Origin of the sequence: Mesosutterella multiformis (assembly GCF_003402575.1) — a bacterium.
Classification (GTDB): domain Bacteria; phylum Pseudomonadota; class Gammaproteobacteria; order Burkholderiales; family Burkholderiaceae_F; genus Mesosutterella; species Mesosutterella multiformis.
Genome location: NZ_BGZJ01000002.1, coordinates 172615 through 287957, shown reverse-complemented (window position 1 = coordinate 287957; position 115343 = coordinate 172615). Strand labels below are relative to the sequence as shown.

General features: G+C 56.6%; 97 protein-coding genes, 5 pseudogenes and 1 CRISPR repeat array (2 of these 103 only partly in view). Of the genes and pseudogenes, 51 read left to right on the top strand and 51 right to left on the bottom strand.

Features of this window, described 5'->3' with window-relative positions:
* Together M4NBBH2_RS09980 and ahpC are read right to left on the bottom strand one after the other, a co-directional pair.
* Window positions 1–244: the start of an FAD-dependent oxidoreductase gene (locus tag M4NBBH2_RS09980; protein WP_202973750.1), read on the bottom strand. The gene continues 1382 nt to the left of window position 1, outside the view; 244 of the gene's 1626 nt are visible here — the first part of the coding sequence; it begins with the start codon at window positions 242–244; the stop codon falls past the left edge of the window.
* Window positions 245–259: 15 nt separating this feature from the next.
* Complete coding sequence (gene ahpC / locus M4NBBH2_RS09975; RefSeq protein ID WP_022443745.1) at window positions 260–823, bottom strand: alkyl hydroperoxide reductase subunit C; 564 nt, start codon at window positions 821–823, stop codon at window positions 260–262.
* Between the two features lie 500 nt (window positions 824–1323).
* Here ahpC and M4NBBH2_RS09970 point away from each other — a divergent pair, with 500 nt between their 5' ends.
* Window positions 1324–1611, top strand: a complete 288-nt coding sequence (locus M4NBBH2_RS09970) for a hypothetical protein (RefSeq protein WP_116270834.1) — start codon at window positions 1324–1326, stop codon at window positions 1609–1611.
* Between the two features lie 72 nt (window positions 1612–1683).
* Here M4NBBH2_RS09970 and M4NBBH2_RS09965 read toward each other — a convergent pair whose 3' ends face one another.
* Both M4NBBH2_RS09965 and M4NBBH2_RS09960 read right to left on the bottom strand, forming a co-directional pair.
* The gene (locus tag M4NBBH2_RS09965) at window positions 1684–4428 is read right to left on the bottom strand and encodes a PDDEXK-like endonuclease domain-containing protein (RefSeq protein WP_116270833.1); all 2745 of its coding nucleotides are present in this window, start codon (window positions 4426–4428) and stop codon (window positions 1684–1686) included.
* A 206-nt stretch (window positions 4429–4634) separates the two neighbouring features.
* Entirely contained in the window at window positions 4635–5216 is a 582-nt protein-coding gene (locus M4NBBH2_RS09960) for an integrase core domain-containing protein (protein ID WP_170135147.1), read from the bottom strand.
* A 29-nt stretch (window positions 5217–5245) separates the two neighbouring features.
* On the opposite strand from M4NBBH2_RS09960, the gene M4NBBH2_RS09955 reads away from it, so the two are divergent.
* Both M4NBBH2_RS09955 and M4NBBH2_RS09950 read left to right on the top strand, forming a co-directional pair.
* The gene (locus M4NBBH2_RS09955; protein WP_116269329.1) at window positions 5246–5767 is read left to right on the top strand and encodes a hypothetical protein; all 522 of its coding nucleotides are present in this window, start codon (window positions 5246–5248) and stop codon (window positions 5765–5767) included.
* A 206-nt stretch (window positions 5768–5973) separates the two neighbouring features.
* Window positions 5974–6327 carry a DDE-type integrase/transposase/recombinase gene (locus M4NBBH2_RS09950; protein ID WP_125064668.1) on the top strand — a complete coding sequence of 118 codons (354 nt, stop codon included), beginning with the start codon at window positions 5974–5976 and terminating at the stop codon, window positions 6325–6327.
* Window positions 6328–6349: 22 nt separating this feature from the next.
* Here the strand turns inward: M4NBBH2_RS09950 and M4NBBH2_RS09945 are convergent, their stop codons facing one another.
* Complete coding sequence (locus M4NBBH2_RS09945; protein WP_238691393.1) at window positions 6350–7420, bottom strand: IS3 family transposase; 1071 nt, start codon at window positions 7418–7420, stop codon at window positions 6350–6352.
* On the bottom strand, window positions 7420–7941 hold the full coding sequence (locus M4NBBH2_RS09940) for a hypothetical protein (RefSeq protein ID WP_116269329.1): 522 nt from the start codon (window positions 7939–7941) through the stop codon (window positions 7420–7422). Before M4NBBH2_RS09940 ends, M4NBBH2_RS09945 begins: the two co-directional genes overlap by 1 nt.
* A gap of 54 nt (window positions 7942–7995) precedes the next feature.
* Here M4NBBH2_RS09940 and M4NBBH2_RS09935 point away from each other — a divergent pair, with 54 nt between their 5' ends.
* A complete protein-coding gene (locus M4NBBH2_RS09935) occupies window positions 7996–8340 on the top strand; it encodes a hypothetical protein (protein ID WP_116270830.1) in 345 nt (114 codons plus the stop codon).
* Window positions 8341–8481: 141 nt separating this feature from the next.
* Here the strand turns inward: M4NBBH2_RS09935 and M4NBBH2_RS09930 are convergent, their stop codons facing one another.
* Window positions 8482–9339, bottom strand: coding sequence for a sulfurtransferase (locus M4NBBH2_RS09930; RefSeq protein WP_116270829.1), 858 nt, complete (start codon window positions 9337–9339; stop codon window positions 8482–8484).
* Between the two features lie 132 nt (window positions 9340–9471).
* On the bottom strand, window positions 9472–10131 hold the full coding sequence (locus tag M4NBBH2_RS09925) for a dihydrofolate reductase family protein (protein ID WP_116270828.1): 660 nt from the start codon (window positions 10129–10131) through the stop codon (window positions 9472–9474).
* 408 nt (window positions 10132–10539) lie between these two features.
* Between M4NBBH2_RS09925 and M4NBBH2_RS09920 the strand changes: the two genes are divergently transcribed.
* Entirely contained in the window at window positions 10540–11541 is a 1002-nt protein-coding gene (locus M4NBBH2_RS09920; protein WP_116269340.1) for an IS30 family transposase, read from the top strand.
* Window positions 11542–11615: 74 nt separating this feature from the next.
* On the top strand, window positions 11616–12599 hold the full coding sequence (locus M4NBBH2_RS09915) for a glycosyltransferase (protein ID WP_116270827.1): 984 nt from the start codon (window positions 11616–11618) through the stop codon (window positions 12597–12599).
* A 163-nt stretch (window positions 12600–12762) separates the two neighbouring features.
* Here the strand turns inward: M4NBBH2_RS09915 and M4NBBH2_RS09910 are convergent, their stop codons facing one another.
* From M4NBBH2_RS09910 to M4NBBH2_RS09900, 3 genes are all read right to left on the bottom strand, one after another.
* Complete coding sequence (locus tag M4NBBH2_RS09910) at window positions 12763–13398, bottom strand: pyridoxamine 5'-phosphate oxidase family protein (RefSeq protein WP_116270826.1); 636 nt, start codon at window positions 13396–13398, stop codon at window positions 12763–12765.
* 616 nt (window positions 13399–14014) lie between these two features.
* Window positions 14015–14749: an iron-sulfur cluster repair di-iron protein gene (ric, locus tag M4NBBH2_RS09905; RefSeq protein WP_116270825.1), complete on the bottom strand. Its 735-nt coding sequence runs from the start codon at window positions 14747–14749 to the stop codon at window positions 14015–14017.
* A gap of 157 nt (window positions 14750–14906) precedes the next feature.
* Window positions 14907–15824, bottom strand: coding sequence for an AraC family transcriptional regulator (locus tag M4NBBH2_RS09900; RefSeq protein WP_116270824.1), 918 nt, complete (start codon window positions 15822–15824; stop codon window positions 14907–14909).
* Window positions 15825–16106: 282 nt separating this feature from the next.
* Here M4NBBH2_RS09900 and M4NBBH2_RS09895 point away from each other — a divergent pair, with 282 nt between their 5' ends.
* On the top strand, window positions 16107–16658 hold the full coding sequence (locus M4NBBH2_RS09895; RefSeq protein WP_116270823.1) for a methylated-DNA--[protein]-cysteine S-methyltransferase: 552 nt from the start codon (window positions 16107–16109) through the stop codon (window positions 16656–16658).
* 341 nt (window positions 16659–16999) lie between these two features.
* Here the strand turns inward: M4NBBH2_RS09895 and M4NBBH2_RS09890 are convergent, their stop codons facing one another.
* A complete protein-coding gene (locus tag M4NBBH2_RS09890; protein WP_116270822.1) occupies window positions 17000–18544 on the bottom strand; it encodes an FAD-dependent oxidoreductase in 1545 nt (514 codons plus the stop codon).
* Window positions 18545–18547: 3 nt separating this feature from the next.
* On the bottom strand, window positions 18548–18904 hold the full coding sequence (locus M4NBBH2_RS09885) for a cytochrome c3 family protein (RefSeq protein WP_022444121.1): 357 nt from the start codon (window positions 18902–18904) through the stop codon (window positions 18548–18550).
* Between the two features lie 316 nt (window positions 18905–19220).
* On the opposite strand from M4NBBH2_RS09885, the gene M4NBBH2_RS09880 reads away from it, so the two are divergent.
* From M4NBBH2_RS09880 to M4NBBH2_RS09870, 3 genes are read left to right on the top strand one after another with little or no spacing between them, the layout of a single operon-like run.
* Window positions 19221–21158 carry a sensor histidine kinase gene (locus M4NBBH2_RS09880; protein WP_170135146.1) on the top strand — a complete coding sequence of 646 codons (1938 nt, stop codon included), beginning with the start codon at window positions 19221–19223 and terminating at the stop codon, window positions 21156–21158.
* The gene (locus M4NBBH2_RS09875) at window positions 21151–21798 is read left to right on the top strand and encodes a response regulator transcription factor (RefSeq protein ID WP_116271117.1); all 648 of its coding nucleotides are present in this window, start codon (window positions 21151–21153) and stop codon (window positions 21796–21798) included. The genes M4NBBH2_RS09880 and M4NBBH2_RS09875 overlap by 8 nt, the downstream gene beginning before the upstream one ends.
* Window positions 21795–23210 carry an FAD-dependent oxidoreductase gene (locus M4NBBH2_RS09870; RefSeq protein ID WP_116270820.1) on the top strand — a complete coding sequence of 472 codons (1416 nt, stop codon included), beginning with the start codon at window positions 21795–21797 and terminating at the stop codon, window positions 23208–23210. Before M4NBBH2_RS09875 ends, M4NBBH2_RS09870 begins: the two co-directional genes overlap by 4 nt.
* Window positions 23211–23312: 102 nt before the next feature.
* On the opposite strand, the gene M4NBBH2_RS09865 is transcribed toward M4NBBH2_RS09870, so the two are convergent.
* The 6 genes from M4NBBH2_RS09865 to M4NBBH2_RS09840 all read right to left on the bottom strand — a co-directional run bounded on the left by M4NBBH2_RS09865 (window position 23313) and on the right by M4NBBH2_RS09840 (window position 27930).
* Complete coding sequence (locus M4NBBH2_RS09865; RefSeq protein WP_116270819.1) at window positions 23313–23657, bottom strand: rhodanese-like domain-containing protein; 345 nt, start codon at window positions 23655–23657, stop codon at window positions 23313–23315.
* Between the two features lie 22 nt (window positions 23658–23679).
* Entirely contained in the window at window positions 23680–24138 is a 459-nt protein-coding gene (locus tag M4NBBH2_RS09860) for a hypothetical protein (protein WP_116270818.1), read from the bottom strand.
* Window positions 24139–24455: 317 nt separating this feature from the next.
* Window positions 24456–24971 (bottom strand): flavodoxin family protein, encoded by a 516-nt coding sequence (locus M4NBBH2_RS09855; protein ID WP_116270817.1) that lies wholly within the window; start codon window positions 24969–24971, stop codon window positions 24456–24458.
* Window positions 24972–24976: 5 nt separating this feature from the next.
* Window positions 24977–25393: a deoxycytidylate deaminase gene (locus M4NBBH2_RS09850; RefSeq protein ID WP_022442826.1), complete on the bottom strand. Its 417-nt coding sequence runs from the start codon at window positions 25391–25393 to the stop codon at window positions 24977–24979.
* An 834-nt stretch (window positions 25394–26227) separates the two neighbouring features.
* On the bottom strand, window positions 26228–27130 hold the full coding sequence (locus M4NBBH2_RS09845) for a DAPG hydrolase family protein (RefSeq protein WP_116270816.1): 903 nt from the start codon (window positions 27128–27130) through the stop codon (window positions 26228–26230).
* Window positions 27131–27327: 197 nt separating this feature from the next.
* Window positions 27328–27930 (bottom strand): TetR/AcrR family transcriptional regulator, encoded by a 603-nt coding sequence (locus tag M4NBBH2_RS09840; protein ID WP_116270815.1) that lies wholly within the window; start codon window positions 27928–27930, stop codon window positions 27328–27330.
* Between the two features lie 601 nt (window positions 27931–28531).
* Between M4NBBH2_RS09840 and M4NBBH2_RS09835 the strand changes: the two genes are divergently transcribed.
* Both M4NBBH2_RS09835 and M4NBBH2_RS09830 read left to right on the top strand, forming a co-directional pair.
* Window positions 28532–28891, top strand: a complete 360-nt coding sequence (locus M4NBBH2_RS09835) for a hypothetical protein (protein WP_125064667.1) — start codon at window positions 28532–28534, stop codon at window positions 28889–28891.
* A 155-nt stretch (window positions 28892–29046) separates the two neighbouring features.
* A complete protein-coding gene (locus M4NBBH2_RS09830) occupies window positions 29047–29364 on the top strand; it encodes a hypothetical protein (RefSeq protein WP_116270813.1) in 318 nt (105 codons plus the stop codon).
* A gap of 122 nt (window positions 29365–29486) precedes the next feature.
* Here the strand turns inward: M4NBBH2_RS09830 and M4NBBH2_RS09825 are convergent, their stop codons facing one another.
* A complete protein-coding gene (locus M4NBBH2_RS09825) occupies window positions 29487–30386 on the bottom strand; it encodes a GIY-YIG nuclease family protein (RefSeq protein ID WP_116270812.1) in 900 nt (299 codons plus the stop codon).
* Window positions 30387–30663: 277 nt separating this feature from the next.
* Here M4NBBH2_RS09825 and M4NBBH2_RS09820 point away from each other — a divergent pair, with 277 nt between their 5' ends.
* Window positions 30664–31092: a hypothetical protein gene (locus M4NBBH2_RS09820; RefSeq protein ID WP_116270811.1), complete on the top strand. Its 429-nt coding sequence runs from the start codon at window positions 30664–30666 to the stop codon at window positions 31090–31092.
* Between the two features lie 989 nt (window positions 31093–32081).
* On the opposite strand, the gene M4NBBH2_RS09810 is transcribed toward M4NBBH2_RS09820, so the two are convergent.
* From M4NBBH2_RS09810 to rtcA, 3 genes are read right to left on the bottom strand one after another with little or no spacing between them, the layout of a single operon-like run.
* Window positions 32082–33077: a hypothetical protein gene (locus tag M4NBBH2_RS09810; protein ID WP_116270809.1), complete on the bottom strand. Its 996-nt coding sequence runs from the start codon at window positions 33075–33077 to the stop codon at window positions 32082–32084.
* Between the two features lie 6 nt (window positions 33078–33083).
* Window positions 33084–34712: an RtcB family protein gene (locus M4NBBH2_RS09805; protein ID WP_116270808.1), complete on the bottom strand. Its 1629-nt coding sequence runs from the start codon at window positions 34710–34712 to the stop codon at window positions 33084–33086.
* Between the two features lie 33 nt (window positions 34713–34745).
* Window positions 34746–35795, bottom strand: coding sequence for an RNA 3'-terminal phosphate cyclase (gene rtcA, locus M4NBBH2_RS09800; protein ID WP_160117774.1), 1050 nt, complete (start codon window positions 35793–35795; stop codon window positions 34746–34748).
* Window positions 35796–35979: 184 nt separating this feature from the next.
* On the opposite strand from rtcA, the gene rtcR reads away from it, so the two are divergent.
* From rtcR to M4NBBH2_RS09780, 4 genes and pseudogenes are all read left to right on the top strand, one after another.
* On the top strand, window positions 35980–37587 hold the full coding sequence (gene rtcR / locus M4NBBH2_RS09795) for an RNA repair transcriptional activator RtcR (RefSeq protein ID WP_116270806.1): 1608 nt from the start codon (window positions 35980–35982) through the stop codon (window positions 37585–37587).
* An 838-nt stretch (window positions 37588–38425) separates the two neighbouring features.
* A pseudogene (locus tag M4NBBH2_RS09790) lies at window positions 38426–38719 on the top strand (helix-turn-helix domain-containing protein); the annotation flags it as partial.
* A 56-nt stretch (window positions 38720–38775) separates the two neighbouring features.
* Complete coding sequence (locus tag M4NBBH2_RS09785) at window positions 38776–40023, top strand: IS256 family transposase (protein WP_116269219.1); 1248 nt, start codon at window positions 38776–38778, stop codon at window positions 40021–40023.
* A gap of 38 nt (window positions 40024–40061) precedes the next feature.
* A pseudogene (locus M4NBBH2_RS09780) lies at window positions 40062–40778 on the top strand (IS30 family transposase); the annotation flags it as partial.
* 417 nt (window positions 40779–41195) lie between these two features.
* Here M4NBBH2_RS09780 and M4NBBH2_RS09775 read toward each other — a convergent pair.
* Window positions 41196–42848 (bottom strand): IS1634 family transposase, encoded by a 1653-nt coding sequence (locus M4NBBH2_RS09775; protein ID WP_116269242.1) that lies wholly within the window; start codon window positions 42846–42848, stop codon window positions 41196–41198.
* A 197-nt stretch (window positions 42849–43045) separates the two neighbouring features.
* Window positions 43046–45219: a CRISPR direct-repeat array (repeat unit 28 nt; unit sequence GAAACACCTCTGCGTAGGCAGAGAAAAG).
* Window positions 45220–45283: 64 nt separating this feature from the next.
* Entirely contained in the window at window positions 45284–46531 is a 1248-nt protein-coding gene (locus M4NBBH2_RS09770) for an IS256 family transposase (RefSeq protein WP_116269216.1), read from the bottom strand.
* Window positions 46532–46588: 57 nt separating this feature from the next.
* Here M4NBBH2_RS09770 and M4NBBH2_RS09765 point away from each other — a divergent pair.
* A pseudogene (locus M4NBBH2_RS09765) lies at window positions 46589–47116 on the top strand (IS256 family transposase); the annotation flags it as partial.
* Window positions 47117–47153: 37 nt separating this feature from the next.
* Here M4NBBH2_RS09765 and M4NBBH2_RS09760 read toward each other — a convergent pair.
* Window positions 47154–47882, bottom strand: a pseudogene (locus M4NBBH2_RS09760) (IS256 family transposase); the annotation flags it as partial.
* 91 nt (window positions 47883–47973) lie between these two features.
* On the opposite strand from M4NBBH2_RS09760, the gene M4NBBH2_RS09755 reads away from it, so the two are divergent.
* Window positions 47974–48780, top strand: coding sequence for an HNH endonuclease (locus tag M4NBBH2_RS09755; RefSeq protein WP_116270801.1), 807 nt, complete (start codon window positions 47974–47976; stop codon window positions 48778–48780).
* Between the two features lie 225 nt (window positions 48781–49005).
* A complete protein-coding gene (locus M4NBBH2_RS11710) occupies window positions 49006–49494 on the top strand; it encodes a hypothetical protein (protein WP_125064666.1) in 489 nt (162 codons plus the stop codon).
* A 920-nt stretch (window positions 49495–50414) separates the two neighbouring features.
* Here M4NBBH2_RS11710 and M4NBBH2_RS09745 read toward each other — a convergent pair.
* The 3 genes from M4NBBH2_RS09745 to M4NBBH2_RS09735 all read right to left on the bottom strand — a co-directional run bounded on the left by M4NBBH2_RS09745 (window position 50415) and on the right by M4NBBH2_RS09735 (window position 53070).
* Complete coding sequence (locus M4NBBH2_RS09745) at window positions 50415–52019, bottom strand: carboxylesterase/lipase family protein (protein WP_116270799.1); 1605 nt, start codon at window positions 52017–52019, stop codon at window positions 50415–50417.
* Between the two features lie 126 nt (window positions 52020–52145).
* Window positions 52146–52559, bottom strand: a complete 414-nt coding sequence (locus M4NBBH2_RS09740) for a cupin domain-containing protein (RefSeq protein WP_116270798.1) — start codon at window positions 52557–52559, stop codon at window positions 52146–52148.
* 100 nt (window positions 52560–52659) lie between these two features.
* Complete coding sequence (locus tag M4NBBH2_RS09735) at window positions 52660–53070, bottom strand: cupin domain-containing protein (RefSeq protein ID WP_116270797.1); 411 nt, start codon at window positions 53068–53070, stop codon at window positions 52660–52662.
* 562 nt (window positions 53071–53632) lie between these two features.
* On the opposite strand from M4NBBH2_RS09735, the gene nrdD reads away from it, so the two are divergent.
* The 3 genes from nrdD to M4NBBH2_RS09720 all read left to right on the top strand — a co-directional run bounded on the left by nrdD (window position 53633) and on the right by M4NBBH2_RS09720 (window position 57737).
* On the top strand, window positions 53633–55807 hold the full coding sequence (gene nrdD, locus M4NBBH2_RS09730; protein WP_116270796.1) for an anaerobic ribonucleoside-triphosphate reductase: 2175 nt from the start codon (window positions 53633–53635) through the stop codon (window positions 55805–55807).
* Between the two features lie 14 nt (window positions 55808–55821).
* Window positions 55822–56349 (top strand): anaerobic ribonucleoside-triphosphate reductase activating protein, encoded by a 528-nt coding sequence (gene nrdG / locus M4NBBH2_RS09725; protein WP_116270795.1) that lies wholly within the window; start codon window positions 55822–55824, stop codon window positions 56347–56349.
* Between the two features lie 326 nt (window positions 56350–56675).
* Window positions 56676–57737, top strand: a complete 1062-nt coding sequence (locus tag M4NBBH2_RS09720) for a threonine aldolase family protein (RefSeq protein ID WP_116270794.1) — start codon at window positions 56676–56678, stop codon at window positions 57735–57737.
* 114 nt (window positions 57738–57851) lie between these two features.
* Here the strand turns inward: M4NBBH2_RS09720 and M4NBBH2_RS09715 are convergent, their stop codons facing one another.
* The gene (locus M4NBBH2_RS09715) at window positions 57852–58430 is read right to left on the bottom strand and encodes a flavin reductase family protein (protein WP_116270793.1); all 579 of its coding nucleotides are present in this window, start codon (window positions 58428–58430) and stop codon (window positions 57852–57854) included.
* 298 nt (window positions 58431–58728) lie between these two features.
* On the opposite strand from M4NBBH2_RS09715, the gene M4NBBH2_RS09710 reads away from it, so the two are divergent.
* The 4 genes from M4NBBH2_RS09710 (at window position 58729) to M4NBBH2_RS09695 (ending at window position 62350) form a co-directional block, all read left to right on the top strand.
* Window positions 58729–60141 (top strand): FAD-dependent oxidoreductase, encoded by a 1413-nt coding sequence (locus M4NBBH2_RS09710; RefSeq protein ID WP_116270792.1) that lies wholly within the window; start codon window positions 58729–58731, stop codon window positions 60139–60141.
* A 12-nt stretch (window positions 60142–60153) separates the two neighbouring features.
* Window positions 60154–60483, top strand: a complete 330-nt coding sequence (locus M4NBBH2_RS09705) for a cytochrome c3 family protein (RefSeq protein WP_116270791.1) — start codon at window positions 60154–60156, stop codon at window positions 60481–60483.
* Window positions 60484–61072: 589 nt separating this feature from the next.
* The gene (locus M4NBBH2_RS09700; protein ID WP_116270790.1) at window positions 61073–61795 is read left to right on the top strand and encodes a DUF554 domain-containing protein; all 723 of its coding nucleotides are present in this window, start codon (window positions 61073–61075) and stop codon (window positions 61793–61795) included.
* Window positions 61796–61861: 66 nt separating this feature from the next.
* A complete protein-coding gene (locus M4NBBH2_RS09695) occupies window positions 61862–62350 on the top strand; it encodes a GNAT family N-acetyltransferase (protein ID WP_116271116.1) in 489 nt (162 codons plus the stop codon).
* On the opposite strand, the gene M4NBBH2_RS09690 is transcribed toward M4NBBH2_RS09695, so the two are convergent.
* Complete coding sequence (locus M4NBBH2_RS09690; RefSeq protein ID WP_116270789.1) at window positions 62347–62892, bottom strand: methylated-DNA--[protein]-cysteine S-methyltransferase; 546 nt, start codon at window positions 62890–62892, stop codon at window positions 62347–62349. The two genes, M4NBBH2_RS09695 and M4NBBH2_RS09690, sit on opposite strands and share 4 nt — an antisense overlap.
* Before the next feature lie 91 nt (window positions 62893–62983).
* Entirely contained in the window at window positions 62984–63532 is a 549-nt protein-coding gene (locus M4NBBH2_RS09685) for a methylated-DNA--[protein]-cysteine S-methyltransferase (RefSeq protein WP_174703628.1), read from the bottom strand.
* A gap of 196 nt (window positions 63533–63728) precedes the next feature.
* Between M4NBBH2_RS09685 and M4NBBH2_RS09680 the strand changes: the two genes are divergently transcribed.
* Together M4NBBH2_RS09680 and M4NBBH2_RS09675 are read left to right on the top strand one after the other, a co-directional pair.
* Window positions 63729–63938, top strand: coding sequence for a TOBE domain-containing protein (locus M4NBBH2_RS09680; RefSeq protein WP_116270788.1), 210 nt, complete (start codon window positions 63729–63731; stop codon window positions 63936–63938).
* Window positions 63939–64156: 218 nt separating this feature from the next.
* Window positions 64157–65098 carry a DUF362 domain-containing protein gene (locus M4NBBH2_RS09675; RefSeq protein ID WP_116270787.1) on the top strand — a complete coding sequence of 314 codons (942 nt, stop codon included), beginning with the start codon at window positions 64157–64159 and terminating at the stop codon, window positions 65096–65098.
* Between the two features lie 82 nt (window positions 65099–65180).
* On the opposite strand, the gene M4NBBH2_RS09670 is transcribed toward M4NBBH2_RS09675, so the two are convergent.
* On the bottom strand, window positions 65181–65474 hold the full coding sequence (locus tag M4NBBH2_RS09670) for a KTSC domain-containing protein (RefSeq protein WP_116270786.1): 294 nt from the start codon (window positions 65472–65474) through the stop codon (window positions 65181–65183).
* 191 nt (window positions 65475–65665) lie between these two features.
* Here M4NBBH2_RS09670 and M4NBBH2_RS09665 point away from each other — a divergent pair, with 191 nt between their 5' ends.
* The 6 genes from M4NBBH2_RS09665 to M4NBBH2_RS09640 all read left to right on the top strand — a co-directional run bounded on the left by M4NBBH2_RS09665 (window position 65666) and on the right by M4NBBH2_RS09640 (window position 70364).
* On the top strand, window positions 65666–66292 hold the full coding sequence (locus tag M4NBBH2_RS09665) for a hypothetical protein (RefSeq protein WP_235005573.1): 627 nt from the start codon (window positions 65666–65668) through the stop codon (window positions 66290–66292).
* A gap of 366 nt (window positions 66293–66658) precedes the next feature.
* Window positions 66659–66958: a hypothetical protein gene (locus M4NBBH2_RS09660; RefSeq protein WP_116270785.1), complete on the top strand. Its 300-nt coding sequence runs from the start codon at window positions 66659–66661 to the stop codon at window positions 66956–66958.
* Window positions 66959–67055: 97 nt separating this feature from the next.
* The gene (locus M4NBBH2_RS09655; protein ID WP_116270784.1) at window positions 67056–67469 is read left to right on the top strand and encodes a hypothetical protein; all 414 of its coding nucleotides are present in this window, start codon (window positions 67056–67058) and stop codon (window positions 67467–67469) included.
* Window positions 67470–67605: 136 nt separating this feature from the next.
* Window positions 67606–68388 carry a thermonuclease family protein gene (locus M4NBBH2_RS09650; RefSeq protein WP_116270783.1) on the top strand — a complete coding sequence of 261 codons (783 nt, stop codon included), beginning with the start codon at window positions 67606–67608 and terminating at the stop codon, window positions 68386–68388.
* Window positions 68389–68511: 123 nt separating this feature from the next.
* Complete coding sequence (locus M4NBBH2_RS09645; protein ID WP_116270782.1) at window positions 68512–69255, top strand: thermonuclease family protein; 744 nt, start codon at window positions 68512–68514, stop codon at window positions 69253–69255.
* A gap of 128 nt (window positions 69256–69383) precedes the next feature.
* Complete coding sequence (locus M4NBBH2_RS09640; RefSeq protein WP_116270781.1) at window positions 69384–70364, top strand: alpha/beta hydrolase; 981 nt, start codon at window positions 69384–69386, stop codon at window positions 70362–70364.
* Between the two features lie 116 nt (window positions 70365–70480).
* Here M4NBBH2_RS09640 and M4NBBH2_RS09635 read toward each other — a convergent pair whose 3' ends face one another.
* The 3 genes from M4NBBH2_RS09635 to M4NBBH2_RS09625 form a co-directional block, all read right to left on the bottom strand.
* A complete protein-coding gene (locus M4NBBH2_RS09635) occupies window positions 70481–71398 on the bottom strand; it encodes a metallophosphoesterase family protein (RefSeq protein WP_116270780.1) in 918 nt (305 codons plus the stop codon).
* 263 nt (window positions 71399–71661) lie between these two features.
* The gene (locus tag M4NBBH2_RS09630; RefSeq protein ID WP_116270779.1) at window positions 71662–72477 is read right to left on the bottom strand and encodes a phosphatase PAP2 family protein; all 816 of its coding nucleotides are present in this window, start codon (window positions 72475–72477) and stop codon (window positions 71662–71664) included.
* Window positions 72478–72614: 137 nt separating this feature from the next.
* On the bottom strand, window positions 72615–73517 hold the full coding sequence (locus M4NBBH2_RS09625; protein WP_116270778.1) for a DMT family transporter: 903 nt from the start codon (window positions 73515–73517) through the stop codon (window positions 72615–72617).
* Between the two features lie 341 nt (window positions 73518–73858).
* Here M4NBBH2_RS09625 and dcuC point away from each other — a divergent pair, with 341 nt between their 5' ends.
* Window positions 73859–75181, top strand: a complete 1323-nt coding sequence (gene dcuC, locus M4NBBH2_RS09620) for a C4-dicarboxylate transporter DcuC (protein WP_116270777.1) — start codon at window positions 73859–73861, stop codon at window positions 75179–75181.
* A gap of 139 nt (window positions 75182–75320) precedes the next feature.
* Here the strand turns inward: dcuC and M4NBBH2_RS09615 are convergent, their stop codons facing one another.
* The 5 genes from M4NBBH2_RS09615 to M4NBBH2_RS09595 all read right to left on the bottom strand — a co-directional run bounded on the left by M4NBBH2_RS09615 (window position 75321) and on the right by M4NBBH2_RS09595 (window position 81360).
* Window positions 75321–76055, bottom strand: a complete 735-nt coding sequence (locus M4NBBH2_RS09615; RefSeq protein WP_125064665.1) for a YczE/YyaS/YitT family protein — start codon at window positions 76053–76055, stop codon at window positions 75321–75323.
* Window positions 76056–76223: 168 nt separating this feature from the next.
* Window positions 76224–77354: an ABC transporter permease gene (locus tag M4NBBH2_RS09610; RefSeq protein WP_116270775.1), complete on the bottom strand. Its 1131-nt coding sequence runs from the start codon at window positions 77352–77354 to the stop codon at window positions 76224–76226.
* A gap of 6 nt (window positions 77355–77360) precedes the next feature.
* A complete protein-coding gene (locus M4NBBH2_RS09605; RefSeq protein ID WP_116270774.1) occupies window positions 77361–78506 on the bottom strand; it encodes an ABC transporter permease in 1146 nt (381 codons plus the stop codon).
* On the bottom strand, window positions 78503–80251 hold the full coding sequence (locus tag M4NBBH2_RS09600) for an ATP-binding cassette domain-containing protein (protein ID WP_116271113.1): 1749 nt from the start codon (window positions 80249–80251) through the stop codon (window positions 78503–78505). Before M4NBBH2_RS09600 ends, M4NBBH2_RS09605 begins: the two co-directional genes overlap by 4 nt.
* 17 nt (window positions 80252–80268) lie before the next feature.
* Entirely contained in the window at window positions 80269–81360 is a 1092-nt protein-coding gene (locus M4NBBH2_RS09595) for an HlyD family secretion protein (RefSeq protein WP_116270773.1), read from the bottom strand.
* Between the two features lie 117 nt (window positions 81361–81477).
* On the opposite strand from M4NBBH2_RS09595, the gene M4NBBH2_RS09590 reads away from it, so the two are divergent.
* Complete coding sequence (locus tag M4NBBH2_RS09590; protein ID WP_116270772.1) at window positions 81478–82203, top strand: TetR/AcrR family transcriptional regulator; 726 nt, start codon at window positions 81478–81480, stop codon at window positions 82201–82203.
* Window positions 82204–82389: 186 nt separating this feature from the next.
* Window positions 82390–82599 carry a hypothetical protein gene (locus tag M4NBBH2_RS09585; RefSeq protein WP_124944270.1) on the top strand — a complete coding sequence of 70 codons (210 nt, stop codon included), beginning with the start codon at window positions 82390–82392 and terminating at the stop codon, window positions 82597–82599.
* Between the two features lie 17 nt (window positions 82600–82616).
* Here M4NBBH2_RS09585 and M4NBBH2_RS09580 read toward each other — a convergent pair whose 3' ends face one another.
* The 4 genes from M4NBBH2_RS09580 to M4NBBH2_RS09565 all read right to left on the bottom strand — a co-directional run bounded on the left by M4NBBH2_RS09580 (window position 82617) and on the right by M4NBBH2_RS09565 (window position 89099).
* Window positions 82617–83303 carry a Crp/Fnr family transcriptional regulator gene (locus tag M4NBBH2_RS09580; protein ID WP_116270770.1) on the bottom strand — a complete coding sequence of 229 codons (687 nt, stop codon included), beginning with the start codon at window positions 83301–83303 and terminating at the stop codon, window positions 82617–82619.
* Window positions 83304–83334: 31 nt separating this feature from the next.
* A complete protein-coding gene (locus M4NBBH2_RS09575) occupies window positions 83335–85629 on the bottom strand; it encodes an SEL1-like repeat protein (protein WP_116270769.1) in 2295 nt (764 codons plus the stop codon).
* A 360-nt stretch (window positions 85630–85989) separates the two neighbouring features.
* Window positions 85990–86523, bottom strand: coding sequence for an NAD(P)H-dependent oxidoreductase (locus M4NBBH2_RS09570; protein WP_116270768.1), 534 nt, complete (start codon window positions 86521–86523; stop codon window positions 85990–85992).
* 185 nt (window positions 86524–86708) lie between these two features.
* Window positions 86709–89099, bottom strand: coding sequence for an SEL1-like repeat protein (locus tag M4NBBH2_RS09565; RefSeq protein ID WP_116270767.1), 2391 nt, complete (start codon window positions 89097–89099; stop codon window positions 86709–86711).
* 310 nt (window positions 89100–89409) lie between these two features.
* On the opposite strand from M4NBBH2_RS09565, the gene M4NBBH2_RS09560 reads away from it, so the two are divergent.
* The 3 genes from M4NBBH2_RS09560 (at window position 89410) to M4NBBH2_RS09550 (ending at window position 92518) form a co-directional block, all read left to right on the top strand.
* Window positions 89410–89922, top strand: coding sequence for a MarR family winged helix-turn-helix transcriptional regulator (locus M4NBBH2_RS09560; RefSeq protein ID WP_116270766.1), 513 nt, complete (start codon window positions 89410–89412; stop codon window positions 89920–89922).
* 138 nt (window positions 89923–90060) lie between these two features.
* Complete coding sequence (locus tag M4NBBH2_RS09555; protein ID WP_116270765.1) at window positions 90061–91281, top strand: HlyD family secretion protein; 1221 nt, start codon at window positions 90061–90063, stop codon at window positions 91279–91281.
* Window positions 91274–92518 (top strand): ABC transporter permease, encoded by a 1245-nt coding sequence (locus tag M4NBBH2_RS09550; protein ID WP_116270764.1) that lies wholly within the window; start codon window positions 91274–91276, stop codon window positions 92516–92518. Before M4NBBH2_RS09555 ends, M4NBBH2_RS09550 begins: the two co-directional genes overlap by 8 nt.
* Before the next feature lie 202 nt (window positions 92519–92720).
* Here the strand turns inward: M4NBBH2_RS09550 and M4NBBH2_RS09545 are convergent, their stop codons facing one another.
* The 3 genes from M4NBBH2_RS09545 to cls all read right to left on the bottom strand — a co-directional run bounded on the left by M4NBBH2_RS09545 (window position 92721) and on the right by cls (window position 95519).
* Window positions 92721–93056, bottom strand: a complete 336-nt coding sequence (locus tag M4NBBH2_RS09545; RefSeq protein ID WP_116270763.1) for a branched-chain amino acid transporter permease — start codon at window positions 93054–93056, stop codon at window positions 92721–92723.
* The gene (locus M4NBBH2_RS09540; RefSeq protein WP_116270762.1) at window positions 93053–93763 is read right to left on the bottom strand and encodes an AzlC family ABC transporter permease; all 711 of its coding nucleotides are present in this window, start codon (window positions 93761–93763) and stop codon (window positions 93053–93055) included. The genes M4NBBH2_RS09545 and M4NBBH2_RS09540 overlap by 4 nt, the downstream gene beginning before the upstream one ends.
* Before the next feature lie 175 nt (window positions 93764–93938).
* Window positions 93939–95519, bottom strand: a complete 1581-nt coding sequence (cls, locus tag M4NBBH2_RS09535) for a cardiolipin synthase (RefSeq protein WP_170135145.1) — start codon at window positions 95517–95519, stop codon at window positions 93939–93941.
* Window positions 95520–96165: 646 nt separating this feature from the next.
* Here cls and M4NBBH2_RS09525 point away from each other — a divergent pair.
* The gene (locus tag M4NBBH2_RS09525; RefSeq protein ID WP_116270759.1) at window positions 96166–97293 is read left to right on the top strand and encodes a porin; all 1128 of its coding nucleotides are present in this window, start codon (window positions 96166–96168) and stop codon (window positions 97291–97293) included.
* 486 nt (window positions 97294–97779) lie between these two features.
* On the opposite strand, the gene M4NBBH2_RS09520 is transcribed toward M4NBBH2_RS09525, so the two are convergent.
* Entirely contained in the window at window positions 97780–98247 is a 468-nt protein-coding gene (locus M4NBBH2_RS09520) for a CYTH domain-containing protein (protein WP_116270758.1), read from the bottom strand.
* A gap of 359 nt (window positions 98248–98606) precedes the next feature.
* Between M4NBBH2_RS09520 and M4NBBH2_RS09515 the strand changes: the two genes are divergently transcribed.
* The 4 genes from M4NBBH2_RS09515 to M4NBBH2_RS09500 all read left to right on the top strand — a co-directional run bounded on the left by M4NBBH2_RS09515 (window position 98607) and on the right by M4NBBH2_RS09500 (window position 107767).
* On the top strand, window positions 98607–98948 hold the full coding sequence (locus tag M4NBBH2_RS09515) for a P-II family nitrogen regulator (protein ID WP_116270757.1): 342 nt from the start codon (window positions 98607–98609) through the stop codon (window positions 98946–98948).
* Window positions 98945–100225: an ammonium transporter gene (locus M4NBBH2_RS09510; protein WP_116270756.1), complete on the top strand. Its 1281-nt coding sequence runs from the start codon at window positions 98945–98947 to the stop codon at window positions 100223–100225. The genes M4NBBH2_RS09515 and M4NBBH2_RS09510 overlap by 4 nt, the downstream gene beginning before the upstream one ends.
* Before the next feature lie 229 nt (window positions 100226–100454).
* Complete coding sequence (locus tag M4NBBH2_RS09505) at window positions 100455–103922, top strand: autotransporter outer membrane beta-barrel domain-containing protein (RefSeq protein WP_170135144.1); 3468 nt, start codon at window positions 100455–100457, stop codon at window positions 103920–103922.
* A gap of 380 nt (window positions 103923–104302) precedes the next feature.
* The gene (locus M4NBBH2_RS09500; protein WP_116270754.1) at window positions 104303–107767 is read left to right on the top strand and encodes an autotransporter outer membrane beta-barrel domain-containing protein; all 3465 of its coding nucleotides are present in this window, start codon (window positions 104303–104305) and stop codon (window positions 107765–107767) included.
* An 84-nt stretch (window positions 107768–107851) separates the two neighbouring features.
* On the opposite strand, the gene M4NBBH2_RS09495 is transcribed toward M4NBBH2_RS09500, so the two are convergent.
* Window positions 107852–108790 (bottom strand): AraC family transcriptional regulator, encoded by a 939-nt coding sequence (locus M4NBBH2_RS09495; RefSeq protein ID WP_116270753.1) that lies wholly within the window; start codon window positions 108788–108790, stop codon window positions 107852–107854.
* A 328-nt stretch (window positions 108791–109118) separates the two neighbouring features.
* Between M4NBBH2_RS09495 and M4NBBH2_RS09490 the strand changes: the two genes are divergently transcribed.
* From M4NBBH2_RS09490 to M4NBBH2_RS09470, 5 genes and pseudogenes are all read left to right on the top strand, one after another.
* Window positions 109119–109697, top strand: coding sequence for a flavodoxin (locus M4NBBH2_RS09490; RefSeq protein ID WP_160117794.1), 579 nt, complete (start codon window positions 109119–109121; stop codon window positions 109695–109697).
* A gap of 89 nt (window positions 109698–109786) precedes the next feature.
* A complete protein-coding gene (locus M4NBBH2_RS09485; RefSeq protein WP_116270751.1) occupies window positions 109787–110758 on the top strand; it encodes a helix-turn-helix domain-containing protein in 972 nt (323 codons plus the stop codon).
* 102 nt (window positions 110759–110860) lie between these two features.
* Window positions 110861–111481, top strand: coding sequence for a hypothetical protein (locus M4NBBH2_RS09480; RefSeq protein WP_116270750.1), 621 nt, complete (start codon window positions 110861–110863; stop codon window positions 111479–111481).
* Window positions 111482–111576: 95 nt separating this feature from the next.
* Window positions 111577–112821 carry a peptidase U32 family protein gene (locus M4NBBH2_RS09475; protein WP_116270749.1) on the top strand — a complete coding sequence of 415 codons (1245 nt, stop codon included), beginning with the start codon at window positions 111577–111579 and terminating at the stop codon, window positions 112819–112821.
* A gap of 249 nt (window positions 112822–113070) precedes the next feature.
* Window positions 113071–114483: pseudogene (locus tag M4NBBH2_RS09470) on the top strand (DASS family sodium-coupled anion symporter).
* A gap of 808 nt (window positions 114484–115291) precedes the next feature.
* Here M4NBBH2_RS09470 and M4NBBH2_RS09465 read toward each other — a convergent pair.
* A protein-coding gene (locus tag M4NBBH2_RS09465) for a response regulator transcription factor (protein WP_116270748.1) crosses the window boundary here: on the bottom strand, window positions 115292–115343 show its 3' end. Its footprint extends 584 nt past the window's final position; 52 of the gene's 636 nt are visible here — the last part of the coding sequence; its start codon lies off the right edge, out of view — the gene reads right to left on this strand; its stop codon occupies window positions 115292–115294.

Here is a 115343-nt window from a genome sequence, read left to right as displayed (position 1 = left end):
CCGCGAGGAATTCCGCGCCGAAATTCTGAGCCTGGCGTGTCATGTCAGAGGTGAGCTTCTCCCCGTTCGTCTTCACGATGCCGGGATAATTCACGACCTCTGCCGTGATGGTGATCTGACCGCCGATCTTTTCCTTTTCAAGGACAAGAACGCGGAAACGAGCACGTGCCAAATAAATAGCGGCGGAGAGTCCTGCAGGACCTCCGCCGACTACTATGGCATCGTAGGTTTTAATTTCTGCCAAGATGCCATATCCCCATTAAAGCTTGCCGACCAGGTCGAAAGAGGGCTTGAGGGTCTTTTCACCCGGCTGCCACTTGGCCGGGCAGACCTCGTCACCGTGCTCGTGCACGAACTGAGCGGCCTGGACCTTGCGGAAGAGTTCATCAGCGTTGCGGCCGATGTTGCCGGCGCTCACTTCGTAAAGCACCACTTCGCCTTCCGGATTGATCACGAAGGTGCCGCGTTCAGCCTGACCCGCGTCCTCAATGTAGACATCGAGTTCCTTCGCGAGACGGCCGGTCGGGTCACCGATCATCGGGTACTGAACCTTGCCGATACGCTCGGAGGATTCGTGCCAGGCCTTGTGAACGAAGTGCGTGTCACACGAAACGGAGTAGATCTCAGCGCCGATCTTCTGGAATTCAGCGTACTTGTTCTGCAGATCCTCGAGTTCGGTCGGGCAGACAAAGGTGAAGTCAGCCGGATAGAAGAAGAGGACGCTCCACTTACCCTGCAGGTCCTTATCGGTCACATCGATAAACTCACCGTTCTTGTAAGCCTTCAGAGCAAATTCGCCGACTTTCTTTCCATTAAGAGACATGGTTAATTCCTCATATATTGTTTGACAAATAACCGTCATGCACAGATACGAATGAGAATGACTGTTATTTCGTTGTTGATGAGGAACACTATATCAAGTATTTTTTAACTTTGCAAGACCACGATATTGTCGGAATGTTTCCCGCCGTAATTGGCTTTAATGCAATTTGCGTGATTCTGAAAAAGAGAACTTTAAGGTTCGTTTAAGGGTTGACACAGATCTAAAAAAGTTCTCGTTTTTTGCCTAAAAAAACGTCATTGCTATGACATTTGTCACGGTTACAGTTGGTTAGTGGCGGAGGTACTTCTGATGGTTTAAGGGGAAAATCCCGATCCCCCTTCCCCAGAGAAAGGGAGAAACGCAATCCCTCACAGGTTTTTATAATTCGATCTGCGTCAAAAAAGGCAATTCATCATATCAGACTGATCTTTTTTTGAAACACACTGGGGCGTCAGTACAATTAGATGTAACGCCAAAACGCTCACAGAAAAGGGAAGATCATGGCTGAGCAATATCTCATTGAAGTATCAGAGAAATTAGCCCTTCTGATTAAGGGAACCCGGGTTAACGGGCACGACAAGATCTCCATCAACTCGCTCTATAAGAAGGGCGACGAGTGGATGTTCGGAAGGAATAACGTGTCCTTCCCTCTCGATGAAGAGATCACCAAGCAGGTTCTGGCCGGGATTATCAACGTGTCAAAGGAAGACCCCAACACTTTCGAGGTGTACGACACTCCCGCGAAATCCACTGAAAAGAAAGCAGAAAAGAAAACCGCGAAGAAGTAATAAGGTTTCTTCGCCCTGAAAAAATTGCCTCCTTTTGAGAAATCAAAGGAGGCGATTTTTTTAGGTTCCGTCTTAATCCAGATATCCCTTCAGCTGGTTCTCCAGATCGCTGATATCGACCTTCCGGACGTTTGCCATGTTGACGGGTGACGGTGCCTTTTTGGCTGGAACCGCCTTAGCGGCTTTCCCATGCCGGTGGCTGGATGCCGTTTTCCTTGCGGAGTGCTGGGGCTTTTTCCTGAGGTTCAGATCATCATCCTCGGCAAACCCAAAACTCAGCTGGGTATTCTTATCATCCTCTTGCCGCTCGTGATGAACGGCAGGTTTCACTGGGTCACCGAGAAGATCGGTTTCAATAGTCACCTCAGCGCCTGGTGTCTGATAGGAAAGCGGACCATTCTCGGATTTAACCGCCTCCCCTTCTTTTTCCGTCATATTGCCGGATGTAACTCCTGTGACCACAGCGGTTTCTGCAGCTTTGGCGGTTTCAGCTGTTTTAGCGGTTTCAGCAGCATCAGCGATTTTCTCCACCTCAACCGCCAGTATCGCGTCGTCCTCGGTTTCTGAAGCCTGATCACGTTCCTTGGCCTCTTCGTCCGCCTTCCGGATCGCGGCAATTTTGTCATTGACCCGGGCGAAGAGCGTATTTTTGACCGCTTTCTCCTTCTCGTCCTTCGGGTAAATTCCAAAGCCGGCAAGTTCCCGATAGACCCGCTCCATGGCCTTTTCTTCATTCCGGAAGAACTCACTGCCGCGCAGCCGGATGAAACGCCAGCCGTTTCGTTCGAGCACGCTCTGCCGGCTCATATCATTCATGACATCTTCCGGGCGTGAGTGGAATTCCTCGCCATCGCACTCCAACGCGATCTTCTTCCCATTGAACGCCACGACAATGTCGATCCGATATGCGCCGACCGGATACTGCTGCGTGAATTCGTACCCCTTCGAGCGGAGGTGTTTCGCGACCCGGTTTTCAAAGACAGAGTCTGAATCCCGCTCAATTTCCTGATCGGAACGGGTGCGCGTGTTGACGCCATTCATATAGGAAAGCAGCTTCCATCGGAGATCGCGCTCGGTGAGCTGCTTCCTCCAGTCAATGGAGTGCACAACCCAAAGCTGATCCTTCGCTCGGCTCACAGCGACGTTGTAGCGCTTTTTCATCATGTCGTCTTTACCCTCACCGAGCGTGCGGAGCATCACCTGCTTTTCATCCGTCACACTGTCAATGAGGGAAAGAATGATCACATCTCGTTCGTCGCCCTGGAAGTCTTTTGAGAGACCGCAGTGGATCTTATGCTTCTTCACTTCCTTTGCTGGAATATCAGAGGAAATCAGCTGATTGATGAGCGTCAACTGGTCATCCCCGGCGCTCAGCATCGGGATAATGCCGAAAGTCTTGTCCTGATACTCGGGCTGCGTCAGGCAGGCCCGGATAATCCGGATCGCGGTGTGGGCTTCAAGCTTATTCAGGTTATGGTCACGGAGTCCTGGCACGCGGTAGTCAACAAGAGCGGGAAGCAGGTTCGTAGAGGCGGCATCCCGAAGCGGCTTGATCTGACCGTCGTAGCTCAGCTGATTTGAGAATCCAATAATGTCCGGAACACAGCGGAAATGCTCCCGCAGCATGATGACTTTAAACGCCGTCTGGCAGATATCGTAAAGCGAGATTCCCGGCATATAGAGAGAGTCGCGGGGCACTTTGCCGCCGAGCTGCTCTTTCTTCAGGGCAAGAATCTGGTCCGTCTTCGCGAACGAAATCGGGCTCACCTGTTTATCGTCGCCCACGATGATCGCTTTCTTCGCGGTAAGAAGAATCGGGAGCTTCGAAATGTCAGCCTGACTCGCTTCGTCAATGATGAGGCAGTCGAAACTCTGCTTCAGGTGGAAACTCGCGAGTGCGTCATCAATCGGCATGATCCAGACCGGAATCGCTTTCTGGCAGTCCGGCATCAGAGCACGGATCGTGCGGCGGGCTTCCGCGGCCTTTTTGCTCTTCCCCGTTCCCTTCCCAAGCTGCTTATAGCAAACGGCCACGGTGCGGAGCGACTGCATTTCCCGCGAATTCTCAAGGGTCTGCTTGAGATAATTCCAGGCCTTCGCTTCAACGAGCTCAGTCGTGTTTTTTCTCAGGTCTCTGGAGCCCTGACGGGTTTCGTCGATCAGAGCGGAAACGTTCGCCGAGACGATCTTCGTATAGATCTCATTCAGCCGCTTCCATTTCCAGCTCGTCTCATAGTGTTCCGGAGGTACGGTGCTGGCCTCCGTCCGGATCTGGGCGGCCCAGGTCTGGGCGCTCATGGCAAGCTTTTGGAGAAGACGTTCGCGATCCGAGTAGACCTTGTACTCGGCGTCCTCCTTCTCTTTAAACTCCAAAGCGTCTCGGAACGCGCTGACATCCCGGTTCCGGATAGCGGAAAGGAACTTCTGCCCCACTGTCAGCTGCTGTTCCGGTTCAAACCGTTTCTCAATATCCCGGATACCCTGATGCACGGAATCGAAGACCTGCTGCTCCTTCATGAACGCCACTGTGGGAACAATGTCCTCCAGAATGATCTTCAGCGCTTCCTCGGTTTCGGTTCTCGGTGTTAGGCGGGTTGTGAACTTCCTTTCAGTCACCTGACTGAAGAACGGCTCATAGATTTCTTTCCACCACTCGAGGCTTTTCGTGATGCCGTCATAAAGCGTCTGCAGCTCTTTCGGGTCATTTTTTGAAAAATCAAACCGACCCTCGGGCACTTTGAGCCCCTCGGTGATCTCATTCCAGAGGAACTTCAGATTGTCACGGTTCTCCCGTACCTGAAGCTCACGCTGGATCAAGCGCCGCGTTTCGGCGTCAAACGGATTCGCGTTGTTCCGGGCGATCCGGATCTTTTCAAGCGTGGACCACGGCTTATCGTTTAAAAACTTGGCCCTGATTTTCTGCTTGACGGTCAGTTCGCCCGTTGGACAGTTCGTCTCTACCGGTGAGTGTCAAATGATCTTTCGCCGAAATTGTTCGTAAAAAAATAGGTTGCAGTGTTTGTTCAAGCAGCCCCCGGCAAACGCTTTTCCTCAAGCTGTCCATTTTCGGGGTTAAGCCATACCCTGCCGATCGGAGTGCAGTTCAGCACGGAATCGCCGATCCAGCGCTCCGGGTGGTTTCTGCGAGCCTCCAGCATCGTTTCCCTGCGTCGGCGCAGCACCTCCGCATCTTCGCAGCGGTAACGCTGTCCGGGTGTAACCATTCGGATGCCGCGATGTCTGTGGTGCTCGTTGTAATGTTCCACAAAACTTTGCACCCATTGTTCAGCTTCCTCGACGCTGTTAAAGCCGTCTCGGGGATACAGGCAATCGCCGCTGTACTTAAGCGTACGGAAAAAGGACTCAGAATACGGGTTGTCGTTACTGACTCGCGGACGGCTGTGCGAGAAGATAATTCCGTTCTTCTCAAGCAAAGCCATAGTGGGCGCGGCTTTCATGCTCGCGCCATTGTCTGAATGCACGACAAGCTGTCCGGGCCTGATTCCATATTTTCTGAAGGCATCTCCGAGAAAGCGCACGGCAAAATCAGCATTGTCTGCGTCGAACACCCTGGCACCATTATCTGTCAAAATAACTTTCGCCACTCTTTCAGTCTTACATGGAGTGGTAAAACATGCGATATTCGCAGGAGTTTATAGATAACCTCGTGGCCCGCATTCTGAGCAAAGAGCTTCGAATCTCTGAAGCCTCCGTTCAGTACTCGATAGGCAAATCAACAATCAGGTACTGGCTCGAGAAGGCAAAAGAGAAATCAGACTGCGTCACGCTGCCTAACACAGGAATTTCCAAGCCCATGGCCGACCTTAAGCTTCCTAAGGGTGTGACCTACCTGCAAGCCCATACCGCTGTCAACGCCAAAGCATTCCTGAGCGAGACTGACTTCGGTCAATACTGCCGTAAACACGGCTATCTCGCATCCACTGTGGACGCCTGGGCCGAATGGTTCAGCAAACACCCGGATGCCGTAGACAAGAGACAGCATGAAGCCCAGGCTTCCGCTATTACCGAGCTCAAGAAGGAAAACGCAAGACAGGCTCAGGAAATTTCCAGAAAAGACAAAGCATTGGCTGATGCTGCGACGATGCTGATGCTGTCAAAAAAAGCCGAGGCGATCTGGGGGGAAAAGGAAAACTGATCAGTGCCCAGGATCGTCAGGAAATTATTTCACTGGTCGATTTCGGTCAATCGCTGGGACTGTCGCAGAGGCTGTCCTGCGAAGCAGTTGGAATTACTCCGCGTACATTGCAAAACTGGCGGCATGCCCCTGATGGCGATGGACGGCTCGACCGGAGCAATTTTACGAGTTCCCGGCAAATCCCGGAGGATTTGCGGGAGCAGATCGTGGAGCGATTCTGTCGGGAGGATGTGCGCGATCTCAGCCTGACGCAGGCTTTCTACAAGCTTCTGGATGAAAACAAGGAGTACTGGTGTTCTCTCTCTACGCTTTACCGTCTTTTCAGAGCGCGGGGATTGAACGCGCGCCGCGCTCCCACCCGGAAAGCCCGTCTCCGCAGCAGGCCGACCGCTTACAGCGCGGAGAAGCCTAATGAAGTATGGACCTGGGACATCACCTATCTTCGCTCCAGCACTTACACGGGCAGGTTCTACTACGCGTACGTCATTGTCGACGTCTATAGCCGTATGGTTGTGAGTGCCGGTGAGTGTCAAATGATCTTTCGCCGAAATTGTTCGTAAAAAAATAGGTTGCAGTGTTTGTTCAAGCAGCCCCCGGCAAACGCTTTTCCTCAAGCTGTCCATTTTCGGGGTTAAGCCATACCCTGCCGATCGGAGTGCAGTTCAGCACGGAATCGCCGATCCAGCGCTCCGGGTGGTTTCTGCGAGCCTCCAGCATCGTTTCCCTGCGTCGGCGCAGCACCTCCGCATCTTCGCAGCGGTAACGCTGTCCGGGTGTAACCATTCGGATGCCGCGATGTCTGTGGTGCTCGTTGTAATGTTCCACAAAACTTTGCACCCATTGTTCAGCTTCCTCGACGCTGTTAAAGCCGTCTCGGGGATACAGGCAATCGCCGCTGTACTTAAGCGTACGGAAAAAGGACTCAGAATACGGGTTGTCGTTACTGACTCGCGGACGGCTGTGCGAGAAGATAATTCCGTTCTTCTCAAGCAAAGCCATAGTGGGCGCGGCTTTCATGCTCGCGCCATTGTCTGAATGCACGACAAGCTGTCCGGGCCTGATTCCATATTTTCTGAAGGCATCTCCGAGAAAGCGCACGGCAAAATCAGCATTGTCTGCGTCGAACACCCTGGCACTCACAACCATACGGCTATAGACGTCGACAATGACGTACGCGTAGTAGAACCAGCCCGTGTAAGTGCTGGAGCGAAGATAGGTGATGTCCCAGGTCCATACTTCATTAGGCTTCTCCGCGCTGTAAGCGGTCGGCCTGCTGCGGAGACGGGCTTTCCGGGTGGGAGCGCGGCGCGCGTTCAATCCCCGCGCTCTGAAAAGACGGTAAAGCGTAGAGAGAGAACACCAGTACTCCTTGTTTTCATCCAGAAGCTTGTAGAAAGCCTGCGTCAGGCTGAGATCGCGCACATCCTCCCGACAGAATCGCTCCACGATCTGCTCCCGCAAATCCTCCGGGATTTGCCGGGAGCTCGTAAAATTGCTCCGGTCGAGCCGTCCATCGCCATCAGGGGCATGCCGCCAGTTTTGCAATGTACGCGGAGTAATTCCAACTGCTTCGCAGGACAGCCTCTGCGACAGTCCCAGCGATTGACCGAAATCGACCAGTGAAATAATTTCCTGACGATCCTGGGCACTGATCAGTTTTCCTTTTCCCCCCAGATCGCCTCGGCTTTTTTTGACAGCATCAGCATCGTCGCAGCATCAGCCAATGCTTTGTCTTTTCTGGAAATTTCCTGAGCCTGTCTTGCGTTTTCCTTCTTGAGCTCGGTAATAGCGGAAGCCTGGGCTTCATGCTGTCTCTTGTCTACGGCATCCGGGTGTTTGCTGAACCATTCGGCCCAGGCGTCCACAGTGGATGCGAGATAGCCGTGTTTACGGCAGTATTGACCGAAGTCAGTCTCGCTCAGGAATGCTTTGGCGTTGACAGCGGTATGGGCTTGCAGGTAGGTCACACCCTTAGGAAGCTTAAGGTCGGCCATGGGCTTGGAAATTCCTGTGTTAGGCAGCGTGACGCAGTCTGATTTCTCTTTTGCCTTCTCGAGCCAGTACCTGATTGTTGATTTGCCTATCGAGTACTGAACGGAGGCTTCAGAGATTCGAAGCTCTTTGCTCAGAATGCGGGCCACGAGGTTATCTATAAACTCCTGCGAATATCGCATGTTTTACCACTCCATGTAAGACTGAAAGAGTGGCGAAAGTTATTTTGACAGATAATGGAAGTCACTCAGAGTCAGTCCGCGATTCACGACGCGGTGATTAAAGCCGCGAACGAACGCAAGTTCATGGTGGAGAAGGACACACCGAGCTCTGTCGCCCTCGTCTACCCCCCGGTCAATCACGGCAAATACATTCAGTTCCACGCCCGCTATCGGGTGGATATCGGACCTCACTCGTACGAAGTCAAATATATCGACAGCATGGGGCTTGACGTCAGCAAATGCACCCAGCCCGCGTTTGAAGACAAGCTTTGCGGTCATCGCAAGGTCAATCAGTGGCAGTTAATGCTCGATCAGGCGATCGAAAATCACCTTGCCTACAAGGAACCTGCGAAGAAGTAATCCCCTTTCTTCCTGATTCAAAGTGCCGCCCAAGAAACTCAGTTTCGGGGTGGCATTTTTGATTTCGGCATTCAAAAAAAATCCAGATGCCCATAGGACACCTGGATTCGTTTTCGATAGTTTTCGGAAACGTGGAAGCGTTTATTCTGTCGCGAGCGGGTGCTTCGGATCCGCGATCCACTCAGACCAGCTGCCGATATAAACGCCGGCGGGCTGGATCCCGACATCTTCCATCGCGAGGTGGTTGCAGCAGGCGGTGACACCGGAACCGCAGTAATTGATGATGGGCTTTCCGGCAGCCGCGTCGAGCACGGCTTTGAACCCTTCCTTCAGTTCACCTTTCCGGAGGAAATATCCATCCGGCCCGATGTTCGAGGTCGAGGGGTGATTGAAGGCCCCCGGGATATGACCGCCCTTCGGGTCCATCGTTTCGTTCTTGCCGTGGAAACGGTCGTTCGAGCGGGCGTCAACGAGGAGATATTCCCCGGATTCGAGGTTCTTCTCGATCTCTTCCTTCGTGAAGACCCGTTCAAGCGGCTCACCAACCTCGAAGTCGCCCTTGATAGGGGTCGGAATCTCCTTTGTTACCGGGAGCCCTGCGTCGACCCAGGCTTTGAACCCGCCATTCAGCACACGGATGTCTCCGTGACCGGCCGCGCGGAACGTGAACCAGAGCCGGGACGCGAAGTTCGCTTCTCCACCATCGTAAAGAATCACGAAGGTGTCCTTTCGGACGCCGAAACTCCGCATCTTTTCCGCGAACGCTTCAAGATTGGGGAACGGGTGACGGCCGTTCGTGCCGGTCTTCAGGCCCGCAACGTCCGTCTCCATATCCGCGAACACCGCGCCTGGGATGTGAGACTCGAGATACGCCTCGCGCCCCTTCTCGGGGTGAACGAGGTTCGATCGCACATCAATGATCACGACGTGGTTCTTGCCGTCCTCAAGAACCCCCTTGAGGCACGGCGCGGTAATCAGCGGATAAGCAGACTGTCTCATGACACATCATCCTTTATTCAGAAAAGCTTGAAGTTATATTACCTTTTCCTTTGATTCTGCAGGAGAAAATAATTTCTGATCTGAACAAAAACTGAAGCGCGTCAGAGGTTTAACCGATACCGTCCAAACGCTTTAAACCGTATAGCGGATCCAGACCGACTGATCGGCGACCTTTTCCACGCTCTGCAGCGTGAGCTTATAGGGCACGGTGTGGGATTCCGAAATCCCTTCAAAGGCGGTCGGCTGGCTGGAGCGACCGTCAATACCAGCCCCGTACACCATGCTCACTTCATCAATCAGACCGGCTTCGAGGAACGAGCCATTAATATGGCCGCCGCCCACCACACCGATCCGCTTGGAACCAAATTCCGTTTCAAGAATCCGTACCGCTTCCTTAAGATCAATCGACTTCTTCCCGACCGCGATATAGGAGATGCCGTTCTTCTTCAGATAGTCGAGATACTCGCGCGGCGCGAGTTCAGAAACGAGGCAGAGACGGTTCTTATCATCCGTTTCCGGCCACACGAGCGTGCCGCGGGTATCAGCGATCACGGCCCACTTGTCGGAATCGTGCGACTTGAAGAACTCAGGCTTTCCGACCGAGGTCGGATCGATCGGCGTATAGGTGCCGCTCGCGTAGTGATGCAGCGCCGTGACCTTTCCTTCAACCGTCGTATCAATCTTCAGGGCTTCGAGCGCTTCGTAATAGCCTTTCGACCCCAGGTGGCTCGTCATATCGCAGTCAATACGTCCGTCAAGCGACGCCATCATGTGGCAGATAACTGTTGCCATGCTGTCTCCTTCAATCCATGCGCCCGGGAAACCGCTCCCGGATCACTTTCCATAACTCTAACAGGGGGACCGCCGGTCTTTTGTCTGAAATTCTCAGAAGTCTGCGGGATTTTTTCGGATTGGGAAGAAAAGGCCTGTCCCCGTTAATGACGTTTCTGAAATTGGATAGTCTGGAAGCTGTTGATTTAGTAGGGCCAGTCCACGGTTACTCTACCAAGGTAGCCATGCGAGGACCGCATTCTACCGAAAGAAAATAAAAATTGCGAGCGGCGGGAAAACTTGGAGTTTTCGGATCCCAAGACACCTTTCCCTGGCGAATTATCACTTCAAGTGCAAAGCCTGAGAAAAGAATAGTGGCCCATAAAGCTTCCATAATAGAGATTGTCAAGATAACTATAGAGGGAGCTCATGAGCCACTATCATCATCTTACTCTTCGGGACAGAGTATTTATTTCGGCTTTAACGATTTCAGGCAAATCCCTGTCTGAAATTGCATGTGCGATTGGGAAAAATGTTTCTACGATCTCCCGCGAACTGAAGCGAAACAAGGCTGTATCGGCCCAGGATGGGGCTTCAGCTGCCTATGATCCCTGTGCCGCGCAGGCCCGATATCAGAGACAGAGAAAGCATTGCGGAAAGAGAAACATTCTGAAGTCTGACTCGTTGCTGACAAGGATTGTCTCAAATCTGCTGGTTAAGAAATTCTGGTCTCCGGAGCAGATTCAATACCGTCTCAGAAAGGAGCTGCCGAATCTAAGGATCAGCGCCACGACAATCTACCGAGGAATCAATTCTGGCTTTCTGGATCGCTTTGTGGATGGCCGAAAGATGTCCCGACACCTGCGACACCACGGTAAAACGCGTCACCGTAAAGGCATGACCGAGAGGCGAGGAAAGATCCAGATCACTCACAGCATTGAAGAGCGACCCCTGGAAGCTCAGAACAGATCTCGCCTGGGGGATTGGGAAGGCGATACCGTCATCGGAAAAAAGGGCGGAGCCTGCCTCACGACTCTGGTCGATAGGAAGTCCGGCTTTCTCTGTGGCGGGAAAACCGCTTCCAAGACTGCGGCCGATGTGTCTGCCGTAATTGAGAAATCTCTGTCAGATAAGGATCTGCGTACGATTACCGTAGATCGCGGAAAAGAATTTTCCTGGGCTGAAAAACTGGAGAAAGATCTCAGAACCAAAGTGTATTTCTGCTTGCCTCATCATCCATGGGAGAAAGGAAGTAATGAAAATACAAACGGACTTCTTAGAGACTTTTTCCCAAAAGGAATGAGTATCGATAAAATTTCTCAGGCAGAAGTTCAGAAACGGTTCAATGCTCTGAATTTCAGACCCAGAAAACGTCTCAATTGGAAGTGTCCGGCTGAAGTCTTTTATTCAGTAACTTTGCACTTGATTTGATAATTCACCCTTGTTAAAATTCCGAGTCAGAATGCCTCGCCACCGATGAGGCACCCATCGATACCTGTCCTCTCATGAGCACATCCGCGTCACAGTTTGCCATCGTTGTTCCGGTCTATAACGTGATCCAGTACCTGCCGGAATTTCTCGATTCACTCGATAAGCAGACTTCAAAAGCGTTCTTCGTGATCGCCGTGGATGACGGGTCAACCGACCGGGGCGGATTGATTCTCGACCGGTTCTCGGCCGCTCACCCCTGGCTCACCGCTATTCATCAGCCAAACGCCGGCGTTTCCGCTGCCCGAAACCGGGGACTCGATATCGTGAGTCAGGTGAAAGGCGTGAAGTACCTGTCGTTTGTGGATCCGGATGATGTGCTCGACCCCGAGTACGTGGCGTCCTTCACCGAGTCACTCGAACGCACCGGAGCCGATCTCGCGCTCTGCCCCTATACGGATTTCGACCGGAAGAAAGAAACCCCTAAGGTCCCTAATCTCAAAGAAATCCGGCTTGACCAGGATGGCATCGGAGCGGTGTTTTTTGGGTACGAAGCGACAAAGGCTGAAGCCCCCTACAGTTCCCGCGGGCTCCCCGTGAAGTGTTTCCGGTACGACAAAATCCGGGATTATCGCTTTGACGCGCGGCTCGGGATCGCGGAGGATCAGGAATATTTCATCCGCATTCTTCCGGGGCTTAAAACCGCGGTCACGGTGCCTCAGTATCTCTACCGCCGGCGGCTCAGAAAATCCTCGATCACCCATAGCCTCAGGAACGACTCGGACGGGCTCCCGCCCGCCGCGGTCCGGGGGATTGAGCGGACGCTGGTCGGCATGTGGTGGGCCGCCGTGCGGTTTGGCTATGGCCGCGGGGACAGCAAGGCGCTCCTTGAAGCGGATGTCTACTACAGCTGGATCCGGAAATACAAGTTCTCCTCCCCCCTCCCCGCTCAGGATAAGAAGCGAATCCTTTTCTACGCTCTCGGGCGCTATATCCTCACGCCGTACCTCCGGTTCCGGGAGCGGGATAAACCGCGGAAAACGAAAGATCTTTTTGACTGAGTGATGGACGGTACCCTGTTCCTGGCTGGGTAGTTCAGAATCCGGAACGAGTTCCGAAACCGAACTCCAATAAAGACAGATGCCTTCCGCGTCAGACAACAGAAAAAGGGCGGTTCCGGTTAAAGGAATCGCCCCTTAGTCGTTCAGACGAGACTCTGGAAAATTAATCAGAGTCTTTCTTGCCCGGACGCTGCTTACCGAAGTAATGCATGTAGCCGCGGTCCTTGGCCTTCCCGGTGATGTTTTCAGGCGTCATCTCGAAGACATTCATATACAGAGCGATCTTCTGGGTACGGGCAGCCATGGCTTTATCAATATCGATGCTCGGCGTAAAGCGGGCGAGCAGATAGCGCATGAACTTTTCCTTCTCCTTCGCGTCCGTCACGATGCGGATCGGGCCGCGGGCGATCACTGAAACGTAATCCACCGTGAGATGCGGCTCATTGATGTCCTGCTTCGCGATCCAGCAGAGCGACCCGCGGGGATTCTGAGTCAGGTTCGCGTTGCGGCGGCCTTCGCCCATTCCGATACCATGGAAATAAATCTTCCCGTTCAGCATAAACGGGGTCACCGGAACGCCATACGGTTCACCGGTGGCATCAGCGGTCGAGAGAACCGCGTGATCCGTGTGCTCGATGATATAGAAGCATTCTTCTTTGGAAAGCGCGAGTTCCGTATGCTTCATCGGCATATCTTTCGTGGACTTGGGTGCGTCGGCGGCGAAAGCGCCATCAGCAAAAGTGGCAAGTCCGGCTGCGGCACCGAGGGCAATAGCAGAACGGCGGGAAATTTCGGTCATAACAAACTCTCTCCTGTTTTCTCAGGCAACAGCGCCTGCGTGCCGTGAAATATAGAGAAGAAAGACCGCGATTTAACCCAAATCCGGGGTTACTACCATCATGGGTAGTAATACGGATAATTCCCATAAAAGACCAATAAATTCAATCGATAAGTCTTCTGTTCTTCGAGGCAAGGAGAGAGGAAGAGGACCCGCATCCGTTCGGTTCGCGGCCTTCTGAACGAGAAGACGGTTCTCGGATGCTCGTTCGATCGCCGAAAGCGGACAGTCAAAAAAACAGAAGCCTGACACGGTTCCCAACGTGCCAGGCTTCTCCTCTTCTCAGAGACAGTCGTTTCACTCCTCTCAATAGGTCTCTGGAACAATCGGCGGGTCGGAGAGTGTGATGCGTAGTTTGCCAACTGCCCCGGAGGGGGAAACCTTTGAGAGGAGTGAAAGAACGGCCCATGAGGACAGTGCTTTCACTTCTATTGATACTTCAGGTGCTGCTTTTTTCCTCGAAACTAAAAAGTGAACAGCCAGAGCGGATCCCTCTTACCGCTCCTCTGCAGATCCATCACCGAAAAACCCGGCTCTGGCCATTCACCCAGGAGAAAGACGTTTACTTCAGAAAGAATCAGCGTTCAACGACGCGGGATTCGATCTCGAGAGCCCTCGGAAAGATGAGGTTGTTCTCAAGATGGATGTGTTCGTGCAGGTCATCCTTGAACTGCTTGAGGAGGGCGTACGTGAGCTTGAGGCTCCCGCAGGCGTCCGCGGGCGGCGTGTAGTCGTTCGTCAGCTGACGGATTCGCTCCTGACGCTGGCCCTCTTCCTCGTGTTCCGCTTCCATGACACCGATCGGGGACTCAACGGAGCCGCAGTGGAAAGCCTGCACGGAGTGGTGGTTCAGATCACCGTCGCAGAGCTGATAGATGAAGGGGTAAAGCATCATCTCTTCCTTCATCAGGTGGTTCGTCAGATCCACCATGGTCTGCTGGAAGAGAGACTGGATTTCGTGGAGTTCGGGGTGATTCGGGCCGTGCACTTCAACGACTTTGGCAAGCAGATCCAGAATCTTCGGACCCACCTTGCGGATGCCGCGGTGATGCACCTTCAGCACGTAGTCAGAGAGAAGATCGGTCGGCCAGGTATTGAAGTCGTGCGACATCTGGGCCGGAACACCGACCACGGAGTCGAGCTCCTGGGCAACCTTTTCAGGATCAGCGCCAGCCTTGCGGCAGGCTTCGGAGAAGCCGTCAGAGCCGTGACAGCAGAAATCAACGCCGGCGTCGTTCAGCACCTTGGCAAAAGCCGTGCTCTTCGAGGCCACATTTCCGACAGACTGCGATGCATATTCAGGTAACGACATGATTCTCTCTTATTTAATTTAAGATGTATTTCAAATACAGCTTTAATATACAGAAGAACCTCACCCTAAGCAAGATTCCTAAGAATGAGACATTCGTGTCTACGGGTAATCCCGTATAGAATGCTCAAATTCTACAAACCGCCGGGCCGTCTCAAGCCTATACAGACTGAGCCTTCGACGACAGACGATCCCGCTCATTCTCCCGCTTCGCCCGCCGATACGCGCTTGGCGACAATCCCGTTTTGTTTTTGAAGGACTGTCCGAAGTAGCTCATCTGAGCGAAGCCCACGGATTCCGCGATAGCGCCGATTGGAAGATCGGTTTTCGCGAGCAGCTCCCCTCCCCGCTGGAGCCGGTACTCGAGGAGGTACTGATACGGCGTTTTCTCAAGACTCTGCCTGAAAACGCGGCCGCATTCAGACTTGCTGATACTTGCGCTCCGAGCCAGGTCTTCGAGCGTGATCGGTTCTGAAAAATGAAGCGAGATGTACTGCAGCATCTTTTGAAGCCGTCTGTGGAGCGGGCTCACCTTCTGTTTATCCGGGAGCCTGAGATTCAGGATCAGCACGAGCCAAAGCCGGGAGAGTTCTGTCAGCACCTCATAGGGGTACGTTTCGTCTTTTGCCTGATCCTCAAGTTTGTAGAGGCTCGTCAGACGCTCAAGCACTTTGCGGTTCCCGTCGCTTTCGCCCGAAAACCGAATCAGGCGGATGTCCTGATTCTCTGTTACCCGGGTCACCAGATCTTCCGCGGGGCTCCCCGGAAAGAAGGACAGAAACGAGGCCGGAAAAATAAAGCTCCGATAGCGGCAGGTCCCAATCTTTGTAATGCGGTGGATGACCGTCGCGTTGATAAAAATGGCTTCCCCTGCCCCCACTTCCACCTTTTCATCCAATGTCTGAACCGTGATCCGCCCATCTGTCACCAGAATGAACTGCAGATCCTCGTGCCAGTGCATCAGACGAAAACCGGGATTCGGCGGAAACGGTTTGTCATCGATCGCGTCCACCACGAAATAAGGAAACCGCGTTCCGATATTCAGATTGACGGAATTGACAAAACGGTTCTTATCCATGCGAAAAATTCCAGTTTGGCGATTTATTGATAATTTTCGCTATTTTCCTGATATCAAAACGGGGATTTTGAGAATAAATTGCTACTCAGGAAGTGATACGAATGGAAAAGAAGTCGCGTTCCGGCGCTGTTAGGCGCTTGCAACCGATTATCTGAAATCCTGCGGAGTTGGGCTCGCAGGGACGCGGGTAACAATTTATCGCTGTCCCCCGGTCAATCACTCTTCAAGACAGCCCGTACCGGCTGTCAGATTCAGAGCGTTATTTTAGTCTCATGATTTGAAATGGTCACTGTAAAGTACTACGACTCCCCGCTTGGGCTGATTTTTCTCGCGGCCGATGACACGGGGCTCATTGGACTCTGGTTTGAAGGGCAGAAATATTTCGCCCAGACCCTCACGCGGAATTACCAGACCGGCAGCACGCCGATTCTTGAATCCGCGGTCCGCTGGCTCCGGGTTTATTTTGCAGGCGAAAAACCATCCTTCACGCCGCGACTTCACCTGATCGGAACGGATTGCCAAATCGCGGTCTGGAAGCGCCTTCTTGCGATTCCCTACGGCACAACCGCGACGTACGGTGAGATTGGAAAACAGGTTGCCGCGGAGCGAACCGGCTTTCGCCCTTCTCCCCAGGCGGTGGGCGGTATGGTGAGCCAAAACCCGATTTCAATCATTATTCCGAGCCATCGGGTGGTGCCGGCGAATGGGAGCCTCACGGGTTACGCGGGCGGCGTTATCCAGCGGGCAAGGCTTCTGATGCTGGAGAAAACCGATATGAAGCCGCTCCTGATCCCGCCATCTCTCTCCGCGCTGCTCCCCCTGGAGGCCGCGTAGGGGCCTGAGAATCCGCGCCATTTCTCCCGCTGCTCAGATGCAGGTCTTAAAAAACCGGAGCGATCCCGTCACCGCTCCGGTTTTGACATTCTGAGACCCACTCCGCCCTCACCCCCGCCTTCCAAAAGACCATTACACCGCGACGCCTCTCTATATAGATACGGATACGGACCGAGCCGCTGCACCGCGCCCGTAGGAAATAGCACCCTCGCCGCGGATAAAAAAAGGGATCCGGAACGCTATTACCGGATCCCAAACTGACTTATAACCTGAACTGCTTTTTCACCAGAACCGCGGGGGACCGGAGGAGAGTTCGTCCGGTTCCCCGACTTTTACAGACTTCAGACGTCCTTCCGTCCCATGGCGATCTGGCCCGCCATGTAACCCGACGTATGAGCGAAACCGCAGGCGTTGCCGCCGCAGTAGAACGCGCCGTGGACACCGGCCACCGTTTCGCCGGCGGCGTACAGACCCTTCACGGGCTTCAGATCCCAGCCGAGCACCTGGAGGTGATCCGTCACGCGGAAGCCGCCGCAGGAGAGGTTGTTCCACGGATACATCTTGATGCCGTAGAACGGGCCCTTCGTGTCGATCTTCACCTTCTGGTCGTGACGGCCGTACTGGGTGTCGTTCTTCGTCTCGACGGCCTTGTTCCACATCTCGATCTGATCCTGCAGGCCCTTGAGATCCACGCCCGAGATCTTGCAGAACTCTTCAAGGGTGTTCGCGCGGAAGAGGTTCTTCCCGAGCTTGAACTCTTCCTCAGTGCGTTCGTCGTTCCAGGACGGGAGACCGATCAGCGCGCCGATCTTATACTTCGCGCGGGTCGCGTCATAGATGTTCTTATCCATGAAGACGATATGGTATCCGCCCGGGTTGCTCGCGAGGTACGGCGTGATGTGGCAGATGCCTTCGTTTTCAGAGACGAAGCGCTTGCCGTTCTTATTAATCAGGATGCCGCCCGCCTGCGTGAAGTACCAGAAGCGGCAGTAGGGTCCCCGGCGGCCGCCTGTCACAATGCCGCAGGGGTAGGACGCGATGTACTGCATGTGGGAGATCGGCGTTCCGACATCACGCACGGCGATACGCATCGCGGTGCCGTCGTTCGCGGAGCAGCCAATCGAAACGCCCTTCCCGGCAACGGACGGAACCCAGAAGTCGAGAGACTCAGGGGTGCCGGTAATGCCGCCGATCGCCATGATGACGCCCTTAAGGGCGCGGACGTTGTACTTCTTACCCGTATCGAGGTTCGTCGCCTCAATACCGAGGACTTCATTCTTCTTCGGGTCGAAGTAGATCTTCGTGAGCGGCGTGCCTTCGTAGATCTTGATCTTGCGATCCGCGATCTGCTTTGTCAGCACGTCGATGTAGTCTTTGCCCTGATAGCTGTCCTGACGCACGGCGCGGAGATTGCTGTGGCCCGGATACTTTTCGAGGTGATGCTTCGCGAGACCGTGGTTCTCGAGCCAGTCAAAGGCTTCGCCGGAATGCTTCGCGAAGAGTTCCACCGGTTCTTTCAGCGACATATAGCCGCCGTAATCCATGATGTCGTGCGCGAAATCCTGCCAGGAGTCCTTCGCGTGCTCACGCTTCTGGATCGCAGTGCCGTAGGCGGTGAAGAGGCCGCCGCACATGCGGGTCGCGGAGTGGTACGGGCTGTAGGACTTATCGAAAACGACGACCTTGCCCTTCTTGTCATAGACCTGGCAGGCGGCCATAAGGCCAGCGCCGCCGGCACCGAGGACGACCACGTCAACGGTCTGATCCCAATGCTTCGGAGCAGCGGTGGACTGGGAAGACGCGGCAAGCGCCGGGGCGGCTGCGGAAGCAGCGCCGGCAGCGGCAGCGGTCTTCAGGAAATTACGGCGGGTCAGAATAGAAGACATGGTTTACTCCCCCTTGAACTTACGATCGGGAATCGCGTGGCAGTCGCGGCAGATGTAGTGGCTCGTGGCGTGCATCGAATGGCACTGCGTGCACTCAATGCGGCCCATATGAGAGTCATGCGGGTTGAACTTTTCGCCCGGCTTCGCGGTCTTCTTCGCGAGAGCTTCGTAAGAACCGTGGCACTTGAGGCAGGTCTTCTGCGACGGGGCGGCCTTCTGGGTCTGCCCGGCGTGGCAGGTTTCGCACTTCATGCCGGCATGGGACCCGTGGATCGTCACACCCTGAGCGAAAGCGGACGGGGCCGCGAGGAGCATGGCTCCGATCGCCGCGGCAAGCGCTGCTTTGAACCTTATCTGCATATCCGTTGTCCTTTAATTCGGCTTTCGGATTCTGGGGAGTACTGCTGAGACTTTCTCTCTCCGTCTGAAAGCGGGTATCTTTTGGAAACACCTGACTCTGTTGGTTTTTTTCACAGAGTTCTTGTTTTTGAAGAGGCGCTGGGAAGGTAACTGCGACACCCTTCACACCCCTTAAGCTTCACTTAAGCTTAGGTACAAGGTTATAGATGGTGACAAAAATTGACTACCTAAAAAAGTAGGTGGGTAGTGAGCGCGGTCCTTCTATAGAATGACCTCATACCAAAAACCGCAATTCCCCCTACTCTCCCGGCCCGCCATGCTTCAGAAGTCCGCTCTCATTGCCGCTCTAGCCTTCGCCCTCGGTTTCACAGGGCCCGCCGAGGCGCTCGGGCCGCAGTTTGATTCAGCGGCGACCCGGACCGTCCCCGCGAGTTACCCGGCGAAAAACCCGTCGCTCGACGCGGATCCGAATGAAGGGGCGAAAGAGGTCACCATCGGCGTGATCAACGTGAATGAGCCGGGGTATCGATCGGAATTTATTTCACCGACCCTGATCCAGCTCTCCCGCGCCCTTCCCTCGTACCACTTCCGCGTGCTTGAGATCCCGGCTTATCAATCAGCCTCCGTCATCGCGGGGCACCGCCCGGACTTCGTGATCGGGCCCTCCGACATCTTCTATACGCTCACGAATTCCCTCGGAGCCCAGGCGCTCGCGACCCGGAAAACCGTCTGGGCGAAGGATGGCGGGTATTCGGTGGGATCCGCCGTTGTGGTGCGCTCGGACCGGAAGGATCTGGAGTCGATTCAGGATCTGAAGGGAAAGTCGGTCGCCGCGTCGCTTCCCGATTCGCTCGGAGGCTGGCTCGCGCTCGCGGGGTATTTAAAGCAGGCCGGGTACGACCCGAAGACCTTCTTCAGCCGCGTGAGTTACCGGACGTTTGAGTATCCGGACGTGATGGAAAACGTGGTGGATGGGAAAACGGACGCCGGGGTCCTCACCGCGTGTGAGCTTGAGGCCGCGGAAAAAGCGGGGCTGATCGAAACGGGAGTGCTCCGCGTCGTCTCCCCTCACGCGGATAGTCTCCTTCAGTGCCGCCACACAACGGCGCTTTACCCAGATAACGTTTTCGGGGCGCTGAATTTCACGCGCCCGGAACTCGTCAAAGCCGTGTCGGTCGCCCTCCTCACGATGCCGGATCAGCGGTCGTTCTCCTGGCAGGTCGCAGGGCAGCTGAACACCGTGGGCGATCTCTATAAGACGCTCGGGATGGGCCCCTTCGCGCCGAAACCCCTGACATTCAAGGACGTCCTCATCAAGTACCGCTGGATCTTCGCCGGTGTCGCGCTTCTCATCTTCATCCTCGTGATGAATGAGATGCGGCTTCGCACATTGGTCCGGAAGCGGACGAGTGACCTCACAGCGGCGCTCTCCGAAAACGAGCGGCTGTCTGAAAACGAGCGAGAGGCGCGGACAAAGCTCTCGGTGCTGGAACGCAATTCCCTCGTTTCTCATCTCTCCAGCATGATCGCGCATGAGCTGAAGCAGCCGCTCGCGACGATCATGAATTATTGCGAGGTGATGAGTCTCACGCTTGAAGACCTCTCGCCCTCGAACCCGACGCTTGAAAAAGCAACTGACGCCGTGAACCGCGAGGCGCACCGGATGACCGATATCGTGGATCGGGTGCGCGGGTACGCGCGGGAAAAGAAGTCGGCGCATAAGCCCGTGGATCTCGCATCGGTCGTCACCGCCGCGGTGGAGAATTTCCGCCACTATGAGGAATACCGGAAGTATTCGCCTGAGCTCCTCATTTCCGCGGTGCCGGGCGCGGTGATTTCGGGGGACCCGCTGGAGCTTGAGATCCTCCTCATTAACCTGATGAAAAACGCCGCCCGCGCGATGAAGTCCGAAACCCGGCGGCCGCTACAGGTCTCGGTCCGGACGGTCGATCAGTATGTGTTCCTCTCGGTGGAGGACGCGGGCCCGAAATTAGACGACAAAAACTTCAGGCGGCTCACGGAGGCGAGTGACTCCACTGACCCGGCGGGGCTCGGACTCGGGCTCGGCATTGTCCGCGGGATCGCGGACGCGCATGGCGCTCTGATGACCGTGAAGCACGCGGAGCCGCATGGCGTTATCTTTGAATTCCGTTTTGACCGGGTGAATGAAACGCCGGAACCGGATCCGGCGATCCATCCTGAGTCGAACCCCAACCCCACTTCAGAACCCTCTACAGGTGCAGCCGATGAGTGACACTCCTCTTATCCGAATCGTGGACGATGATCCTGAACTTCTCGCGTCGCAGAAGATGCTGCTCGAGACGCTCGGGTGGGAAGTGATTACGTACGCGAGCGGCGTTGAGTTTCTGAAGCATGATGAACTGAAGCGCCCGGGCTGCGTCGTGCTGGATATGCGGATGCCGGGGATGACCGGGCTTGAAGTCCAGGAAGAGCTTGAGAACCGGGGAGTCACCCACCTCTCGATCATCTTCCTCACGGCGCACGGCGAAGTGGACGCCGCGGTGCACGCGATGCGGCACGGCGCGGCGGACTTTATCCAGAAGCCGGCGGAACCGCATAAGATGCTCGAGCGTGTCGCGGCGGCGGTGACGGCGTCTGTCGAACTCGACGTCCGGGAGCACGAGGTGAACCGGCTGAAATCGCTCGTCGGGAAACTCTCGCCTCGCGAAAACGATGTCGCCCGCTGTATCGCGCGGGGGCTACGCAATAAAGAAATCGCGCGCGAACTCGGGATCGAAGAGACAACCGTCAAAATGCATCGGCAGAACGCTTTGATCAAACTTGACGCCCGATCGAGCGCCGAGCTTGTCCGGATTTTCACGATTCTCGACTATGAAACCGGCGATGACCCGGGGAGCGAGGCCGCCCTATGAAACGCCGGAATCTTCTCGGGCTCCTCTCCGTGATCCCGTTCGCGGGACCGGCGCTTTCGTCCACCGCGGAACCGGCGGACGAGTGGGAGTCGGATGTCTGCGTGATCGGAGCGGGGCTCGCCGGGATTACCGCCGCGATCGCGGCGAAAACCGCGGGGGCGGCAAACGTTTGCGTGCTAGAGAAAGAATCGCTCCTTGAAGGTCACTCGACGATTTCGACCGGCTACTTCAGCGCGGTGCGCCATATGCCGGGCCACGACGCGGAGTACCGCGCGGCGGTCGACTCCATGATCGCCGATATGGAGAAAACCGGGAAAGGGCTCGGGAACCCCGAACTCATCCGGATCCTCGCCGAGAATTCCGGGGCAGCGTATGACTGGATGACAAGCCTCGGTGTCACGTGGCTCCCGGATCCGTACGAGGCGCTTGGCGGCCTCGTCCCCCGAAGCTACCTCACAAGTTTCGTGAACGGGGGCTACGACTATATCTTCGCCGTGAACCGGCGGCTGCGTGAATTGAGGATTCCTCTTTACTTCGGAGCCGAAGTGACGCAGGTAACGCCGACGGACGCGGGATACGTGGTGTCAGGCTCCCGGCTCAAGAAGAAATTCCTCGTTCACGCGAAAACCGTGATTCTCGCGACAGGCGGCTATACGGCGAACGTCGAGCTCCGGTCCAAGTACGACCCGAGATTGACCCGCGAAATCACCTCCACCGCGAACCCCTATGGGGATGGGCTCGATACCGCGACCGGGGACGGGATTCTCTTTGGGGAAGCGCTCGGAGCGGAGCTCCTCGACATGGATAAGATCCTCACGATCCCGTTTTCCGGCGGCCGTCTCACGAATTACGTCGGGGCGGACGTGTATCTCGATGAATCCGGGCACCGGTTCGTGAACGAGCAGGCTCCGATGGAAACGATTTCTCAGGCGGTGTGGAAACTCCCGAATCACCGCTTCTGGGTCGTGACCGACGCCGCGTCCGCGAAAGGCGCGAGCCGGAGCGTGAAGCTTCTCCGCGGGATCGTCAAAACCGCGGACACTCTGGAAGACGTCGCGGTGGGCATGCGGGTGGATCCGAAAGAGTTCCTCCAGACCATGGATCGCTATAACAGCTACGCCCGGGCTCACCAGGATCCGGAGTTTGGGCGAACGCTCTTCACGCAGGAAATCAAGAAGCCGCCGTTTTATTACGGCCTTGAGCGGCCGTTTGTGCATTTCTGCAACGGCGGTCTCAGGATCGACGCACGTGCCCGCGTGATCCGGAAGGACGGAAATCCGATCCCCGGGCTCTACGCCGCGGGAGAAGTGACGGGCGGAATCCACGGCGCGGGGAGACTCGGCGGCTGCTCGCTCCCCGACTGCGTGGTGTTCGGGCGGATCGCGGGGGAAAGCGCCGCGAATGCCCTCTGATCCCGGGCGGGGCTCCCCTCACCTTCATCCAGGCAAACGAAAGGCTGACGCGGCAGTGAAACCGGTCAGCCTTTGTGGTTGTCTCAAACGTCGAGAGACAGATTACTTATCGCGCGCCCAATCGTTATAGGCGTCAAACGGGGGAACCCCCGCGATATAGCTCACTTCAGGAATATCAGGACGCAGGGCCTTGAGGCGCTGGTACCAGTCGACCACCATGTGGCCGCGGCGGCAGTGCATGATGACGGGGCGGCCGGCAGGAAGCTCTTTCAGTTTTTCGATCGACGCGTCGTCCCCGATATCTTCCGTCGGAATGTTCACCGCGCCGTCAAAATGGTTCCGATCCCAGAAACCGCGTCCCGCGACATTCACGATCACGAGATCCGGGGTCTTCTCCATATAGTCCAGAGCCTGTTCGGGCGGCAGTCCGCCGAGATCCTTCTGCATGTGGGTATTTCCTTTCTGTGAATTATTTGCCAGCGGCTTTGGAGGCCGGAGCGGACGAATACGAGTCCGAGAACGTATCCTTCACCGCGGTCGCGCCGTTCTTGATCGCGTGACCGGTGGTCTTCGCGCCCTTCGCGATTCCGTGGCCAACGGTAGAGGCCGCGCCTCCCACCTTCTCAGCGCCCTTCTTCACGGCGTGTCCGGTACCCTTAGCGGCATCGCGGAAGAAGTGCCCGGTGTCCTTCGCCGCGTCACGGAAGAAGTGACCGGTTTCCGTCGCGGCGTCTTTCGCCATATGGCCGACATCCGTCGCGCCTTCCTTGATGTCCTGACCGATCGACGTGGACTTCGCGGGAGCGGAAGCCGTTTCGTTCGCGATCGAGGTCGAATTGCCTTCAGTAGATTCCGCCGCGAAGGCGGCAGAGGTCATTCCAAGCGAAAGAGCCAGAACCGCGGCCGCAGTCAAAACGCGTTTCGTCATCTCAATGTCTCCAGAAAACCTGAATGAGTGTGATTCTTATGAGTCTAGCTGAAGGAAACGGAATTGATGAGACGGACTTTCCTGTATACGGAAACCCTGTCCTAACAAAAAGACCGCGGATGCAGGGAGCAGCCGCGGTGTAAAGGAAATTACCATCTAGCCACAGATTAAGTCTGTGGCATAACTACTATAGCCGATCAATAGGAATTGAGCTATCGGTTTACTGGAATGTACTGAGAGTTAACTGATCTAAGGCTAACTATCGGTGATTTATGTGTTTTTAAAAAGCACCCGAACCGGGGTCAGTTTCATTTCGGTTAACTTCCGGTTAACTGTTCGAGAGCCCACACTTGCGCGTCTTTGAGGTCTGCCGCGTCCGGGTGAGTGGCAGCGGCGGCGATCCGGGAGAGCCTCTCTGGCGTCATCGGGAAACGCGCTTTCGATTTTTCAACGAGCTCGGGATCAATCTTCCCCTGCCAGAGCCTGAAATCCCGGAAGGGAACCTGGGCCGCCGTGAGCTCTTCCCTCACCCGATTCTCATAAGTCACCGAGTACCCGACCCCAGGCACACCGCCAAGCGTCCCGAAAAGGATGAAGGGGTAGCTGGGGTGAGATTTGAGATAGGCGTCAGCCGCCTCACTCGCGTGCCCTTTGTCGCACCAGAAACCCACGAACACTGCGTCATACTCTCCCGGATCCGGAGCCTCCGTGATCGGGAGCAGAACGGCCCCCGGGATCACCGCCGCGATCGCTTCGGCGACCCGCTTCGTGTTTCCCGTGACCGACTCATAGGTGACGAGCACCCGGCGGGGTTTCAAGTCCATAGCGCTCATCACGCTCAGAGCTGCTCCACGTGGATTCCGGCCTTCTTCAGGAACTGAATGCCGGCGTCATCCCGATAGAGCTCGTGGTAATAGACCGCGATAATCCCGCACTTCTGAATGAGAAGCGAGCAGTGGATGCAGGGGGAATGCGTGATATAGATGCTCGCCCCGTGAGACGAGTAGCCGTTATAGGCAAGCTTCGCGATGGCGTTGAGTTCGGCGTGCTGGACCTCTTTCCGGGTCACGAGCTTTCCGTCGATCTCCTCTTCGCAGCAGTTGTCGTAGCCGGTGGGCATGCCGTTCCAGCCAAACGAAATAATGGAGTTGTTCTTCACGATGACGCAGCCCACCTGGAGGCGCTTCGCGTAGCTGCGGCCGGCCGCGATCTGCGCAATCTGCATATACATCGCGTTGTCTTTCTTGATATCCATTTGAATCTCTCTTCTGTTCCTCACGGGGATGGTGAGGAGACGCGCGTCACTGCGCGCTTAAATCAATCATTTAAGGGGTGAATTCTAAGAGATTTTTTCAGAAACCTGAAATCCGGCCGCCGTTACGCTCTTGCTTTTTTCTTTCTGACGGAAAAAGGAAAGCGTCGTTCTGATGTGAATCGATGTAACGCGGTCACGGCTGAAGCGATGGATCCCGCGAATTATGACGGTAAGAAAAGGCGATCCGTGTATCCACAAAAAAGGAAAGGCTGTGCCCTGAAGACCGGAATCACTGCCCCATCACGCGCTTGAACTCTGGTCCTTAAACAATCATTCTGAAGAGCGGCTATGCATTGATTTTCCGGCATAACAAAACTATTTTTAAAAAGTTATAGTAACTTTTTTAGTTAGCAATTTTCCGATTCTTCAGATAGAATTTCTCCAGGTTGATTTCCCTTCGAGAATAACCTGCGCGTTCCTTTTTCTCTGCCACCGCAGAGGTGTTTCAATGGGATCTTTACAACGGACGGACTACGGCGGATAAGCGTCCATCCCTTTCCCCACACGCCGTGGGGGTGTTTCTCCCATAGTGACGATGCAGGCATACTGGCTCTGCCTTTCCCCACATTCCGTGGGGGTGTTTCAATGGGCAGTTTACAGAGGACCGACTAGGGCGGCTGATTCAAAAATGGATTTTCTCAAGTGTGGAAATCAACCTTCTTCTCTTCGTTGACCAAAAGCCCTTTAAGGATCTTTCACCGTCTAGAAAAGCAATGCCGCCAAAGAGTGACTCCTTGGCGGCTGTTTTGTTGCTAAGCAAAGCAGATATGCGTTTTACGCGTTCCGGAACTCCGCGTAGAGGTTCGGGAGAATCTGCGAGAGCCGCGTGAACTCAATCATGTCGTGCACCGACATGTCGTACCCCCCGCGGAGCAGCATCTCGTCCGGCACCGGTTTCGCGAGACTGAGCGCCCTCTCCACCTCATCCTTCATCCCGGTGAGTTCCGCCATTCCGCGGTGCGTCCCAAGCCAATAGTGGGAAATGAGTTCAAGGCCGCCCGACACCTCGCGCCCCAGGTGGAACATCATGCCGGCCGGAAGCCCCGGCGCCGCGAGATTTTCGGACCACCCGCTCGCGCTGAATGTGTAGCCGCCCTTCTTAATCGTTTCTTCCGTGAGACCGAGTTTCTTCGGATCCGTGAAGTGAATCAGAGCGTCAAGCACCATGTCGCCCACCAGTTCCGTCACCCGGTTCGGGTTCTCGGGGTCATACATTTTTTCTTCATACGACCGATTCGGATCATCGATCCGGTCAAGATGCGGGACGGTGTTCCCGATATGAGCGTAGGGAGACCAGAGTGAATACCGATCCGTGTGCCCCATGTGCCACGTGAACCACCAGCGAAGCATCTCAGACGTTGCCCCCGGGAAGAAGTGCCGGCTCCAGCTGCAGATGATCCGCCCGGTGTCTTTGTTTCCAATGAGACCGAAACCGGCGACCGGGAGATCGTACGGGGATTGGAAAAGGGCGTTCAAACCCGCCTTTGTCGGTGGGAAAAGCGACGACTCCGGGAGAGGCGCGAGTTTCAGTGCCTGGACCATATCGCACGGGACCTCCAGGTCGTCCGTGAAATACTTCGCGTAAGGCGTGTGGTTGAGCGCCGCCTCGTTTTTACGGTGCTGCGTCACATACTGCGGCGTGAAAAAAGTGAAGAGCGTATTGCGATCAGAATTCATTCGATAAACCTCTTTCTGCGGTCATCCCGTCCGCCCTCCTCCGAAATTCGGGAACACGGCCAGGACTTCCTTTCACGGTTTTTCAATATAGTCCGATAGGAGAAAGATGCCGGGAAACACGGGAAATAAAAGAAATCTCCAGCCCCCGGAACCGAGGACTGGAGATCAGAGGTTGGATCGCTGAAGAATCGGAAACGCTATTTCGGACGCCGGTTTGTCAGGTTGTCGAGCAGGTGCGCGGCTTTCGCTCTCAGCTCGTGATCATCACCGCCGTAATTTGTAACCGCCTGAGAGACCCCGGCAATCAGCATGAAGAGCGCGAGCGACGGATCTCCTTCCGGGAAGCACCCGGAGCGCATCGCGCGCTGCACCACCGGCACCGCGGATTCCACGAACGGGAGCACAATCGTGCGGCGGATGATATCCGCTCTCGGGGTCGTGGACTCGTTAAAAATCATCATCGAAATCATCGGCTTTTCCACGCCGACCCGAAGAATGACCTGCATCAGAGCCTTGATGCTCCGCTCAGGATCCGGATCCTGAATCAATTCCCGGGCTTCACGGATATACGGAATGCTTTGGGTTTTGATATCTTCGAGCACTGCGAGCCACAGGTCCTCCTTTGACCCGAACCGGTAATTCACCATGGCGGGGTCGACATTCGCGGCCTTGGCGATCTGGCGCGTAGTCGCGCGGTCGAAACCGTGATACGTGAATTCCTTAAACGCCGCTTCAAGCAGCGCCTCTCTTGTTGCGCCATCCGGACCGCTTCGCGGCCCTCTCTTACCCGGTACTCTCATTTGGTCTCTCCCCACCTACACATTCACCAAACGATGAAGCAGGCTGATTCGGTAATTGCAAAATATTCAATTAAAAGAACGGATTCAGAACTCAGTCTGAAGCGAATGGGGAGACTATAGCACGCTTAAATTTGTGTCATTTCCGCATTAGTGCTAGATAAAACGAATATCCGACTATTGGAGGATCGTAATAATTCTCCTCACTCATGTATACCAAAGTGACAAAAAAGCGGTCATAGATACGAAAAGTGTGACAGGGATTTATGTATCTCAAATAGGGAAAATCAAAGCTTCCCAATCACTTTGGGAAAAAGCCGGACGTCCAATATGTTTTTGTTTGTCTTTCCGTAGACCGGAAATGCCTGAAATCACCCCTCACTTCAGGACGTAACACGGGGCGGCTGAAGGATGCTCCGCGATCCGGTCAGAGAGCTGCCGCTCAATCAATTCCACACTGTCAGTTTCCCCGCAAAACAATAGACAAGCCGTCGGGCCTTCAGATATATTGGTTTCTCCTACAAATCAGCCTACGGGGCGGCCCATTTCGACAGAACGGAATAACTCTGGGATTGGCTGTCCTTTCTTAGAAAGCTTTTCAATCATGCGACTTCTGAAATTTGCTCTTCCCTTATTGTCCACGGCACTCTGCTTTACCGCGAACGCATCTCCGGTTGAATCCTTCGACGCGCATAATTTCGTCGATAACGTAGCCACTATCTGCGGATCCGTCGCGCAGGTCGTGAAGCAGCCTAAGCGCACCATTCTTAACTTGGGTGGCGCCTACCCGTCTGAGCATATCGCGATCGTGATTTGGGCACCGGAGCTGCCGCAGTTTGAAAAGCAGTTTGGCAATCTCTATGCCGAGAAGGGAAAGCGAGCCTGCGCAAACGGCCGGGTCGTTGTCTATAAGCACCACTTGCAGGTTGCCCCAAAGACGACGGATAAGCTCACGATCCGATAAGAGATCTCATTGAACCCCGGAATCCCGCTTTTGATTATCCACGGCGGGATCCTGGCTGCGGGAGGGGAAACCGGTCCCCTCCTTTAAAATCTTTTTGGACAGCCGCTCTGAAGAAAGCCGCCTATGAAAAAGCGGCTGAGCAGCTCGGTATCTCGGTGGAAGATTGGGTTGAGGGCGTCGTTGACGCCTACACAAAGTCCCTCTTTGTCAGCGCGGCGATTGACGCGGGCATGAACTTCTCGGACCTCCAGGTGAGCCGGGGACCAGAGGATTCTCTGGAGGTCAACACGCTCCCGACTCGGAGAATCTGTGAACACGCTGGGCTGCCGTCTGAATTCTTCGAAATCATGCCGGAAGACGCCCTGGCATCCGTCGTGTTTGGGTTTTACGCTGAATGGAAGCGGCGCGGCGGAGAGCCTGCTCACGGCGCGGAAGCTTTGATCCGCGAAGTAGATCCGGCATTTAACCAGTGAGGAAAGGATCCGAAAGCAGAGGTTCTCTTTTCAACTCCACTTGTCGGATCCAATTTCAAAGAGTTATCTGTTGAAGCTATTGATTCCGATTCCGGCGCGAATCGATTCCGAATCAGAATCACTCAGACTTCGCCGCTCACTTCAGCAAAGGTTCTGCCGTCCGCTGTCTTCCACTCCGTTGTGCCGCGGACAGAAGAGCCCAGAACAAAAGATCCCGCGCTGGAGGGGGATGAGAAAATCTGATCCTCTTTCAGACGGTAAAGTCCGCTCGGTTCCTTCACGAGCACACCCCGCTCAACGAGCTGCTCCCGTCGGTTAACCATCGAAGGAAGAATCCCAGGGCGGTTTTCCATACAGACCACCGCTCCCTTCAGAATCACAAAGCCGTCCGCGGTCCAGATCGCTTCCCCCTGCACCCGGTACTTCTTATGAATCATGCGGGTGAGGAAGAAACGCCGGTCTTCCGCCTTTTCTTTTCGGCTCTCTTTGGAGACCTTTGGCTCAAACACCCGGTAGCCGAAACCGCGGATCAGAATCAAGGCGTTTTCGATATAGCGGTCAAGCTCCACCTGACGGGACTCGGTGACGTTTCCGGGCGACGGCATTTCCTGATTCTTGATCACGTAGCGACCGGAGCTCTTCGCCATTTCGTAGAACTGATTCTCAAGGTAACAAAGCTCCGTCGGCCCAAAGCTGTTGGTTGCGCTCGTAAAGAACACGACCTCGTTATAGAACGCCTTGCTCGGGCTCCGGTTATGTTCACTGAGGCGATTCAGGATGGAGCCGCCGACCTGGCGCTCCTGCGCCTGCCCGATATAGACCGCGTCCTCATCGGTCGCTTCTTCTTTCCCGAACAGAAGATAGACGCCGCTGAAGGAGAGTTCATTTCTGTCCGCGTAATCATTCAGCCGTAGCCGAGGAATCCGATACGCGAGCCCATTCCAGTTATCGAGCGTCGCGCGAACCGCGCCATCAAAATTTTCGTCTAGCAGCAGAAACTGAACGAGGTGTTTCTTATTCATAGCGGCTGATCGCAGAGAGGAGTTTCGTAACGTTCGTTAGTGTAGCAATCCCAAGCAGCGAGAAGATAGTCCTCAGTTCAATGACCTTCAGCAGTGATCCGGAAACCGCCTGACTTCCTCGTGAAATGCGGGTTTTGATTTGTTGCTATAGCTATGTATGATGTTACTTCGACATCAGGGACAGCCGTTTGGTCTTCTTTAACGGCAAACAGGGGGAATTGTTAGCCCTGCCCTTCCCGCCGCTTCTTATGGATGAACTATGACAGACCCGCAATACATGACAAAAATCTTCGTTGATACGACAAAAAGAAAGAAGGTCATCTTTATCAAGGTGGCCGAGCGGCAGGGGAAGAAATTAGGCGACTGGGTAATGGATGTCCTCACTGAACATCTGAAAGCACAGTTTATCGATGCCGCAATGAAATCCGGCATCAGCTTCAGCGCGCTGGAATTGAAGCGACGCGAGGACGGCTGGGTGGAAGTGAACCCGGATACGATGCATGAACTCTGCCGGCTCGCCAAAATCCCGCCTCATTATTACGACCTCAGTTCGGAGGAGGATCTCGCGGATATCGTGTTCAGCTTGTACGCGGAATGGAAGAAACAGGGCGGAACCCCTGACGCGGTCGCGGAAGCGATTCTTGAGGAGTCAGGCGTTCACCTCGCGCCTGAAAACAAAGAGGAGTCGCGGCAGGCCTTGGGATAAAGACTGCGACTGAAACTGGAGCTGAGCCTGTGCAGAAGCGCACCTGAAGACTGAGGCTGTGAGTCTATGGAGCGCCTAAGAGAATCCGGGAACTCCCTGGCGGGGAGCTCCCTGGATTCTTGGAGCACTGGTTTGCAGCCAGTACACAAGTAAGTCCTGTACCTGCCGCGTAAGGCGCGGGAGTTTCCTCAATACGGGAAACCGCAGGCGCGCCTCCAAACTGCAAAAACGGTGAAACTGTACCGGAAGCCGGAATACGTCCGGCCCCGTTTCAATATTTTCTTCCCTAATGGGGAATTCGGTGCCAGCCTCCTTTGAGATTGGGAGCCAGACCCTTACAACAAAAAAAGATGGAGTCACGGCCGGCCTCGGGATGAAGCCTGAGACTTGTGCTGTGGCGGAGCCTTAGGAATGAGCGCGTTAGCGAATACTGAGACTGTGGTTCACTTGGCGCCCGTCCGGAACGCGGGGCGATCCAACAGGTGTTGGCCCACTGCTTTCCGATTCGGCTGGTGCGCAGCCATCAAGAATGAGTCCTGTACCTGCCGCGTAAGGCGCGGGGGTTTCCTCAATGCGTGAAACCGCAGGCGCGCCTCCAAACCTGAAAAAAGGTGATGCTTTACCGGAAACCGGAACACGTCCGGTTCCATTCCGATAGTTTCTCCCCAGAGGGGAATTCGGGATCAGCCCCCTCCAATCGGGAGCCAAAACTGTCCAACCAAAAAAGATGGAGTCACGGCCGGCCTCGGGATGAAGCCTGAGACTTGTGCTGTGGCGGAGTCTTAGGAATGAGCGCCTTACCGTGAATTCTGAGACTGTGTTCACTTAGCGCTCCTCGGAATAGGGGACGATCCTACTGGTGTAGGCCCTCTGCGTTCCGTCCTGGCTGGTGCGCAGCCATCAAGAGTGAGTCCTGTACCTGCCGTATAGGGCGCGGGGGTTTCCTCAATGCGTGAAACCGCAGGCGCGCCTCCAAACACTGAAAACCTTTACGCCTTACCGAGAGCCGCTAAGTAATCGTAGGTGGGCTGGAGCTCGTGCGGGATCACGATCTTCAGATTCCGCACGGCTTCTGTCTGATTCAGAATCCAGTCGGAATACTCAGTCTCGATCTCCTTCGTGCGGCTGTTCTTCCGATCCCACTCGACCTGATAGGCGGAAAGCTGCTTCTGGTACTCAAGCTGCTCCTCCCGATACTTCCGGTTCCGGTCGAGATTCTCGTTCTTCGCCATGATCTCGATCTTCGCCTTCAGTTGGTTCAGTTCCGCTTCCCACGTCCGGTGGCTCTGCTGCCAGCGGTTATACGAGTCGTACACCGCGTCAGGTTCCACACTCGGGCTATAGGTCCGGATCGCGGTGTCCTGGCCGCGGCCCTCCGTCCCCACGGGCCTCACGGATTTCTTCGCGAGGTCATCCTTCGCGTTCGCGAGAACGCCGTCCGGATGGATATAGATACCGAGTGTGCTCGCCTTCGCTTCGAGGAGCAGATAGTGCGCGAGGTCGCGGATCGAGAGCCGAGTCTTCGCCCACTCCGTATCCACGGGATCCGGTTTTTCAGGCGCTGAAGGCCGCTCCACCTTTGGCTTCGCGTCGATCTCGTCCTTCCGGGGCTTGTTCTCCGGGAGCTTCAGCCAGTCTTCAAACGACAAGTGTTCGAGATACTCCGTCCTCTCATCCCGCTCCTTCACGGCTTCGTGAACGTACGCGATAAAGCCCCGCAGTTCCCCGATCCGGGCCGCGGTGGGGAGGAGCGACTCGAGGAACTCCTGGTCCTTTCCCTTTTGGACGAGACGGGGTTCCGCGACGCCTGAGAGGAGCTCCATATAGACATCGTAAAAGGTGCTGCTTTTCACGATTTCCTCAAGCCGGTTCACTTCCTGGGACGCGAGCGCCGCGAGAAACGAGGCGCTCGTCGCCGTGAGACCGGGTTCCGGTCTCTCAGGGTTCACGAAAAACTGGTCATGCTTCTTAAAATCTTCAGTCATTTTTTCTTATCCTATGCATTCATCATTGCAGTCCTTCACGACATGAAAGTGGATACCCACCACTTCATACACGACGTCGGACTGCTCTTCAGGCGCCTTCTCAGCCGTTACATCCGTTTTCTGCTCCGCCTTTCCGGCTGCCTCAGAGGCTTCCTTCGCCGCTTTCGCGGCTTCCTTCGCTTCCTTCTTCTTCACCCAGCGGGGGCGGGAACCCTCTTCAGGCGCCATCTTCACGATCTTGGGGTCGAACTCCGCGAGCGTGTCGATCAGATCCGTTTGAGACGCGATCACGTTCCCAATGTCCTTATAGACTTCGGGGGACTCGTCTATCGACCCCGAGAGCAGGCGGATCCCGCGGGACTTAAGGATCGCTTCCATGTCCTCGTGCTTCAGGGTTTTAAAAGCCGCTTTTCGTGACATCGCGCGCCCCGCGCCGTGAGAGCAGGAGCGGAACGATGCCTCATTCCCTTTCCCGCGGACGATGTAGCCTGGGGTCCCCATGGAGCCCGGGATGATCCCGAGAACGCCGTCGCCTGCGGGTGTCGCCCCCTTGCGGTGAACAATCAGCTCTTCCCCGTTATAGGTTTCTTTCCAGGCGAAGTTGTGATGGTTCTCGACAAAGCCGAGCGACCCGACCCCGAGGTGCTTAAGCACATGCTCATGAATCAGCTCGTGGTTCGCGGACGCGTAGTCCCCCATCAGCTGCATCGCATTCCAGTACTCCTTCCCTTCCTTCGTATCGAGATCGAGCCACGCGAGGTGGCGAAGTTCGTCCGGGAGCTCAGGGTGAAGGGAACGGGCGACCTCCGAGTAGTAATCCGCGACCGCGCTTCCCGCGCCGCGGGACCCCGAGTGCGAGAGGAGCGCAATGTACACACCCGCTTTGAGTTTCAGCGTGGGTTCATCGATGTCGTGATCGACGGTCAGTTTCCCGAATTCCACAAAGTGGTTTCCAGCGCCTGAGGTTCCGAGCTGCGCCAGCGCCCGCCCGTACTGCTGCTTCGTGGGAGGCGTGATCGACCAGTCGCGGTGCATCACGGGGTGGTCACGGCGCTCGCATTTCGAAAACTCCGCCCCGACCCCGAAGCGGGTTTCGGCTTCAAGGGCCTCAGCGAACCGGTCAGACTCGGTCTCAAGCTTTTCGTAGGGCAGATCGAGAATCGTGATTCGCATGCGGCACGCGATATCGACCCCGACGGCGTAAGGGATCACGGCGTTACGCACGGCGAGGACGCCTCCGATGGGAAGCCCGTACCCCGTGTGGGCGTCAGGCATCAGAGCGCCCCCGACCGCGATGGGGAGGCGGCACGCGTTTGCCATCTGCTGGAACGCCGCATCCTCCACGTCGCCCTTCGCCCAGGATTTCCAGGGCGCGGGGGTTTCACGCTCCGTATAAAACGTGTGCTCCGCTCGGGCTTTCGCGAGCAGCTTCGCGAGGGGCATAAAGAGCTGTTTCAGCTCCCCCATGGGTTCCTCGGTGGGGGACGCGGAATGGGCAAGCGTCGAGACCAGCGCCTTCACGGCTGCGGGTTTCGCGCCGTTTGAGACCGCTTTATTCGCGGCCTTCATCGCGGGTCCCGTCAATTCAGGGAGACGGGGGATCCCGAGTTCGTAGAGCGTCTTAAGGTCAATCATTTTCTTTTCTTCCTAATTTCTAAAAATCTTTTTTCATACAGACGGCACCGTAATGAGCCACCCGTGTTTCTGCTGATCCATGTGGACCGGCTTTCCGGTGAACGCCTGGATCACCTGAGCGCAGGTCCGCGTGTGGGCGGACGGCGCGGTCGTCACAAAGTGACCGCCGCCCGCGAGTGCCATCGGAACCAACAGCTGATCCTGCAGATGCCGGCACACCGGGACGTCGGCTTCGAGAAACGCCGCAGATTCATCTGCCGCGATTTTCGCGACCGATTCCGCCGCGAGCCTCGGGCGTCCGATCTCGGAAAAGACCGAGGTGCCCGACTCAAACCCGGTTCGGATCAGCACCGCGTTCCCCGCTTCCGGGATCGCGGGGTTCGCGTCCAGCGTGACCGCGTCTTCCGTGAGCCCCAGCCGATCGCCAAAGTCGCGCATCAATACCTTCTTTTCCCGCTCCGCCACTTCTGGCGGCAGGTGGCAGTTAAGGATCACGGCGCTCACGCTCTTCAGGCTTCCCCGCTCCCGGAATTCCAAGGGGGCGGGCTCGAACGGTCCCGCGGCTTCCATCCGGACGAGGCCCCCTGCCGCCTGAAAGAACGCGGGGCGCGGCATAGTGAAGGTCACCGGGTACCCCATCCGATTGAGACAGGGTTCGAGCGTTTCCTTCAGGAATTCAAACGCCGGTGCGAAGGGGCAGTAAGTGCCGCCCGTGACCGTGACAGAGGCTTTTTCGCCCGCCTTAAGAGAGCAAATCAGCGCCGGGACGATCGCCTGGAGGACGAGCGCGGTGCTGCCGCCGGTCCCAATATCAAAGCGGTAGCTCCCCACCTGCACTTCACCCGGAACAAACGTGAGTTCAGTCGAATTCATTTCGGCCCCCGTCACCTCCGCTCCGCAGATCGCGGCAGCGGCACGGACGGATGAGAGATGCTGACGCCCGAGCCCCGCCTTCTCCCGCTTCCCCCGTATATTCCGGATGTGGAACGGGATCCCGAGGGCCGCGGACATCGATAGCGCCGCGCGGAGGATCTGGCCTCCGCCTTCCGCCCCGTTGATCTCAATCGTCTTCACTGTCGTCATGATGGTTATCGATTTTTGATTGGCTGTTTTTATCTTTCCTGCCCTCTCTATCGCACAAAGCGTGCCAGTTTTTACGAACCCTGTGAAATCAGGGCTCTGGCGGCGATACCCCATTTTTCAGTAGAATTCCGATAGGGAATTTTTGATCCCTTAATATCAGACTTGATCAAATTGGATCGGTACGATGGCTAAGAAAACGGTTGTGATTGGGCTCGCGGGGCCGACGCTCGACGCCCGGGGCGGGAAGGACCGGTGGCAGAGGTGGCGGCCCACGGTGTCGATCGGGCAGCATGATGATCTCCTCGTCGACCGCTTTGAGCTCCTCTGTCAGGAAAAGTATCAGTGGCTTGGGGAGCAGCTGGCATCCGACTTCAAACAGGTGTCGCCGGACACCGAAGTAAATATCCACCTCGCGAAATTCCCGAAGCCCTGGGACTTCGGCGCGGTGTACGCGGAGCTCCTCGACTTCGCGAAGCACTACCCCTTTGATCCGGAGAACGAGGATTACCTCGTCCACATCACGACCGGCACCCATGTGATCCAGATCTGCCTCTTTCTCCTCGTGGAGTCCCGGATCATCCCGGCGCGGCTTCTGCAGACGAGCTGCCCCGAGCGGCGGGATATCGCGGGGAAGTACGACATCATTGATCTCGATCTCTCGAAGTACGATCAATTGGCGGAGCGGTTCACCTTAGAGCGGAAAGAGGCGCACCACTTTCTGAAGGCCGGGATCGACACCCGGAATGCCGCCTATAACCGGATGATTGAGGAGATCACCCGGGTCTGTGAGCGGTCCAAGGATCCGATCCTTCTCACCGGGCCGTCTGGCGTCGGCAAAACGCGGCTCGCGCGGCTGATTTACGAGTGGAAAAAGAAGAACGGCCAGGTGTCGGGGGCGTTTGTGGAATTGAACTGCGCGACACTTCGGGGCGACGCCGCGATGTCGGCGCTCTTTGGCCATAAGAAAGGCGCGTACACCGGGGCCTCGGAAAACCGGGCCGGGCTTCTCGCGGCGGCTGATGGCGGTCTCCTCTTCTTAGACGAAGTGGGAGAGCTTGGGGCGGACGAACAGGCGATGCTGCTTCGGGCGATTGAAGAAAAACGCTTCTACCCCATGGGGTCGGATACGGAGTCGACGAGCGACTTTCAATTGATCTGCGGCACGAACCGGGATCTCAAAAAAATGATCCGCGAGGGGAAATTCAGGCAGGATCTGCTCGCCCGTATCAACCTCTGGACCTTCCGCCTCATGGGGCTTAAGGACCGCCCGGAAGATATTGAGCCGAACCTCATGGTGGAGCTTGAGAACGCCTCACGGAAACTCGGGAAACTGGTCCGCATGAATAAGGAGGCGAAGGAAGAGTTCCTCCGGTACGCGTCGGACTCCGAATCCGCCTGGACCAGCAACTTCCGCGATCTCTCGGGGGTCGCGACCCGGATGGCGGTGCTGTCGGATAGCGGCCGCATCACGACGGATCTCGTGGAAAGTGAATTCCGGCGTCTCCGCGACTCCTGGAAAGAGGACGCGGGGGACGGAAACGCGGACCGGGATCTCGTGGAAGAAGTGCTGGGGGACGAAGCCGTCTCGCGCCTCGACCTCTTCGATATCCCGCAGCTCGCTCTCGTGATCCGGGTCTGCCGGCACTCGAAAACGATGTCAGAAGCGGGCCGGACACTCTTCGCGGAATCCTTCAAGAAACGAAAGAGCACGAATGACTCGGACCGCCTGAGGAAATACCTCGCGGGGTTTGGACTCAGCTGGAAACAGGTGACGGAGACGGAAGCGGGGTAACCGCGGGAATCTGTTCTGAAAGGTCAGGAGAGCGATTTTCTGCCACGGGTACCTTCAGTGCTGCCTCTTTTCTTTCTCCCAACCGACCGTCTCTTTCTCCCAAAATCACCCTCTATTTGGGAGAAAAGCCCCCGGCGTTGGGAGAAACGATTTTGGAGTCTTCAGGTTATGAAAACCTGAAATCGGAATTCCTGCGGAAAACTTCGTCATCAAAAAAAGCTTTATAAGCCAAAGACTTCCAACTCTGGCGTAGCCAGTCAGTAGTCCGGAACCGATTCTGTTGAGACATGGCTTTTCGAGACATTCGTCGATGCCAGCGCTCTTTCCATCGCCTTTCTCCCAACCGGCCGCCTCTTTCTCCCAAAATTACCCTCTATTTGGGAGAAAAGCTCCCGACTTTGGGAGAATCGATTTGAGATACTTCAGGTTCTGAAAATCTGAAATCGGAATTCCGGCGGAAAACTTCGCCATCAAAAAAAAGCTTTATAAGCCAAAGACTTCCAACTCTGGCGTAACCAGTCAGGAGTCCGGAACCGATTCTGTTGAGACATGGCTTTTCGAGACAGTCGTCGATGCCAGCGCTCTTTCCATTACCTTTCTCCCAACCGACTGCGTCTTTCTCCCAAAATCACCCTCTATTTGGGAGAAAAGCTCCCGACTTTGGGAGAAACGATTTGAGATACTTCAGGTTCTGAAAATCTGGAATCGGAATATCAGCAAAGACTTCGCCGTCTAAAAAGCTGGCGAATTATCACTTCAAGTGCAAAGCCTGAGAAAAGAATAGTGGCCCATAAAGCTTCCATAATAGAGATTGTCAAGATAACTATAGAGGGAGCTCATGAGCCACTATCATCATCTTACTCTTCGGGACAGAGTATTTATTTCGGCTTTAACGATTTCAGGCAAATCCCTGTCTGAAATTGCATGTGCGATTGGGAAAAATGTTTCTACGATCTCCCGCGAACTGAAGCGAAACAAGGCTGTATCGGCCCAGGATGGGGCTTCAGCTGCCTATGATCCCTGTGCCGCGCAGGCCCGATATCAGAGACAGAGAAAGCATTGCGGAAAGAGAAACATTCTGAAGTCTGACTCGTTGCTGACAAGGATTGTCTCAAATCTGCTGGTTAAGAGAGGGTGAGGAAAATTTTGTGGGTGACTCTGAGATAATTGCTCTTGGAGGAGCCTCAAATGAAACGAAAGACAGACCCCTTGGATAGTGTTGCAGGACAGATTTTAGAAAACGCCAAGAAATCCGGGCTTGAGATTAATACCGCAGAGGATGCGGAAAATCTTATGGCCCATATGCTCGGTCGGCTGCTGACTCAAATGCTTGACGGTGAAATGACCAATCATCTCGGTTACGAAAGAGGCGGTAAACGTGTCACCGAAAATGAGCGTAACGGGCATAGTTCGAAAACCCTCAAATCGTCCAGCCTTGGAAATATCCGTATTGACGTACCCAGAGACCGCAAGGGAGAGTTTGAGCCGAGGGTCGTTCCTAAGCATAAACGTCAGCTGGCGGGGTTTGAGGACAAGGTTCTGGCCTTGTACGCCAGAGGGCTCTCAACCCGGGAAATTCAAGGCTTTCTCTATGATGAATACGGTATGGAGACCAGTGCCGAATTTATCAGCGATGTTACGGACGCCATCCTTCCTGAGGTTGAAAAATGGCAGAACCGTCCTCTGGATCCGTTTTATACAACTGTTTTCTTTGACGCTATTCGAGTCAAAATCCGAGGTGATAATGGCATTGTTACCCCGAAAGCGGTCCATCTTGCCTTGGGCGTAAACGCCCAGGGCCGCAAGGAAGTTTTGGGGATGTGGGTCGCTGATAACGAAAGCGCAAAATATTGGCTTAAGGTCTTCACTGAACTCAAAAACAGGGGGGTGTCTGATATTCTGATTGCTGTCACAGACGGACTCAAGGGAATGAAGGAGGCGCTTGAAGCTGCCTTTCCCAACACTCTGCTGCAGACCTGCATTGTTCACCTGATCAGGAACAGTCTGAAATTCGTCGGATATAAGGATTACAAGGCCGTAGCCGGCGCGCTGAAGCCCATTTACCGGGCCGTAAACGCGGCTGATGCGCGGAAGGAACTGGACGCTTTTGCACAGTCGGAACTGGGGCTCAGATACCCTTACATCGCCAAACAGTGGATCGATTCCTGGGATAAGGTGATCCCCTTCTTTGATTTTTCCCCAAATATCCGCAGACTTATTTATACAACCAATGCCATAGAGAGCCTTAATCGGGATCTAAGAAAAGTAATTAAGACCCGAGCTGCTTTCCCTACTGAAACGGCTGCTTTGAAACTTCTCTTTCTGGCAATCCGGAAAGTAGAGAAAAGATGGGTGCGGCCTTCTCCATACTGGAGTGCCGCTATGAGAGAATTGGTTGTGCTATTTGGTGACCGAATCACCCCCTACATCGATTAACCTTGAACGAGCCGCCCACAAAAAATTACACACCCTCGGTTAAGAAATTCTGGTCTCCGGAGCAGATTCAATACCGTCTCAGAAAGGAGCTGCCGAATCTAAGGATCAGCGCCACGACAATCTACCGAGGAATCAATTCTGGCTTTCTGGATCGCTTTGTGGATGGCCGAAAGATGTCCCGACACCTGCGACACCACGGTAAAACGCGTCACCGTAAAGGCATGACCGAGAGGCGAGGAAAGATCCAGATCACTCACAGCATTGAAGAGCGACCCCTGGAAGCTCAGAACAGATCTCGCCTGGGGGATTGGGAAGGCGATACCGTCATCGGAAAAAAGGGCGGAGCCTGCCTCACGACTCTGGTCGATAGGAAGTCCGGCTTTCTCTGTGGCGGGAAAACCGCTTCCAAGACTGCGGCCGATGTGTCTGCCGTAATTGAGAAATCTCTGTCAGATAAGGATCTGCGTACGATTACCGTAGATCGCGGAAAAGAATTTTCCTGGGCTGAAAAACTGGAGAAAGATCTCAGAACCAAAGTGTATTTCTGCTTGCCTCATCATCCATGGGAGAAAGGAAGTAATGAAAATACAAACGGACTTCTTAGAGACTTTTTCCCAAAAGGAATGAGTATCGATAAAATTTCTCAGGCAGAAGTTCAGAAACGGTTCAATGCTCTGAATTTCAGACCCAGAAAACGTCTCAATTGGAAGTGTCCGGCTGAAGTCTTTTATTCAGTAACTTTGCACTTGATTTGATAATTCACCGTTTTAAAAGAAAAGGCAAAACATATTTCGATTAAGAGGATTGTTAAGTACCGTGTGATGGCAAAAGTCTGTCATGGAAAGAGAAGAAAACATTATGAGAAAAAGCTCAGCGACTATCTCGCAAGGTTCGCTTGACAGAGGATTAACGCTGTAAATGAGATCGTTGGTCCAGATCTTTTTGGCGGTTCAAAGGCGCGTCAGATATCCCTGATATTTTCGACGGGCAGCACTGATCGGCATCACTCTGATGATGCTGTATGCCCTTGGTCTCACGTTTGGAAAGCTGTCTCGCCGCCATTGAGTGGACAGTCTTGATACTGAAGCATGTCACCCCTTTTATCCGTTGACGAATAATCAAGAGCCTCTAAAAAGGGGCTGAAAAGATCAATAACTCCCTGAATTCCCGATTTACTTATACATAGCGGGATTCAGGAGGCAGTTTTCCAGTCCGAGTCGCTCAAAAACGAGTCTGTGGCGACCTAAAATTTCCCCGAGCCAAACTTTTCCTGTTGATGAGCTATAGAAACGGATCTGCCCCACATCTTCCAGCAGCTCCATGAGAGAATATTCGTCAAGCAGAGGTGCATAGGATTTCTTCCCTATTTTCACTTCAACACTCATGGCTTTGATGAGCCAGGAAACAATTGTGGCAGCGATGAAGGCTAACAAGAGACGTCCATTAACAGAAACGTCGGAGTGTCCCCTTGTAGTTGTAAAACCAACATCAGTCTTGATAACCCCAAAGCATTTCTCGATGCAGTCGCGCGTTCTGTAGATCTCCAGGATTTCTTTCGACTCAAGTTTTCGATCGCTGATCATTGAAAAGAATCCCATGTATCTGACCTTTTCATTGACAGCATCATTGTTTCTGATCAGAGGCTTTTTACCGGGTTCACTATCAGGTGTTTCATAGAATCTCAAAAGTTTGGAATCAGGGCTGGCTAACCCGTTAATCCAGTCTTCTTCAAAGGTTACCAAATCAGATAAAAATTTATCCTGCTCATTATTTGCAACTGCAAGACTGTAATAGATGTACACCCAAACACTACATGATTTTGGGTCCTCTTTCGTGCCTGGTATTGTGACCTGGGTTTGAACAGCGGTCAGGTTGTGACCGCGAACGTTGTTCGTCATATCCCAGAAAGCGGGAAGATTATCTTCGATGGCGTCCCTGATGAAGGAGTGATCAGTTTTGGCAGCCATGATGAAGTGATGCTTGTTCTTGCAGAGCAGCCGAAGATTCTCACGGCTGCAATAGCCCCGATCAAAAATTGAGATAATTTTTTTACTGACTCCGATGTTTTCCCATCGAGTCAGAAGGTCATGCATAGTGACTATATCTGGCACGTTTCCGGCGAATCGCCTGAACATCAGGGGAACACCAGAATTATGACCGTAGAGGAGCGCCAAACCAATCTGGTTTTCGTAGCCTCCGCGTTTACTAATTCCTTTTCGTACATCTGTCAGAGATCGGCTTTCAGACGCGATTCGTGTGCTGTCGAATGATAAATATTCTGTTTCAGGAAGACGCTTGGCCCGAAGAGCAAAGAGCCGATTTAATGAAGCTGTATCTGAGCCAATATCCTGCGATAACTCACTTAGTCTTTGAGACTCGATATTGTCTGGAAGACCGGCTGGCAAGGCGTTAGTATCAGAAAAAATCTTGAATCTATGCTGTGAAGTAGTGTTTTTGATGATTTGATATGCCGCCAGGCTTACCATCATGGCGGCCTTCCCCTCACCATAAACTTTCTTCAAATCATCAGTTAAACCCGAGGTTTCTGCTGCTTGAGTAAGGAGTGCGGTTGTTCCGAACGTTTTGTCATGATCAAATTTCTGACGCTTATCAGTGGTCTTTTTGACACGGGTCAGCTTCAGCTCTGCCGCATAAGCTGCGTTCGGAACAAATTTTCCATCAACAAGCTTGCCAATATATCGCCTTTTTTGTTGGCCCCGCTTTTTTTCTTTATCCCACCAATACTTATGGATTGCAACGTACTCTGTGTCTTTGATTCGGACAATACGCGCATCTTCGGGAAGGATCGGATTGTGATCAGTCATATCGCAAGGGCTGCAAAAGAGATTATATATGTCTATATTATACGTATGTTTTACCTATAAATCAACCCTTTTTTAAATTTTCTATTTGGAAAATCAATAGACTTTTGTTAAAAAATACAGCTAACAGAGCGGGAATTTAGGTGAAATCTTTTATGGCACCTGATAACTCCTCCCGTCCGTTGACATCCGGAGACCACGAAACACCTCTGCGTAGGCAGAGAAAAGTCGGTCTACGGGTTAACGAAAATCGGTTTTTAGGAAACACCTCTGTGTAGGCAGAGAAAAGCCCAGACGTCGCTCTGCTCGGATTGTGTCGATGGAAACATCTCTGCGTAGGCAGAGAAAAGGATCGGCTGGAGAAAAAGCTGCTTGATGTCTGGGAAACACCTCTGCGTAGGCAGAGAAAAGTAACAACTCGATATAATTTCTATCACTATCACTATCACGGAAACACCTCTGCGTAGGCAGAGACAAGCGAAGTATAAATGCTTGGTTGTACCTTCTAGTGGAAACATCTCTGCGTAGGCAGAGAAAAGAGCATTTGACGATATTGTAATCATTTTGCTAATGAAAACACCTCTGCGTAGGCAGAGAAAAGTTGCGATAGCGATATAATCGGGCTTCTTTTTCAGAAACACCTCTGCGTAGGCAGAGAAAAGCACCCCCTTCAAGGTGGTGGTCGTAATCATCTGGAAACACCTCTGCGTAGGCAGAGAAAAGGATGCGGCACTGGCCGTTTCTGAGCTCTTGGCAGAAACACCTCTGCGTAGGCAGAGAAAAGGCGGCGGCGCTCGTTTACTTTGCGAGTAAAAAGGAAACACCTCTGCGTAGGCAGAGAAAAGAGCTCAAGGTTCTCCAGAATCGACCCGAGCTCAGAAACACCTCTGCGTAGGCAGAGAAAAGTCCTCGCCGGATCTGAGCGTGTTCCAGTGGTTAGAAACACCTCTGCGTAGGCAGAGAAAAGCTCATTAGAACCCGGAATGTTTTTGTTTGGTTAGAAACACCTCTGCGTAGGCAGAGAAAAGCCCAACAGTCGTAATAGCACACCCCTCCGCCGGGAAACACCTCTGCGTAGGCAGAGAAAAGGCGCCCATGAGAATCGGGGCTATACGAATGTCGGAAACACCTCTGCGTAGGCAGAGAAAAGTGCGGGTAATCCAGGCGGAATTTCTTGCTGGTGAGAAACACCTCTGCGTAGGCAGAGAAAAGCCCACGAGCCCGGATAAAAATACCACCTGGTGAGAAACACCTCTGCGTAGGCAGAGAAAAGGTAATCGGGGTCGTTTTGGTGGGATGCTTTGAGGAAACACCTCTGCGTAGGCAGAGAAAAGTTGGTTCAGCATCCATTGCCTGACTGATCAGCAGAAACACCTCTGCGTAGGCAGAGAAAAGGAGAAACAAAGCGGGAGAGTGGCTGACTACTGGGAAACACCTCTGCGTAGGCAGAGAAAAGTGATGGTGGATCCCCTGAAACTCGCGTCGGTCGGAAACACCTCTGCGTAGGCAGAGAAAAGGCTCGTTGGAGCCCGGAAATTTTCGTTTGGTTAGAAACACCTCTGCGTAGGCAGAGAAAAGACATAGACTCCTTGAAGCCACGGACGCTCAGTGGAAACACCTCTGCGTAGGCAGAGAAAAGTATGTGCAAAAAACGCACATATGGTTCCTGTTAGAAACACCTCTGCGTAGGCAGAGAAAAGTATCCACAGGAAAAATCTGTAGCACGTGGGCAAGGAAACACCTCTGCGTAGGCAGAGAAAAGCTACAGGGAACTACGGGGTTTGCTACAAACCTGGAAACACCTCTGCGTAGGCAGAGAAAAGTTTCCGTCCGCCAGTTAGCGAAATACGTGGGGGGAAACACCTCTGCGTAGGCAGAGAAAAGGGCAAGTGACAGGGGTGCAATGCCCCGGACAGCAGAAACACCTCTGCGTAGGCAGAGAAAAGCTCTCCTTTATGAAGGCTTTGAAAGATGTTGCTGGAAACACCTCTGCGTAGGCAGAGAAAAGCCGGCATCTCCGGCAGAGACTTCCGCTCAGGGGGAAACACCTCTGCGTAGGCAGAGAAAAGGGGTGAAGACTGACAGCGATGTCCGAAAGTACAGAAACACCTCTGCGTAGGCAGAGAAAAGAACTTCATTCCAAATACAGGAGCCAAGTGATGGGAAACACCTCTGCGTAGGCAGAGAAAAGTCATCACCCGGGGAAAGCTGGTGCTTATCAGGGGAAACACCTCTGCGTAGGCAGAGAAAAGAAGGCGGTCGAAAGGCATCGTCTCGCAAGAGTGGAAACACCTCTGCGTAGGCAGAGAAAAGGGGTTGAGGACATGGCTGTAGAGAATAAAGTGGGAAACACCTCTGCGTAGGCAGAGAAAAGCCAGCGGCATAAGCGACCGCGTCAAAGGAGGGTGTGTAATTTTTTGTGGGCGGCTCGTTCAAGGTTAATCGATGTAGGGGGTGATTCGGTCACCAAATAGCACAACCAATTCTCTCATAGCGGCACTCCAGTATGGAGAAGGCCGCACCCATCTTTTCTCTACTTTCCGGATTGCCAGAAAGAGAAGTTTCAAAGCAGCCGTTTCAGTAGGGAAAGCAGCTCGGGTCTTAATTACTTTTCTTAGATCCCGATTAAGGCTCTCTATGGCATTGGTTGTATAAATAAGTCTGCGGATATTTGGGGAAAAATCAAAGAAGGGGATCACCTTATCCCAGGAATCGATCCACTGTTTGGCGATGTAAGGGTATCTGAGCCCCAGTTCCGACTGTGCAAAAGCGTCCAGTTCCTTCCGCGCATCAGCCGCGTTTACGGCCCGGTAAATGGGCTTCAGCGCGCCGGCTACGGCCTTGTAATCCTTATATCCGACGAATTTCAGACTGTTCCTGATCAGGTGAACAATGCAGGTCTGCAGCAGAGTGTTGGGAAAGGCAGCTTCAAGCGCCTCCTTCATTCCCTTGAGTCCGTCTGTGACAGCAATCAGAATATCAGACACCCCCCTGTTTTTGAGTTCAGTGAAGACCTTAAGCCAATATTTTGCGCTTTCGTTATCAGCGACCCACATCCCCAAAACTTCCTTGCGGCCCTGGGCGTTTACGCCCAAGGCAAGATGGACCGCTTTCGGGGTAACAATGCCATTATCACCTCGGATTTTGACTCGAATAGAGTCAAAGAAAACAGTTGTATAAAACGGATCCAGAGGACGGTTCTGCCATTTTTCAACCTCAGGAAGGATGGCGTCCGTAACATCGCTGATAAATTCGGCACTGGTCTCCATACCGTATTCATCATAGAGAAAGCCTTGAATTTCCCGGGTTGAGAGCCCTCTGGCGTACAAGGCCAGAACCTTGTCCTCAAACCCCGCCAGCTGGCGTTTATGCTTAGGAACGACCCTCGGCTCAAACTCTCCCTTGCGGTCTCTGGGTACGTCAATACGGATATTTCCAAGGCTGGACGATTTGAGGGTTTTCGAACTATGCCCGTTACGCTCATTTTCGGTGACACGTTTACCGCCTCTTTCGTAACCGAGATGATTGGTCATTTCACCGTCAAGCATTTGAGTCAGCAGCCGACCGAGCATATGGGCCATAAGATTTTCCGCATCCTCTGCGGTATTAATCTCAAGCCCGGATTTCTTGGCGTTTTCTAAAATCTGTCCTGCAACACTATCCAAGGGGTCTGTCTTTCGTTTCATTTGAGGCTCCTCCAAGAGCAATTATCTCAGAGTCACCCACAAAATTTTCCTCACCCTCTCACAGACGGACTCAAGGGAATGAAGGAGGCGCTTGAAGCTGCCTTTCCCAACACTCTGCTGCAGACCTGCATTGTTCACCTGATCAGGAACAGTCTGAAATTCGTCGGATATAAGGATTACAAGGCCGTAGCCGGCGCGCTGAAGCCCATTTACCGGGCCGTAAACGCGGCTGATGCGCGGAAGGAACTGGACGCTTTTGCACAGTCGGAACTGGGGCTCAGATACCCTTACATCGCCAAACAGTGGATCGATTCCTGGGATAAGGTGATCCCCTTCTTTGATTTTTCCCCAAATATCCGCAGACTTATTTATACAACCAATGCCATAGAGAGCCTTAATCGGGATCTAAGAAAAGTAATTAAGACCCGAGCTGCTTTCCCTACTGAAACGGCTGCTTTGAAACTTCTCTTTCTGGCAATCCGGAAAGTAGAGAAAAGATGGGTGCGGCCTTCTCCATACTGGAGTGCCGCTATGAGAGAATTGGTTGTGCTATTTGGTGACCGAATCACCCCCTACATCGATTAACCTTGAACGAGCCGCCCACAAAAAATTACACACCCTCGTCTGTGACAGCAATCAGAATATCAGACACCCCCCTGTTTTTGAGTTCAGTGAAGACCTTAAGCCAATATTTTGCGCTTTCGTTATCAGCGACCCACATCCCCAAAACTTCCTTGCGGCCCTGGGCGTTTACGCCCAAGGCAAGATGGACCGCTTTCGGGGTAACAATGCCATTATCACCTCGGATTTTGACTCGAATAGCGTCAAAGAAAACAGTTGTATAAAACGGATCCAGAGGACGGTTCTGCCATTTTTCAACCTCAGGAAGGATGGCGTCCGTAACATCGCTGATAAATTCGGCACTGGTCTCCATACCGTATTCATCATAGAGAAAGCCTTGAATTTCCCGGGTTGAGAGCCCTCTGGCGTACAAGGCCAGAACCTTGTCCTCAAACCCCGCCAGCTGGCGTTTATGCTTAGGAACGACCCTCGGCTCAAACTCTCCCTTGCGGTCTCTGGGTACGTCAATACGGATATTTCCAAGGCTGGACGATTTGAGGGTTTTCGAACTATGCCCGTTACGCTCATTTTCGGTGACACGTTTACCGCCTCTTTCGTAACCGAGATGATTGGTCATTTCACCGTCAAGCATTTGAGTCAGCAGCCGACCGAGCATATGGGCCATAAGATTTTCCGCATCCTCTGCGGTATTAATCTCAAGCCCGGATTTCTTGGCGTTTTCTAAAATCTGTCCTGCAACACTATCCAAGGGGTCTGTCTTTCGTTTCATTTGAGGCTCCTCCAAGAGCAATTATCTCAGAGTCACCCACAAAATTTTCCTCACCCTCGCACTTTGCACTGAGAATTAAGAGAACTGGAAAATGCTTTCACGCCTTTTCATTCCTAAAACACTGCTGGATCAGGGAGGAATCTATGCCCGATCTCTTCCTGATCATCCAAATCAATGGACTCTGCAGAGTTATGAGCGCCATGGTTTAACTGGGACGCTAGTTGGTGAGCCAACGGAAAAGGATCAGTTCCTCTATGTGGATCTGAAGTTCACTAATGCTGAATTTCAGTCAAAGCTGAAGGACGCTTTCCCGAATTTGCAAGTGCTGCCGGACGGTTCTCTTCGCATCGAAACTGAAGCAATATTCCAGGCAGTTGCCGACAAATGCCGCGAACAGCTTTCAACGCTGCCTTCTGACTTCTTCCCGACTTCTGCTGAAGAAGACACTGAAGTTGAGGTGTCGCTCGCCGATACTGAGTCCGAGACCGTTACGAGCGAACGGTCCGGTCAGCAGCTTTATCGCACCCGTCTTGAAGAGATCTGGGGAGGCCGCTGCGCCGTGACCGGTGTTGGGGTGCCTGAAGTGCTTCGGGCAAGTCATGCGAAGCCCTGGAAAGACTGTGAGACGGGGAATGAGCGGCTGGACGGCTATAACGGGTTCCTCCTTTCCGCGAACCTTGACGCGCTTTTCGACAAGTTCCTGATCAGCTTCGCAGACGACGGGAAGATTCTGATCAGCCCGTACCTTAAGGCTGAGGAACTCAAAGCTCTCGGAGTGACACCCGAAATGAAGCTGCGTTTCGTCGATTCCCGACACCTCCCCTACCTGGAGTACCAGCGGAATCAGTTCCTGAAGCGAATCGGAAACGGCAACGTCATCAAGGATGAGAATTCCTGATCGCCTGGCTCCCCGCTTGCGGACAATGCAGTTTTCAGAAACGTAAAGCGTTTGTGCTTTTCTTTGAATGCCGCATTGCTGATCCTCACGGAAAATCAGTAAAGCCCCGGACATCGGGGCTTTTTGATGTCTGAAACTGATACAAAATCCACGATCTCGGCATTTCTCCCGCGCCTACAATGTTCTTAAGAACATTCCTTCTCTGAGAGAAAGGAGCTGTGCACTATGAGACGCAGAACATTTCTTCGGGCCGCGGCAGCGATTCCGGTCGCGCTGCTTTCCGGCTGCGCGGTGTATGACGACGGGTACTACGTGGGCGACGTCGGCTACGCGCCGGTACCGAACCCGCCTCCCCGCCCGCATTCTGAACCCCGTCCGGAACCCCGTCCTCGTTTCGATGGACCGGGACCTAATCCGGAACTCCGCCGTCCGGGAATGAATGGACCCGACCGTCCGAACGGTCCGCAGCCAAACGGCCCCGCGAGACCGGGACCCGGTAATCAGGGGCGCGGCCCTCAGCCGGGACGCCCCGCGGGCCCCGGCATGAATAATGGACGAGGCCCCGCTCAAGGGAACGGCAGAGGTCCCGGTCAGGGAAATGGTCCCACCCCCAATAACGGCCGCAGTCCTGGACAAGGGAACAGACCCGCGCCAGGAAATGGCGGTCCCGGCGGTCAGGGCGGCCCCGGTGAACCTCCCGGCGGTCCCCGCTAGTATCTGAATAAGAGGCATCCTGCTCTTCAAATAGCAGGGTGCCTTTTTTACAGTCTGAATTCCTTCGGCTCGCTCCATCAAAAATCACGGCGTTCCCTTTTCGCTTGCGGATAATGCAGTTTTGAGAAAGGTAAGGAATTTGTGCCTTTTTGCGATCAGACTGGCGCTTTTCTCCGTGAAGATCCCCGAAAACCCCGGATTCCGGGCGCTTCTCTGTTACCGATCAGAAACAAAATGCGTCACGAAACTCACGCCCTTTCCCCTAGAATGGTCTTCAGAACCGAATTGATTTTCTGACTCAAGGATCAGCGCCATGAAACGCAGAACTCTTCTTAAGGCCGCGGCAGCGTTCCCGGTCACACTGCTTTCTGGCTGCGCGGTGTATGACGATGGGCTTTACGGCGGGTATTACGAGACCGGGGTGATTTACCAGCCGGTGCCGCATCCGCCGCCTCCCCCGCATCCTCATCCTGTGCCGCCACCGCCGCCCCCGCGTCCCCATGTGGCACCGCCTCCTCCTCCGAGACCCGTGCCGCCGCCTCCGAGGCCGGCTCCGCCGCCGCACTTTGCTGGCCCCGGTCCGAGACCGGGGTTCCGACCGGCACCTCCGCCCCCTGGGCCTCACCGTCCCGTGGATCCGCGGATGATGCATCGGTCTGGCGGTCCGCGCCCGATCGGTCCTGGCAGACCGGGACCGGGTTTCCGGAATCCTCCCGGACGCCCCGGCGGCCCCGGGATGGGTCCCCGCCCGGGGTCTGGTCCTCGTCCGGGGCCAGCGCCCCGGTCGGCACCGAAAGGCCCTCATGGTCCCGGTGAACCGCCGCCTGGCTTTCCCCGCTAGAGGCTGAAACGACAAGGCATCCTTCTACCAAAAGAAGGATGCCTTTGTTTTTTGAACTGTCCGAAATCCCGGGCCAAACTCAGAAACTGCTCCCCCGTCCGGTGACAGGCGGGATCGACGCCCAGAACGCGCACTTATGTTCACCCGCGAAGTACGCGGCCGGGCGCGTGCCGGTCTTTCCAGGAGCGAGCACCATCACGGCGCCGTCTTCCTTATAGGGGCCCCACGCCGGGACGCCTTTCCCGTTTGGGTCTCCGGTCCGGATGAAGTTCCCCCAGTACGCGCGGATCGTTTCCGCGAGCTGCTTCTGATCCGGCGTCATCTTGGATGCGAGCGCGAGGAACCGCCCGGTGTCGGGGAAGAGGTACGAGAGTTCAGAACCGTGGCTCGCGCCGGTCTTGTAGCCGGGATAGCGGGGACGAAGAAGCGTCGGCGCGTTCTCATCCTCAAACGCGTAGAACCAGGAGGTGACATCAGACGCCGCCGCGGCCCGCGCGAGCGTCAGGCTCCCGCAGCCGCCGAGACCCCGCATGCCGGAATCCGTCATGAAGTCCCCCATGATGTAGGGGACACCGTACGCCTCATCCTTCTCATACTTATCACCCGGGTACTCAACCTGAGCCTTGTACCAGTTGTCCCCCACGAGCCTCTTCACCCAGACCTTATAGGCGTCCTCACTCCACCCGGTGAAGACCGACGCAGCGTCCCGCGCCTCGTTTTTATTCGACCCCGAGAGGAGCGGCACACGGTTCCAATTGCCCTTACTGATCTGCTCGATCCCGGGGACTTCCGACACCGGAGCCCAAAGGCCGGATGAGGCGCTCGCCTCGGCGATCTTTTCAGCCGGAACCTTCCTCAGGCAGTTTCCGACTCCGCTCTCAAAGTCGCAGCCCGCCCGCTTGATAAAGAATTCACTCCGGCGCTTCGCCTTCGCGGGGCGCTCAGAATCAAAGGCGCAGGTGTCTGACTGAATCACCGCCTGATGGAAGAGCCCCTTCGCTTTCGGGTCCACGAGCATCCGGCAGACATCGGTGCCGCCGGAGGACTCTCCCATGAGGGTCACGCGATCCGGATCTCCGCCGTAGCCCGCGATCGTCTTTTTCACCCAGCGGAGCGCTTCCTCGATATCGGTGATCGCGAAGTTCCCCGAGGCTTCCCCGAATTCGGGGAGCGACAGGAACCCAAGCGCCCCAAGCCGATACTGGACCGCCACCACGATCACACCGGATTCCGCCGCGAGCCGCGACGGATCCTGCGCTGAAGCGCTTCCCGTGATATTCGCGCCGCCATGGAGATACACGGCAACCGGAAGCTTCGCGTCCGACTTCGTGCCGGCCGGGCGGTAGATATCGGCGTAGAGGCAGTCTTCCGATCCCCCTTCTGGCTGCAGGCACGGCGCCGCGTGCCACTCGGCGTTCCGGACACCAGTCCAGTTTTTCGCGGGAGCCGCGGGTTTCCAGCGGAGATCGCCGACCGGCGGCTCGGCGTACGGAATTCCAAGGAACGCGTCCGCCGCAAGGTCTGTGCCGGGAAGCGTCCGCGTGATGCCAGTCACCTTTCCCTGGACCGTGTCCGCGACTGGGGCGGAGGAAGCAACAGTGACTGAGGGGGCCGCGCCTGAAACTCCGGCCGCGAGACCGAGCATCCCGGCTGCCACCCAACTGAACCACGTTTTCCGCGTCATGCTTATCTTCCTCCTCGTGAAACACAAAAAAACCGGCTGGAAGCCGCCCCCTTATATTAAAAGAGAAGACGGACTGCCAACCGGACACCGGAGTCTGTCGGAAAGTATTGCTGTTTTGAAGTCGGGTTACGGGAGTTTCGCGTAGTCGTCGTCCGACACCGGCTCACACCACTCGGTACTTGTCTTGGTGCCCGGGACCCCGATCCCGATATGCTGGAACCAGCTGTCCTTCGCCGCGCCGTGCCAGTGCTTGACGTTTGCCGGGATATTGACGACGTCGCCGGGCTTCAGTTCCCGGGCCGGCTTCCCCCACTCCTGGTACCACCCGCGCCCCGCGGTGACGAGCAGCATCTGCCCGCCTCCGGTTTCCGCGTGATGGATATGCCAGTGGTTGCGGCACCCCGGGGTAAAGGTGATGTTGCTCACCTTCACTTGTTCACTCGAGAGCGCCTTCCGGTAGCTCTTTCCCGTGAAGTACTGTCCAAAGGGATTCTCTTCCCCCATCGGGAAGACACTCAGCTCTTTTACTTCTTCAGCCATTTCTCACCGCTCCTCATATAGGTTTTCTTTCATGCGCTGAATGGCGTTTCTCGCGAAAGAGGGCGGAATCGCTTCCGCCCCCCTCCTCCTCTGTTCTTTCTTACTTCAGAGCGTCGTAATCGGCGTCCGACACCGGTTCGCACCACTCGGTCTTCGCGCCTTCACCCGGCACCTCAATCGCGAGATGCTGGAACCAGGCGTCTTTCGCGGCACCGTGCCAGTGCTTGACGTTTGCCGGAATATTCACGACGTCACCCGGCTTCAGAGCCTGCGCGGGCTTACCCCACTCCTGATACCAGCCGCGGCCCGCGGTCACGAGCAGAATCTGACCGCCGCCCTGCGTCGCGTGGTGGATATGCCAGTGGTTGCGGCACCCGGGCTCAAACGTGACGTTTCCGACCGGAACCTGTTCGGTCGAAAGCATCTTGAGGTAGCTGATCCCCGTAAAGAACTTGTTATAGGGATTCACGTCGCCCGAATCGAACACACTCATATCTTTCTGATCTGCCATCTGCTTTTCTCCAAAAAGTGGCCGGGAACCGGCTAAGGGGTCTGAAAGCATCTCTTTTTCCCGCTCTCAAAGCACCGGTTACCGCTCCTAAAGAATTATCAGTCGGGCGGGATCCCCGATTTGCCATTTTTTCTCAATTGATTGTCAGTTCCTGTCCCCGAATCCGTCTTTCATTTTTTGCAATCACTTCAATATGTGATACCGAAATCCGTCTCCCCCGACTTCCCCTTTTGGAGGAGAATGCGGAGCTGTTTTTCCGCTTCGCTGTGGATAAGCGGAATTCCTGATATGCCATATCTGGTCCGGAGACTTTCCGGGTCCGGCTATTTAGTTTCCGGCGCCTGAAAAATAACCCCGGCTGATCAAAAACTCATCAGCGAAATGTGGAAAAAAAGCGCCGCTTTTCACCCCGCTGTGAACAAGATTTGAAAGCGCCTGAATCAAAAAAGGAAAATTTCCACACCGGGCTTTCTGGTTGAAAAAAGCACCAGATTATGTATCATTAACGAGTTCCATCAACAAGATTTAGTTGGCTCTTTGAATAGATGCCAGGAGACGCAGAGTGAAGATCATCAAGCGAAACGGGTCGGAAGAAGAATTCGACCGCCAGAAAATCAAAAACGCAATCGCTAAAGCCAATATCTCCGATGACGGCAAAGCCGAGCTGACCGATCGTCAGATCGATTACATTTCGCTCGTCATTGAAGACCACTGCAAAGAACTGGGTCACGCTCTCTCCGTTGAGGAGATTCAGGAGCTCGTTGAAACCCACATCATTCTGCAGGGCGCTCCTGAGACCGCAAAGCGCTATATCCGTTACCGTTTTACCCGGAATCTCGTCCGTGAGTCGAACACGACGGATAACAAAATCCTCTCACTGATCGAACGTAACAACGAAGAAGCGAAGCAGGAAAACTCCAACAAAAACCCGGTGATCAACAGCACGCAGCGTGACTATATGGCGGGCGAAGTGTCCCGCGACCTGTCGGCGCGCATCCTGCTCCCGAAGGACATCGTGAAGGCGCATCAGGAAGGCCTGATTCACTTCCACGACTCCGACTACTACGCGCAGCACATGCATAACTGCGACCTCGTGAACCTCGAGGACATGCTGCAGAACGGCACCGTGATCACCGGTACGCTGATTGAGAAGCCGCACAGCTTCGCGACCGCCTGCAATATCGCGACGCAGATCGTCGCCCAGGTCGCGTCGAACCAGTACGGCGGCCAGTCGATCAGCCTCGCGCACCTCGCCCCGTTTGTGCAGACGTCGCGCGAAAAGATCCGCAAGATCGTGAAGTCTGAGATGGAGTCGATCGGTTTCGAGCCGAATCAGGAACAGCTCGATAAGATCGTCGAGGACCGCCTGCGCGACGAAATCCGCCGCGGCGTCCAGACGATTCAGTACCAGGTGGTGACGCTCCTCACGACGAACGGCCAGGCGCCGTTTGTGACGGTCTTCATGTACCTCGGCGAAGCGAAGAACGACCAGGAACGCCACGATCTCGCGATGATCATCGAGGAGACGCTCCGTCAGCGTATCCAGGGCGTGAAGAACGAGAAGGGTGTCTGGGTGACGCCTGCCTTCCCGAAGCTGATCTATGTGCTTGAGGAGCAGAACATTCACGAGGATTCGCCCTACTGGTACCTCACGAAGCTCGCCGCTGAGTGCACCGCGAAGCGCATGGTGCCGGACTACATCAGCGAAAAGATCATGCTGAAGCTGAAGAAGGATAAGAACGGCGAAGGCCACTGCTACACCTGCATGGGCTGCCGCTCCTTCCTCACCCCGTACGTGAATGACCAGGGGAAGCCGCAGTACTACGGCCGCTTTAACCAGGGCGTGGTGACGATCAACCTGCCGGATGTGGCGCTCTCCTCCGGCGGCGACATGGAGAAGTTCTGGAAGATCTTTGATGAGCGTCTGCAGCTCTGCTACCGCGCTCTGATGTGCCGCCACGAGCGTCTGCTCGGGACTCCGTCTGACGTTGCTCCGATCCTCTGGCAGTACGGCGCGCTCGCCCGTCTGCAGAAGGGTGAGAAGATCGATAAGCTGCTCTTTGGCGGTTACTCCACGATTTCGCTTGGCTACGCCGGCCTCTACGAATGCGTGAAGTACATGACCGGGAAGAGCCACACGGATCCGGAAGCAAAGCCCTTCGCGCTCCACGTCATGCAGCACATGAATGACAAGTGCGCTGAGTGGAAGGCGAAGACGAACATCGACTTCTCGCTTTACGGCACGCCGCTTGAGAGCACGACGTACAAGTTCGCCCGTGCCCTGCAGCGCCGCTTCGGCGTGATCCCCGGGATCACCGACAAGGGCTACATCACGAACAGCTACCACGTGCATGTGTCTGAGAAGATCGACGCCTTCACGAAGCTCAAGTTCGAGTCTGAGTTCCAGCGCCTCTCTCCGGGCGGCGCGATCAGCTACATCGAAGTGCCGAACATGCAGAACAACATCCCGGCGGTGCTTGACGTGATGAAGTACATCTACGACAACATCATGTACGCGGAGCTCAACACGAAGAGCGACTACTGCCAGGTCTGCGGCTACAACGGCGAAATCAAGATCGTCGAGGATGACGGCAAGCTCGTCTGGGAATGCCCGAGCTGCGGCAACCGCGATCAGTCGAAGATGAACGTCGCCCGCCGTACCTGCGGCTACATCGGCACACAGTTCTGGAACCAGGGCCGCACGGAAGAAATCCGTGACCGTGTTCTGCACCTCTGAGCCATAAGGACGCCATGCACTACGGGAATATCAAAGACTGCGACATCGCAAACGGTCTTGGCGTCCGGGTGTCTCTTTTCGTCAGCGGCTGCACGCACCACTGCAAGGGGTGCTTCCAGCCGCAGACGTGGAACTTCAAGTACGGTGACGTCTACACTCAGGAAACTGAGGATCAGATCGTCAAGATGCTGGAACCCTCTTACATCAACGGGCTCTCGCTCCTCGGGGGCGAGCCGATGGAACCGGATAACCAGCGGGAACTCGTGAAGCTCTGCCGCCGGGTGAAGAAGCTCTACCCGGAAAAGAACATCTGGTGCTACACGGGGTACACCTACGAAACGGATCTCCTGGCACCCAGCCGCGCGCGCTGCGAAGTGACGGATGAGCTCCTTTCCTATATCGACGTGCTCGTGGACGGTGAATTCGTGGAAGCGAAGAAGAATATCGTGATCGCCTTCCGCGGCTCCACGAACCAGCGCCTGATCGACATGAATAAGACCCGGGAAACGGGTCACGCGGAGATCCTTCCGGATCTGCCGTAAAAAACGAGAACGACTGACACACAGAGAAAGTCAAAATAAATTCCAGGAAACTGGATTTACCTGCGCCGATACCCGCGAAGTGCCGGCGCTTTTTTTTGCCTGTTCCCTGAGGAGCCGGAGTCTCTCTTTCACAGGCTCCGGTTTTTTGCTGCCGCGTTCTTCGGGAACCGCGGCTTCCCCCTCCGCTTTCTTCTCCGGTCTCCTCATCTGAAGGTAATATTGAAAGCTATGCTCTGGCTTTTCACGTCAAAGAGGCACGGCTCCTGGCCCCCCGCTCAGGTCGCCTCAAACCCAGCGCATACGACAGATAAAAAGGATCCAGCATCATGGCAGAGAACACTCCGCGTCTTTCTTTCACCTGTGACTACGAAGAAGGCGCGCACCCCGCGATTCTGAAGCGTCTCGCGGAAACGAATTTCCTGAAGGAACCGGGCTACGGCTACGACGAATTTTCGCTCGCGGCGAAGGATAAGATCCGCGAGGCCTGCGGCGCTCCGAACGCCGGGGTCTACTTCCTTATCGGCGGCACGCAGACAAACGCCACGGTGATCGACGCGGTGCTCCGCGGCTACCAGGGCGTCGTCGCCGCGAACACCGGTCACGTCGCCGTGCATGAGGCGGGCGCGATTGAGTTCGGCGGCCACAAGGTGCTCACGGTTCCGCAGGAGCGCGGCAAGGTGTCCGCCGCGGTGCTCAATCAGTCGCTTCTCGATATCGAGAATGACGGCAGCTACGAGCACATGGTGCACCCGGGTCTTGTCTACATCTCGCAGCCGACTGAATACGGCACGCTTTACACGAAAGCCGAGCTTGAAGCGATCCGCGCGGTGTGTGACGAACATAAGCTCCCGCTCTTTATCGACGGCGCGCGTCTTGGCTACGCACTCGCGTCGCCCGCGAACGACGTCTCGATGAAGGATCTTGCCCGGCTCGCCGACGTCTTCTATATCGGCGGCACAAAGTGCGGCGCGCTCCTTGGCGAAGCGGTCGTGATCCCGAACCCGGACTTCATCCCGCACTTCTTCACGACGATCAAGCAGCATGGCGCCCTCCTCGCGAAGGGCCGCGTCGCCGGTATCCAGTTTGAGACGCTCTTCACGGACGGCCTCTACGAAAAGATCGGCATCCCCGCGATCCGGAACGCCCGGAAGATCCAGGACGCGCTCCGCGCCTCGGGTTACGAGCTCCTCTTTGAATCCCCCACGAACCAGATCTTCGTCGTGCTCGAGAACACCCAGATGGCGGAACTCGCGAAGTCGGTGGCCTTCAGCTTCTGGGAGAAGAAGGATGACACGCACACCGTGGTCCGTTTCGCGACGAGCTGGGCGACGCGGGATGAGGACGCCGATGAACTCGTGCGCCTCCTGAAGGACATGCGTCTCGCGTAAAAAGCGACCCCCCTGGATCCCGTCCCGCTGAATCCGGCGGGATCCCGTCATGAAGAAAGGCCTGAGAGACATGTTCTCTCAGGCCTTTTGCTTGGAATACAGCGTGAACGGCGCTTAATCGTTCGTCATATTCATGAAGTTCTCTTCCACGCGGACGATCTTGCCATTCGTGTAGTAAGCGTCTTCAGAGATGTAGTGCAGCGTCTTCGCGAAGCCGGCGGCGAAGCTCGAATGCTCTTCATCCCACAGCTCTTCCTTCACGGTGATGTTAACGGCCTTGCCGATGCAGACGCCGGTCTTTTTGAGTGTCTCAAGATCGACGAGCTCGCACTCGATATAGGCAAGCGCGTCAGGCAGCGTCTTGATCCCGAGGACTTCAGAAGTCACCGGGGTGATCTTCGCCCAGGCAAACTTGTCACCCGAATCACGCCCGTGGATCGACCCCACGCGGTTGATATCCGCGATCTGGCCTTCATGCGGAATCGCGACCACGAATTTCCCGGTCTCGATAATGTTCTTCGTCGTCGTGTGACCGCGGTCCAGCACCACGAGCACCTGATCGCTATCGTACGGCGTGTTCCACGCGGCCGTCATGATATCCGCCACGCCTTCCTTCGACGTGGTAGCGACCGTAACAATCTGTCCGCCGCTTGTGAGACGGTTCGCGGCGCGGGGCGTTAACTTCTTATACATATGAGCTGCCTTCTTTTGTTGTGTTAGCACGAATACCAAAAATATTACGGCAATAGGAAAAAACAGATGAGGCTTTGAAACCTCATAGGTTTCGCTCCACCGCCATAACCGTTTCCTGAGATACAGAATTTCTCACGCGTAATAATCTTAAGCGTCTTTTTCCGCTATGGATTTTCTGTATACGGCACGGGTATAGTTGTAAAAATGGGGGAACCGAATGGAAGCGTCAGCCTTTGCCTGACGCGAAGGGGGCGGAGGTGAAGAGCCGCTTATCCGGTCTTCCGCCGAGGAGAGTTTTATGTCTGGAATCACAAGAAGAAAAGTGCTCGCGGGAGCGGCCGCGGCCGGGCTCGTGGGGGCCGCGCCGGCGTTCGCGGCCGGCGTCACGGAAAAATACGATGTCGTTGTGGTTGGCTCAGGGTCCGCGGGGTTTGCGGCCGCGATCCGCGCGGCGGAAGCGGGCTCAAGCGTCATTCTCCTTGAAGTGAACACGTGGTTCGGCGGCGCGTCCCGCGTCGCGACCGGAATCTTCGGCTGCGCCGGGCACCCGATCCAGAAGGCGCTCGGGTTCAAAACGACGCCTGAAGACCTCTATCAGCTTTATATCGGCGAGGCCGCGGCGACGCACACCGTGGGAGAACCGGATGTCGCCCGGATTCTCGCGGACGGCGCGATTCCGGCTGCGGACTGGCTTGAGTCACTCGGTGTCCGCTGGTCCCGGAAGAAGGCTCAGAAGTTCTTCCTCAATATTGAGGAAGGCGTCCGTCTCGGTCAGGTGCTGATCCCGGCGCTGGAGGCGAAAGCGAAGTCGCTTGGCGTCGCGATGCGAACCCGCACCCGGGCGACTGAATTGATCACGTCCGGCGGCCGCGTCACCGGTGTCATCTGCAAGACCCCGAAAGGCGTCACGCGCTACGCCGCGAAAGCGGTGATTCTCGCGACTGGCGGATTCGAGGGGAACCCCCACATGATCGCGAAGTATATCGGTGACGGCTGGGATATGGCCGGGTTCTACTGCACCCCCGCGGACCGCGGTGACGGTCAGCGGATGGGAGAAGCGGCGGGAGCCGAGCTCGCCGATATGGATGTCTTCAAAGCGAACCCCACGATCCACCGCTTTGAGGGGAATAAGTACAACATGCGTCCCGCGGTGAACGCGGGCGCGATCATCGTGAATCAGGATGGCGTCCGCTTCATGAATGAGACGGGCGGCTACTGGGAAGCGAGGAAAATCTGGGCGCTCCCGCAGAAGCAGGCCTGGGTGGTGTTCGGAGACCCGGTGCTCGCCGCGGATAAGCGGCTTCCGGGGCTCATCGCGGCGGGGTCCATCGTGAAGGCTGTCGACGCGGCCGCGCTTGAAATGAAGACCGGTATCAACGGCAAGGCGCTCGCGGACACCATCGCCGCCTATACGAAACTCGCAGAAACCGGGAAGGATCCGGATTTCGGGCGCGCGAACGTGAAGCCCGCGTTTGGCGGCAGCCTCTACGCGGCTCCGATCTCCCCGATGATCCAGGGGACGTTCGGCGGCGTGAAGACAAACGCGCAGACCGAGGCGCTGAGACCGGATGGCTCCGTGATCCCGGGGCTCTACGCGGTCGGCGAATGCGCGGCGTCCGGACTCCGGGGACTGAACCCGCAGACCGCGAACGCGGTGTTTGGGTCGATCGCGGGGCGGCAGGCCGCGGCCTGGGCAAAAACGGCGCTCTGAGGAGGGAAGAAAATGAAGAAACTCATCACATTCGCACTTATCGCCCTCTTCGCCGCGACCGCCGGTGCCGCGACACAGACGCTCGCCCAGAAACACGCGAAGGCAGGCGTCAGGGGGAATCCCACGCAGGAACAATGCATCGCCTGCCACGGCGGGAGTTACGAGGCGCTCGCGAAGCAGACCGCCAACGTAAAACCGAATCCGCACGGCTCCCACATGGGACCGGTGCAGTGCGACGCGTGCCACAACTGGAAGGGGCGCTCGAACCTCATGTGCAACGACTGCCACAGCTTTCCGAAGCTTCAGCAGAAGCTCCGCCCGCAGCCGAAAGTCATTCAGTAAAGCAAAAAGCCGCCGGATGGCATCTTGTCCGACGGCTTCCCTTGAAAATACAAAGAGCGCTGTGATTACCACTCACAGCGCTCTTTATTTAAGCGGATTCTGTGTGACCGAGAACCCCGCTCTCCTTGCTTAACTAAGCAAAAAGGGTGGGTGACATCAGCCTAGTTCGCTTACTTCACCCATCTTTCGGCCCGAAAGCCGAAGTTCAAGACGGCTGATGTCACCCATAAAAGAAGAAATTCCAGGAACAACCAGCTAAGCCCGGCCCACGGGATCAAAGCCATCCAGGAGTCTCTTGAAACCATTATAGCGGGCATTAATGAAAATAAATCAATACTTTGGAAATATTTTCAGTACACAGAAAATATTCAAGCAAAACAATTGAATAGCGTGTATACAATTGCTTAACGAGGGTGATAATTTTCTGTCAATACCCGCTTGATCCACGGTCAGGAAGGGATTTTACGCACGTTTTCCGGGGGCCTTGAGGCCAGGGTATCCCAAAATTTTGTATCAGACGATACAGCCGTCTCTCGTTCAGATAATCTTTTCAGTCACATCACTCAGAAAATTCTCCTGAGGCATCGGCATGGTTGGCTTAGGCACTTTGATCAATATGGCGGCGATTGCCGCGGGCGGCACCGCGGGGCTCGTTTTCAGGCGGTATCTCAGCAAATCGCTGCAGACAAACCTGATGAGCGTGATGGGTCTTGTCTGCATGTTCCTCGGCACCGCGGGAACGCTCTCTCTCATGCTCCGCGTTTCAGGCACCGGACCCGCGCTGACATCGACCGGCGCGATGATGATGGTGATTTCTTTTACGGTCGGAACGCTGATCGGCACCATCCTGAAGCTTGAGGATCGGTTTGAGGGCTTCGGTCTCTGGCTTCAGCGGAAGGCGGGGCGGACCGGCGACAACGGTTTTGTCGGGGCCTTTGTGACGGCGTCGCTCACTGTCTGTATCGGCGCGATGGCGGTGATCGGCGCGATCCAGGACGGCATCGCGGGCGACTACACGGTGCTCGCCGCGAAAGCGGTGCTTGACTGCGTGATCATCCTCATCATGACCTCCGCGCTCGGAGTCGGCTGCATTTTCTCCGCGATCCCGGTCGGTATCTTTCAGGGGCTCGTCACGCTTCTCGCGTTCCTGATCGGCCCCCTCCTCAGCCAGGCGTCGATCGACGCGATCGGGCTCACGGGCTCGATGATGATTTTCGCGGTCGGCGTGAACCTGGTCTGGGGGAAGAAGTTCTCGGTCGCGAACATGCTCCCGACTCTCATCTTCGCCGCCCTCTGGCCCGTCTTCCTCTAGAATCGGAAAGCCATCAACTTATTGAATTCTGAGGGCGGAATAAGAAATTCCGCCCTCCTTTCCATCATGACAATCGAAATCCGCTCCGCTCTTCCCTCTGACCTTGACGCGATCGCGGCGGCCGAAGCTGAAAGCTTTCCGGCGGCTGAAGCGGCGACGCGCGAATCGTTCGAATCGCGGCTTGCCGCCTACGGGAATCACTTCTGGCTTCTCTTTGTCGACGGGGAACTCGCGTCCTTTGTGGATGGTCTCGTGACGAACGACCCGGACCTGAAGGACGAGATGTATGAAGACGCGTCGATGCATGACGAATCAGGCGCGTGGCAGATGATTTTCGGCGTGGTGACGCGGCCTCGCTTCCGGAAGCAGGGCTACGCGGGGGAACTCCTGAAACGGATGATTGAGGAAGCGAAGAAGGAAGGCCGGAAAGGCCTGGTCCTTACCTGTAAGGACCCCCTTGTCCACTACTACGCGAAGTTCGGGTTCGTGAATGAAGGGTTCCTCGGGTCGACGCACGGCGGCGTCACCTGGAATCAGATGCGGATTACGTTCTAGAGCGGCAATTCCGTTTCAAGCGGGAAGAGATCCGGCATTTCGTGCGCGAGAAGGAATTTCTTCGCGGCAAAGCCCCCGTCGTACCCGGTGAGGCTTCCGTCTGTTCCAAGCACCCGGTGGCACGGCACAATCACGGCAAACGGATTCAGCCCGACCGCGGCCCCGACCGCGCGAGCTGACTGCGGCATCCGGAGCCGCATCGCGAGCTCCCGATACGTGGTGGTGGTCGCATAGGGAACCGCTTCCAGCACCTGCCAGACTTTCTTCTGGAACTCGGTCCCGTAGTAGATCAGCGGAAGGTCAAACACCTTTCTCTTTCCGTCAAAGTACTCCGCGAGCTCTTCCGCCGCCCGCTCATTCACGGGGTGATGACCGGGAGTGAATTCCGGGTTCTTGAGGTAGCGCCCCAGACGCTTCATCACGTCCCCGTAATGATGGCCGTGCGTCCAGTCCGCGATCACCAGCCCCGCGTCGTTCGATCCGAGAAGGATGTCGCCGCAGGGAGAAGCAAAAGTTTCCGTGACTACCACACCTGCCGTCATAAGCCTCGAGCCTCCCAAACCCTAAAGTCTCAATGAGAATGAGTGTCTATTATCCGCGACTATCGCGAATGACGAGAGGCTTTAAGGCGAGTCAAAAGCGAAACTCCTGCTGCACCGCGGACGGAAGCCGGATCCCTTCAAGATTAAGGAGATAGCGCTTCGCGTCGAACCCGCCGCCGTAACCCGTGAGACTGCCATCCCGGCCTACTACCCGGTGGCACGGCACGATGATGGAGAACGGATTCTCACCCACCGCGATCCCGACCGCCCGCATGGCTTTTGGTTTCCCGATCGCTTCCGCGATTTCGCCGTAGGTCGTCACGCGGCCAAACGGGATCTTCCTTAACGAATCCCACACCGCGGTCTGGAATTCCGTCCCGAGAAACCGAAGCGGTAGGTCGAACGATTTTCGTTTCCCCGCGAAATAGTCATCGAGCTGCGACGCGGTTTCTTCGAGCACCGGATCCGTCCCTGACTCGAAAACCGGGTTTCCGAGATAGCGGTTCAGCCGGGCGCGGACCGTAGCCTCATGCCACCCCGCCACCCAGTCCGCCTGGATCAGCGCTCCGGACGTAGTTCCTAAGAGCAACTCCCCGCAGGGAGTCTGGTACGTCATCGTGACTACGCTTTTTTCCTCCACTTTTCTCTCCTTCCGGGTGATCTTTTTTCCTTACTTTTTTCAAAAATCTTTGGTAAAGTTTCCAACGCTTTTGATGTGGATATGCATCCGATGTTATTGATTTTAATAGCGAAAATAGAGTCTTCGCTATTCCAAAAATGCATATCGACGCGTCGAAGCCTAACCTTTGAAAACACCTATTAGGATCAAGAATACTATGAAGATCTCCGCTCGCAACTGCCTCGAAGGCAAAGTCGTTTCCATCAAGAAGGGCCCCGTTTCCACCGAAGTGACCCTTGAGACCGCCGCCGGCGAAAAGATCGTCTCCTCCATCACCACCGCTTCCGCCGAGTCCCTCGGTCTCGACGTCGGTGTCAAGGCTTTCGCCGTGATCAAGGCTTCCTCCGTGATGGTCGCTGTGGAGTAATCCACACACGGGTATGAGTCTCCGACAAGGAGACTCCGCGATCCAGGCCGGTTCATTCGTGAACCGGCTTTTTTATTTCCGGCAAGTTTCTGAGAAAAAGACAGACACCGCCCGGATGGCTGCCGCCTAAAATTGATGATAAGAAAGTGTCTTTGAACACAAATAACAAGAATTTCAGAGAAGACCGGAATCGCTCCGGTCTCATTGGAGATTTTTAAATGACAGCAACCAATCCGCAGGCTCCGGTGATCGGGTCGAAGAACGTCACGGGTCTTGATGTCCCGGGTTCCCGCGCGAAAGTGTTCTTTACGCCGGTGATCGACGCCGAGCACCTCTTTAAGCTCTATCGCCGCGTGAATGAAGGCATCTACGGCCGCACCGCGATCAAGCTGCACACCGGTGAAAAGCACGGTCCCAATATTCTTCCGCGTGACCTCGTGCGTGACTTCCAGAGCCGCATCCCGAACAGCAACATCGTTGAGACGAACACCCTTTACGAAGGTGACCGCTACACGACGGAAGGTCACCGTGAAACGCTGAAGGTGAATGGCTGGGATTTCTGCCCGGTCGACATTCTTGACGAGGAAGGCGGCGTTGACCTCCCGGTCCGTAACGGCTTCCATCTCGACCATGTGACGATGGGCGGCCATATCGTGAATTACGACTCCCTCATCGTTCTCACCCATTTCAAGGGTCACGCGATGGGCGGCTTCGGCGGCTCGATGAAGAATATCGCGATCGGCCTCGCCTCGGGCCGCGTCGGCAAGCGCCAGGTGCATGGCGTGGTCGACAAGATCCCCGAAAGCTGGACCGACTGGCCCATGAAGGAACCCTTCATGGAACTGATGGTGGATTCCGCGAAGGCGACGCTTGACTACTTCGGGAAGCACGTCACCTTCATTAACGTCCTTCGCCGCATGTCGGTTGACTGCGACTGCGCCGGTGTCACGGCCGCTGAGCCGACGATTCCGGATATCGGCATCCTCGCCTCCACCGACCTCCTCGCGATCGATCAGGCGTCTGTCGACCTCGTGTTCAATCACGAGAGCAACAAGGACCTCGTGGAACGCATGACCTCCCGCCACGGTCTCCGTCAGCTGTCCGGCATGGCTGAGAAGAAGATGGGGAACCCGCAGTACGAGCTGATCACGATCGAATAACCGACGGATCATCGAAATACAGAAAGAGCCAGGAAACCTCCAGGTTTTCTGGCTCTTTTGCTGTTTGCGCAAAGAATAGATGTCAGCCGCCGAAAAGCCGCTTCCACTCCTCTTCCGCGCGTTTCTTCGCGTCTGACGCTGACGCGGCCGGCGCTTCGGTGCGGGACGACACCTCCTCCCCTTCAAAATCCTCTTCGATCCGATCCCGGTAGTAGGACATCGGGGAGGAAGACGCGAGGAACCCCTCCGCGATCTCTTCTCCCACGCCCCGGAACCGCAGGATTCTTCGCGTGTCGAACTCCACTTCAAGCGTACGGCTGCGGCGGTCGTACGCGGCACTCCGGATGCCGCCCCGCCGTATGGTCTTCCACTCCATGGCTCGCCTCCTCGGACTCTTTCCGACTGACACGGACACTGATAAAAATAAATGTACGCCGATTCCGGTCTGAATCAAGGTTTTCAGCAATATTTCCAAATACAAAAAGCCTCTGATTGCATAATTTCAGGACATAAAATTTATGTATCAGCTGGCTGAGAGGCCGGCACCACTTAATTTTGGAGGATCTGATGGCTTCTGACTCCTGCTCCTGCAGCCTTGCGACGAACCATAAGACTTGCCCCCTTCCTGGAAAGACAGAAGATCTCTACACGATGCCCTCCGTTCCGGGATATCCGAAACTGCGCGCCGGCACGCAGCTCGACGCGATCTGGGGCCGGATGCTTGCGACTGGCAAGGGATACCGCCGTCCCGGCATCAAGAAGGAACCGGGCACCTGCCCGGGGCTCCCCCGCGTCATGGTGGTGTTTGATACCCAGTGCCCGTGGTCTCACCGCCTCTGGGACACCGCAATGATCCTGAAGGACGAGATCGATTTCCTCTGGTTCCCGGTCTGCGTCACCAAGGACGTGAGCACCGCGCAGGCCGCGGCGATTCTCGCATCCGACACCCCCTGGGCTCTCACCAAAGAGAGCGAAGAGCTCTTCGACGATCCGGATTTCCGCGGCATCAATCCGAAGGACTATCCGGTCACCCAGGAACAGCGTGACGTCGCCTGGAACAACTCCCGTATCTTCCGCAAGGCGGGCGGCACTCAGGTGCCGCTCGGCATCTACCGAACGCCTGATAATCAGTTCGTTCCGATCTTCGGCGACGCGACGGCAGAAGAAATCCGAAAGATTGTCGGTATCGGCTGAAACGCTTTACCGAGACACTTAAAAGCGCGGGCTCCTATCAAACGGGAGCCCGCGTTTTTTTCACTTCCGTCAGAATTTTTGACATCCTGACAGGTTAAGAGCATTGATTTCCGGAGCGCCTTCCCGAGCGCCCACGCAAACCCCTTTGAATCCCCTGTATTTACTATGGGAATCGGTGTTTTCTTTCGCCTTCCTCAAGACATTCACAAATTTTTTCAGGTTAACCGCTTTCAAGTGCGCTTTTGACTACTACACTATTAGTTGAAAGTTACTGACCCTGCCTGTTCCTTTTCTCTGAAGATATATCTCTCAGACTACAGAAAAGGAAAACCCCGGGGCTAAAACTCACTGACAGGAGATCGCCATATGGCTGAAGCAGAAGAAGTGAAGACAGAAACGGTCACCGTGACGCTTACGGAAGATACGCTCGCAGGTCTCCGCCTCATCGCGGAACATAAGGGGATCACAGTCGAAGAAGTGATCGGGCGCCTCGCCTCCGCCGCCGCGAAAACCGCGCACACAGCGAAGAGCGCGAACGAGAAGCGCAAAGCGATCGCGCAGCTGATTTCTGAAGAACTCACCGATCTCAACGCGAAGAAGGATGAGTTCCTGAAGCAGATGCGGGAGCGCCGTGAACAGAATAAAAGGAATCCTCCCAACCCCTGATACAAAGACAAAGCATTGCCAGCCGGTATCGGAACCCTGACCCGTTATGAGCTTTTCCGGTACCCGGTGAAAGACCAACACGAAAAGGAGTCTCAACATGGCTGATAAGAAAGAAACCGTAAAGACTGAGGCTGCCCCGGCGGCAGCTCCGGCTGAACCCGCTCCGGCTCCTGTGCCGGCGATTCCGCCGCTCACGCTCGAACTCGATCAGGAAACGCTTGAAGGGCTGCAGCTGATCGCGGACGCGAAGAAGACGGACGTTCAGACGATCGTGAAGAAGTTCTGCACGCGCGCCTCCAAGGCCGCTCTCGCCGCGAAGGCCGCGGACGAGAAGCGCGAGGAAATCCTCGCGAAGATCTCGGACGAGATCGACGAGATGAGCGAAAAGAAGAAGGAACTCCTCACCCGCATCAAGGCCGTGAAGATCGATCCGGATCTCGGCTGCGAAGACTGGGATAAGGATGTCCGCGAAACGGCGAAGAAGCTGAAGAAGATGCTGAAGAAGCTCTGATGCTGAGACTCAGACGACTGTGATCCCCCGCGCGGCGCGCCAGACAGAGCACGCCGCGCGGATTTTTTTCTTAAACTACGACTAGCGATAGAACCCCCGCAGAACCGGGTTCTGACTTCATACGGACCGCACCCGAATGACGACACCACGCCGCAAGAAAGCAACGCCTAAGAGAGTCACCAAAGCGAAACGGAGTTCCAGAAAGACTCTGTCCCCGTTTAAGAAACGTCTCGCGGTCGCAGCCGCCGCTCTCGTGATCATCGCGGGCGTGTCTCTCACGCTGATCCCGAACGCCTGGAATACGGTCAAAAACGCCGTGGGGCTCGGGTCACCTGACCGCGAAGTGCGGGTACCGCCCGCCGCGAAACCAAGTCCCGCGGCGACTCCGACCGCGATTTCGCTCCTTCACGGCAAAGTGACCAAAGTGGATAGCGGTGACGCCTTCACGGCGCTGATCACGGATGGGTCAACTGAGCGCGTGAGGCTTGTCGGAATCGACGCGCCGGACCCGGATCAGGTCTGGGGCGACAAGAGCTACTTCGCGCTCGCCGCGCTCCTTAACGGAAAGGATGTCGTGATCCGGTTCCGGGGCCGTGACGCCTACGGTCGGATTCTTGGGCGCGTGATCGCGGATGGGAAGGACGTCGGTCTCACGCAGCTCACGAACGGGAACGCCTGGTACATGAAGGCGGACGCCCCGCAGCTCACGCCTCCAGCCCGGAAGCTCTACCCGGCAGCCGAAGCCTCGGCGAAGAAAAACCGGATTGGTCTCTGGGCCGATCCCGCGCCGGTTTCCCCGTGGGATTTCCGGAAGGGAACGGGCGCGTCGGAACTGAAAACGTTTGAGGAAAAGAGTGAAGTGAAGCAGCCGGACGGCTTTTTCGGCCGCGTCACCTCGATTTTTTCCGGAAAATCCTGAGTCACGAACGAAAAGTCCCGCAAATACGCCGTTTCGCACTGCACGCTGTGTTTCTTTTTTCTACACTAGAGCGATGCGATTGAGCTCCGCCGGTATGAGCTCTTTATTTGTTAGCTGACGCTGATGACTGACCCCCGCGATAACCACTCCGTTATTTCCTCACTCCTCAACTCCCTCATGAGTTCCCCGAAGCTTAAAAAGGCGGCGGGCGTCTTTGTCGCCGCCTTTGTCGGCGCGATCGCCGTGAATGGCTTCACCGGTAACGGCATCACAAACGCCTTCAGGCACGCGACGCAGGAAACGATGAAGTCCGTGAAGGGCGGAGCCGGAGCTCCGGCCGCTCTCCCAGGGCAGAATCCGACCGCGACCGGGTCCACAGCCGGTCTTCCTGACTCGACCGCGAACGCCGGAGCCCAGGAGGTTCAGGGGCAGGTCGTGAAGGTGGCGGACGGCGACACCATTACGCTCAAAAAAACGGATGGCCAGACGATCCGCATCCGGTTCCTTGGGATCGACGCCCCGGAGCATGACCAGGCGGGCGGTCCCGCGAGCAAGGCTCATCTCGAGTCGCTTGTTGCCGGTCGGAACGTCACGGTCCGCTATCGGAACCTCGATCAGTACGGACGCACGGTCGGCAAGGTGCTGGTGGACGGGAAGGATATCAATTTAAGCCAGCTTCAGACCGGGAACGCCTGGTTCTACCGGAGCTATCAGAAGTCGATGTTCCCCGAGGACCGGCCGATTTACGAGGCCGCTGAGGAAAAAGCAAGAAGCGAGCATATCGGTCTCTGGAGCGAAGCGAACCCGACCCCGCCCTGGGACTTCCGAAAGGCGAAGCGTTCAGGCTCAGACAAAGGATTTTTCTAAAAAGACGAAGCGGCTGACGCCTGAATCGGCGGCAGCGCCCTTTTCTTTTCCCTCTTAATTTATGACGCCCGGAACACCGGAGGTTCCCATCCGAACCCCGATTCCGGCGCGTTCAGGAGATCAAGATCATGTCGAAGAAAAAGAAGCAGAAAGAGAAGCAGCAGAAGAAGAGCTTCCGGGAGCAGAAGCTTCCGGGCTGGATGGAAGACGCTGAAGTCCTGGATATCCACCGCAAGGCTCCGATGATCCGCACGATCTCCGAAGTGGTGTATTCGCAGATCATCGGGAAGCGCGAGGCGCGGCAGCTCCGGATGACCGTTCTGATTCCGGACACCGGCGCCGCGAAACCCGCGGTGCTCTTCTTCCCGGGCGGCGGCTGGCTGGGTGCCGCTAAGGACCGCTTTGCCGAAAACCGCTGGGCGCTTGCTGAAGCCGGTTTTGTCGTCGCGACGGCTGAATACCGCACGATCCCGGCCGGGTTCCCGGCCCAGGTGGTGGACGGCAAGACCGCGCTCCGGTTCCTCCGAGCCCACGCCGCCGACTTTGAGATCGACACCGACCGCATCGGCGTGATGGGAAATTCGGCGGGCGGGTGGCTCGCTGAGATGGTGGCGCTTTCCACCCATACCCGCGAGTGGACGTCCGCTGAGTGGGGTGATGAATCCGAAGCCGTCAGCGCCTGCTGCGCCCTGCACCCGGTTTCTAACCTCATCGGTATCGGTGAGGGGCTCGACCCCGACGCCGTCGCGGCGCACGACTCTGAGTCGTCGCCTGAAGCGCTTCTCGTGAACGGCGTGTCGTTCACCGGCCGCGGTGACGGCCCGATCGCCTCGGTCCCCGAGAAAGCGGAAGCCGCGAGCCCCGCGGGTCTCCTCATCCGGAAGCCTGCTGACGTCAAGGCGCCTCCGTTCCTCCTCATCCACGGCACCGCGGACCGCATGGTGTCCCCCGCTCAGAGCGCCCATATGGCGGAGCTCCTGAAGGAAGCGCACGTGCCCTTCCGCTACTACCTCCTTGAAGGCGTCGATCATTCGTCCGACCCCGCCTGGTATCAGGAACCGATCTGCGACCTTATCGTGAAGTTCTTCGAGAAGAAGCTCGGGGACTGATCGGGACGCTGCCGGTCTGACCCGGCAGATACACGAACGCCTTCCGGTGATCCATCGGAAGGCGTTTTGTTTGGGATTGCCGTCCCAGAAAAGCCGGGGACGCGATCCTTCAGCTATCAGAGACCGCCCGCGGCTTCAGGCTTCTCAGCCGGGACTTCCGCCGCTTCCGGCGTCTCAGAGCCAAGAGCCTCTTCCGGCACCGCTTCCGCCTCAGCTTCCGCGGCTGCCGCCTCGGCTTCAAGCCGCTCCATATATTCCTTCTCTACCCGGGCGAGACGCTTCTTGCTGTAGCCCTTCCCGCGGAGGCACCCCTCATACGGGGTCATATTGAGCATATGGAAATTGACCCGGCTGCGGGGCACCGTGAACTCCGCCGTCTGATGCCAGTGACCGAAGTACCAGTCGCGGACCCGCGGCAGACGCTCAAAGAGGAGCTGCAGATTATCCTCGGACACCGTCCCGAGGAGCCAGTCCCGCTGCAGCTGGCACGCCTTGCAGACATCATCGATCCCAACGGACGGCACCGTGTGCGTCACCATGACATCGATTTTGTCGAGGTCGACGGTCTTCATGATCGCCTTCACTTCGGGTTCGGTGAGGAGTTCTTCCGGGAACCAGGTCTTCCCGGGCTCACGGAATTCCTTATCAATCGAGAGCGCGCCGCCCACGAAAAGGTAACGTTTGCCATTCAGCTTCAGAGTGCTCCCGCGCGGCATGTAGTAAAGCCGCTTCCGGATCCGGATCGGCTTATCGCTTCCGTGCTCCGCGACGAGTTCCCGCAGCAGCTTATGGTTCTCGTGATTGCCGTCGCAGAAATACACCTTCGTCTGATCATTCACGAGCGAATCAAAGAAGTATCCGGGTTCCGTCCCCGACTCCTCAAAGTCACTCTTTCTCCAATACCCGAAATCCCCGACCACGATCGCCACATCGGGCTTCAGTTCCTTCAGCGCGTAATTCATGAAGGCGAATTCGGCGTGCGTGTCACCGACAAAAAGCACCTTCTTTTTCTTTGTATCTTTTTTACCCGCCATCTGTCTCTCTCCAGTGTGTCAGTTATCGACTTATCAGGCGTCAGAAACGGCTATCCGCCCTCCGGCGTCATATGAAATCATACGGAGAACACGGAAAATGTGCGCAAAATTTTCGTAAGAAAACCCGAAAAAACGGATTCCGGAACACGGGAATGCCGTGGTTTCGGGGGTTCCCGGCGCGTTTCAGGCAAAAGAAAAGGCCGGAGAATCCGTGTCACTGAATTCTTCCGGCCTATACCGATTGGATCCGGGGTTTATCGGGATCAGCGGTCTCCGCGGTCCTCAATCCGGACCGGAGCCACGGCTTCCCGAAGCATCGGGCCGCCGCTTGATCCGCCGTCCTCCGCACGGTTCTTCACGATGAACTGCTGCCAGATCTCTTTCGAGAAGAACACGCAGTAGAGGAGCGCGCAGGTGAGCCAGTCAAAAAGAGCGGTGGCAAGCGTATGCGACATGAAGTGTTCGCCACGCATCACCTGAATCACGCTGCAGGCGATACCGAAGAGCCACGTGAAAATGAGGCTCCCGCGGGCGAGACGCGGGCGTACATCACGGAACGCGAAATACATCGCGAAGCAGCAGAACGCGGTGCCGGTGAAGCCCGAGGGCCAGCAGTGACCGGGGTTCTTGTGGAAGGAGAACACGGGGCTCAAGAGCGGCGCGTTCCCGCTGAACACCTCAACAGCGTACGGGCAGTAGACACCGGTCGTGTCCTTCAGGAACTTCACGAGGAACACGGACGCGAGCATCCCGAGGATCAGGTAAAGCGCGCGGCGGTTACCGACTTCGCCGAGCTTATAGGGAGGAACCTTGTTCCGAAGATTCTGGATGATCACATAAAGCGCCGAGAACCCGATAAAGAACGGCACGATGCGGAACAGACGGTGAATCCACACCATCACCGGAATCCGGTTCAGCGCGAACTTCGTCCCGTTATAGAACGGCTCCGAAAGCGCGATATCAAGCGCGTGCGGGGGGTAAAGCGTAATGTAAGCGAGGATAAGTCCCGGAATCAGGAACCACTTCACGAGGGTCCACGCGGTGATCGGGGCAAGCTGAATCTTCTGAGTCTGAGGCATAAGGCTATGCGGTTCTCCGAATGACGCGAAATTGCAAAAGGCAGAATTTTAAAAGAATAACTCATCGAAAAGTCAAAATGCCGTGAAATTGCAACAGAATTTCACGGCATTGGAACTGGATTTCCCTTGCTTCCCGATTACTTTTCTTTCTTCCGGTCCTGCAGCGCGAGAAGCACCATATTGAGAATCACGCAGGCCGCGCCCGTGATCTCCCAGGCGTTGAAGGGCACGTGAAAGACGATCACGGTAAGCACCACGGCGGTGAGCGGCTCGAACGACGACAGCAGCCCCGTGACGGAGGCTGAGACGTATTCCATGCTTTTCAGAAGCGAATAGTAGGCGAGGACCGACGCCACGAGAACAATAAAGAGGTAATTCGCGAATGCGGCCGGTGTCCAGTCCACAACCATGTGAAACGGCGGATGCACGATAAACCCGAGGAGCCCGCCGACAAGAAGCCCGCACCCAAGCACCGGGACCACGCCGATGCGGCCGGCCACTTTCTTTGGCTGCAGCGTGCAGAACGCCTGGAAGCCTGCTGAAATGATTCCCCAGACGACACCGGCCACCGTGAAATTGAGTGACGAGAAATCGCCCCGCGTCACGAGAAGCACCACGCCTGTCACGGCGAGCGCGAGGCAGACGTATTCCGTCCCCGTCACGGGACGCTTCTCCCGCACCGCAAGCCAGAAAAGAATCATGAGCGGAACGAAACCCACCATGAGGCTCGCGGTTCCGGCGTTGGATTTCTCGATCGAGACGAAGAACGTGAGCTGCAGAAGCAGAAGCCCGACACCAAAAATCAGAATCGCGCCGATATTCCGAAGGTTCCGGAAGACATCGCGGAAGAAATTCCGCCTCGCCGCGAGACCGTAGGCGAGAAGGAGAATCAGCCCCGCTCCGAACAGACGGATCGAGACGAGATCGAGCGGCGTGAAGCGGCAATAGGTGAAGAGGTACTGGGCCGCGATGCCGCCGGCACCGAAACCGATGCCGGAGAGGGCGGCAAGCCCAATCCCTATAAGAGTTCTGATCTGCATAGGAGAGAGTATGCGTGAGGGGTGGTTATTTTTTATAAATCTGTCTGATTCTCTCACAGTAACGAGCGGCTGAAATCCGGAACGCTTCCTTTTTAATCGCGTCACTCGCCCGGAAAAGCCGGTTCCCAGTGTAAAGATCCGCGATTTCAGCCCGATTAGCTCAAGACAAAAGAAATTCAGAAACCAGACAAATACTCACCTCCTCTACACTGAGTATGCCTTTGGAGGAATGGAGAGAGTCCTCCGAAGCGCGTCCACAAAGGAGAGAGACTGCCGCGGGGCCGGAGTGATCCGCCCCGCGGACTGTCTGTCCGCCGCCAACATTTCGAGGAGACCGAAACATGATCTGGATTGGACTCGCGATTGTCCTTGTCACTTTCTGGCTGATTTACAAGAACTACGAGGCGCGCCTCGTCCTGACACTCTCAGGCGTCCTGATGGCGCTGATCGGAGAAGCCGCGCTCGGGTCGCCGACCACGGTCGGCGCCGCGGTGGACGCCTTTATCAAGCAGCTCGTGAACGGGGGCCTGGTTCCCGTGATTGTCACCGTGATGGGTTTCGGCGCGGTGATGACGTACACCAAGTGCTCTGACCACCTCGTGAACGCGCTTGTCCGTCCGCTCACTCACGTTCCGGCGATCGTGGTGCCAGGCGCGGCGATCATTACCTGGGGCCTCAATATTGTGCTGCCGTCCGCCGCCGGGGTCTCGGCCGCGGTCGGCGTTCTCCTCATTCCGGCCCTCATCGCGCTTAAGGTGCGTCCGGTGATGGCAGCTGCCGCCGTGTTCCTCGGCACCTGGGGTTCCGTGATCAGCCCGGGGCTGATGTTTAACCCGCAGATCGCGTCGATCGCCTATAAGGCGGGCGAAATTCCGACCGCGGACTCGATGATCGTGATCATGCAGGAAGCGATCCCTGCCGCGCTTGGCATTCTGATCGCCTCGCTCATCCTTGCCGCGATTTCCATGTTGCTGAAGGAAGGTGTCGGCTCCGTAAAGGAAGAAACGGAAACGGACCGCGAAATGGCGAATTTCAGAATCAATCCGATCATGGCGATCATCCCCGTGATCCCGCTCTTCCTCCTCGTCATCGCGTCAAAGCAGGTCGGGTGGCTTCCGACGAAAACGTTCTCGGTTCCGGTCTGCATGCTGATCGGCACGGCGCTTGGCATGGTGGTCGGTCTTATTCATAAGCAGGACGTCGGCGAAACGTCAAAGCGCTTCTGCAAGGGCGCGGGCGACGGTTTCAATAACGTCGTGATCCTGATCGCCGCGGCCGCGCTTTTCGCGGCCGGCATGAAGTCGATCGGTCTCACCGGCGCGCTCGTTGACGCCATGAAGGGCTCGCAGTCTGTCGCCATGATCGCGGCTGCCGTGGGTCCGTTCCTCATGGCGGTTGTCTCCGGTTCCGGAAACGCCGCGGCGCTCGCCTTCAATGAGGCGATCACGCCGCACGCCGCGGACTTTGGGATGACCATTGTGCAGCTCGGCGCTGTCGCCCAGATTGCGGCCGGCATCGGCCGCACGATGTCCCCTGTCGCGGGCGGCGTCATCATTCTCGCCGGCATCGCGGGTGTCAACCCGATGCAGGTCGTGAAGCGCACCGCGCTCCCCTGCGTCGCCGCGGTGATTGTGACGACGATCGCGATGTTCACACTCGGCTGAAGACTCTGAAGAGAAGCCGCGGGAGCGGGGCACCGCGGCTCCTTTCTCCGGATACCAAAAGACCGCCTGAGGATTTTTCCTTCAGGCGGTCTTCTTATGGCTAGCCCCTCGCTCACTTCCGAGGAGAGGCTTCTTACACTCAGGAGGCGGCGGCTTCGCCCGCGGCGTTCGCGGCTTCGCGTTCCGCTTTCTTTTCAGCGGCGATCGCTTCACGTTCCTTCAGCTCTTCCTTCTTCGGCATCGGCCAGAGCTTCAGGTAAAGCTTCGCGAAGATACCGACAAAAAGCGCGGAAACAAACGTGCCTTCACGGATACCGATGAGACCGCCCGAGAAAATAAAGGCGACAAGGCAGGCCATCAGAACAAGCGTCCAGTCGTTAAACACCTTCACGGTACCGAACGGCTTCCGGAAGAGAATCGACTCCGCGATCACCAGACCTTCGCCCGGCTGCACGATTGTTCGGGAATGCAGCTGCATCACGATACCAAGCGCGAGAACCGTGTTCCCGGCAAAGCTGATCAGGAGGCGGAGCGGATAGGACTCCGGCATGATGCCGCCTGAGAGGCTCATCGTGAAATCGATGAAGGCGCTGAACACGAACACGACCGGAATCTGAAAGAACGTCGTGTAGTGGAACACGCCCTTGCGGCTGAGGATCACCCACTGCAGCGCGATGAAGATCAGATTGATAAAGAAGGTCGTCGTACCGAAGGAGTATCCGGTGAGACCGGTGACCGCGTACGGCAGCGAACTGATCGGGGTCGTCCCGAGATTCGTCTGAGTAATGATTGCAATGCCGCAGGCCGCGACAAACATCCCTGCTACCAGCAGGGTCCATCTCCACACATATTCAAAGAACTTATCTGAATTCAAAACTTTTCTCCACATTTCGTGCGACACGAAGCGATGGGCGCAGCCCCCTTCGCTGCCGCAGGTCTGTCATTGTAGGAAAAGCAAGCAAACGTGAAAACCGACCCCCATCCCATACATAGACCATCCTCACCCTTCGGGCTACCACTATTGGTGGGATGGAGAGTCGATTTAATAGAGCTTATGACGGAATAGCCAGCCCGCTATGGGGAGGCAGACAGCGGCCATGAGCGTGAGCGGAATGAATTCCATCCAGATGTCGCCAAGCACCGCGCCTTCGAGGTAGACACGCTTCACGATCTCAAGCCCGAACCGCAGCGGATTGAGATACGTGAGGTACCGGACACCGACCGCCATGTTGGCGATCGGGGAGACGAACCCCGAAAGCAGCACGAAAGGCACGATGAGGAGGAAGGACCAGAGCATCGCCTGCTGCATATTCGTGCAGAGCGCGGAAATCGAGAGTCCGATACCGACCGCGGCGATGTTGAAGAAGAGGAGCCCGAGGTAGAGAAGCCCGACGCTCCCCACGATATGAATCCCGAACCAGAACTGCACGATGAGGAAAATGAGCGTGCTCTGCGCGATGCCGATGATGATCGAGGGGACGGCCTTCCCGACGAGGATCTGGGGCGGTGTGAGCGGCGTGACAAGCAGCTGATCAAACGTTCCCCGCTCGCGCTCCCGGGCGACCGAAAACGCCGCCATCATCATGGTCTGAAGAAGGGAGAGCGAGGCGATCAGCGCGATCAGAATGTTCCATCGGCTGTCGAGCGTCGGGTTGTACCAGGAGCGGGTGTCAACTGACACGGCGCTCGTCTGCCCCGTGATTGAGGCCCCATAGTTCGCCGCGATCGAACTGATATACGCGCCCGCGAGGCTCGCGGTCATTGAGTTTCGGCCGTCCAGAATCAGTTCCACGGGGGCGGTCTGACCGGATGAGAGTTTCGCCGCGAAGTCTGACGGGATATTGATCGCCGCGACCACCTTTCCCGTCACGACCGCGTCCTCGATCTGGGACTGCGAGGTGAGCGTCATCGCGCGGATAAACATCCCGGTGCTGTCGAGATGCGTGAGGAGTTCAGTCGACGCCTTGCAGTTACAGGAATCCATCACCGCGTACGGGACGTAGCGGAGGTCAAAACTCGCGGCGTAACCGAAAAGGAACGCCTGGATGATCACCGGGGCGATCAGGATCGAGCGGCTCACCGGGTCCTTCATGAGGACGAGGAGCTCCTTCCGGATCAGGGCCCGGACCTGGGAGAACCAGATAATGAGTGAATTGAAGCGTTGGGTTTTCATGAGTCTTTACTCCACGCGCTTCCGAAGCGTCCAGGTGGTGAGGATAAGGAAGAGGATCGTGTAGCCAAGGAGGATCAGGACACCCTGACTCACCACCGAGGCGTCGTTTCCGGCAAGGAAGAGGAGTTTCGCCACCTTCATGAAGTGGGTCGCGGGGAAGATCTCGCAGATCGGCTGGATCCACCCCGGCATATTCCGGAGGTCAAACACGAACCCCGAGAACATCACGGCCGGCATGAAGCTCACGAGCAGCGCCATCTGGCTCGCGAGGAACTGATTCCGCGTGACACCCGAAACGAGAAGCCCCATCAGAAGCGAAACGAGCAGGTAGAGGATTGAGACGAGCACAATCAGCACAAGCGACCCGCGGATCGGCACCTTGAAGAGGAACCGCGCGGCGAGGAGGCAGATCGCGATATCGATGATCCCGATCACGAGGTACGGGGCAACTTTCGCGAGCGCGATCTCAAAGGGCCGCACCGGGGTGACAAAGAGTGACTCAAAGGTGCCGCGCTCCCACTCGCGCGCGATCAGCATCGAGGCGAGGAATGTGCCGATGAGCGTCATGATCAGAACGATGATCCCCGGGACAAGGTACCAGGTACTGATCGCGTTCGGGTTGAACCAGATCCGCAGCACGACTGATATCCCGCCGCCCACGGTGATGCCGCCGCGTCGGGCCGCTTCCTTCGCGCCCCAGTTCGAGACGGCGCTCAGCACATACCCCTGAATCGTCTTCGCGGTCTGCGCGTCAACGCCATTCAGAATCAGCTGCACGGTTGAGTTCCCAGCCGCGTACTGCTGCCCGAAATTCACCGGAATCCTGAGAATACCGAGCGCCTCCGACTGCTCCATCATCTCGACCGCCGCCGGATAGTCTTTCACGCGGACCGGGACGAGATACTTGCTCCCGCCGAGACTCTGCGCGATGTCGCGCGCCGCGGCGGAGGAGTCCTCCACCACGACCGCGACCTTCGCGTTCTCGACGTCAAACGAAATGCCGTACCCGAAAAGCAGAATCAGGATGATCGGGAGCAGAATCCCGATCGCGAGATTGCTCTTATCGCGGATCATCTGCCGGAACTCTTTCTCGAGCAGCGCGAAGTACCGGGTGAAGAACCCGGAGAGACCGGTTTCAGCCTGATCAGTCATCTCGTGTACCCCCGTTTCTCACGCGAATTTTCCACAATCGCGATAAAGGCGCTGTTCATATCGACACAGTTCTCGCCCCCGAGCTTCCGGACTTCAGCCGGCGTGCCTAGCGCGAGCATCTCGCCCTTATCCTGAATCGCGATCCGGTCGCAGTACTCCGCCTCTTCCATAAAGTGCGTTGTCACAATCATCGTGCGGCCCTGACTCGCGAGCTGCGTGATGATGCGCCAGAAGGCGCGGCGCGCGAGCGGATCAAGACCCGATGTCGGTTCATCGAGGAAGAGAATCGCGGGCTCATGAATCATGGCGGCCGCGATCGCGAGACGCCGCTGCATGCCGGCCGGTATCTTCCCCGCGATGTCATCCGCGTTCAGGTGAAATTCCCGGATCACGTGCTCAATCCGCTCCTCGAGATGCTTCCCGCGAAGCCCATAAGCGCCGCCGAAAAACTCCAGGTTCTCCCGGACGGAGAGGTTCCGGTAAAGCGAAAACTTCTGCGCGACGTAACCCACGTGGCCGCGGGCTTCAGCGCGCGCCGTGCGGAGGTTGAGCCCATCCACCTGCACGAGACCGCTCGTCGCGGGGAGAAGCCCGCAGAGAATCCGGAAGGTCACCGTTTTTCCGGCGCCATTCGGCCCGAGAAGCCCGAAGATTTCTCCTGGCTTCACGGAGAAGGACGTGCTTTTCACGGCGGTGAAGTCACCGAACTTCCGGACGAGGTCCTTCACGATAATGACCGGAGCGACGTCGCCGTCAGACGCCCGATGGCTCTCAATCGGAGCCGGGTTCGGGAGACGGGGGTCTTCGCCCTTCACGATCTCCCGCATGAAGGTGTCTTCAAATTCTGGAGGTCTCGGGCGAAGATTCGTGCGGGGGGCAACCGCGTCGAGCTGCGCCTGCGTTACACCCTCTTTCGCGATGATGCGGACGTCGCCCCCCTGCGGCACGGCGTCTGTCGTGAGGTCCAGCCTGTCATAGAACGCGGTCTGCAGGAACCGGGGCGCTTCACCGTGCTCCGGCGTCGCGAAATACGTGAGTCCCGCGGACTCAAGCGTCATTTCTTTTGGCTTCCCCTCGCGGATCAGCTTTCCGCCGTGAAGAAGGAAAACGTAATCCGAATTCTCCGCCTCATCCATATAGCTCGTGGCCCAGAGGACCGAGATCCGCTGTCTGGAAACAAGTTTCGAGACAATTTCCCAGAGGTCGCGGCGTGACAGAGGGTCGACGCCGACAGAGGGCTCATCGAGAAGGAGGAGGTCGGGTGTCCGCACGAGCGAACAGATGAGCCCCAGCTTCTGCTTCATGCCGCCTGAGAGTTTTCCGGCCGGACGGTCGAGGTAGCGCGCGAGATCCGCCATCGCGAGAAGCTCCGGGTAACGCTCTTTCCGCTTCGCTTCAGGGACGCCATGGAGATCGGCGTAGAGGTCGAGGTTTTCGCTCACCGAAAGATCCTCGTAGAGCCCGAACGCCTGCGGCATGTAGCTGATCCGATCCTGCACCGCCTGGGAGTCCGTCGCCGGGTTGATGCCGAGAACCGAGAGTTCTCCCGAATCCGCCTTCATGAGCCCTGTGATATGGCGCATGAAAGTCGTCTTCCCCGCGCCGTCAACGCCGACAAGCGACACGATGACGTTGGGTGGCATGGAGAGCGTCAGGTCGGAGAGCGCTTCAATGTGCTCCCCATCCGCCCCCACGAAGGATTTCGTGAGACCGCGCGCCGTGACGACAGGAGTGAAATCAGCCATGAGAAGCACCTTCAAGCTCAGCGGGCTGCCGCGGAAGCGGCGGAAGGCGGCGTATCCGGAACCTGAGACACCGCGGCCGCGGTGGAAGCGGGGATCTCAGCACCCTTGCTGTTCAGATTGATTTTCACGGTCGCCGGCTGCCCGAGACGCAGATCCCCCTTCGGATCCTTCACGATCACGCGGACTTCATACACGAGACTCGAGCGGAGATCCGGGGTTTCAACGGTTTTAGGCGTGAATTCGGAGACAGACGAGATATAGCCCACCGTTCCCTCAATCGGGGTGTTCGGGTGAGTGTCCGTCACGACGCTTGCCGTCATCCCGGGTTTCACGTTCCCGAGATCCTTTTCATTCACATAGACGCGGACCCACTTGGGAGAGGTGAGCGCGAGCGTGTAAACCGGTTTCGCGGCGGACGCCATGTCGCCCGGCTGCAGGAGCCGTGACCGCACAATCGCGGCGTCAGGTGACTTCAGGGTACCAAGCGAAATTTCGTGATTCAGAAGTTCGAGGTTCGCCTTCGCGGCGGCAAGCGACGACTCGGCGCTCCGGATATCCTCAACGCGGGGACCGATCTTCATCAGTTCGTACGCTTTCTGCGCGTTCACGAGGTTCTGCGATGCGACCCGCTCCGCGCTCTTCGCGGCGTCGTAATTCTGGGTGCTGATCGCGTGGCCGCCCGGCGCGTTCCACAGGTTATTGGCGCGCTCGAGATCCTGCTTCGCCTTCGTGAGCTGCGCTTCGTACGCGAGCATCTGGCTCCGGGCCTCAGCGATTTCCTGCGGGCGGTTCCCGCGCTTCAGTTTGAGAAGCGTCTGCTCCTGAACCCCGATCTGGGCCGCGGCCTGTTTCGCCTGCAGTTCCAGCGTCCGGGTATCCAGCTTCGCGAGCACCTGCCCGGGTTCCACCACCTGCCCCTCATCCACATTCATTTCACTGATGCGGCCGCTCGCGTCAAAGGCAAGTGACACCTGACGGATATCGACGTTCCCGTAGAGGGTAAGTTCTGTCGGCGCGGTTACCTGACGCCCCCGGTACCACGCATAGCCTCCCGCTGCCGCCGCGGCCACCAGGATCACAGCTCCTATCGCAATCAAACGTTTTTTCATACTGAACCCCCTTCGCGGCAGATGCAGGAAAGCTATACAAATTAAATTTAAATTCAAATTAAAGTATAATCAATTCCACACAGAATAAAAGACACGGAAATTACGAAGGTACACGTGATGCCAAAGGACTCGATTCGAAAGACCCGATCGGATGGTGACAAAACTAAGGAACGGATTCTGAAGGCCACTCTCGCGCTCTTCGCGAAACACGGTTTTGCGGAGACGGAAAATAAAGAAATCGCCAAAAAAGCGAAGGTCGATATCGCATCGATCAACTATCACTTCGGAAGCCGCAAGGGACTGTTTGAAGCAGTCCTGATCCGGGCTCATCAGAACCTCGTGAGCCTTGAGGCGCTGGAAGCCATTCAGCGCTCTGACATGACGCCCGAGGAAAAGCTCCGCGGGGTGTTCAATCTCATCACAGGCGCCGCGCGCCGCGGCGAACGGGCATCGCTTCAGGTGATTTCGCGGAGCGTCATCGCGCCTGGGGCGGCGCTTGAAACGCTTTTCAAGGAAGAGGCTCGTCCGAAGCTTCAGGTGATCCTGCAGATCGTGTCTGAAATCACCGGTTTCCCCGTTGGGGATCCCCGCCTCATCCACTGCATCGCGTCCGCGATCGCGCCCGCTTTCCTCTTCTTTGTGTTCGGCTCCCGGTTCCCGGGACCCTTCGGAGCACTCACCAAAATGCCGCAGTCGGAGCTTGATGACCGGCTCACGGTGTTCGCGCTCGGAGGACTCCGGGCGACCGCCGCCGCGGCCGCTGCCAAAGCGACAGACGAAAAAGAAAAGGCAACGCTCCCCGCCGGTTCCTTCAAGGTTCCGGATACGGCAAACGTTGCCTGAGATTCAATCGAGCTGCATCAGAATCAGACAGACCGATACGTCTCTTCTAGATGTTGAGCACGAAATTGAGGTCGGGGGTTCCTGTTGATGCACAAAATCATCGATCGTAATCGATGATTGAAGAAAAACAGACACGATCATCGACTATAGTCGATGATTTTTCTCCGAGAAGCAGACTCCTCAGGCATGGCTCTGCAGCTATCTTCTCCGCAGCGGCCCTCGGCTGGGACGGATTCTCACCGGCGGGCTGACATTCGGGTAACTCTCGGACGTGAGAGCATTCCCCTTCTGATTGCTTACCGCGACGCGGCCGCTGCCAAAGCACCAGACGAAAAAGAAAAGGCAGCGCTGCCTGCTGGTCCCTTCAAGGTTCCGGACACGGCAAACGCTGCCTGAGATTCAATTGAACTGAATCAGACCTCTTCGTCACCGAGGATCTGGTTCAGCTTATTGCTGAAGAAATACATTCCGTCGTGCGTCACCACGATCCCCTCTTCCACCCACTTCGCGAGAATCCGGCTCACGACCGCGCGGTCGCTGTGAACGAGACGCGCGAGTTCCGTGACGGTGATTGTTTTGGGAAGGCACTTGGGGAGCGCCGTGAGCGGCATATTGAGTGCCTGAAAAAGCACCTTCACCATGAGCGCGACCCGCTGCGGCACCGTGAGGAGGTCATTCATCAGAAGACCCTCAATCTTCGCGTCGTCATGCCGAATGAAGCTCTTCAGCGCCGCGATGCAGAGAATGGGATCAAGCTCCAGCTCCCGCTTAAACTGAGCCGCATCCATCACGAGGACCTTCGTGGGGAGAAGCGCCCGGGCGATCAGAGGCTTGATCGCGTGCTTACCTTTGATTGACTTCTCCGCTCCCACTGAAGTTCCCGGGGGGAAAAGCACAATGAGGCGCTCATACTTCCCGACGCCGCCCGCGAATGTCCCCACTAGCCCTTCTTCCACCAGGTAGGCTGTCGGCTCCTCACCGAAGTTCACCACCGTTCTCGAGCGGACAAAGGCCGGTCTCCCCTTCTCACGGAAGAGTGCGAGGAGTTCCGGGGCGTCCGGCGGGACAACCCAGGGACATTCGGCGTAGACGTGATCCATTCAAAACCTCTGCGGGTTAAAACCACAGGCTCTATTTGCCTGCCAACTGAGCAAGACGCGTTTCTGCCATTTTATAGCCCATCTCCGCGGCTTCCCGATAAAGTTTCTTCGCATCCTTTACATTCACCCTGACTCCATAGGCGCCGGTAACGTAAATATCGCCGAGCATCACGAGTGCCAAGGGATCCCCCGTTTCTCCTGCAAGCAAAAGAACCCCAAGGATAAATTCCAGTTGGTGCCCTTCCGCGTCATAGCCATGTTCAGGGAGAAGGGTAACAATGTCATTTACGGACTCATCCGCCTCAGCCAATCCGTAATAGCGGATTCTCCAGTCGAACGCTTCTTTATTAAGGCCCTTATCAAAGCAATCAAGAGAAAGCCTATAGGCAGCATTCGGAAGACCGTTCTCCGCCGCTTCACGGATAAGCTTTTCGCCTTTTCGTTCGTCCTTTTTCAGCTTTTGCCCATCAGAAAGCAACACCCCATAGTAAAACCGCCCACGGTCTGACCCCTCATCAATCGCTTTCTGCAGCCACCGGAGTCCGGCTTCCAGGTTTTCCACGGTTCCAAATCCCATAGCGAGACACCAACCGAAAGATGCCGCACCATCCGGGCTTCCCATCATGGCTGCGTCTTCATAGAACCGCACTGCCGTTTTGACATCCTGAATAAAGCCCTTCTTCCCTGCGAGCAGCGTATCCGCGACTTGAAGTTTCTGCCTAATGCTTCCGTTTTCTCCTGCCTCTATGAGCAGCTGATTCGCTTTCTTAGGATCTCTCTTTCGTCCAAAACCCTGTGCGTAGTAAAGAGCCAGAGCAGCCTTCGGAAGCGAGTCCCCGCCTTCCGCCGCCAGCTCCGCAAGATCCGCGATGAGTTTCGCGTACTTCCTGAGACCTTCATCACTGAGCATCTGGCTCACGGTGATCAGTGTCACAGGATCCGCCCCGGTTTCTCTCAGATCCATCGCGAACTGAACCGCACGGGGATAGTCCGACGCGAAATTATCGGATTCGCAGCCAATAAGGGCATTGGAGATCAATGGGATATAGGCCTTCACCGCGCCAAGCGACACCGCTCGCTCATAAATCTTTCTCACCCGGCGCGCTTCCTTCGGAGTAACCGCGTCCAGATCCAGAATGTCAGCAAGCTTCATCACTGCGTCCGGGTAGTCCTTATCCGCGAGAGTCCGGACAAGTTTCTTCGCTTCTTTGCGATTCTTTTTGACGCCTGTGCCGTTCAGGTAGCAGTCCGCAAGACCCAGGATCCCTTCCGGATTCTTCTTTTCAGCCGCTCTCTGAAACCAGGTAAACGCTTCAAATGGGGCCTCATAGAACGGATCCGAAAGATAGGCCTTCGCGACCTTGACCATAGCATCAGCGTCCCCCGACTGAGCCTTTTCAAGATCTATCGGATCGTCAGGATTGAGTCTCCGCGGGGGTTCAACTTCCTCCGCAGGGATAAAACGCGCGAGGAGCCAGATCGCGGCGAGAATCCTCATTCCCGCTTTCGGAGACTCGCCCTCCCAGTCTTTCTCAAAGCAGTAGACCGGAATATCGATGCCTGTTTCGCCGAGAAGGGGTTCTTTCATGGTGACCACAAGCTTCCAGACATCCTCCTCGTAAAGCATCACGAGTTCCGCGGAACGAATAACCGACCGGATAAAGTAGCAGCTCGCGTCTTTTTCAAGAAAATCATCAAGCCCTTTTTCCTGCTTCCGATCTTCCCACGGCGGAAGAAAAGGCATTACGGTGTAATTTTCTTCAGCCGTCATATTCTCCGGAGCCGGTCCATCAGTGAGCACCGTAATGCTGTGAGCCCAGGCGGAAAGCGAAAAAGCCCGCGGTACCGGATCCCTAAACCGATCTTCAAAGACCCGGAGGCCGGGAACCGCGGCGGAAATCGAGAAATGTCCGCCTTCCGGCCGCATAAACACTTCACCGTCATACTGATTCCTGAACCGTCGGAAATTGCTTATGCGGAAGAACCCGCTGATCCCAGGCATTACGGGTGCGGTCTGTTCCGTCGTCATTCCCTGATTTTCAGGTCCGTGCGATGCGTAAAACGCCGGCCCTTCTCGGCTGTCTCCAAGGAGTGTCACGCCCCAGCCGTATTTCGTATCGGAATATTCAGGCAGTTCGTAGTGATGGCACTCAAAGGGATCAAACGCTTCCTGCACGCGGTCAAGAGTCAGTTCGTCTGCCCAGGCATGCGTGAAATTTCCAATGGCTTTCTTCCCGAAAAACGGCGTATTGAAACGCGCTTTCGCTTCGGGCGGCAGCGCCTGCCCCTGAGCCGCGGGATTCGTACGTGTGTAGTGTGATCTCATGATGTCGTTCTCCGTTACTCCAGCCTCTGAATAAAAGTGCGTCAGAGCCGCTTTTTAAAAGAGATTTCAGAGAAAAGCCCGAAAGCTTCCCCTTGCAACTTCGTCATTGATCTTCGTATTTTGCGTTATCTAAATAAGGACTTTATCCTAAGAAATATTTTGTTACAATTAGAGCATATGTAACTTTTCACGTATCGACGATGAAGCTTACGGATGACCCGATAAAACAAAACCCCGAGGAACCTAATCCACGGGGTTTGATGCGGAAAGATCAGCTTTAGAGCTCAGTTCAGGAGCCTGTCCGATTCTCTGATCCGCTCATTCAAAGCTGGTTTCCGAGGCAGAAGAGCTGTCGCCAGCTTAGGCGAAGTACTTCTGCAGATGGGCAAGATAATCCTCGCTGCTCTTCTTCAGGGTTTCAGGCGTCTGGCTGAGAGCGCCGAAAAGGAGGAAGGGCGGCTGCCACTGAGTCTGAACGAAATTCGCCATGAGCTTGAAGGGGAGCAGAATTTCCGGAACTTCAGCGCCAACGGAACCAGTCTTCGTGTAGACCTCAGCGGGAGAACCCACCGACACGGCGACGCCTAGCTTCTTACCCTTGAGCGCATTGCCCTTGGAACCATAGGCCCAGCCGTAAGCAAGTACGTCATCCTGCCACTGCTTCAGGAGTGCGGGAGAGCTGTACCAGTACATCGGGAACTGCAGGACGATGTTGTCATAGGACTCCAGCAGTTTCTGTTCGGCGGCGACGTCAATCTTGCCATCCGGATAGAGCTTGTAGATTTCATGAACGGTGTAGAGATCAGGATGCGCTTTCAGCGCATCAACCCAGCTCTTATTGACGTGAGACTGTTCGATATTCGGGTGAGTGACGATAACCAGAGTCTTGCTCATTATTCTTTCCTATCGGGGGTTAAAAGATGTATGTGTTTATTCTTATCCGATTTCAGATTTAACGATATATTTTTTTGTAACCGGACTGGTTACATCAAAAAATTAAGCGCTTTCCCCTCCTCTTGCAAGCCTTTTTTTTGATTTTTCTGAGACGCCTGTCAGCGGCGGTCCCGAATATCAACCCGTCACTTCAGAAACTTCTTCAGATTCTCAATCCGCTCTTCGGCTTCTTTATTCCCAAGAGAGGCGGCTTCCCGGTAGTACCGGAAGGCTTCGTCGTGATCCTCTTTGAATCCGTGGAATCCGAGCATGTAGTAGTCACCGACCGCCACCATCGCTTCAGGAACACCGGCGTCCGCGGCTTTCTCAACGACCTTCGCGAGTTCCGCCATCTGCTTCTCAGACGCTTTATCGAAACAGGCGTCCATGAAGTTCAGAACATCCTCCGCGGCATTTTCGGGCGGAATCGCAGCGTAGTAGCGGAGACGCCAGGAGATGGCCTGCGAAATGCTCTGCTTAAAGACGTCCCCATAAAAGTAGCCGTCTGAGAGATAGAGGAGCGCCACGGGAAGGTTCTGTTCCGCGGCGCGTTTGATCCACTGCTCGCCGTCCTTCCGGTTCTTACGTACGAAGCGACCATCCATCCGCATCTGGCCGTACTCGAAACACGCCTTCGCGGAGCCTTCGTAACGGGCTTTCTTCAGCCACCGGAGGCCAAGCTCAATATTCTGTTTCGTACCAATGCCATTTACGAGGCAGTAGCCGTATCCCCCCGCGCCGTCGGGGCTCCCCATATAGGCCGAGATTTCAAAAAGGTGGTATGCGTGTCCTGTATCCTTACGGAATCCGTCATCACCATTAAGAAGCATCTGCGCCGCCTCGAATTTCTGGTTCGCGTCTCCGGCCCACCCAAATTCCTTCAGGAACTGCGTGGCTTTCCTTGGACTCGGATCTCGTCCGATTCCATGGGCGTAGTAAGTGGCGAGTATGAAATATGCGGTCGCCGAACCGCTTTCCGCAGCCTTTTCAGCGAGATCGGCCGCGGGCTTGAGAAGCCGCGGATCCTGGACCACGGTGAAGAGATGCGAAATCATGAGAAGCGTCGTGGGATCGGTATTCGCTTTCCTCGCTGCTGCCGCGTACTGCAGGGCGAGAGGCACCGGATCCTTTTGCTTTCTCCGGAAGTCCTTTGTGAAGCATTCGATGACGAGAGACGCGTAGGCATCTGTCGCGCCGAGCTTCACCGCCTTTTGGTAGGCTTCATGCGCCTGCTTTTCATCTTCAGACGAATGGCTCTCCTCGTGAATCAGGTCACCGAGCTCCTTAAACGCCTCTCCGCTGCCGGCGGACCCGGCCCGAAGGAGCAGCGCCTTCGCGGCCTCGCAGTCCTTTTCCGTGCCGCGTCCTTCCTTATAGCAGTCCGCGAGTCCGATGAGACCATCGATGCTTCCCGATTCAGCTGCCGCCTTGTACCAGCGGAACGCCTCAGCGTCATCCTTTCCGACCCGGAAGCCTTCGGTGTAGATATCCGCGAGCTCAATCATCGCATTCACGTCACCGGATTCGGCCCGGTTGATCGCGTCCGTGAGGAGATCCGCCCGGGAGAGGAGCGGCTCAAGCGGCCCCTCGGGGAGGAACCGCGCCGAAATCCAGATAAAGCCCGCGAAGCGCATACCGACAGCCGGCGGCACTTCGCCCTGCCAGATCGATTCCGGGCAGAAAATCGGGAGCACGGTATCGACCGCCGCCGGATCTTTCTCATCCACCGCGGCTTCGATCTTCCAGTACTTTTCGCCAAGCAGCGTCATTTCCTCGACAGACCGGATCACGGAGTGCAGCGCGTACGTGCAGGCGTTCCCGTTCACATAGTCCTTAAGCGCCTTATCGCGTCCGTCCTTGAAAAACGACACCGGCATCACCGGGATCAGGGCGCAGCTCGGCTCCTCCGGCTTAAACGCGTCTTTATCTCCCATCCGGAAATGGTTCCAGGCGGCATCCGCGAGCACTTCCTGCGCGCTTTCGGTTTCAGGCGCCGGTGCCGGGAACGCGAAGAGCGCCCAGGCATTGAAGGAAAAACGGTGGACGCCCGGCCTCGCGAGTGTCTTTTCGAAGACCCGGAGCCCGGGCACCGCGGCGGCGAGATTCATGAGGCTCCCAGCGGGCTGTACGAACACCTCACCGTCATACCCATTGATATAGCGGCGGGTCGCCCGGACGTCACACGGGATTTCGGCTCCCGGCATCACGGGGCAGAGTGCCGGGGGCATCAGCGGAACGCCCGGCGCGCCGTGCGAACCGTAGATCGCGGGTCCCTCGCGGCGGCTTCCATAAAGCCCCACGCCCCAGAAGTTATCCACATCGGTGTATTCCGAGAGCTCATGAAATTCAGCGTGCGGATCCCGGACGAATTCAAGCGCTTTCGCCCGGATCTCGTCACTCGCCCAGGCCTGAGCAAATGAATCGCACGGGGGTTTCCCGAAAAACGGCGTATGGAGGAGATGCTCGATCTTGGAGGCCGCGTCAAACGCTTCCTCCGACGTGAATTCATCCCTCACAACCGTTTTCTTTTTAGTCACAGCTTGGCTCCGTCACCTATCGGGCCGGAGCCCGGGTGAAAAATCAATCGTTATGCCGTTATTATTTTGGATCTACCGGGGAATTTCAATCGCAATTGACGGTTTTCCTGTCTCACGCGTAGACCGCCTGTCCTCCGGAAGAACCATCGTCAATACCTCAGGCTTTGCCTCTCACCGGTAATCCCAGGCTCAGCCGCATGGCCGCGGCGTCCTCCCAAAACGACACTCATTCATGGGATAGCAAACGTTGACGCTATGGGCATTCAGGATATAATTAGCTACCTAATTATTAGCCACGAAAACTATTTTCATGAATTACAAAGTCCGGGTTCTCCCAACACGTGATGTTCTCATGAAGACCGCAGAGGCCGCACCGATTCCGTTTTCACCGGAAGCCCCCGCGCTTGTCCTCACGCTGATCAACGCGGGCTATCTGATCAATCAGGAAATCATCTCCTATATGGAGAATGAGTTCGGCATCAGCGAGGGGAAGTTTGTGCTTCTCATGGCGCTGAAGACGATGCCGAAGGGCTGCAGCATCAAGGAGCTTGCCGCGCGGGTTGGTGTTTCGGTACCCACGATCTCCGTGATGCTTTCCCGCATGAGAGCTCAAACGCATCCGCTCGTCGCGGTCCGCCGCATGAAGGGTGACGCGCGCGAAAAGCGGGTCACGATCACGAAGGACGGACTCGCGCTGCTCGATCAGCTCCTCCCAGGGCACTTCAAGCGCGTGATGGACTTCGCCGGACGCCTGACGCCGGACGAGCAGAAAGAGCTTCTCGCGCTCCTCGACAAGCTCCTCCCGAAACCTGAGGCGAAATAACTCCCTCCCACTCTCTCAACCGACCGAAGCGCTGAGGCGCGTTTTCTGCCCCCCGCTTCCGGCCGGTTTGGTCCGTGAAAATAGTTAGTCAGCTAAACAATTGATTTGTTGGTTTATTGATTAAAAAAGTGATTCATCATGAGTGAAGAAGAAAAGAAGAACGCAGCCCCTGCCCCCGCGGCCGAGGCAGAATCCGGAGCGGCGGCTGCTCCCACCCCGCAGTCGCTCGGGAAGGGCCCCGGGAAGAAAGCGCTCCTGAAACCCCTCATTGTCTTTGCCGTGCTGATCGCGGTCGGCACGACCTTCATGGTGCTCGGGCCCCGCCGCGACGCGGATACCCTCGCGCAGAGCCAGAAGTACGGGACGCTCACCGCTGAGGACGTCAACACCGCCTTTGAAAAGGTGTCCGGGAAGCTCGTTTCCCGCCCCGCGGTTGAAGGTCGCATGGTGAAGGCGGGCGACGTCCTGATGGAACTCGATTCCACCGATACCGATATCTCGATCGCGAAGACGAAGGCTCAGATCGCGGAGAACGCGGCCGCGGTTGAAGAGGCGAAGCGCACGATTGAGACGAGCCTCACCGCGTCCGGCACCACGGAAAAGAACTCCTGGCGGACGATTGAAGGCGCGAAAGCGAATCTCGACTCCGCCATCGCGACAGAGAAGCGCGCGAAGGCGGATTACGACCGCACGAAGAACCTGATCACGTCGCACGCGATTTCGCAGGCGTCATTTGACTCCGCGAGGAACACCTGGGAAACCGCGGCGGCCGCGGTAACCACCGCCCGGAAGCAGCTCGACGCGTCGACGGTCGGGGCGTCGAAGTCAGATCTCGCGCGGCTCGCGAAAACCGGCTCCGCTCAGGGGATGAGGCTTGCCGCGATCGCGGATACGCGCGCGAGCATCGAAACGCAGAAACTCAAGGTGAAGCAGCTCGAAGCCGAGGGCGAACAGCTGAAGCAGGCGCTCGCCGCGCTCGAGGTCGAGAAGTCCCGCCTCACGATCAAGGCGCCTGAGGACGGGAAGATCCTCAAAGTCATGTACCAGGTGGGTGAAATCGTTCCCGCGGGGAGCCCCGCCGTACTGCTCGAGTCGAACCGTCAGTATTACGAAATCTACGTAAGCGAAAAGGACGCCGCGAAGTTCGCGGAAGGAAAGACCGTGAAGGGTGAAACGGCGGCCGGAAAGACTGTCACCGGAACGGTGCGCGTGCTGCACGAAGCGCCCGCCTTCGCGGATCTCCGTGGCACGCGTGAACGCGGCCAGGCGGATCTGAAATCGCTTGTCGCCCGGATCTATGTGACCCCGCAGCCCGGCGTCATCCCCGGGATGTCGATCGGAGTGAAGATCAATGACTAAAGAGGCCGCACTCTCGGGATTCGCGAAGTGGCGGCGCGACATCGCGGACTCGATCTACGAAGAGATCAGCGCGATGATGAGCGGTCACTTCATCCCGTACCACAAGCTCTGCTTCATGGCCGCGTTTCTCACGGCTCTCATTTTCAGCATCCTCTTCACCCAGATGGGCGTGATTGAGGCGCCGGTCGCGGTGGTCGATCTTGACCACTCGGCCCGCAGCGCGAAGTTTATCCAGGCGGTGGATTCATCCCGCGATATCCGTATCGCCTCGGTGTTCCACACGCCGGTGGACCCGGTTTACCTCACGCGGCACGATAACGTGGTCGGCGTCATCGTGATCCCGAAGGGGTTTGAGAAGGGACTGCTGAATGGCACCACGCCCTACAACATCGGTTACGAAGCCGACATGGGGAACCCGGCTCAGAACGGTGAGGTCTTTGAGTCGCTGAACCAGATCGCGGCGCAGGAAGGGATCCCGGTGAACGCCGAGAACCTCCAGGCGCTCGGTCCCGCGAGCGCTCAGAGTTCCGGTTCCTCGGGGCTCACGGTCTCGATCCGCCGGCTCTTTAACCCGACGAATTCGCTCGTCCCTGTGACGATCGCGGGCTTCCTCTACTTCTTCTCCGGGATCTTTTTCGGCATCACGACCCTGATGCTGACGGGCCGTGTCCACGTGATGGGGCAGTGGGAAAACGCGATTCTGAACCGGGGCCCCTCCGCGATGATCGCGCGGCTCATCCCCTACGCTCTTGGGTACACGGCGGCCGTTACGATCATGACGGCGGGTCTTGTGCTCTTTAACTGCATGCCGTTCAAGGGGAACTACCTCGCGTACCTCCCGAGTCTCTTCATGCTGCCGTTCTCGATCGGCCTCATCGCGATGCTGATCACCTGGAGTTTCAAGACTCCGGCAAACGGCGCTTCTTTCATGATCTTCGTGGTGCCGCCCGGCTTCATCATGGGCGGCATGACGATGGCAATGGGAGAACTGACTGGCACGGGCTGGTACTTCGCGCACCTTTTCCCGCTCACGTGGCAGTACTCGATGTACCGCGACTTCGCGTTCCGCGGGATGACGCTGTCGCAGATGATCGGGCCTTACGGCGAATACATCCTCTACGTCACCGCGCTCATGATGCTCGTGACACTCCGGTTCTACCTTGAGCGCCGCAGGCTTCTCAGGATCCGTGACCGGCAGGTCGCGGCGCTCGCTCAGGTGCCGGGCGAAGCGGCGTAACGCCAAAGGCTTCCCGCGGGTTCGCTTTTTGGTAACATAGGAAGCGTCACCGCGGGGGCTTAAACTCCTGCTGGCTAAGTCCTGCCTCAAAAAGCAGGCCTCTGCGGAGCCGGGGATCAAACCCCGCCCGCAGCGACAGAAAACCCCGAAAGATTCACGTCTTTCGGGGTTTCGTTTTTCATAGTAACCGTTCTGCTCTGCTTCAGACAAACACCATCTGCACGAGGAACATGTAGACCGCGGTGCCGCCCGCCATCGAGATCATCATGTTCCGCTTCCAGAGGTGAAGGAGGACGGTCGCCGCGATCGCGATGAATTCCGGGAGGCCGTGCGTGCCCGAGAAGAGATCAACCCCCTTCAGGCAGTAGACGACAAGCATCGCGAAAATCGCGGCCGGAAGCGTCGCCCCGAGGTACTGGATGTAGCGGGGAGTCGGCCGGCGGGACGAAAAGAGAATAAAGGGGAGAAAGCGGGAGAGCATCGTCGCCGCGATGCAGAGCGCGACCGTGATGATTTGTTCCCAAAGCGGCATCGTCATTCCTCGTACCCTCCTTTCTCTTCAATCGGCTTCCGGAAAACGGTGAGGAGCAGCAGAATCACCACCATGGTCGAGATCATGAAGAAGTCGCGGCCAAAGAGCGCGAGGCACCCGAGCGACGCCCCGAACCCGATCCACGCGGTCCAGTGATGCTTTTCTTTGAGGAACTGCTCAAGGAAAATCACGACAAACATCGCGGTCATGACGAACGACAGCCCCTTCGTGTCAAAGGTGAGGAAGCTGCCAAGCGTCGCTCCGAGCACCGCGCCGCCAAGCCAATACATGCGGTCGAGGAACGTGATCCACATCATGTACCAGCTGGAGTCGACCCCTTCCGGGGCCTTGGTCGCGAATTCGAGCGCGAACGATTCATCGCTCATCCCGAAAATGAGATAGAGCTTCTTCCAGCCGAGTCCCTTGAAGCGATCCAGCATCGCGAGGCCGTAGAAGAGGTGACGAGCCTGGATCATGAAGGCGACAAAAAACGTCGTCACCGGCGCGAAGGGGGAGAGCAGCATCGAGGCCGCGACGAATTCGAGCGACCCCCCGTAAATCAGCCACGCCATCAGAGCCGGGTACCAGACGGAGAACCCGTTCACATGCATATAGATACCGTACGCCGCGCCGAGGAACAGGTATCCCGTTCCGACGGGCAGCGTCACTTTCGCGGCCGGCGCGAAGGCTCTGAGGATTGAATTCACTGTCATGACTGTGTGTATTAAGCGTTGGAGCCGCTTTTTCCGCCGCGGCCCCGTGGATTGTCAAAGCCGCCTTTTTATCCCCGGCGGCCCGTGCGGTTGAGTATAAAAGAAACGCGCCGCGCGGGATTCCGATTCCGCGAATCAACTGCGGCCTAAGTCGTAATACCGCAACAAAGACGCCTTAAAGCAGCGGAGACAGCACCTTCAGCACCGCGCCGCACCCGCGTTCAAAGAGACTCACGCGGTGCAGGCGATCTTCCGTAAATTCCACGCAGTCCTGGAACGCGGCCTCGAAATCCCGCTCGATTTCCTCAATGCAGGGCGTGCGGTAGCAGTACACGCCGCATTCGAAATGGTGATAAAGACTGCGGTAATCGAAATTGATGCTCCCCACGATCGCCTTTTCGGAGTCAGAGACCATCACCTTCGCGTGAACAAAACCGGGCTGCCACTCAAACACCCGGACGCCGGCGTGAATGAGCTGCCGGTAGGTGTTACGGGCGAGCGCGTGAATGAGATATTTATCGGAATGCGACGGGCAGATGATCCTGACATCCACGCCCCGGTCGGCCGCGAATTCGAGCGCCGACTCAAGCTCCCCATCGAGGATCAGATACGGCGTCATCACCCAGACATAGCGGTCGGCGCGCGAAATCATGTCGATATAGAGGTTCTCCGCCACCTTCTCCTCATCCATCGGGTTATCGCCGAACGGAATGACAAAACCGCCTTCAATGAGATTCACGCGGGCGTCTTCGCCTTTCAGGAGATCCCCGATAAAGATCTCCCCGTCGTCCGCGTGCCACATCTGAAGGAAGAGGAGCGTAAGTGACTTCACGGACCGCCCCCGCAGCCTGATCGCCGCGTCTTTCCATCGCCCATAGGGGTGGATCCGGTTGATATATTCGTCCGCTAAGTTCGCGCCGCCCGTGAACCCGGTGACGCCGTCAATCACGACAATCTTCCGGTGGTCACGGTAGTTGTACTTCGTGGAAACGAAGGGGTAGATCGGGGAAAAGACCTTGCACTGGATCCCGAGAGACCGGAGGTACTCGGGGTAGCCGCTCGGGAGACGCGCGAACTCGCACGTCCCGTCATACAGCACCCGCACTTCAACCCCGGCCTTCACCTTCTCCTCGAGGATCTTCAGCACCTGCCCCCACATGAATCCCTCATCAATAATGAAGAATTCGAGAAAGATGAAGCGCCGGGCTTTTGAGAGGTCATCAAGAAGAGACCGGAAAAACGCTTCGCCGGACGGGAGATAATCCGCCCCCTCGTTCCGATACACCGGGTAGCACCCGGTCTTATTCATGTACGACACGAGCCCCGAGATATCAGATCCCGCGCGGGAGAGCGCGTCGAGATCCCGCGGATCCTGCGGGATCGAATTCTTCGTTTCCCCGATGATCTTCGCCGCGCGCCGCTTCAGCCTCCGGTGCCCAATATCGGTCTGCGTGTAGACATAAAACGCGATACCGAAGAGCGGCATCAGGAGAATGAGGAAGAGCCAGGTGATTTTCGAAGTGGAGTCCGAACGGCTATTGATAATGCAGAGCACAACAAAGCCGCCGATCGCGCCTGAAATCAGGAAGTATTTCGACGTGTAGGACTGAAGCCAGAAGGTGAGGAGGAGGAAAAGAATGAGCTGCGCGAGCAGCATCACCCCGATCAGCCCCGAGCGGCTGAAGAGAATGGAAAAAAAGCCCCGTTTCCCGCGTTTCGCGATGCGTTTTCCCCGTCTCAGGGTCTCACGCTTCACGCGGTTAAATCGGCGTCTCGCTCGTTCGGTGTCCGTTTCCATTCTCAGTCCGGTCTTTTTCTGTGATGCATCTCTAATAAGAATAACCGTTCCATGAGTACCTGTTTACGTTCTCGGGATCGAAGAGGCCGCGCGGTCTCTTTTTCCTAACAGGCGCTGAAGTTGGAGAGGGTGCCGGCACCGCAGGGCGGGGAATTGCGGGGCGCGGGAAACGCCCGGAGGCCGACCCGAAACCGGATTTCCGGTGGATCCAAAACCGGAAAAAGCGCGGGAGAAAGCCGCGGACGCTTTTTCCTGGAAAGACCGAAAGAAGGTCTTCGCCTGACCCGGCATTTCAGAGTCAATCGCGGTTTTTTTCTTAATCTGTTGCGTTTTTGCAACAGATAAAAAAACAGAAAAATCCGGTTCCCCGGTGCTTCAGACACACGGCCGGTAATTGCATAAGTGTCTGTTTATTAGTTATTAATAACTATAAGATGTATTCCCTACACCATCTGACTCCGAGAATAAAGCCGGTTAAGTGATTGCAAAAGATGCTTTTCTTCATCTTTTTCTCATGCTTTAATTACCCGGTAGTTAAAAATTCAATCCCGGGAGAACTAGTTTCTGGTACCTCCAAAGGGATGACAATCAAAGGTTAGAAAAGATGAAAAAGACTCTTCTCGCAGCTGCTCTGCTCGGCTCCTTCGCCGCTTCCGCTTTTGCCGCTCCGTCCGTGACGCTGTACGGCGTGGTCGACACCGGCCTCAACTACACCCACTACCGCGCTGATGACGGCAAGACCGCCTCGACCGATACGTTCTCCGAACAGTCCGGTCAGACCGCCTCCTCCCGCTGGGGTCTCCGCGGTGATGAGAAGATCGGCTCCGTGACGGTTGGCTTCAACCTCGAAAACGGCTTCAATTCCGATGACGGCACCGAGGCGATGAGCCGCCTCTTCGGCCGTGAAGCTTCCGTGCATGTCGCTGGCAAGTACGGTACCCTGTACGCCGGCCGTGAAGGCAAGCTGATCAGCACCGCTGGCGCGGCTGCCATGGGCGGCATCTTCTCGCCGTTCTCCGTCCTCTGGGGCGACGCCGGCATCAAGGCTCAGACCGGTACCGACTGGGGCCGTATTGACAACTCCCTCACCTATGTTTCCCCGTCCTTCTCGGGTCTTGAAATCCGCGCCCAGTACTCCTTCAAGAACGACGGCACGAAGACCGGTGACGAGAACTCCTCTGACGTCGATCGTTACGCCGCTCTCGGTGTGAGCTACAAGAACGGCCCCGCGCAGTTCGGCCTGATCGGTGACTACTCCATGTGGAAGAACGTTGCCAAGGCTACCGAGAACGTCGATAACGGCTTCAGCGTCATCGCCGGCGGCAACTACGACTTCAAGGCTGTCCGCGTTTACGGTCAGGTGAACTATTTCGACAACCAGTCTACCCTCGTGAACAGCGTGGGCGGTCTTGATAAATTCACGGCCACCACCAGCACCACCGACGAGAAGGGCAACCTCGGCTACGAAGGCTGGGGCATTTCCCTCGGCGCCACGGCTCCGGCTTTCGGCGGCACGGTTATCGCCGGTGTCTCTTACCGCGATGCTGAAGAAGTCCAGGGTGACAACGAGTACAAGCGCTGGGAAGCCGCTCTCGGCTACACCTACGCTTTCTCGAAGCGCACGAACGCCTACGCTGGCGTGACCTACGCTCAGCAGAAGGCTGAAATGAAGGATAAGGATCAGACCCCGTCCGCCGTCGGCGTGATGGCTGGCCTCGTCCACAAGTTCTAATCTGATCTTCAGATTAAAGCCTGCACTGATTTGATTCAGTGAAGCCCCCGGAAGCGAAAGCCTCCGGGGGCTTTGTTTTGCCTCGGAAGAATCCGGGAGCTGGTTTTTTTGTTGTTTTTCCGCAACACAAAAACCCGTGACATTCTTTCGTCTGCCGCCGCTTTCCGCGGCTTAAAACTCACCCGGAGAAGGCTGATTTTCCGGGGCTGGCCGAAGGGAAGCGGATTCTCGGTGAATAGCCATAAAAAGAACGAATTAGGCGGTTTATCGGTTTTATTTCCGATCACATTCCGCTTTTCAGCCGGGCCCCCTCATGCTCTAATAAGAGTGAAGAGGAAACCGCGGTCGCATTTCGCGTTTCCCGTATCACAAAAGACACGTATTGACTCAGCAGAAAAAAGCAAGACAGCGACTTCACCCATCGCCGTTCTGAGGTCCCCCGGAGGAACCGCGTTCTTCCGGGGTTCTTCTATATGGAAAGCCGCCTTACTTCCACTCGGAATACGGGTGGGCGACGAGGTTTGAATTGTAGTAGCGGGGATCGCCTGAGACCTCCTCTCCAATCCACTCCGGTTTCTCAAACGGCTCATCGACGCTTCCGAGCTCGATCTCCGCGACGACGAGTCCCGCGTTGTCTCCGAGAAACTCATCCACTTCCCAGACGTGCTTTCCCCGAAGAATCCGATAGCGGTTCTTTTCAATGAGCGGCTTTTCGGCGAGCTCCGTCAGCATCTCGTTCGCATCATCCGCCGGGATCACGTACTCAAACTCAAGCCTCGCGATCCCGTTATTCGGCCCCTTCACCGTGATGAAGCCCTGATCCCCGATCGTGCGGACACGCACCGTGCGGTCGAAGCTGCTATTCAGGTACCCCTGGCGGTAACGGATCCCAGGGGCGAGCGCTTTCCACGCGTCCCCCTTCACGAGAAACTTCCGTTCAATCTCTTTTCCCACAGCGGACTCCTATTTTTTCTGAGGTTCCTCGGAACCGGTTCAATTCTGTCGTTCGCTAACTATCGCACTTTTTACCGCTGTAAGCCGCCGGGACCGTCGATCACCGCTATCACAATAATTTATCTGTGATTCTTAAAATCTGATTTTGTGAGAGTTTTTGGTGCCGATTCACCGAGATAGGGAACCCGCGCGACCCGAATCTGTGCACCGGTTTGGAGCACCCGAGGTGACCCGCCAATAAAAACAGGCGTTTTCGGGATTTTGAAAATCTGGCACGGATTATGCGATATCGAGGATAAGAAAAGACTTCCGGCGCTTCCTCGGGGCGCCGGCACTCGAAAACCGCATGGGAGACGCTTATGAAGCTCATCACTGCCATCATCCACCCTTACCGGCTGGACGCCGTAAAGGACGCGCTGGAAGAAATCTCAATCTCCGGCATCACGGTGACTGAAGTCCGGGGGCACGGCCGGCAAAAGGGCCACACCGAGGTTTACCGCGGGGCGGAATACGAAATCGATTACCTCCCGAAGGTGAAGATCGAGATCGTAGTGCCGGACGACGTCCTCGACACCACGATTGAAACGATCTGCGCCGCGGCACGCACGGGGAAGATCGGAGACGGAAAGATTTTCGTCTCTCCCATTGAATACGCGCTCCGGATCCGTACCGGAGAGGAAAACGAGGAGGCCCTGTCATGACTCTCCGCACCACACTTCTGAAACTCGGGGCCGCGGCTTCCGGCCTCACGGCGAGCGTTTCCGCCTTTGCGGCGGACACCCTTGATAAAGGCGACACCGCGTGGATGCTCGTCGCGACGGTCCTCGTCCTCTTCATGACGATCCCGGGAATCGCGCTCTTCTACGCCGGCATGGCGCGGAAAAAGAACATTCTCGGCACGATCGCGCAGGACTTCGCGATCTGCGGCGTTGTCACCATTCTCTGGTTCGTGATCGGTTACTCACTCGCGTTTTCGGAAGGGAACTCCTTTATCGGCGGGCTCTCCTTCCTCGGGATGCAGGGGATCGGCGTCAATACGCTGCAGGGCTCTATCCCGCAGCTCCTCTTCGCGGTGTTCCAGATGACGTTCGCGGTGCTCACCGCCTGCCTCATCACGGGTTCCTGGGCGGGCCGCGTCAAATTCTCAGCGATGCTTGCCTTCATGGTGATCTGGAGCCTTCTCGTTTACGCGCCGATCTGCCACTGGGTGTGGGCCTCTGACGGCTTCTTCTTCAAGCTCGGGGCGCTCGACTACGCGGGCGGCACGGTCGTTCATATCAACGCCGGTATCGCGGGTCTTGTGGGCGCGCTGATGCTCGGGAAACGGAAGGGCTACGGCGTCACCCCGATGCAGCCCGCGAACCTCACGATCGCGGTGGTCGGCGCCGCGGTGCTCTGGGTCGGCTGGATGGGCTTTAATGGCGGGTCGGGTCTTGCGGCGGACGGGCGCGCCGCGATGGCGATCGTGGTCTCCCAGATCGCGGCGGCCGGCGGCCTTGTCGCCTGGATGGCAGCCGAATGGGCATACCGCGGGAAGCCCTCACTGCTCGGCATGATTTCAGGCGCCATCGCGGGGCTTGTCGGCATCACCCCGGGGTCTGGCTTTGTGGAGCCGCTTCCCGCCCTCGCGATCGGTATCGCGGCAGGTCTCGTCTGCTTCTGGTCCGTCACGATCCTGAAGCGGAAGCTCGGGTATGACGACGCGCTGGACGGCTGGGGCGTGCACGGCGTGGGCGGCATTGTGGGCGCTCTTCTCACGGGTGTCTTCGCGACAGCCCGCGTGACCGGCACTGATCTCCCGCCTGTCATGACACAGGTCGGCATCCAGGCGCTCTCCGTCATCGCGACGCTGGTCTACGGCGGCCTCATGAGCGGCGTGATCCTCTACGTGATTGATAAGGTGATGGGGCTCCGCGTGTCCGCGGACGACGAACAGATCGGTCTCGACCTCGCGCTCCACGGAGAACGTATCGAATAACAGAAAGGTTTTTTGGAATCACTTGCCGCAAAATTAAGGGGAGGAGGCCTGGCTCATGCCAGACGCGCCTCCCCTCTTTTTTACGTCGGTTCAGGGCGTTTTCTCTGATTTTTAAAGCGGAAAGAGACAGATGAGAAAAAATTAAATAGCCAAGCTATTAAAACCGGTAGCGATAATAATGACATCAGAGAGCCGATCAAGGCTCCGCAGAAAAAATCCCGTTCCCGGCATGCTCACCCGAAAATTCCGTCGCTCGGCGCTCAGTCTCGCGCTCAGCCTTACACTTCTCGCTCCGGCTTCAGCCTTCGCGCTGACTACCGCTCAGGCTCACTCGGCTTCAGGCGAGCCGCTCCTCACGATCGACTTTTATGACGAGGGAGACGTTTTCACGCCTCCGGATCCGGTGAAAGGAGACCAGGCGACAGACCCTGTGACCTCGAAAGGAACGCTTTCAGCCGATCAGAAAAACTCGGTCGAGATGGCGCTTAACTACGCGCTCGGATACGTGACGCAGGGCAAGACTTACGCCTCAGAAGGCCGGATGGCGGTTTATGTGGAACACGATGACAACGCGTCATCCTTCTACATCAAAGGCTCCGAAAACGCCGATGGCACCTATAACTCGCCGATCTTCGATCTTGTCTCGAAGGATCAGCTGACGCGCGGCGTGCAGATCCTCTTTGAAGCTGACAATGCGTCGGACATCGCGACTCCGACTCCTTACCTCTACCCGATTATTGAGGAGGCGGGCACCGTGTTCGCGCCGGTGATCGTGCATGAACTCGGACACTCGCTCGGCATCATCGCGCCGAATGAAGGAATCACGACAGCGGAGACGCTCTCAACAGATCTGATCTGGTTCGATAAGAGCAATCTGACGCCGTTCGCGTCCCACCTATACTCCTGCATGGTCTGGGACGAGGCGGCCCAGCTCTTCAGACCCGATCCCACCGTGCCCGGTGTCAGGGCGGCGGCTGGCACCGTGATCACGCTGACCCCGTCCCCGTACCGCACGGATGAACTGCGAGAGACCATTACCCCGACCCCGGAGGATAGCGGGAAGTTTCTTGTCTCCGCCTACAACACTTCCGGGGTGTATTTCCGGGGGCCCCACGTGAGCGAAGTGCTGAACGGCGCCTTCAGCAACTCCATTCCGGTGAATGGTTACCAGGACTACTTCTACGAAGACTACGGAATAACGCTCTTTTACGCGGAGCTTTCTCACCTTGAGCTCGAACGCAGTCTCATGAGCCATCAGAGGTACCGGAACTACACAATGCTCCTCGAAGCGGAGCTCGCGGTGCTGCAGGATATCGGGTATGACATTGATCGGAGCCTCTTCTACGGTCACTCGATCTATAACGACGGTCTCACGGTCACGAATCAATACGGCTACAGCCACGGGACAACGCTTGGGATCGGTCTTCACGTGTTCGGAAGCGGGAACACCGTGACACAGGCAGCACCGATCGCCGCTTCAGGCGAAGCCGCGGTCGGAATCCGGAACGACGGTTCGGGGAACACGATTTACGTTCCCGCAGGGACGACTGTATCGTCCTCCGGCGTTCACGGTATCGGGCTTCTTTTCGCCTACGGAAAGGATAACCGCCTGATCCAGTCAGGGACGGTTTCCGCGCCTGGCGAGGGCGGTATCGGAGTCCGGTTTGATTTCGGCCACAACGCGATCGCGGATTTCTATGGGTATCGGGGCTCCTTTATCCATTACGTCGGCGGAGAAAACCAGCCTGTCACGGGACTCTGGAACGGATACCCGCTGAACCTCGATGGGCCGCTCATTAGGTCCTATGACCTCTCAGGCAGTCTCTCGGGGTCGGACGCCGCGATCTATATCGGCGAAAACGCGCTCGTTTCCGCGATCAACATTCTGCGGGGAGCTTCAATCACCGGAGACATTATTTCGGACTGGAATCCCGATCTCACGCTCGAAACAAGCGAAGGTGAAACCCTTTCCGTCGTGAATAAAGCGGCGGCCGAGGAAGCGGGCGTCCCGCTCTACACGGATCTCAATTTCGGGTACCGGACCGCGTCGGACGGAAGCGCGGACACGTCATCCGCTGACCCCGATTTCAACCTTACTTATAACGACTCGATTTCGGGGCCGGAAACCATCAGGCTGAATGTCATCGGCGGGAACCTGACGCTGACAGGCAAGTCTGACGTCTATTCGATCCGGAATGACGCGACACTCACACTCGGGACCCCGGCGTCAGTCGCCGCGACGACTACCTTCACGAATAGCGACAACGCGACACTCGTGACGCCGATCACGGCGGACGGAACGCTCGGCGTCATCGCCACGGAGGAAGCAGGAAGCAGCCTTCAGGGCACGTGGTGCCTGACGCCCCCTGAAACCTACTACCGCACCGGCACCGCGATCACCGCGCGGCACTCGGCGGTCACGCTGAACGGCGGCAATCTCGAGTGGGAAGGCACAATCGCAGCCTATACCCGCTCCCCCACGCTGACACTCAGGGTCACAGGGAGCCGCGCGACCCCCACGATCACGGTGGAACGGCCAAGCGACGCCTATAGCCAGTACGGGACATCGCCCGCTGCCCGCGGCGCGGGATCCGGAGTGCTCGCGCTTGCCTCGGCCGCGGAAGGTGACACGCAGACACTCATCCGCACGATCGACTACCTCCCGAACGGCGCGGCAGTGGACGCGGCGCTTTCGCAGCTCTCCGCCGAAACCTATAACGCCGCCGCGGACGCGGAGCTCCGGAGCATGAGCGCCGCGAACACCGCGCTCTTCACCCGGGTTCACGCGTCGACACTTGAGGCGAAGGCGAATCTTGCGGCGTCTGACAGTGTTGCCGCGTCTGGATTCCCCATCTCACAATGGACTGGCTACGCGATGCCGTTCGCGTCGAGAACGCTGCGGCACGGACTCTCGGGGCATGCGGACTACCGGGGGTCGGCCGCCGGCATTCTTTCCGGGATAGAAAGAAACGCCGGGGATGGTCTCACCTGGGGGCTCGACGCCGGGCTCATCGGGCGTCACACCTCACTTCATCAGAATCACAATGACCGCGTGAATTCCGCTGGGTTCTCCGTCGGAACCCACGTCTTCTATTCGCCGGACAACTGGAACGGGTTCTATATCGCGGGAGCCGCCAACGTCGGGTTTGACGAGAACCACTCGAAGCGCCGTATCGCGATCAGTGACTACCGCCGCACGGCGAAAGGCCATTACACGAGTGTTGGAGCGTCAGGCCTTGCCGCGCTTGGCAAAGACTTCTTCGCCGGAAACGTGTCGTTCGGTCCGATCGTCACCGCCGAATACGGCGTAACGCGCCGCGAGGGCTTTACGGAGCGGGGCGGTGACGGCGTGAACCTCCGAATCAAAGGCGGAAGCGAAGACACCTTCGCGACAACGGTTGGTGGCCACCTTTCAGGCTTCTCCCGGACCGAAACCGGGCTGCGGCTCGCCGCGAACCTCACGGCGGGCTGGAAGCATGAATTCACAGGAAGCGGTTACACGGCCACGGCGTCGTTTGCCGGGTACCCCGGCACCGCGTTTGAAACCCGGACAGAGCGCGGAGCCCGGGACGGCTTTGTGATCCAGGGCACCGCGTCGCTCCAAAGCCCGGGACGCCGGGTCTTCGCGAACCTCACCTCGGGGTACGCGCACGACACTGGGTTCAATGTCGGATTTGAAGCGGGGTTCCGCTTCTGATCCCGCCGGATCTCCTGAGCTTATAAAAACAGGAGGGCAGTCCTTCATAGACTGCCCTCTTCGTTTTCGTTGTATCCATGCGGCGTCAGACAAGACCCGGACGACGAACAGATCGTTCTCGACCTAAAGCTCCACGGAGAACGTATCGAATAACAGAAAAGTTTATTTGGCATCACTCGCCGCCAAGTGAAGGAGAGGAGGCCCGGCTCACGCCAGGCACGCCTCCTCTTTTTTACGTCGGTTCAGAGCTTTTTCTCTGATTTTTAAAGCAGAACGAGACAGATGAAAGGCAATTAAATAGCCAAGCTACTAAATCCGGTAGCGATAATAATGACATCAGAGAGCCGAACAAGGCTCCGCACAAAAATCCCGTTCCCGGCATGCTCACCCGAAAATTCCAGCGCTCAGCGCTCAGTCTCGCGCTCAGCCTCACGCTTCTCGCTCCCGCTTCAGCCTTCGCGCTCACCACCGCACAGGCTTACTCGGCCTCAGGGGACCCGCTCCTCACGATCGAGTTTTATGACGAAGGGGACGTCTTTACGCCCCCGGCACCAATAGAAAGCGACAATGTTAAAGAGCCGAAAACTTCAGAAGGAACACTTTCGGCCGATCAGAAAAAATCGGTCGGGATGGCGATCGACTACGCGCTCGGCTACGTGACACAGGGACGGACTTACGATTCAAAAGGCCGGATGGCCGTTTATGTGGTACACAATGGCAACGCGTCATCCGCCTACATCAAAGGTGCCGAAAACGCCGATGGCACCTATAACACGCCGATCTTCGATCTTGTCACACAGGATCAGCTGACGCGCGGGGTGCAGGTCATTTTTGCATCTGACACTGAACCGGTCTTCACGCAGCCCACGCCGTACTTCTATCCGATTGTCGAGAAAGCGGGCACACAGTACGCGTCAGTGATCGTGCATGAGCTCGGTCACTCGCTCGGCATCGTGTCAGAGGTTGATGGAGGCACGACAGAAAAGACGCTGTCAGAGGATCTGATCCGCTTCGACGAAAACGGCTGGACTCCGTTCGCGGACCACCTTTACTCCTGCATGGTCTGGGATGAGACGGCGCAAAAGTTCAGACCGGACCCCTCGGTACCGGGTGTCAAAGCGACGCCAGGCGGCCTTATTACGCTCACCCCCTCCCCGTATGTCACGGATGTACTGAGCGAGACCGTCACTCCGACCCCGGCGGATGGCGGAAAGTTTCTCGTCTCTGCAGCCAGCACTTCCGGGGTGTACTTCAGGGGTCCGCATGTGAGCGAAGTGCTGAACGGCGCCTTCAGCAACTCCATTCCGGTGAACGGATATGAAAAACACAAGGATCTTCAGAAAGGAGTGACGAGGTTTTACGCGGAGCTTTCGCATCTTGAGCTTGAACGCGGTCTCATGGGCCATCAGAGGTACCGCAACTACACAATGTTCCTCGAAGCGGAGCTCGCGGTGCTGCAGGATATCGGGTATGACATCGACCGGAGCCTCTTCTACGGTCACTCGATCTATAACGACGGTCTCACGGTCACGAATCAATACGGCTACAGCCACGGGACGACGCTTGGGGTCGGCCTTCATGTGTTCGGAAGCGGGAACACCGTGACGCAGGCCGCCTCAATCGCGGCCTCAGGCGAAGCCGCGGTCGGAATCCGGAACGACGGCTCGGAGAACACGATCTATGTCCCCGCGGGAACGACTGTGTCCTCCACGGGTGTTCACGGCATCGGTCTTCTTTTCGCCTACGGAAAAGAGAACCGCCTGATCCAGTCAGGGACGGTGTCCGCGCCTGGCGAAGGCGGTATCGGGGTCCGCTTTGATTTCGGCCACAACACGGTTTTGGACACCCTGGAATACCGCGGCTCCTTTATCCATTACGGATCTGGAATAAATAAGCCGATTTCGGGTCTCTCGAACGGATACCTGCTGAACCTCGATGGACCGCTTGTCAGGTCATACGACCTCTCAGGGAGTCTCTCGGGGTCGGACGCCGCGATTTATATCGGCGAAAACGCGCTCGTTTCCGCGATCAACATTCTGCGGGGAGCCGCAATCACCGGAGACATCGTTTCGGACTGGAACCCCGATCTCACGATCGAAACGCCCGATGGCGTCGCCGTATCCGTCGTGAATAAAGCGGCGGCCGCGGAAGCCGGTGTCCCGCTTTACACGGATCTCAATTTCGGATACCGGACCGCGGCGGACGGAAGCGCTGACACGTCATCTGCCGATCCCAATTTCAGCCTTACTTACAGCGGCTCGATTTCGGGTCCCGAGACAATCAGGCTGAATGTCATCGGCGGGAACCTGACGCTGACAGGCGAGTCTGACGTCTATTCGATCCGGAACGACGCGACACTCACGCTTGGGACCCAGGCGTCAGTCGGTGCCACGGCCACCTTCACGAATAGCGACAACGCGACACTCGTGACCCCGATCACGTCGGACGGCTCTCTCGGCGAAATCGCCACAGGGGAAGAAGGAAGCCGCCTTCAGGGCACCTGGCGCCTGACGCCCCCTGAAGCCTATTACCGCACTGGCACCGCGATCACCGCGCGGCACTCGGCGGTCACCCTGAATGGCGGCAATCTCGAGTGGGAGGGTACGATCGAGGCCTCGACCCGCTCCCCCACGCTGAAACTCAGGGTCTCAGGTAGCCGCGCGACCCCCACGATCACAGTGGAGCGGACGAGCGACGCCTATAGCCAATACGCCACATCGCCCGCGGCCCAAGGCGCGGGATCCGGGGTGCTCGCGCTTGCCTCGGCCGCGGAAGGTGACGCCCAGACACTCATCCGCACAATCGACTACCTTCCGAACGGCGCGGCTGTGGACGCGGCGCTTTCGCAGCTCTCTGCCGAAACCTATAACGCCGCGGCGGACGCGGAGCTCCGAAGCCTCAACGCCGCGAACACCGCGCTCTTCTCCCGGATTCACGCGTCGGCACTCGAAGCGAAAGCGGACTTCGCGGCGTCGGACGGCGCGCCAGACGCTTTACCTGTTTCGCAATGGACTGGCTACGCGATGGCGTTTGCCGCGAGAACGCTGCGGCACGGGCTCTCGGGGCACGCGGACTACCGGGGGTCGGCCGCCGGCATTCTCTCCGGGATAGAAAGAAGCGCCGGGGACGGTCTCACCTTCGGGCTCGATGCCGGGCTTATCGGGCGTCACACATCCCTCCATCAGAATCACAATGACCGCGTGAATTCCGCAGGGTTCTCCGTCGGAACCCACGCCTTCTATTCGCCGGACGCGTGGAATGGCTTTTATATCGCGGGGGCCGTCCGGGTTGGGTTTGATGAGAACCACTCAAAGCGCCGCGTCGCGATCAGTGACTTCCGCCGCACGGCGAAAGGCCACTACACGAGTGTCGGAGCGTCCGGCCTCGCCGCGCTTGGCAAAGACTTTTACGCTGGGAATGTGTCGTTCGGCCCGATCGTTACCGCTGAATACGGCGTCACACACCGCGAAGGCTTTACGGAGCGGGGCGGTGACAGCGTGAATCTCCGAATCAAAGGCGGAAGCGAAGACACCTTCGCGACGACGGTCGGCGGCCACCTCTCAGGCTTCTCCCGAACCCAAACCGGGCTGCGGCTCGCCGCGGACCTCACGGCGGGCTGGAAGCATGAATTCACGAGAAGCGGCTACACGACGACAGCGACGTTTGCCGGGTACCCCGGGACCGAATTTGAAACGCGGACAGAGCGCGGCGCTCGGGACGGCTTTGTGATCCAAGGCACCGCGTCCCTCCAAAGCCCGGGGCGACGCGTCTTCGCGAACCTCACCTCGGGGTACGCTCACGACACGGGATTCAATGTCGGATTTGAAGCGGGGTTCCGCTTCTGATCGCGCCGAATCCTCATCCCCCTAAAAAACAGGAGGGCAGTCTCCAGCAGACTGCCCTCTTCGTTTCGTTAGATCCAATCGGCGTCAGATCACACGGACAATGCCAGGACCATCCTGCGTTTCCAGCCGCTTCACGTCTTTCATCGGGGGCTCCCCGAAAAGCCGCTTGTACTCGCGGATAAACTGCGGCGAGCTTTCGTACCCGACCGCGGCCGCGGTGTCTGAGACATTCCAGCCCAGCCGGACCATGAGCCGCTGAGCCTCGTAGAGCCTCAGTGTCTTCACGAACTGCAGCGGCGGGAGCCCCGTCACGGTTTTGAAAACGCGGTGGAAAGCGGATGTCGACATGTGGGCGCGGTCCGCAAGCTCATCCACCCGGACCGGTTCCCGATAGTGAGACCGGATCCACTGCACGGCCTCCGTGACCGCATGGCAGCGGGTTCCGGGCATCATGAGCTGCCGGATGGTTTTCCCCGCGGGCGACTTCAGGATCCAGTAGTGGATTTCGCGGGACACGAGAGGCTGCAGCACCTGAGCGTCCTCGGGGTGCTCAAGGAGCCGCGAGAGTCTGTCAAAGGCGTCCGCGAGCGGCTCCGGAGCCCGGTACACAAACCCAAGCTCATCCGGGATCCAGTCGGGGTGGGGGATCGGGTCACGCTTCGTGAGCTCCGCGATGATCTCGGGCTCAAACTGCAGGCCGACTGAAATAAAGGGCTTTTCGTGCGACGCGCCGACCGAGTGGAAGAACGCCGGGACGCAGAGTGAGGACACGAAGCACTGCCCCTCCGTGTAAACATACTTCCGGCCGCCGATGTGATTTTCTTTCGTGCCGGAGACGACGAAGCACGCCATCGCTTTTCCGCCATTGCAGTCGATCACGTCATCGCTCTCCCGCCGATAAACGGAAACGCCTGTGATGTCGGAGTAGAGAATTTCGGGGGTGGGACAGATCCCGTCCAGCCGCGCCAACATCTGGCGGCGCCGTCGGACGAGATCCGGAGACTCCAATGCTGCATTCTTCATAGGAAAAAGCTCTCCATCTTTTTCTATTGCTGCCGGGATATTTTTTTGTAGTTTCGCCTTTTAGATTAACGCTAAAAGAGCGCGGATTATGAGACCGCGACACCCCATTTTCTTGACGGATATTCTCAAATACTTAACGGATATTTTTTAGGAATTCCTTTATATTTTAAGGGGTTGAAGTAATTTTTACTTCAACACATGAGAAAAAAGTTGTAAACGCCCGAGGCAAAGCTGTAAGGCCCGATGGAAGCCCGATCGAGTGGACAGAGGACCGCACGTCCTCAGGCGCTGGCAGCCTGATAAAACAATAATGAAAGAGCCATACGCAATGAACCAAACAAAATTTATCTCGCGCCGGACATTCCTCACCGGTGTCTCAGCCGCGGCGATCGCCGCCGCCTCTCCCGCGCTCTTCGCCGCCCCAAAGCCGAAAGCGAAGGCGCTCATCATCCTCTTCTCCCGCTCCGGGAACACCGCGTACCTCGCGGAGCGGATCCACGCCGAAACCGGCGCCCCGATTCTCCGGATTGAACCGAAGGTTCCCTACGCTCCCCGCTACAGCGATATGACAGACGGGGCACGTGAAGAAATCCGGAAGTGGAGCCGCCGTGAAATCAAGACGAAGATCCCGGATCTCTCGGGGTACGACACGATCTTTATCTGCGCCCCGCTCTGGTGGGGGCATCTCGACACCCCGATGCGGACGTTCCTCATGGATCATCCGCTCGCGGGGAAGACGATTTTCCCGGTGACGACCTCGGGGAGCTCGTCCCCGGCGGGTGTCGTCGCGGATATCCATAAGCTCTGCCCCAAAGCCAGGATCAAGCCGGAATTCTGGGTGCCGGGGGATGAGGCTCGGAAATCCGATGCGGAACTGAAGACGTGGCTTAAGAAGAGCGGCTTCTGACCGGCAATCGACTCCCCGGCGCGGTTTGCCCGGGGCTCACGCCTGTAGGAGAATGGGGAAGACTTTTTAATGTCTTCCCCATTTTCTTTATGCCGATCACGTCTGACCTGACACCGCTTCCTGAATTCACTTCTGATGAGAACCTCAATCGTCTCACGGAAGCGCTCGCTCCTTTCGGGTTCACAGCGGGGAGCGGAAAAGCGGCGGAACCGGGACTCAGCTTCCGCGTGAGCGTCCGGGAGGCCGGGGGTGCGGCCGCCGCCCGAGCCGAAGGCGCGGGGCTTGTCTTCAAACGGAAAGCGAAACCAAGTGCCGTGTCAGACGACACCCGGCTTCTCCTTCTCTTCACCGCGGCGGGAACCTCTGAAATCGCTGAAGGGAAGACGAAGCTCCTGGTGACCCCGGGCAGTTTCGTTCCGATCCTCACGGACGAAGACCTCCGGATCACGATTCCTGCGGGAAGCCAGATGTTTCTGCTTTCGCTGCCGCTCGCCGCGGTGCCGGATTCGGACGAAATCCCCCGGCGCCAGATCCCGAAAACCGGGATCCAGGGGAGCGGCTGGGCCTCTGACGCCTTTATCCGGATTCTCGAAAGTTTCTTTCGCGCCGCGTTTCTCTATGGGGACGAGGATTTCGCGCGGGCCGCGTCCGCTCTCCCCGCTTTCCTCCCGCCCGTGATTCAGGCGCTCCCGATGCGCCGGGCGAAGCACCCGAGCGCGGCGCTCGGCACCCTCCGGAACACCGTTCTTGGGATCATGACACGCCGCCGAGCCGAAAAAGGGCTGTCGCTCGAAGAAATCGCGTCCGACGCCGGAGTCACCACGCGCTACATCACGGAGGCGTTCCGGGACGCGGGGACCACCGCGATGAATGAACTCGTGAGGATCCGGGTGGAAGCCGCAGCGGCCGACCTCCGGGATCCCGAACTCTCACGCCTCCCCCTCCGGACGATTTCTGACCGGAACGGGTTCGCGACGCAGCAGCACTTTTCCCGAGCGTTCCGGCTCCGGTTCGGCGTCACGCCGAATCACTGGAAGAAGGGTGAAGGGAGCGCCGCGTAGCCTTTTATCGCGCCAGGCGCCCCGATTCCGGCTATCCTTGAAGTTACTCAATAAGTCGCAAAACTCCCGTAACTCAAAAAATACCAAAAAGGATAAAAAGCCATGGCTCAGATTCTTGGCATTGTTCAGACTTCAAGCGGCTCTTCCGAGCTCCTCCGGTCGCTCTGCGAACAGTACCTTCCGGGGATCGAAGTGCGTCAGTTTATCGGTGAAGGGCTGCTCAACCCCGCCATTTCCGAATCCGGTCCTGCCCCCGCGGACAACCGGGCGCTCTTCCATCTCTACGAAGCGGCTGAAAATGTCGGCTGCGACGCGATCCTGAATGAATGCGTGGTGTATGGGAACACCGCAACCGCGCTCGCGAGCTTCTTTAACCCCCGTATTGTCCGTATCGATGAAGGGATGATCCTCGACGCGCTGAAGATCGGGAAGCGCTTCGCGATCTTCGGCACCGCGAAGGCCGCCCTGCACCCGAGCGAAACGCTGCTCCTTAACCTCGCCTACCGCCGCGGGCTCGAGGTCACGGTGGAAACGCATCACGTGACGCGGGAAACGCTCGCAGCCGAAGCCGCGAAGGTCGATGGCACGGTGGACGCGATTCTTCTCGCGCAGCCCTCGATGGCAGCGCTTGCGCCGCAGCTCACGGGTTTCAAGACCCCGGTGCTTACGGTGCTCGATTCCGGTTTCAGGCTGCTGCGTGACGTGATGGCGTCGCTTGCCTGATACACGCTCTCATCCGGCTCAACAGAAGAAGCCCTTTCGCCTAGAATGCGGGGGCTTCTTATTTTTTTCGCTTTTTCGCTTGAGGTTTATCTTTCATGCTCCGCTCTGACTTTGAAATCATGGCTCCGGTCGGTTCCCGCGAGTCGCTCTACGCGGCGTTCCAGGCCGGGGCTGACGCTGTGTACTTCGGGGTCGGAAAGCTCAACATGCGGGCGCACTCCGCGAACGCCTTCACGATTGAGGATCTCCGGGAGATCGCGGAGCTCTGCCGCGAGAAGGGCGTCAAGAGCTACCTCACCGTGAACACGATCGTGTACGACGAGGAACTCGACGAAATGCGGCGGATCGTGGACGCCGCGAAAGCGGCCGGCATTTCCGCGATTATCGCGTCTGACGCCGCGGTTCTCGGCTACGCGAAAAAGGCCGGGGTGGAGGTGCATCTCTCGACGCAAATGAATATCTCGAACACCGAGGCGCTCAGGTTTTACGCCGCGTACGCCGATGTCGCGGTGCTCGCGCGGGAGCTCAACCTCGAGCAGGTGAAGCGGATCCACAGCGCGATCGTTTCGGAACCGATCCTTGGGCCCTCCGGGCAGCCGATGCGGATCGAGATGTTCTGCCACGGGGCGCTCTGCCTCGCGGTGTCGGGTAAGTGCTTCATGAGTCTCGGGACCCGGGGCGAAAGCGCGAACCGCGGCCAGTGCCTGCAGACCTGCCGCCGCTCTTACCTCGTGAAGGATAAGACGCGCGATATCGAGCTTGAGGTCGATAACGAATACATCATGAGCCCGAAGGACCTGAAGACGATCGGGTTCCTGGATCGGATGATTGACGCCGGGGTGCGCGTGTTCAAAATCGAAGGCCGCGCCCGGGGACCGGAATACGTCCGCACGGTGGTCGAATGCTACGACGAAGCGATCCGGACCTATATCGCGGGTGAGTGGGACGAGTCCTGCCGCACGAAGTGGGACGCGAAACTCGCCGCTGTCTTTAACCGCGGGTTCTGGGAGGGGTACTACCTCGGAGCCCCGGTCGCGGATATCACGAACGGCTACGGGACCAAGGCGACCGAGAAGAAGTTCTACGTCGGAAAGTGCGTGAATTTCTTCGTGAAACCTTCGATCGCCGAATTTGTGCTGGAAGCGGGCGGCTTCAAAAAGGGCGAAAAGCTCCTCATCACCGGCCCCACGACGGGCGCGGTGTACGCGGAGCCCACTGAGATCTTCGCGGATGAGAAGCCCGCCGACACGTTTGAGAAGAAGGACGACATCACGTTCAAGGTCCCCGAGCGCGTCCGCCCGGGTGACAAGCTTTACGTGATCCGGACGCGCGAAGCGTAAGAAAAGCGCTCGAAAAGCGCCAGAGCGGCAGTGTCCTCGCGTTGGACCTGCCGCTTTTTTTGACGTTCTGAAAAACCGACCTCTGGGACACGCCGGGTACCGGAAAACCGTCTTACATCAATTCAAAGCCAAAGTTACCTCAAGATAGGTAGACCACTTTGATTATCAAAGTGTTAGATTTATTGGTATACCGATATACAGCAACTCACGGTAGATTGTTCCGGTGCTTTCTGCTGATGGAGTGTTTCCATGAAAAAGTCGCAGATCATCAAAATCATTGTGTGCTTCCTGCCGCTTCTCCTCCTCTTTCTTCCGGCCCCCGCCGGAATGAACCCGAAAGCCTGGGAGCTCTTCCCCTTCTACGCGGGCGCGATTCTCGGAATCATGCTGCATCCGTTTTCTGAGGCCGCGATTCTCCTCATCTTCCTCGGGTTTTACTCCGTCACGATGAAAGGCCAGGCCGTGGCGCTCTCAGGCTACGCGCTCGCGATGACGTGGCTCGTGGTCGGCGCGTTCGTGATCGCGCAGGCATTCCGTGACACGCAGCTTGGGAAACGGATCGCGTATCACCTGATCCGGATCTTCGGGCGATCGGCGATTGGGCTCGGGTACGCCGCGGCGTTTTCGGACTTCATCATCGCGCCGATGACCCCTTCGAACGCCGCTCGGACCGGCGGCATCATTTTCCCGATCTTCCGCTCGGTCGCGGAGACGCTCGGTTCCACGCCGAATCACAACCCGGAAAAGATCGGTGCCTATCTCTCGCAGCTCCTCTACATCATCACGATGGCGACCGGCATCACGTTCCTCACGAGTTACGCCGCTAACGGTGTCGCCTGGGCGATGACGGATCAGATCCTCGGGCTCCAGATCTCGTGGATCCAGTGGACGATCTCCTTTATCGTGCCGGCGGGCGTGGTGCTTCTCCTCGCGCCGCTCATCATTTATAAGATTTATAAGCCGACAATTGGAAAAATCGATAACAAGCGGATCGCGGCGGAGGGGCTGAAAGACCTCGGTCCGATTTCGAGAAACGAGAAGATCCTTCTCGTCCTCTTCCTTCTCGCGATCATTCTCTGGTCGACTTCGTCCTACACAAAGATCAACTCCACCGCGGTGGTGCTCGCCTTCATCGCGCTCACGCTTCTCACCGGTGTCCTCAAGTAGAAGGACATCGCGGTGAACGGTCAGATCTGGTCGACCCTCATCTGGTACGGCGGCATTCTCGGGATGGCGGGCGCCCTCAATAAATTCCAGTTCTTTAACTGGCTCGCCGGGTGGCTCGAGACCTATATCGATTTCTCGTCCTTCAGCCACATCGGGCTTCTGATCACGCTTGTCTTCGCCGGCACCGCCTGCCGCTACCTCTTCGTCTCCTGCGGCGCGTATATGGCATCCGTGATCCCGGTGCAGTACACGATCGGGCTCGCGGCGGGGCTCCCGAAGATGGACATGTTCCTTGTCTTTGTGATGTGCGGCGTGATGGGCGCTTACGTCACTCACTACGCGAACGCCGCGGGCCCGGTGCTTTTCGGCGCAGGATACGTGCCGCTTAAGAAGTGGTGGGCCACAGGGCTCTTCATGACACTCGTGAGCTACGTGATCTTCGCGATCATCGGTGTGCCGTACTGGAAGATCCTCGGGCTCTTCTCCTCACTCTGAGCCTTGAACCTAACTTAAACCTTACGTAAGAGCGGGATGCCGGTTTTAAGGCATCCCGCTCTTTCTGTTTTTGTCTTTTTTTAACCCGCCGGAAGGTGTTCAGGTAGCCGGGGCAGGGTATTGCGTCCCAGAAATAAATTTCCACGTTATTCGTTATAGGAATAGCGGCAGGATGAAAAAAAGTTCCCGTCTTTTTTCATCAAAATGAGAAATTCACCTTATAACGGGATTTTTGCCTATTTCTGCACGCAAAGTCGCCATCTGTCCTTAACGGGTTCTTAAATCCGGAAACCCGTAAGACAAAAACCGCTTTAAGAATGGGATTAGTAATGTTTTCTTTCGCCCAATAAAAAACCTGTACCGCCTACAGCCTGTCAGAAATCTGTCACACGGAGTACCTATTCATGAGATGAGATCAAAGTCGCATAACCTGATAAAAACACTGAATTTTCAGGCCTCTCGGGAAGGGGAATCCCGTATTTGATCTATGCCAAAGATTATTGACATGAATCAGCAAATACCTACTTGGTGATAGTGGTCAAAGTTGATTTATCAAATCACAAGTGATACATTGTAAATCGTTCAATTACCGAGAGAAATCACGGGCGTTGAACATGGTTTTTACTCTGTGTGTCGGTCTAGGTCACTCTCATCCTGATTCTGCGTCGGTGAAGTGAAGACAAGATCGAATTTAGTGGAAGGCAGTTACATAATTGCCTTCCATTTTTTTATCTGTGAAATTCCGGGTGAATAACCATTCAGACGGGATCCCGGCGCGTTTGGCGGCGGGAAACTCACCCCGCCTCATTTATGCGTTCAGATAGCGCTCAATGTCATCCGGCGTCCGCACCCCAAGCTTC

Excerpts from the sequence above, each read along its gene's own strand:
- ahpC (WP_022443745.1), bottom strand. The coding sequence starts at position 823 with ATGTCTCTTAATGGAAAGAAAGTCGGCGAATTTGCTCTGAAGGCTTAC.
- M4NBBH2_RS09970 (WP_116270834.1), top strand. The coding sequence starts at position 1,324 with ATGGCTGAGCAATATCTCATTGAAGTATCAGAGAAATTAGCCCTTCTG.
- M4NBBH2_RS09955 (WP_116269329.1), top strand. The coding sequence starts at position 5,246 with ATGCGATATTCGCAGGAGTTTATAGATAACCTCGTGGCCCGCATTCTG.
- M4NBBH2_RS09940 (WP_116269329.1), bottom strand. The coding sequence starts at position 7,941 with ATGCGATATTCGCAGGAGTTTATAGATAACCTCGTGGCCCGCATTCTG.
- M4NBBH2_RS09935 (WP_116270830.1), top strand. The coding sequence starts at position 7,996 with ATGGAAGTCACTCAGAGTCAGTCCGCGATTCACGACGCGGTGATTAAA.
- M4NBBH2_RS09930 (WP_116270829.1), bottom strand. The coding sequence starts at position 9,339 with ATGAGACAGTCTGCTTATCCGCTGATTACCGCGCCGTGCCTCAAGGGG.
- M4NBBH2_RS09925 (WP_116270828.1), bottom strand. The coding sequence starts at position 10,131 with ATGGCAACAGTTATCTGCCACATGATGGCGTCGCTTGACGGACGTATT.
- M4NBBH2_RS09920 (WP_116269340.1), top strand. The coding sequence starts at position 10,540 with ATGAGCCACTATCATCATCTTACTCTTCGGGACAGAGTATTTATTTCG.
- M4NBBH2_RS09915 (WP_116270827.1), top strand. The coding sequence starts at position 11,616 with ATGAGCACATCCGCGTCACAGTTTGCCATCGTTGTTCCGGTCTATAAC.
- M4NBBH2_RS09910 (WP_116270826.1), bottom strand. The coding sequence starts at position 13,398 with ATGACCGAAATTTCCCGCCGTTCTGCTATTGCCCTCGGTGCCGCAGCC.
- ric (WP_116270825.1), bottom strand. The coding sequence starts at position 14,749 with ATGTCGTTACCTGAATATGCATCGCAGTCTGTCGGAAATGTGGCCTCG.
- M4NBBH2_RS09900 (WP_116270824.1), bottom strand. The coding sequence starts at position 15,824 with ATGGATAAGAACCGTTTTGTCAATTCCGTCAATCTGAATATCGGAACG.
- M4NBBH2_RS09895 (WP_116270823.1), top strand. The coding sequence starts at position 16,107 with ATGGTCACTGTAAAGTACTACGACTCCCCGCTTGGGCTGATTTTTCTC.
- M4NBBH2_RS09890 (WP_116270822.1), bottom strand. The coding sequence starts at position 18,544 with ATGTCTTCTATTCTGACCCGCCGTAATTTCCTGAAGACCGCTGCCGCT.
- M4NBBH2_RS09885 (WP_022444121.1), bottom strand. The coding sequence starts at position 18,904 with ATGCAGATAAGGTTCAAAGCAGCGCTTGCCGCGGCGATCGGAGCCATG.
- M4NBBH2_RS09880 (WP_170135146.1), top strand. The coding sequence starts at position 19,221 with ATGCTTCAGAAGTCCGCTCTCATTGCCGCTCTAGCCTTCGCCCTCGGT.
- M4NBBH2_RS09875 (WP_116271117.1), top strand. The coding sequence starts at position 21,151 with ATGAGTGACACTCCTCTTATCCGAATCGTGGACGATGATCCTGAACTT.
- M4NBBH2_RS09870 (WP_116270820.1), top strand. The coding sequence starts at position 21,795 with ATGAAACGCCGGAATCTTCTCGGGCTCCTCTCCGTGATCCCGTTCGCG.
- M4NBBH2_RS09865 (WP_116270819.1), bottom strand. The coding sequence starts at position 23,657 with ATGCAGAAGGATCTCGGCGGACTGCCGCCCGAACAGGCTCTGGACTAT.
- M4NBBH2_RS09860 (WP_116270818.1), bottom strand. The coding sequence starts at position 24,138 with ATGACGAAACGCGTTTTGACTGCGGCCGCGGTTCTGGCTCTTTCGCTT.
- M4NBBH2_RS09855 (WP_116270817.1), bottom strand. The coding sequence starts at position 24,971 with ATGAGCGCTATGGACTTGAAACCCCGCCGGGTGCTCGTCACCTATGAG.
- M4NBBH2_RS09850 (WP_022442826.1), bottom strand. The coding sequence starts at position 25,393 with ATGGATATCAAGAAAGACAACGCGATGTATATGCAGATTGCGCAGATC.
- M4NBBH2_RS09845 (WP_116270816.1), bottom strand. The coding sequence starts at position 27,130 with ATGAATTCTGATCGCAATACGCTCTTCACTTTTTTCACGCCGCAGTAT.
- M4NBBH2_RS09840 (WP_116270815.1), bottom strand. The coding sequence starts at position 27,930 with ATGAGAGTACCGGGTAAGAGAGGGCCGCGAAGCGGTCCGGATGGCGCA.
- M4NBBH2_RS09835 (WP_125064667.1), top strand. The coding sequence starts at position 28,532 with ATGCGACTTCTGAAATTTGCTCTTCCCTTATTGTCCACGGCACTCTGC.
- M4NBBH2_RS09825 (WP_116270812.1), bottom strand. The coding sequence starts at position 30,386 with ATGAATAAGAAACACCTCGTTCAGTTTCTGCTGCTAGACGAAAATTTT.
- M4NBBH2_RS09820 (WP_116270811.1), top strand. The coding sequence starts at position 30,664 with ATGACAAAAATCTTCGTTGATACGACAAAAAGAAAGAAGGTCATCTTT.
- M4NBBH2_RS09810 (WP_116270809.1), bottom strand. The coding sequence starts at position 33,077 with ATGACTGAAGATTTTAAGAAGCATGACCAGTTTTTCGTGAACCCTGAG.
- M4NBBH2_RS09805 (WP_116270808.1), bottom strand. The coding sequence starts at position 34,712 with ATGATTGACCTTAAGACGCTCTACGAACTCGGGATCCCCCGTCTCCCT.
- rtcA (WP_160117774.1), bottom strand. The coding sequence starts at position 35,795 with ATGACGACAGTGAAGACGATTGAGATCAACGGGGCGGAAGGCGGAGGC.
- rtcR (WP_116270806.1), top strand. The coding sequence starts at position 35,980 with ATGGCTAAGAAAACGGTTGTGATTGGGCTCGCGGGGCCGACGCTCGAC.
- M4NBBH2_RS09785 (WP_116269219.1), top strand. The coding sequence starts at position 38,776 with ATGAAACGAAAGACAGACCCCTTGGATAGTGTTGCAGGACAGATTTTA.
- M4NBBH2_RS09775 (WP_116269242.1), bottom strand. The coding sequence starts at position 42,848 with ATGACTGATCACAATCCGATCCTTCCCGAAGATGCGCGTATTGTCCGA.
- M4NBBH2_RS09770 (WP_116269216.1), bottom strand. The coding sequence starts at position 46,531 with ATGAAACGAAAGACAGACCCCTTGGATAGTGTTGCAGGACAGATTTTA.
- M4NBBH2_RS09755 (WP_116270801.1), top strand. The coding sequence starts at position 47,974 with ATGCTTTCACGCCTTTTCATTCCTAAAACACTGCTGGATCAGGGAGGA.
- M4NBBH2_RS11710 (WP_125064666.1), top strand. The coding sequence starts at position 49,006 with ATGAGACGCAGAACATTTCTTCGGGCCGCGGCAGCGATTCCGGTCGCG.
- M4NBBH2_RS09745 (WP_116270799.1), bottom strand. The coding sequence starts at position 52,019 with ATGACGCGGAAAACGTGGTTCAGTTGGGTGGCAGCCGGGATGCTCGGT.
- M4NBBH2_RS09740 (WP_116270798.1), bottom strand. The coding sequence starts at position 52,559 with ATGGCTGAAGAAGTAAAAGAGCTGAGTGTCTTCCCGATGGGGGAAGAG.
- M4NBBH2_RS09735 (WP_116270797.1), bottom strand. The coding sequence starts at position 53,070 with ATGGCAGATCAGAAAGATATGAGTGTGTTCGATTCGGGCGACGTGAAT.
- nrdG (WP_116270795.1), top strand. The coding sequence starts at position 55,822 with ATGCACTACGGGAATATCAAAGACTGCGACATCGCAAACGGTCTTGGC.
- M4NBBH2_RS09720 (WP_116270794.1), top strand. The coding sequence starts at position 56,676 with ATGGCAGAGAACACTCCGCGTCTTTCTTTCACCTGTGACTACGAAGAA.
- M4NBBH2_RS09715 (WP_116270793.1), bottom strand. The coding sequence starts at position 58,430 with ATGTATAAGAAGTTAACGCCCCGCGCCGCGAACCGTCTCACAAGCGGC.
- M4NBBH2_RS09710 (WP_116270792.1), top strand. The coding sequence starts at position 58,729 with ATGTCTGGAATCACAAGAAGAAAAGTGCTCGCGGGAGCGGCCGCGGCC.
- M4NBBH2_RS09705 (WP_116270791.1), top strand. The coding sequence starts at position 60,154 with ATGAAGAAACTCATCACATTCGCACTTATCGCCCTCTTCGCCGCGACC.
- M4NBBH2_RS09700 (WP_116270790.1), top strand. The coding sequence starts at position 61,073 with ATGGTTGGCTTAGGCACTTTGATCAATATGGCGGCGATTGCCGCGGGC.
- M4NBBH2_RS09695 (WP_116271116.1), top strand. The coding sequence starts at position 61,862 with ATGACAATCGAAATCCGCTCCGCTCTTCCCTCTGACCTTGACGCGATC.
- M4NBBH2_RS09690 (WP_116270789.1), bottom strand. The coding sequence starts at position 62,892 with ATGACGGCAGGTGTGGTAGTCACGGAAACTTTTGCTTCTCCCTGCGGC.
- M4NBBH2_RS09680 (WP_116270788.1), top strand. The coding sequence starts at position 63,729 with ATGAAGATCTCCGCTCGCAACTGCCTCGAAGGCAAAGTCGTTTCCATC.
- M4NBBH2_RS09675 (WP_116270787.1), top strand. The coding sequence starts at position 64,157 with ATGACAGCAACCAATCCGCAGGCTCCGGTGATCGGGTCGAAGAACGTC.
- M4NBBH2_RS09670 (WP_116270786.1), bottom strand. The coding sequence starts at position 65,474 with ATGGAGTGGAAGACCATACGGCGGGGCGGCATCCGGAGTGCCGCGTAC.
- M4NBBH2_RS09665 (WP_235005573.1), top strand. The coding sequence starts at position 65,666 with ATGGCTTCTGACTCCTGCTCCTGCAGCCTTGCGACGAACCATAAGACT.
- M4NBBH2_RS09660 (WP_116270785.1), top strand. The coding sequence starts at position 66,659 with ATGGCTGAAGCAGAAGAAGTGAAGACAGAAACGGTCACCGTGACGCTT.
- M4NBBH2_RS09655 (WP_116270784.1), top strand. The coding sequence starts at position 67,056 with ATGGCTGATAAGAAAGAAACCGTAAAGACTGAGGCTGCCCCGGCGGCA.
- M4NBBH2_RS09650 (WP_116270783.1), top strand. The coding sequence starts at position 67,606 with ATGACGACACCACGCCGCAAGAAAGCAACGCCTAAGAGAGTCACCAAA.
- M4NBBH2_RS09645 (WP_116270782.1), top strand. The coding sequence starts at position 68,512 with ATGACTGACCCCCGCGATAACCACTCCGTTATTTCCTCACTCCTCAAC.
- M4NBBH2_RS09640 (WP_116270781.1), top strand. The coding sequence starts at position 69,384 with ATGTCGAAGAAAAAGAAGCAGAAAGAGAAGCAGCAGAAGAAGAGCTTC.
- M4NBBH2_RS09635 (WP_116270780.1), bottom strand. The coding sequence starts at position 71,398 with ATGGCGGGTAAAAAAGATACAAAGAAAAAGAAGGTGCTTTTTGTCGGT.
- M4NBBH2_RS09630 (WP_116270779.1), bottom strand. The coding sequence starts at position 72,477 with ATGCCTCAGACTCAGAAGATTCAGCTTGCCCCGATCACCGCGTGGACC.
- M4NBBH2_RS09625 (WP_116270778.1), bottom strand. The coding sequence starts at position 73,517 with ATGCAGATCAGAACTCTTATAGGGATTGGGCTTGCCGCCCTCTCCGGC.
- dcuC (WP_116270777.1), top strand. The coding sequence starts at position 73,859 with ATGATCTGGATTGGACTCGCGATTGTCCTTGTCACTTTCTGGCTGATT.
- M4NBBH2_RS09610 (WP_116270775.1), bottom strand. The coding sequence starts at position 77,354 with ATGAAAACCCAACGCTTCAATTCACTCATTATCTGGTTCTCCCAGGTC.
- M4NBBH2_RS09605 (WP_116270774.1), bottom strand. The coding sequence starts at position 78,506 with ATGACTGATCAGGCTGAAACCGGTCTCTCCGGGTTCTTCACCCGGTAC.
- M4NBBH2_RS09600 (WP_116271113.1), bottom strand. The coding sequence starts at position 80,251 with ATGGCTGATTTCACTCCTGTCGTCACGGCGCGCGGTCTCACGAAATCC.
- M4NBBH2_RS09595 (WP_116270773.1), bottom strand. The coding sequence starts at position 81,360 with ATGAAAAAACGTTTGATTGCGATAGGAGCTGTGATCCTGGTGGCCGCG.
- M4NBBH2_RS09590 (WP_116270772.1), top strand. The coding sequence starts at position 81,478 with ATGCCAAAGGACTCGATTCGAAAGACCCGATCGGATGGTGACAAAACT.
- M4NBBH2_RS09585 (WP_124944270.1), top strand. The coding sequence starts at position 82,390 with ATGGCTCTGCAGCTATCTTCTCCGCAGCGGCCCTCGGCTGGGACGGAT.
- M4NBBH2_RS09580 (WP_116270770.1), bottom strand. The coding sequence starts at position 83,303 with ATGGATCACGTCTACGCCGAATGTCCCTGGGTTGTCCCGCCGGACGCC.
- M4NBBH2_RS09575 (WP_116270769.1), bottom strand. The coding sequence starts at position 85,629 with ATGAGATCACACTACACACGTACGAATCCCGCGGCTCAGGGGCAGGCG.
- M4NBBH2_RS09570 (WP_116270768.1), bottom strand. The coding sequence starts at position 86,523 with ATGAGCAAGACTCTGGTTATCGTCACTCACCCGAATATCGAACAGTCT.
- M4NBBH2_RS09560 (WP_116270766.1), top strand. The coding sequence starts at position 89,410 with ATGAATTACAAAGTCCGGGTTCTCCCAACACGTGATGTTCTCATGAAG.
- M4NBBH2_RS09555 (WP_116270765.1), top strand. The coding sequence starts at position 90,061 with ATGAGTGAAGAAGAAAAGAAGAACGCAGCCCCTGCCCCCGCGGCCGAG.
- M4NBBH2_RS09550 (WP_116270764.1), top strand. The coding sequence starts at position 91,274 with ATGACTAAAGAGGCCGCACTCTCGGGATTCGCGAAGTGGCGGCGCGAC.
- M4NBBH2_RS09545 (WP_116270763.1), bottom strand. The coding sequence starts at position 93,056 with ATGACGATGCCGCTTTGGGAACAAATCATCACGGTCGCGCTCTGCATC.
- M4NBBH2_RS09540 (WP_116270762.1), bottom strand. The coding sequence starts at position 93,763 with ATGACAGTGAATTCAATCCTCAGAGCCTTCGCGCCGGCCGCGAAAGTG.
- M4NBBH2_RS09525 (WP_116270759.1), top strand. The coding sequence starts at position 96,166 with ATGAAAAAGACTCTTCTCGCAGCTGCTCTGCTCGGCTCCTTCGCCGCT.
- M4NBBH2_RS09515 (WP_116270757.1), top strand. The coding sequence starts at position 98,607 with ATGAAGCTCATCACTGCCATCATCCACCCTTACCGGCTGGACGCCGTA.
- M4NBBH2_RS09510 (WP_116270756.1), top strand. The coding sequence starts at position 98,945 with ATGACTCTCCGCACCACACTTCTGAAACTCGGGGCCGCGGCTTCCGGC.
- M4NBBH2_RS09505 (WP_170135144.1), top strand. The coding sequence starts at position 100,455 with ATGCTCACCCGAAAATTCCGTCGCTCGGCGCTCAGTCTCGCGCTCAGC.
- M4NBBH2_RS09500 (WP_116270754.1), top strand. The coding sequence starts at position 104,303 with ATGCTCACCCGAAAATTCCAGCGCTCAGCGCTCAGTCTCGCGCTCAGC.
- M4NBBH2_RS09495 (WP_116270753.1), bottom strand. The coding sequence starts at position 108,790 with ATGAAGAATGCAGCATTGGAGTCTCCGGATCTCGTCCGACGGCGCCGC.
- M4NBBH2_RS09490 (WP_160117794.1), top strand. The coding sequence starts at position 109,119 with ATGAACCAAACAAAATTTATCTCGCGCCGGACATTCCTCACCGGTGTC.
- M4NBBH2_RS09485 (WP_116270751.1), top strand. The coding sequence starts at position 109,787 with ATGCCGATCACGTCTGACCTGACACCGCTTCCTGAATTCACTTCTGAT.
- M4NBBH2_RS09480 (WP_116270750.1), top strand. The coding sequence starts at position 110,861 with ATGGCTCAGATTCTTGGCATTGTTCAGACTTCAAGCGGCTCTTCCGAG.
- M4NBBH2_RS09475 (WP_116270749.1), top strand. The coding sequence starts at position 111,577 with ATGCTCCGCTCTGACTTTGAAATCATGGCTCCGGTCGGTTCCCGCGAG.